100 protein-coding genes and 1 tRNA gene (1 of these 101 running past the window's edge) are annotated in these 115,343 nt (G+C 45.8%); 66 read left to right on the forward strand and 35 right to left on the reverse strand.

What is annotated here, in order from left to right; translation table 11 throughout:
- Positions 1 to 203: 203 nt before the first annotated feature.
- From MHM87_RS08840 to folM, 3 genes are all read right to left on the reverse strand, one after another.
- The gene (locus MHM87_RS08840) at positions 204 to 1,097 is read right to left on the reverse strand and encodes a carbon-nitrogen hydrolase (RefSeq protein WP_239258674.1); all 894 of its coding nucleotides are present in this window, start codon (positions 1,095 to 1,097) and stop codon (positions 204 to 206) included.
- Complete coding sequence (locus MHM87_RS08845; protein WP_239258677.1) at positions 1,084 to 2,148, reverse strand: agmatine deiminase family protein; 1,065 nt, start codon at positions 2,146 to 2,148, stop codon at positions 1,084 to 1,086. The genes MHM87_RS08840 and MHM87_RS08845 overlap by 14 nt, the downstream gene beginning before the upstream one ends.
- Positions 2,149 to 2,296: 148 nt before the next feature.
- A complete protein-coding gene (gene folM / locus MHM87_RS08850; protein WP_239258679.1) occupies positions 2,297 to 3,004 on the reverse strand; it encodes a dihydromonapterin reductase in 708 nt (235 codons plus the stop codon).
- Between the two features lie 161 nt (positions 3,005 to 3,165).
- Here folM and folE point away from each other — a divergent pair, with 161 nt between their 5' ends.
- Positions 3,166 to 3,849 carry a GTP cyclohydrolase I FolE gene (gene folE, locus MHM87_RS08855; RefSeq protein WP_239258681.1) on the forward strand — a complete coding sequence of 228 codons (684 nt, stop codon included), beginning with the start codon at positions 3,166 to 3,168 and terminating at the stop codon, positions 3,847 to 3,849.
- A gap of 100 nt (positions 3,850 to 3,949) precedes the next feature.
- Here the strand turns inward: folE and MHM87_RS08860 are convergent, their stop codons facing one another.
- Together MHM87_RS08860 and MHM87_RS08865 are read right to left on the reverse strand one after the other, a co-directional pair.
- On the reverse strand, positions 3,950 to 4,177 hold the full coding sequence (locus MHM87_RS08860; RefSeq protein ID WP_230598813.1) for a hypothetical protein: 228 nt from the start codon (positions 4,175 to 4,177) through the stop codon (positions 3,950 to 3,952).
- A 338-nt stretch (positions 4,178 to 4,515) separates the two neighbouring features.
- Entirely contained in the window at positions 4,516 to 6,465 is a 1,950-nt protein-coding gene (locus MHM87_RS08865; RefSeq protein ID WP_239258683.1) for an alpha-amylase family glycosyl hydrolase, read from the reverse strand.
- A 279-nt stretch (positions 6,466 to 6,744) separates the two neighbouring features.
- On the opposite strand from MHM87_RS08865, the gene MHM87_RS08870 reads away from it, so the two are divergent.
- Together MHM87_RS08870 and MHM87_RS08875 are read left to right on the forward strand one after the other, a co-directional pair.
- Complete coding sequence (locus MHM87_RS08870) at positions 6,745 to 7,962, forward strand: MFS transporter (protein WP_014980533.1); 1,218 nt, start codon at positions 6,745 to 6,747, stop codon at positions 7,960 to 7,962.
- Between the two features lie 125 nt (positions 7,963 to 8,087).
- Positions 8,088 to 8,906 carry a mechanosensitive ion channel domain-containing protein gene (locus MHM87_RS08875; RefSeq protein ID WP_014977631.1) on the forward strand — a complete coding sequence of 273 codons (819 nt, stop codon included), beginning with the start codon at positions 8,088 to 8,090 and terminating at the stop codon, positions 8,904 to 8,906.
- Between the two features lie 78 nt (positions 8,907 to 8,984).
- Here MHM87_RS08875 and MHM87_RS08880 read toward each other — a convergent pair whose 3' ends face one another.
- Together MHM87_RS08880 and MHM87_RS08885 are read right to left on the reverse strand one after the other, a co-directional pair.
- The gene (locus MHM87_RS08880) at positions 8,985 to 9,368 is read right to left on the reverse strand and encodes a VOC family protein (RefSeq protein ID WP_069945099.1); all 384 of its coding nucleotides are present in this window, start codon (positions 9,366 to 9,368) and stop codon (positions 8,985 to 8,987) included.
- Between the two features lie 23 nt (positions 9,369 to 9,391).
- Entirely contained in the window at positions 9,392 to 10,342 is a 951-nt protein-coding gene (locus MHM87_RS08885; protein ID WP_069945098.1) for an aldo/keto reductase, read from the reverse strand.
- 255 nt (positions 10,343 to 10,597) lie between these two features.
- On the opposite strand from MHM87_RS08885, the gene MHM87_RS08890 reads away from it, so the two are divergent.
- From MHM87_RS08890 to MHM87_RS08910, 5 genes are all read left to right on the forward strand, one after another.
- Entirely contained in the window at positions 10,598 to 11,140 is a 543-nt protein-coding gene (locus MHM87_RS08890; protein WP_239258685.1) for a lipocalin family protein, read from the forward strand.
- Between the two features lie 98 nt (positions 11,141 to 11,238).
- Positions 11,239 to 12,285 carry a dihydroorotase gene (pyrC, locus tag MHM87_RS08895; RefSeq protein WP_014951053.1) on the forward strand — a complete coding sequence of 349 codons (1,047 nt, stop codon included), beginning with the start codon at positions 11,239 to 11,241 and terminating at the stop codon, positions 12,283 to 12,285.
- A complete protein-coding gene (locus tag MHM87_RS19985) occupies positions 12,255 to 13,304 on the forward strand; it encodes a transporter substrate-binding domain-containing protein (protein WP_239258687.1) in 1,050 nt (349 codons plus the stop codon). Before pyrC ends, MHM87_RS19985 begins: the two co-directional genes overlap by 31 nt.
- 261 nt (positions 13,305 to 13,565) lie before the next feature.
- Positions 13,566 to 14,945 (forward strand): ATP-dependent RNA helicase DbpA, encoded by a 1,380-nt coding sequence (dbpA, locus tag MHM87_RS08905; protein ID WP_239258689.1) that lies wholly within the window; start codon positions 13,566 to 13,568, stop codon positions 14,943 to 14,945.
- A 48-nt stretch (positions 14,946 to 14,993) separates the two neighbouring features.
- A complete protein-coding gene (locus tag MHM87_RS08910) occupies positions 14,994 to 15,392 on the forward strand; it encodes an ACT domain-containing protein (RefSeq protein WP_039229305.1) in 399 nt (132 codons plus the stop codon).
- Here MHM87_RS08910 and MHM87_RS08915 read toward each other — a convergent pair.
- Together MHM87_RS08915 and MHM87_RS08920 are read right to left on the reverse strand one after the other, a co-directional pair.
- A complete protein-coding gene (locus tag MHM87_RS08915; protein WP_239258691.1) occupies positions 15,389 to 16,081 on the reverse strand; it encodes a lysoplasmalogenase in 693 nt (230 codons plus the stop codon). The two genes, MHM87_RS08910 and MHM87_RS08915, sit on opposite strands and share 4 nt — an antisense overlap.
- 138 nt (positions 16,082 to 16,219) lie before the next feature.
- The gene (locus MHM87_RS08920; RefSeq protein WP_239258693.1) at positions 16,220 to 18,286 is read right to left on the reverse strand and encodes a M13 family metallopeptidase; all 2,067 of its coding nucleotides are present in this window, start codon (positions 18,284 to 18,286) and stop codon (positions 16,220 to 16,222) included.
- A gap of 251 nt (positions 18,287 to 18,537) precedes the next feature.
- On the opposite strand from MHM87_RS08920, the gene MHM87_RS08925 reads away from it, so the two are divergent.
- The 5 genes from MHM87_RS08925 to nusG all read left to right on the forward strand — a co-directional run bounded on the left by MHM87_RS08925 (position 18,538) and on the right by nusG (position 22,494).
- On the forward strand, positions 18,538 to 19,161 hold the full coding sequence (locus MHM87_RS08925) for an RraA family protein (RefSeq protein ID WP_239258696.1): 624 nt from the start codon (positions 18,538 to 18,540) through the stop codon (positions 19,159 to 19,161).
- A gap of 232 nt (positions 19,162 to 19,393) precedes the next feature.
- Positions 19,394 to 21,235, forward strand: coding sequence for an ABC transporter ATP-binding protein (locus tag MHM87_RS08930; protein ID WP_239258699.1), 1,842 nt, complete (start codon positions 19,394 to 19,396; stop codon positions 21,233 to 21,235).
- Positions 21,236 to 21,402: 167 nt separating this feature from the next.
- Positions 21,403 to 21,479: transfer RNA gene (locus tag MHM87_RS08935), tRNA-Trp, on the forward strand.
- A gap of 81 nt (positions 21,480 to 21,560) precedes the next feature.
- Complete coding sequence (gene secE / locus MHM87_RS08940; protein ID WP_014951045.1) at positions 21,561 to 21,938, forward strand: preprotein translocase subunit SecE; 378 nt, start codon at positions 21,561 to 21,563, stop codon at positions 21,936 to 21,938.
- A 4-nt stretch (positions 21,939 to 21,942) separates the two neighbouring features.
- The gene (nusG, locus tag MHM87_RS08945) at positions 21,943 to 22,494 is read left to right on the forward strand and encodes a transcription termination/antitermination protein NusG (RefSeq protein WP_014951044.1); all 552 of its coding nucleotides are present in this window, start codon (positions 21,943 to 21,945) and stop codon (positions 22,492 to 22,494) included.
- A 345-nt stretch (positions 22,495 to 22,839) separates the two neighbouring features.
- On the opposite strand, the gene MHM87_RS08950 is transcribed toward nusG, so the two are convergent.
- Complete coding sequence (locus tag MHM87_RS08950; RefSeq protein WP_239258701.1) at positions 22,840 to 23,142, reverse strand: hypothetical protein; 303 nt, start codon at positions 23,140 to 23,142, stop codon at positions 22,840 to 22,842.
- Positions 23,143 to 23,387: 245 nt separating this feature from the next.
- On the opposite strand from MHM87_RS08950, the gene rplK reads away from it, so the two are divergent.
- From rplK to tuf, 10 genes are all read left to right on the forward strand, one after another.
- Entirely contained in the window at positions 23,388 to 23,816 is a 429-nt protein-coding gene (rplK, locus tag MHM87_RS08955; RefSeq protein ID WP_014951043.1) for a 50S ribosomal protein L11, read from the forward strand.
- A gap of 4 nt (positions 23,817 to 23,820) precedes the next feature.
- Positions 23,821 to 24,516: a 50S ribosomal protein L1 gene (gene rplA / locus MHM87_RS08960; RefSeq protein WP_239258703.1), complete on the forward strand. Its 696-nt coding sequence runs from the start codon at positions 23,821 to 23,823 to the stop codon at positions 24,514 to 24,516.
- Positions 24,517 to 24,822: 306 nt separating this feature from the next.
- Complete coding sequence (gene rplJ / locus MHM87_RS08965) at positions 24,823 to 25,341, forward strand: 50S ribosomal protein L10 (RefSeq protein ID WP_014951041.1); 519 nt, start codon at positions 24,823 to 24,825, stop codon at positions 25,339 to 25,341.
- Positions 25,342 to 25,398: 57 nt separating this feature from the next.
- Complete coding sequence (gene rplL, locus MHM87_RS08970) at positions 25,399 to 25,776, forward strand: 50S ribosomal protein L7/L12 (RefSeq protein WP_015068303.1); 378 nt, start codon at positions 25,399 to 25,401, stop codon at positions 25,774 to 25,776.
- 325 nt (positions 25,777 to 26,101) lie between these two features.
- Positions 26,102 to 30,130, forward strand: a complete 4,029-nt coding sequence (gene rpoB / locus MHM87_RS08975) for a DNA-directed RNA polymerase subunit beta (protein WP_014977618.1) — start codon at positions 26,102 to 26,104, stop codon at positions 30,128 to 30,130.
- 81 nt (positions 30,131 to 30,211) lie between these two features.
- A complete protein-coding gene (gene rpoC, locus MHM87_RS08980) occupies positions 30,212 to 34,384 on the forward strand; it encodes a DNA-directed RNA polymerase subunit beta' (protein ID WP_071816177.1) in 4,173 nt (1,390 codons plus the stop codon).
- A gap of 309 nt (positions 34,385 to 34,693) precedes the next feature.
- Entirely contained in the window at positions 34,694 to 35,068 is a 375-nt protein-coding gene (gene rpsL / locus MHM87_RS08985; RefSeq protein WP_014951037.1) for a 30S ribosomal protein S12, read from the forward strand.
- Positions 35,069 to 35,143: 75 nt separating this feature from the next.
- Complete coding sequence (gene rpsG / locus MHM87_RS08990; protein ID WP_014951036.1) at positions 35,144 to 35,614, forward strand: 30S ribosomal protein S7; 471 nt, start codon at positions 35,144 to 35,146, stop codon at positions 35,612 to 35,614.
- A 27-nt stretch (positions 35,615 to 35,641) separates the two neighbouring features.
- Positions 35,642 to 37,744, forward strand: a complete 2,103-nt coding sequence (gene fusA, locus MHM87_RS08995) for an elongation factor G (protein ID WP_239258705.1) — start codon at positions 35,642 to 35,644, stop codon at positions 37,742 to 37,744.
- A gap of 63 nt (positions 37,745 to 37,807) precedes the next feature.
- Positions 37,808 to 38,992, forward strand: coding sequence for an elongation factor Tu (tuf, locus tag MHM87_RS09000; RefSeq protein WP_014977498.1), 1,185 nt, complete (start codon positions 37,808 to 37,810; stop codon positions 38,990 to 38,992).
- A gap of 232 nt (positions 38,993 to 39,224) precedes the next feature.
- Here tuf and MHM87_RS09005 read toward each other — a convergent pair whose 3' ends face one another.
- Entirely contained in the window at positions 39,225 to 40,112 is an 888-nt protein-coding gene (locus tag MHM87_RS09005; protein WP_239258707.1) for a TraB/GumN family protein, read from the reverse strand.
- Between the two features lie 403 nt (positions 40,113 to 40,515).
- On the opposite strand from MHM87_RS09005, the gene MHM87_RS09010 reads away from it, so the two are divergent.
- The 3 genes from MHM87_RS09010 to MHM87_RS09020 all read left to right on the forward strand — a co-directional run bounded on the left by MHM87_RS09010 (position 40,516) and on the right by MHM87_RS09020 (position 44,728).
- Complete coding sequence (locus MHM87_RS09010) at positions 40,516 to 41,481, forward strand: alpha/beta hydrolase fold domain-containing protein (protein WP_239258709.1); 966 nt, start codon at positions 40,516 to 40,518, stop codon at positions 41,479 to 41,481.
- A 261-nt stretch (positions 41,482 to 41,742) separates the two neighbouring features.
- Complete coding sequence (locus MHM87_RS09015) at positions 41,743 to 43,956, forward strand: TonB-dependent siderophore receptor (protein WP_039234925.1); 2,214 nt, start codon at positions 41,743 to 41,745, stop codon at positions 43,954 to 43,956.
- A 91-nt stretch (positions 43,957 to 44,047) separates the two neighbouring features.
- Positions 44,048 to 44,728: a Fe2+-dependent dioxygenase gene (locus tag MHM87_RS09020; protein ID WP_014951030.1), complete on the forward strand. Its 681-nt coding sequence runs from the start codon at positions 44,048 to 44,050 to the stop codon at positions 44,726 to 44,728.
- Positions 44,729 to 44,784: 56 nt separating this feature from the next.
- Here MHM87_RS09020 and MHM87_RS09025 read toward each other — a convergent pair whose 3' ends face one another.
- On the reverse strand, positions 44,785 to 45,882 hold the full coding sequence (locus tag MHM87_RS09025) for an alpha-hydroxy acid oxidase (RefSeq protein WP_075177868.1): 1,098 nt from the start codon (positions 45,880 to 45,882) through the stop codon (positions 44,785 to 44,787).
- 372 nt (positions 45,883 to 46,254) lie between these two features.
- On the opposite strand from MHM87_RS09025, the gene MHM87_RS09030 reads away from it, so the two are divergent.
- From MHM87_RS09030 to MHM87_RS09115, 18 genes are all read left to right on the forward strand, one after another.
- Positions 46,255 to 48,546, forward strand: a complete 2,292-nt coding sequence (locus tag MHM87_RS09030) for a FepA family TonB-dependent siderophore receptor (RefSeq protein ID WP_239258711.1) — start codon at positions 46,255 to 46,257, stop codon at positions 48,544 to 48,546.
- A 102-nt stretch (positions 48,547 to 48,648) separates the two neighbouring features.
- A complete protein-coding gene (locus MHM87_RS09035) occupies positions 48,649 to 49,425 on the forward strand; it encodes a DUF3450 family protein (protein WP_039234921.1) in 777 nt (258 codons plus the stop codon).
- Positions 49,422 to 50,798 (forward strand): MotA/TolQ/ExbB proton channel family protein, encoded by a 1,377-nt coding sequence (locus MHM87_RS09040; RefSeq protein WP_239258713.1) that lies wholly within the window; start codon positions 49,422 to 49,424, stop codon positions 50,796 to 50,798. Before MHM87_RS09035 ends, MHM87_RS09040 begins: the two co-directional genes overlap by 4 nt.
- A complete protein-coding gene (locus tag MHM87_RS09045; protein WP_014951025.1) occupies positions 50,798 to 51,184 on the forward strand; it encodes a MotA/TolQ/ExbB proton channel family protein in 387 nt (128 codons plus the stop codon). The genes MHM87_RS09040 and MHM87_RS09045 overlap by 1 nt, the downstream gene beginning before the upstream one ends.
- Before the next feature lie 2 nt (positions 51,185 to 51,186).
- Complete coding sequence (locus tag MHM87_RS09050; protein ID WP_014951024.1) at positions 51,187 to 51,594, forward strand: biopolymer transporter ExbD; 408 nt, start codon at positions 51,187 to 51,189, stop codon at positions 51,592 to 51,594.
- Between the two features lie 18 nt (positions 51,595 to 51,612).
- Positions 51,613 to 52,230, forward strand: a complete 618-nt coding sequence (locus MHM87_RS09055; RefSeq protein WP_239258715.1) for an energy transducer TonB — start codon at positions 51,613 to 51,615, stop codon at positions 52,228 to 52,230.
- Between the two features lie 87 nt (positions 52,231 to 52,317).
- Positions 52,318 to 53,691 (forward strand): tetratricopeptide repeat protein, encoded by a 1,374-nt coding sequence (locus MHM87_RS09060; RefSeq protein WP_239258718.1) that lies wholly within the window; start codon positions 52,318 to 52,320, stop codon positions 53,689 to 53,691.
- Complete coding sequence (locus MHM87_RS09065; protein WP_049589007.1) at positions 53,688 to 53,990, forward strand: hypothetical protein; 303 nt, start codon at positions 53,688 to 53,690, stop codon at positions 53,988 to 53,990. Before MHM87_RS09060 ends, MHM87_RS09065 begins: the two co-directional genes overlap by 4 nt.
- A 1-nt stretch (position 53,991) precedes the next feature.
- A complete protein-coding gene (locus tag MHM87_RS09070; protein ID WP_239258720.1) occupies positions 53,992 to 55,608 on the forward strand; it encodes a PepSY-associated TM helix domain-containing protein in 1,617 nt (538 codons plus the stop codon).
- On the forward strand, positions 55,605 to 55,955 hold the full coding sequence (locus MHM87_RS09075; RefSeq protein ID WP_239258722.1) for a DUF3325 domain-containing protein: 351 nt from the start codon (positions 55,605 to 55,607) through the stop codon (positions 55,953 to 55,955). The genes MHM87_RS09070 and MHM87_RS09075 overlap by 4 nt, the downstream gene beginning before the upstream one ends.
- 144 nt (positions 55,956 to 56,099) lie before the next feature.
- Positions 56,100 to 56,699, forward strand: a complete 600-nt coding sequence (locus MHM87_RS09080; protein ID WP_039227019.1) for a PepSY-associated TM helix domain-containing protein — start codon at positions 56,100 to 56,102, stop codon at positions 56,697 to 56,699.
- Between the two features lie 46 nt (positions 56,700 to 56,745).
- Positions 56,746 to 57,276: a DUF2271 domain-containing protein gene (locus MHM87_RS09085; protein ID WP_014977604.1), complete on the forward strand. Its 531-nt coding sequence runs from the start codon at positions 56,746 to 56,748 to the stop codon at positions 57,274 to 57,276.
- 55 nt (positions 57,277 to 57,331) lie between these two features.
- The gene (locus MHM87_RS09090; protein ID WP_014951017.1) at positions 57,332 to 58,165 is read left to right on the forward strand and encodes a DUF4198 domain-containing protein; all 834 of its coding nucleotides are present in this window, start codon (positions 57,332 to 57,334) and stop codon (positions 58,163 to 58,165) included.
- A 112-nt stretch (positions 58,166 to 58,277) separates the two neighbouring features.
- Positions 58,278 to 59,675 carry a flavodoxin domain-containing protein gene (locus MHM87_RS09095; protein WP_239258724.1) on the forward strand — a complete coding sequence of 466 codons (1,398 nt, stop codon included), beginning with the start codon at positions 58,278 to 58,280 and terminating at the stop codon, positions 59,673 to 59,675.
- A 370-nt stretch (positions 59,676 to 60,045) separates the two neighbouring features.
- Positions 60,046 to 61,737, forward strand: a complete 1,692-nt coding sequence (locus tag MHM87_RS09100; RefSeq protein ID WP_239258726.1) for a carbon starvation protein A — start codon at positions 60,046 to 60,048, stop codon at positions 61,735 to 61,737.
- A 537-nt stretch (positions 61,738 to 62,274) separates the two neighbouring features.
- Positions 62,275 to 63,444, forward strand: coding sequence for an SO_0444 family Cu/Zn efflux transporter (locus MHM87_RS09105; protein ID WP_239258728.1), 1,170 nt, complete (start codon positions 62,275 to 62,277; stop codon positions 63,442 to 63,444).
- Between the two features lie 147 nt (positions 63,445 to 63,591).
- Positions 63,592 to 64,671, forward strand: coding sequence for a CNNM domain-containing protein (locus tag MHM87_RS09110; protein WP_014951013.1), 1,080 nt, complete (start codon positions 63,592 to 63,594; stop codon positions 64,669 to 64,671).
- Between the two features lie 51 nt (positions 64,672 to 64,722).
- Positions 64,723 to 65,901: an energy transducer TonB gene (locus MHM87_RS09115; protein ID WP_239258730.1), complete on the forward strand. Its 1,179-nt coding sequence runs from the start codon at positions 64,723 to 64,725 to the stop codon at positions 65,899 to 65,901.
- Positions 65,902 to 65,921: 20 nt separating this feature from the next.
- Here MHM87_RS09115 and MHM87_RS09120 read toward each other — a convergent pair whose 3' ends face one another.
- The 4 genes from MHM87_RS09120 to pdsR form a co-directional block, all read right to left on the reverse strand.
- On the reverse strand, positions 65,922 to 67,055 hold the full coding sequence (locus MHM87_RS09120) for an outer membrane beta-barrel protein (protein ID WP_239258732.1): 1,134 nt from the start codon (positions 67,053 to 67,055) through the stop codon (positions 65,922 to 65,924).
- 95 nt (positions 67,056 to 67,150) lie between these two features.
- A complete protein-coding gene (locus MHM87_RS09125) occupies positions 67,151 to 67,918 on the reverse strand; it encodes a methylamine utilization protein (protein ID WP_239258734.1) in 768 nt (255 codons plus the stop codon).
- A gap of 227 nt (positions 67,919 to 68,145) precedes the next feature.
- Positions 68,146 to 70,314 (reverse strand): proteobacterial dedicated sortase system histidine kinase, encoded by a 2,169-nt coding sequence (pdsS, locus tag MHM87_RS09130; RefSeq protein WP_075177858.1) that lies wholly within the window; start codon positions 70,312 to 70,314, stop codon positions 68,146 to 68,148.
- 61 nt (positions 70,315 to 70,375) lie between these two features.
- Entirely contained in the window at positions 70,376 to 71,065 is a 690-nt protein-coding gene (pdsR, locus tag MHM87_RS09135; RefSeq protein ID WP_014951008.1) for a proteobacterial dedicated sortase system response regulator, read from the reverse strand.
- Between the two features lie 730 nt (positions 71,066 to 71,795).
- On the opposite strand from pdsR, the gene MHM87_RS09140 reads away from it, so the two are divergent.
- Genes MHM87_RS09140 through MHM87_RS09150 form a run of 3 tightly spaced genes read left to right on the forward strand, consistent with a single transcriptional unit; the run spans position 71,796 to position 74,238 of the window.
- Positions 71,796 to 72,728 carry an ABC transporter ATP-binding protein gene (locus MHM87_RS09140; protein WP_039226809.1) on the forward strand — a complete coding sequence of 311 codons (933 nt, stop codon included), beginning with the start codon at positions 71,796 to 71,798 and terminating at the stop codon, positions 72,726 to 72,728.
- Between the two features lie 26 nt (positions 72,729 to 72,754).
- Positions 72,755 to 73,570, forward strand: a complete 816-nt coding sequence (locus tag MHM87_RS09145; protein WP_239258737.1) for an ABC transporter permease — start codon at positions 72,755 to 72,757, stop codon at positions 73,568 to 73,570.
- On the forward strand, positions 73,570 to 74,238 hold the full coding sequence (locus MHM87_RS09150; protein ID WP_239258739.1) for a methyltransferase domain-containing protein: 669 nt from the start codon (positions 73,570 to 73,572) through the stop codon (positions 74,236 to 74,238). The genes MHM87_RS09145 and MHM87_RS09150 overlap by 1 nt, the downstream gene beginning before the upstream one ends.
- Positions 74,239 to 74,333: 95 nt before the next feature.
- Here the strand turns inward: MHM87_RS09150 and MHM87_RS09155 are convergent, their stop codons facing one another.
- Complete coding sequence (locus MHM87_RS09155; protein WP_014951004.1) at positions 74,334 to 75,065, reverse strand: EAL domain-containing protein; 732 nt, start codon at positions 75,063 to 75,065, stop codon at positions 74,334 to 74,336.
- Positions 75,066 to 75,628: 563 nt separating this feature from the next.
- Between MHM87_RS09155 and panP the strand changes: the two genes are divergently transcribed.
- Positions 75,629 to 77,263: a pyridoxal-dependent aspartate 1-decarboxylase PanP gene (gene panP / locus MHM87_RS09160; protein WP_014977595.1), complete on the forward strand. Its 1,635-nt coding sequence runs from the start codon at positions 75,629 to 75,631 to the stop codon at positions 77,261 to 77,263.
- A gap of 115 nt (positions 77,264 to 77,378) precedes the next feature.
- Here panP and panC read toward each other — a convergent pair whose 3' ends face one another.
- From panC to sfsA, 7 genes are all read right to left on the reverse strand, one after another.
- Entirely contained in the window at positions 77,379 to 78,230 is an 852-nt protein-coding gene (panC, locus tag MHM87_RS09165; RefSeq protein WP_239258741.1) for a pantoate--beta-alanine ligase, read from the reverse strand.
- Positions 78,231 to 78,241: 11 nt separating this feature from the next.
- Positions 78,242 to 79,036 (reverse strand): 3-methyl-2-oxobutanoate hydroxymethyltransferase, encoded by a 795-nt coding sequence (gene panB, locus MHM87_RS09170; RefSeq protein ID WP_239258743.1) that lies wholly within the window; start codon positions 79,034 to 79,036, stop codon positions 78,242 to 78,244.
- A gap of 57 nt (positions 79,037 to 79,093) precedes the next feature.
- Positions 79,094 to 79,591, reverse strand: a complete 498-nt coding sequence (folK, locus tag MHM87_RS09175) for a 2-amino-4-hydroxy-6-hydroxymethyldihydropteridine diphosphokinase (protein WP_239258745.1) — start codon at positions 79,589 to 79,591, stop codon at positions 79,094 to 79,096.
- On the reverse strand, positions 79,584 to 80,903 hold the full coding sequence (gene pcnB / locus MHM87_RS09180) for a polynucleotide adenylyltransferase PcnB (protein ID WP_239258747.1): 1,320 nt from the start codon (positions 80,901 to 80,903) through the stop codon (positions 79,584 to 79,586). The genes folK and pcnB overlap by 8 nt, the downstream gene beginning before the upstream one ends.
- Positions 80,904 to 81,001: 98 nt before the next feature.
- Positions 81,002 to 81,925, reverse strand: a complete 924-nt coding sequence (gene gluQRS / locus MHM87_RS09185; protein WP_239258749.1) for a tRNA glutamyl-Q(34) synthetase GluQRS — start codon at positions 81,923 to 81,925, stop codon at positions 81,002 to 81,004.
- A gap of 73 nt (positions 81,926 to 81,998) precedes the next feature.
- On the reverse strand, positions 81,999 to 82,448 hold the full coding sequence (gene dksA / locus MHM87_RS09190) for an RNA polymerase-binding protein DksA (RefSeq protein WP_014950997.1): 450 nt from the start codon (positions 82,446 to 82,448) through the stop codon (positions 81,999 to 82,001).
- 241 nt (positions 82,449 to 82,689) lie between these two features.
- Positions 82,690 to 83,406, reverse strand: a complete 717-nt coding sequence (sfsA, locus tag MHM87_RS09195; RefSeq protein WP_239258751.1) for a DNA/RNA nuclease SfsA — start codon at positions 83,404 to 83,406, stop codon at positions 82,690 to 82,692.
- Positions 83,407 to 83,608: 202 nt separating this feature from the next.
- On the opposite strand from sfsA, the gene pepB reads away from it, so the two are divergent.
- Entirely contained in the window at positions 83,609 to 84,892 is a 1,284-nt protein-coding gene (gene pepB / locus MHM87_RS09200; RefSeq protein WP_239258753.1) for an aminopeptidase PepB, read from the forward strand.
- Positions 84,893 to 85,077: 185 nt separating this feature from the next.
- Here the strand turns inward: pepB and MHM87_RS09205 are convergent, their stop codons facing one another.
- On the reverse strand, positions 85,078 to 85,260 hold the full coding sequence (locus tag MHM87_RS09205) for a hypothetical protein (RefSeq protein WP_014950994.1): 183 nt from the start codon (positions 85,258 to 85,260) through the stop codon (positions 85,078 to 85,080).
- A gap of 437 nt (positions 85,261 to 85,697) precedes the next feature.
- Here MHM87_RS09205 and MHM87_RS09210 point away from each other — a divergent pair, with 437 nt between their 5' ends.
- Positions 85,698 to 86,300 carry a YhgN family NAAT transporter gene (locus tag MHM87_RS09210; RefSeq protein WP_014977587.1) on the forward strand — a complete coding sequence of 201 codons (603 nt, stop codon included), beginning with the start codon at positions 85,698 to 85,700 and terminating at the stop codon, positions 86,298 to 86,300.
- The gene (locus tag MHM87_RS09215) at positions 86,301 to 86,879 is read left to right on the forward strand and encodes a YjaG family protein (protein ID WP_239258755.1); all 579 of its coding nucleotides are present in this window, start codon (positions 86,301 to 86,303) and stop codon (positions 86,877 to 86,879) included.
- 133 nt (positions 86,880 to 87,012) lie between these two features.
- On the opposite strand, the gene rsmD is transcribed toward MHM87_RS09215, so the two are convergent.
- Positions 87,013 to 87,696: a 16S rRNA (guanine(966)-N(2))-methyltransferase RsmD gene (gene rsmD, locus MHM87_RS09220; RefSeq protein ID WP_239258757.1), complete on the reverse strand. Its 684-nt coding sequence runs from the start codon at positions 87,694 to 87,696 to the stop codon at positions 87,013 to 87,015.
- Positions 87,697 to 87,762: 66 nt separating this feature from the next.
- Between rsmD and ftsY the strand changes: the two genes are divergently transcribed.
- The 3 genes from ftsY to ftsX are packed head-to-tail and all read left to right on the forward strand — an operon-like array spanning position 87,763 to position 91,213.
- The gene (ftsY, locus tag MHM87_RS09225) at positions 87,763 to 89,496 is read left to right on the forward strand and encodes a signal recognition particle-docking protein FtsY (RefSeq protein WP_239258759.1); all 1,734 of its coding nucleotides are present in this window, start codon (positions 87,763 to 87,765) and stop codon (positions 89,494 to 89,496) included.
- Between the two features lie 26 nt (positions 89,497 to 89,522).
- Positions 89,523 to 90,236 (forward strand): cell division ATP-binding protein FtsE, encoded by a 714-nt coding sequence (gene ftsE, locus MHM87_RS09230; RefSeq protein ID WP_014950991.1) that lies wholly within the window; start codon positions 89,523 to 89,525, stop codon positions 90,234 to 90,236.
- Positions 90,233 to 91,213, forward strand: coding sequence for a permease-like cell division protein FtsX (ftsX, locus tag MHM87_RS09235; protein ID WP_061096014.1), 981 nt, complete (start codon positions 90,233 to 90,235; stop codon positions 91,211 to 91,213). Before ftsE ends, ftsX begins: the two co-directional genes overlap by 4 nt.
- Before the next feature lie 97 nt (positions 91,214 to 91,310).
- Here the strand turns inward: ftsX and MHM87_RS09240 are convergent, their stop codons facing one another.
- On the reverse strand, positions 91,311 to 92,546 hold the full coding sequence (locus MHM87_RS09240; RefSeq protein ID WP_014950989.1) for an EAL domain-containing protein: 1,236 nt from the start codon (positions 92,544 to 92,546) through the stop codon (positions 91,311 to 91,313).
- Positions 92,547 to 92,742: 196 nt separating this feature from the next.
- A complete protein-coding gene (locus MHM87_RS09245; protein ID WP_014950988.1) occupies positions 92,743 to 93,969 on the reverse strand; it encodes an EAL domain-containing protein in 1,227 nt (408 codons plus the stop codon).
- 604 nt (positions 93,970 to 94,573) lie between these two features.
- On the opposite strand from MHM87_RS09245, the gene rpoH reads away from it, so the two are divergent.
- The gene (gene rpoH, locus MHM87_RS09250) at positions 94,574 to 95,428 is read left to right on the forward strand and encodes an RNA polymerase sigma factor RpoH (RefSeq protein WP_014950987.1); all 855 of its coding nucleotides are present in this window, start codon (positions 94,574 to 94,576) and stop codon (positions 95,426 to 95,428) included.
- Positions 95,429 to 95,557: 129 nt separating this feature from the next.
- On the opposite strand, the gene MHM87_RS09255 is transcribed toward rpoH, so the two are convergent.
- From MHM87_RS09255 to pip, 3 genes are all read right to left on the reverse strand, one after another.
- A complete protein-coding gene (locus MHM87_RS09255) occupies positions 95,558 to 96,472 on the reverse strand; it encodes a bifunctional GNAT family N-acetyltransferase/hotdog fold thioesterase (RefSeq protein ID WP_014950986.1) in 915 nt (304 codons plus the stop codon).
- A gap of 115 nt (positions 96,473 to 96,587) precedes the next feature.
- Positions 96,588 to 97,025, reverse strand: coding sequence for a D-aminoacyl-tRNA deacylase (gene dtd / locus MHM87_RS09260; protein ID WP_239258761.1), 438 nt, complete (start codon positions 97,023 to 97,025; stop codon positions 96,588 to 96,590).
- A complete protein-coding gene (pip, locus tag MHM87_RS09265; RefSeq protein ID WP_239258763.1) occupies positions 97,022 to 97,999 on the reverse strand; it encodes a prolyl aminopeptidase in 978 nt (325 codons plus the stop codon). The genes dtd and pip overlap by 4 nt, the downstream gene beginning before the upstream one ends.
- 188 nt (positions 98,000 to 98,187) lie before the next feature.
- On the opposite strand from pip, the gene MHM87_RS09270 reads away from it, so the two are divergent.
- Both MHM87_RS09270 and MHM87_RS09275 read left to right on the forward strand, forming a co-directional pair.
- The gene (locus MHM87_RS09270) at positions 98,188 to 98,430 is read left to right on the forward strand and encodes a hypothetical protein (RefSeq protein WP_014950983.1); all 243 of its coding nucleotides are present in this window, start codon (positions 98,188 to 98,190) and stop codon (positions 98,428 to 98,430) included.
- Positions 98,427 to 99,065, forward strand: a complete 639-nt coding sequence (locus MHM87_RS09275) for a DUF2959 domain-containing protein (RefSeq protein WP_014950982.1) — start codon at positions 98,427 to 98,429, stop codon at positions 99,063 to 99,065. Before MHM87_RS09270 ends, MHM87_RS09275 begins: the two co-directional genes overlap by 4 nt.
- Before the next feature lie 68 nt (positions 99,066 to 99,133).
- On the opposite strand, the gene MHM87_RS09280 is transcribed toward MHM87_RS09275, so the two are convergent.
- Both MHM87_RS09280 and metF read right to left on the reverse strand, forming a co-directional pair.
- Complete coding sequence (locus MHM87_RS09280) at positions 99,134 to 100,018, reverse strand: virulence factor BrkB family protein (protein WP_014980485.1); 885 nt, start codon at positions 100,016 to 100,018, stop codon at positions 99,134 to 99,136.
- Between the two features lie 225 nt (positions 100,019 to 100,243).
- Positions 100,244 to 101,131 (reverse strand): methylenetetrahydrofolate reductase, encoded by an 888-nt coding sequence (gene metF, locus MHM87_RS09285; protein ID WP_171337429.1) that lies wholly within the window; start codon positions 101,129 to 101,131, stop codon positions 100,244 to 100,246.
- Positions 101,132 to 101,292: 161 nt separating this feature from the next.
- Between metF and metJ the strand changes: the two genes are divergently transcribed.
- Positions 101,293 to 101,625 (forward strand): met regulon transcriptional regulator MetJ, encoded by a 333-nt coding sequence (metJ, locus tag MHM87_RS09290; protein ID WP_014950979.1) that lies wholly within the window; start codon positions 101,293 to 101,295, stop codon positions 101,623 to 101,625.
- A gap of 163 nt (positions 101,626 to 101,788) precedes the next feature.
- Here metJ and MHM87_RS09295 read toward each other — a convergent pair whose 3' ends face one another.
- Positions 101,789 to 103,024, reverse strand: coding sequence for a malic enzyme-like NAD(P)-binding protein (locus MHM87_RS09295; protein ID WP_014950978.1), 1,236 nt, complete (start codon positions 103,022 to 103,024; stop codon positions 101,789 to 101,791).
- Positions 103,025 to 103,716: 692 nt separating this feature from the next.
- On the opposite strand from MHM87_RS09295, the gene MHM87_RS09300 reads away from it, so the two are divergent.
- Positions 103,717 to 104,034: a hypothetical protein gene (locus MHM87_RS09300; protein ID WP_239258765.1), complete on the forward strand. Its 318-nt coding sequence runs from the start codon at positions 103,717 to 103,719 to the stop codon at positions 104,032 to 104,034.
- Between the two features lie 205 nt (positions 104,035 to 104,239).
- Here MHM87_RS09300 and rpmE read toward each other — a convergent pair whose 3' ends face one another.
- Complete coding sequence (gene rpmE, locus MHM87_RS09305; RefSeq protein WP_014950975.1) at positions 104,240 to 104,452, reverse strand: 50S ribosomal protein L31; 213 nt, start codon at positions 104,450 to 104,452, stop codon at positions 104,240 to 104,242.
- 411 nt (positions 104,453 to 104,863) lie between these two features.
- On the opposite strand from rpmE, the gene priA reads away from it, so the two are divergent.
- From priA to MHM87_RS09340, 7 genes are all read left to right on the forward strand, one after another.
- Complete coding sequence (gene priA / locus MHM87_RS09310) at positions 104,864 to 107,053, forward strand: primosomal protein N' (protein WP_239258766.1); 2,190 nt, start codon at positions 104,864 to 104,866, stop codon at positions 107,051 to 107,053.
- 131 nt (positions 107,054 to 107,184) lie between these two features.
- Complete coding sequence (locus MHM87_RS09315; protein WP_014977575.1) at positions 107,185 to 107,775, forward strand: cbb3-type cytochrome oxidase assembly protein; 591 nt, start codon at positions 107,185 to 107,187, stop codon at positions 107,773 to 107,775.
- Positions 107,776 to 108,187: 412 nt separating this feature from the next.
- Positions 108,188 to 108,712 carry an ATP-dependent protease subunit HslV gene (gene hslV, locus MHM87_RS09320; protein ID WP_014950969.1) on the forward strand — a complete coding sequence of 175 codons (525 nt, stop codon included), beginning with the start codon at positions 108,188 to 108,190 and terminating at the stop codon, positions 108,710 to 108,712.
- A gap of 82 nt (positions 108,713 to 108,794) precedes the next feature.
- Positions 108,795 to 110,123 (forward strand): HslU--HslV peptidase ATPase subunit, encoded by a 1,329-nt coding sequence (gene hslU, locus MHM87_RS09325; RefSeq protein ID WP_061096006.1) that lies wholly within the window; start codon positions 108,795 to 108,797, stop codon positions 110,121 to 110,123.
- A 338-nt stretch (positions 110,124 to 110,461) separates the two neighbouring features.
- Positions 110,462 to 113,428, forward strand: coding sequence for a SusC/RagA family TonB-linked outer membrane protein (locus tag MHM87_RS09330; protein WP_239258768.1), 2,967 nt, complete (start codon positions 110,462 to 110,464; stop codon positions 113,426 to 113,428).
- Positions 113,429 to 113,454: 26 nt separating this feature from the next.
- Entirely contained in the window at positions 113,455 to 115,170 is a 1,716-nt protein-coding gene (locus tag MHM87_RS09335) for a RagB/SusD family nutrient uptake outer membrane protein (protein WP_239258771.1), read from the forward strand.
- A gap of 42 nt (positions 115,171 to 115,212) precedes the next feature.
- Positions 115,213 to 115,343 carry the 5' end (the start) of a sugar porter family MFS transporter gene (locus tag MHM87_RS09340; RefSeq protein WP_239258774.1) on the forward strand. Its footprint extends 1,180 nt past the window's final position, so only the first 131 of its 1,311 coding nucleotides appear in the window; it begins with the start codon at positions 115,213 to 115,215; the stop codon falls past the right edge of the window.

Raw genomic sequence — 115,343 nt, forward strand, 5'->3', positions numbered from 1 at the left:
TGCATATTGTAGCTGACAAGCGTAACGACTTTGTTCACAATAGATAGAGCATTCATGGCTGTTTGGCCTCAGTGAAGTTTGGCGATTGATCTGATCACCAAACGTCATGAATGTTCCTATCTTTTTTTATCTCACTGATATCGTTATTTTATTTGTGGGGATACCTCAGACTCTGACCCCATTATTTAACCCCATTATTCGGGTTAATCGCGCCAGCGCTTGGTTAGTTCGTCGTAGGCGTCTATGCGGCGGTCGCGGAAGTAAGGCCAAATGCGCTTCACCTGTTCGGTACGTTCCATATCAAGCTCTACGCTTAGCGTGGTTTCACCTTCAGCTTCGGCTTTGGCCAAAATCTCACCTTGCGGGCCTGCTACAAAGCTTTGTCCCCAGAACTGGATGCCTGGGTCGCCTTCAACAGGTGACGCTTCAAATCCAGTGCGGTTTGCCACGATAACCGGTACTGAGTTTGCCACAGCGTGAGAGCGCTGAATGGTTTCCCATGCACCATGCTGACGGGTACGTTCTTCTTCTGTGTCAGTTAAATCCCAGCCGATTGCGGTAGGGTAGAACAACAAGTCCGCACCTGCCATCGCCATTAGGCGCGCCGCTTCTGGATACCACTGGTCCCAACACACCAATACGCCAAGTTTACCTACGCTGGTTTCAATAGGCGTGAAGCCCATATCGCCCGGTGTGAAGTAAAACTTCTCGTAAAAGCCTGGGTCATCAGGAATATGCATTTTACGATATTTGCCCGCAATTTCTTTACTGCGGTCGAACACGACTGCGGTGTTGTGATACAAACCTGAACCGCGCTTTTCAAATAAAGATGTCACCAACACGATATTGTGTTTTTCGGCTAGTTCACCAAAAAATTCTGTCGCAGGTCCAGGAATTGGTTCAGCCAAATCAAAGGCGTCAGTATCTTCTTGCTGGCAAAAATACAGGGTGCTGTGTAGTTCTTGAAGCAAAATACACTCGCATCCTTCAGCGGCTAATTTGGCAATTTGCTCGGCACTTTTATTCCAGTTCGTTGCTTTATCGTTATCGGCAACGGCCTGTTGTACCAGACCCACTTTTAGCTTAGCTGGGCGCATGTAATGACACTCCTTTCTTTAAGGTGGTGATAATCGAATCTTTTAATGTATTTGTGGGAACCTGCATGGAAATGCAATGCAAGCTGCCGTATTGTCTTACGAGTACACTGCAATCGATTGGTTCAACAATATGATTGGGATGTGCTCTTTGTACAGTCTCAATGGCTTCTGCGTCTTCCTCTTCACCGTAAACAGGCAATAATATTGCGTTGTTACAAATTAAGTAATTTGCGTACGATGCCGGCAGGCGATCCCCTTCGTCATTTACAATATTAGGCAGCGGCAGATGAAACTGTTCATGCTCAGGCAGCTCAAGGGCGCACTCGTCGCACAACGCTTTCAACCCTTCAAAGTGACTGTCATTAGGACGGTTGTTACACGCCTGGATCACTAGGCCTTTGTTCGGCGTGAAACGCACTAATGTGTCGATGTGACCGTCAGTATCATCGCCTTCTAAATGACCATGCTGCAAAATAGTAACTTTGCTGCAGCCTAGCATATCTTTAAATGCATCTTCGTAAGCGCTTAGCGACATATCACCATTACGCTCAGGGTTAAGTAAACACTGGGCAGTACTTAATAGGTGTCCGTCTTCATCAATTTCCAGCGCGCCACCTTCTGCCACAATTGGGCTGCTGCGAAGTACAGATTTACACATGCTGGCGAGATAACGCTGATTCGCCAGATTATCTTCAGCGGCGTTAAACTTATTGCCCCAACCGTTAAAGCGAAATTCTACCGGCGAGCCTTTGCCTTCACTGTCTTTACAAGTGATGAAGCCGTAGTCGCGCATCCATGTGTCGTTAAATGAGGCAGGAACAATAAGCACTCGGGCGTTCTCTGGTAAACGAGAATTAAGATCGTCTACGTCACTCGGCGCACATAATAAAATCACACCCGCATCGTTGCGGTTTACTGCAGCAATCACGTTCAGATACGTCGCTCTCGCGTCTTCTAACCATGGAGCCCAGTCGGTTTGCGCATGAGGCCACGCTAACATAACAGCATCAATGTTATGCCATTCAGGCGCCATAGTACGGTTGCCGTGCATAGTAAAATTCCAAATAGCTACGAAATAGGGTTCGGATTATAGCCATGCCTCAGCATGAGACCAAGGCAAATGGCGATGAAATTAATTGGCGGTGACGATTACTTTAAGCCATAAGGAAAACTGAAATGACAGAAGAAAGGGGCAGTCTTTATCTTAAATGCCGCCCACCGTTAAGATGAAGGGTTTGCCCTGTCACGTAGTCACTATCAAATAAATAGTTCACGGCTTTCACGGCCTCTTGCGCCCCCGGTACTGTCTCTAACAGTGATTTTTCTAACGCTTTTTGCTTATAAGCTTCGTCATCACCCTCATTGAACATAAGCAAAGCTGGGGCAATGCTATTTACTTTTACCTTTGGTGCTAGCTTCTTAGCAAATGATAGGGTCAGGTTGTGCAGGGCTGCCTTACTTGCCGCATAAGCCATGTGTTTCTCGCTGCCTGTTTCTTGAACGTAGTCAGTCATATGAATAATGTCAGATTGAACGTCGCAATCACAAAGAGCCTTTTCAAGTGCCAAGTTTATGCGGTAAGGGGCAACAGCATGGACCAACATCATTCGTTCAATCAAGCTATGCTTGTCATGGTTATCTTTTTCTTGCGCCCAATCTGACGCGTTGTGGATCACCGCTCGATAGGTTTTACTGATTGCCTTAATCTCATCAATTGCTCGATCAATAGCCGCCTCAGTGCTAAAATCCGCCTGTAAGACTGTAGCACCTTTATCCTCAAGCATTGAAATACTTGGACGAAGTGTTCGATAAGTCACGACAACGTGGTGGCCCTGGTCAAGTAAACTATTGGCCATAGCTAAGCCTAAACGTTGGCTTGCGCCTGTAATTAACACAGGTGAATTCAAGATGATGTCCTTCTTTCGTAAAAGGTAACGGTTTTATTATTCTGTGCCAAATGCACAGTCGGTAGCAATGACATTAAATAAAAGTCATGTTGCCAAGTAATCGATCTGTAACGAACTCATGCTCGTACAAGATCAAAAAAGAAGTAACTACGGATAAAGTAATGTTAGCAAAAGAAGCGGTAATTGTGCGCGACGCACTAGACCCCTCTATTTCAGAGCCAGCACAACGTGTACGAGAAGCATTAGAAGCCAAAGGTTTAGAAACACCTATGGTGGCTAATGGTCTTACTGATGAGCAAAAGCGCAAACGAATTGAAAGTGCTATGCGTGACGTAATGGACACGCTTGGCCTTGATCTAACTGACGACAGTTTGTGTGATACGCCCACGCGAATCGCTAAAATGTATGTTAATGAAATCTTCGGTGGATTGGACTACCGCAAATTTCCTAAGATTACTGCCATTGAAAACAAGATGCAGATTGACCAGCCTGTACAGGTATCTGATATAAGCCTGACCAGCACTTGCGAACACCACTTTGTTACTATTGATGGCACGGCAACCGTTTCTTATATTCCAAAAAATACAGTAATCGGCCTTTCAAAGATTAACCGCCTTGTGGGTTTCTTTGCTCAACGTCCACAGGTACAAGAGCGTTTAACTCAACAAGTGTTAGTTGCGTTGCAGACGTTGACCAATACTGAAGACGTAGCGGTGAGCATTAACGCCACGCACTATTGCGTTAAGGCGAGAGGGATCCGTGATACTAATTCATATACGAAAACGTCTGCGCTCGGCGGCCGTTTCCTTACTGATAATGAATTGAAACGAGAGTTCTTTCGGTAGTTAATGGTTGTTTGTTTCGGAACTTTATTTAAGAACTTTAAAAGCCGCTCATGAAGCGGCTTTTTGTTTGCTAACATTTTGCTACGCTTTCCAATGCGCTTTATTTGATAACAAGCTCTGCATCCAGTGAATCGACAATCAAATTGATACGGCCACCAATACCATCGGCCGCCGTTAAACTGAGTACTTTATTGCAGCACCCACAAGATTCATGCTGTTCGTGATACATGTCGCGAACTGTTTCTAACTGGAAGTCATTTATTGCGCCGCAATACGGGCACATGTATTCCAAAGCACTATCACTTTGCATCGTTTTATCCGTTACCATGTTAAACATATCCATATGACATAAGTCGAATCCCGCTGTGTAATACTTCTGCGTGAAGCAAGAAACAAACCACACACAACAAGAAGAGTGCTACTTCCGCGTCAATCAGTTTGAAAGCCAGTCAAACACAGGCCAAGCTACCAAAGTTATGCGGAAGCTACGTGAACTATCTATTCACTATAAAAAGTATAGTGGGTATTTATTGGTGTGCCTGTGAAAAAATGACTTATTCGATAAGTCACTGGCAGTAAAGATAATTAATTTGGCGACTAAGCTGCGGATAACTTGCTAACCACTTTTCAAACAGCAATTAGCAAGATATGACGAAAGCTCGAGCTCTAATCAGTAAGAAGCCACATTTGTTGAAAAGGCTCAAGCAATAGTGGTGACCCATTCATTTCGACCGTTTCATCAGTTAGCAAATCTCGGCTTGATGCGCCCTTTAGTGTTGCCAAAAGGCTACGCTGAATGGTCTGAGGGTGCTCACTGAAGTTACATATCACAAGCAGCTTGTGACCCTGTGTATTTTCCCGAAGAAAAGCAAAGCAATGATGGTTATCGGCATCTAAAATTTGGGTGCTAGACTGCCCGAAAATCGCATTCTGTTTTCTAATTTCTATCATTTTGCGCAATCCGTTAAGCACGCGAAGGCTCGCAGTCTCTGTAGGGTTGGCAGGCGACGTGTTTCCTAGCGCCAATTCCGTATCTGCGCGGGTAACAGCAATTCGGTTTACCCATCTGTCGTCGTGCTTTTTGGTGTCATCAAATCGATAGCTGTAGTCATTAAGCTTGCCTACTTCATCACTAGAGTAAAGTAGCGGAATACCTCCAATGCTAAAGGTGATACCGTAAAGCAGCATCATTCGTTTCACAGCGTCATCAATGCCTTTTGAATCGTTGGATTTAAGCGCGCCTTCTAGCCCACATAAAGAGGCCAGTGAACCACACACACGACAATCGCCGTTAGAAGGGTTTTCAGCAAACGGCACGCCGTTGGCAAAACTTCCTTCAAAACGACCGGTATAAAATTGATTAAGAAAATGGCGGTGATCGAATGCGTTAATACCCAGTTCGTTGGCTACCGCGTCGTCGAAGGTCCATCCGATATCGTCGTGGCATCGCACGTAGTTCACCCATGTGCAGTTCTCAGAAATAGAGAAGCTCTTTTTCATTGAGCACGTAAGCAAACGGGTTTTACGCGTGGCTAACGAATTCCACAGCAGTGCCATTAGCAAAGGGTTGTAGGATAGCTGACACTCATCTTTGTCGATGTACTTAAGTACTTCGTCAGGGTGCACGATGGCTTCTGACTTAAAGACCACGGCAGGCGCTACAATTTGTAAGCAACAGTTGAACGCTTGTATAAGAACATGGGCCTTTTCCTGATTTTCGCAGTTAGTACCAAGCTCTTTCCAAATAAAGGCCAACGCATCTAAACGCAGTGCAGCGCTACCTATATTGGCCAGAAACAACATTTCAGACGTGATAGCGTTAAACACCTCAGGATTACTGTAGTTTAAATCCCATTGAAAGCTGTTAAATGTCGTCCATACCCATTTTTCTATCTGTTCATTAAAGGTAAAGCTACCTCTTCTTACCTGGGGAAATATTTCTCTTAAAGTATGTTCGTACTGATCGGGGATGGTTCTGTCATCGAAAAGGTAGTAGTAGTCTTGAAACTGCTTCTCACCAGCCAGTGCAGCTTTCGCCCAAGTGTGCTCGTCAGAGGTATGATTGAACACAAAGTCGAGAACAAGATTTATTCCCTCTTTCTGAAGTGCTGAAGCAAGCTTTTCCAGGTCTTTCACTGTGCCTAGTGTTGGATTAACCTTGCGATAATCCGACACAGCATACCCGCCATCGCTATCCCCTTTGGGCGCATCGTATAAAGGCATTAAATGCACATAGGTAACGCCTAAAGACTTGAAGTAGGGAATTTTGTCATGCAAGTCATTCAAAGTGGGGCCCATCAGGTCAACATAGCAGGCCATGCCGACTTGCTGTTCATCGCGATACCAAAGCGGGTTTTTTAACCTTTCATTATCAAGCTTTTTGAGGGCTGGTTTACGGTTTTTTAACCCGTCTCTTAATATTTCAACCAGTTTTTGTAAATGAAAGTAGCAGTCATACTGGTGCCCATAAACGTAGGTATATTTGTCAAAAAGACGAGGAAAATGTTCCTTCAAGCGACGCGTAAAAGTTGTTGCAACTTTCTTACTTAGGCCAGATAAATCGGTTGATGCCAAGATTCGGTCTAAACATACTCCACTGTCAGCAGCATAGCTCATAGAAAACTCCAAAGTGCGACGCTTAAGTGCGTCATACAACCTATCCTAATTAACAGGTTTACAGGCTTTTTAAATTCTGTTAACTTTTATCTTAAACGATTAAGCTCATTTATCAAGTTTATTACATCGTTATTTTTGACCTACTGAATGCGTGCAATGATCAACGTGTTTTTGTGAAGTTTAGAAGGGCTGAACAAGGCCTTTCATACCGTGCTTGTGAGACAGACTATGCCCAATCATGATCCTAGTAGCAGAATTATCAGATGGCTAACCTACCTAATGTTTATGATGTTTGCGATGACGTCAGACTCGGTAGGCGAGATAATCAAAGAAGTGAAAGTGGCGTTCTCTGTCACTAATGCTCAAGCAAGCTTAATGCATTCACTCCCCATGTTAGGTATTGCCTTATCGGGCCTATTCCTTGGTTTTTTGGCTGATAAGTTAGGCCGCAAGCCTACCATTATCATTGGTTTAGCGTTGTTTGGCCTTGCATGCTACAGCTTCTTAATTGCTAACGACTTTGTGTTGATTGTAAGTTTAATGAGCTTATCTGGCGTTGCCGTGGGTATCTTTAAAACAGGTGCGCTGGCGCTCATCGGTGATATTTCAACATCGACTAAGCAGCACACAGCAACTATGAATGGAGCAGAAGCCTTCTTTGGCGTTGGCGCGATTATCGGGCCTCTTATTGTCGCTTATCTTATTCATCAAGGCGTTGCATGGCAGTGGCTTTATGTAATCGCTGGTGGTGTTTGTACGCTACTTATAATCGGTGCTTTGCTGGTGAAATACCCCGCTTACACTCGCGATACAGCCTCAGGTGAAAAGAAAGTATCGATAGCGCAGAGCTTAAGTTTAGTGAAAAACCCCTATGCTTTAGGATTTTCAGTAGGCGCGTTTTTATATGTCGCCGCAGAAAGCGCCATTTATGTGTGGATGCCGAGTTATTTAGTGTGCGACGCGACTACGCTTAAAGCGACCTATGATTGTTATACTGAAGGCTTCTCTCAGACCCTTGCAATATACTCGGTAACGGCATTCTTTATCCTTCGTGCTGCAGGGCGTTTCGTAGGCATCTGGATGATGTCTCACTTCAACTGGGCATTGGTTCTTATGGTGTTCACTGGTGCTATTGTACTGTGTTTCGGTCTTGGTCTGTGGGGCGGAAAACAGCTTGCGTTGTTTCTATTCCCGCTAACGGGCATTTTTATGTCAGTAATTTATCCTACCTTTAACTCAAAAGGCATAAGCTGTTTCCCAAAACATCAACACGGAAGCGTAGCCGGAGTAATCTTGTTCTTCACCGCAGCAGGTGCGGCTGCAGGGCCTTTCATCATGGGCCTGGTGAGCGACGCCAACGGTGGCGACGCCAAGTATGGCTTTATGGTAGCCACGGGTTTTGCTGCCGTGCTCTTTGTTGGCTTGGTGTATAACTACATTAAGAACCCTACCAAAGAACGTTTAGCGGAAATTGAGGCAAGCGAATACGCCAACTAAACGCAATGCTCGCTCTTTATTCCTTAAAACCGTAACGTGCCGGGCTTGCTCTCGGCACTGGTTTTTCCTCACGTTGTTGTTTAAGCTTCGGTTATTCCTATCAGTTTCTAGTCTAATCACGTTCCATGGATGAGTTAAAACAAGCGCAAGCCCTTTACGACACTCTTGTAGAATTTGCAGTGACCTACAGTTTCCAAATTGTAGGCGCCATCATTATTTTTCTGCTTGGCTGGTGGGTGGCCAATAAAATAGGCCACATGGTTGAAAACCTGATGGTCAGCAGAAATATCGATATTACGCTGAGCCGCTTTACCGGCGGTGCCAGCAAGCTAGTGGTATTGGGTATCGTAATAATTATAGCATTAGGTAATGTGGGCATTAGCGTAACCCCACTTATAGCCGCCGTAGGTGCTGTAGGTTTAGGTGCAGGTTTAGCTATTCAAGGTATGTTGGCCAATTATGCCGCTGGCTTTACCATAATTATTACTCGTCCTTTCGTTGTTGGCGACACTATCCGCGTGCGTGGTGTTGCAGGGGTGGTCGATCAAGTCATGTTGCCCTATACCATTCTTATTGACGAAGACAATGTTCACATCCAAATACCCAACAAACTGATAGTCGGTGAAATCTTGCATAATTCTGCAGAGAACATGTTGATTGAACTTGAAATTGGCGTTGCCTATTCCAGTAAGGTCGATGAGGTAATCGATGTGATTCGCAAGGCTGTTGAAACGGTAGATGGAGTCAGCGAAGAAAAGTCACCCGCCATTGGTGTAGATAATTTTGGCGACAGCAGTATTAACTTTGGTATTCGGGTTTGGGCGCCAGCTGTAAGGCATTTCGAAGTGCGCTATGCACTAAACCAAGCTATTTTTAATGCCCTTCAGCAGCATGATATTGAAATACCGTTCCCGCAGCGGGAAGTCAGGATGCTCGACCAATAATAGTTTGTATCGCTATTGATAAAAATGCCGAATAAGAGAACCCTTATTCGGCATTCTTCTATCACGGCTTCGCGATTTTTAGATTTCGTATAGCTCTAGGGGTAAACCGTCAGGATCTTGGAAAAATGTAAAGCGTTTGCCGGTGTATTCATCGGTTCTCACTGGCTCGCATTCAACTCGCTTATTCGTTAGGTGGTTAATCATTTCATCAAGGTTGTCCACCTTGAACGCTAAGTGCCTAAGTCCTTGCGCTTCTGGGCGCGACGGTCTTTTCGGTGCCCCCGGAAACGAAAAAAGCTCAATCTGACTGCCATCAGGTAACGCGAGGTCACATTTGTAAGAGTCTCTGGCTTCACGGTAGTTTTCATCAATAATCGAGAAGCCCAACACGTCCGTGTAAAACGTCTTTGAGCGAGGGTAGTCACTACAAATGATAGCAACGTGGTGAAAGCCTTTCAGCATCTTAATTTCCTTAATATTTATGCTTACGGCATCTCTTGACCGCGAGCAGCCTCAAATAACTTGTACCAGTGCTCTCGACTTAAATGAACATCTTCAGCCTTATGGCTTGCTTTAATTCTGTCAATATTGGTACTGCCCAAAACGGGCGCAATGTTGGCAGGATGTCGCATCAACCAGGCCAAAACAATCGCTTCAGGTGTAGTTTGATATTCACCTGCAAGTTGAGCCACTAAGTCTGCTGTTGCACGGTCATTACTATTTTCAACTTTTGCACCTGTGTATCTACCTTGTGCCAAGCTTCCCCATGCCTGAAGTTGCACGTTGTTCATCATGCAGTATTCAAGTGTGCCGGGCGCATAACCTGTATCGCGATTAGCAGCACTGTTGGTAGTAATACCGTCTTCTAACCAGTCTCTAAAGCCAAGGCTCATTTCAAGTTGGTTGGCAATAATAGGTGTGGAAAGTGCAGACTGCAGGTAATTAATTTGGTGACCATGCATGTTTGAAACGCCAACATGCTTTATTTTACCTTGCTGCTGAAGCAGCTTCAGTGTACCGGCGACTTCGTCTAGCTCCATAAGTGGATCTGGACGATGCAGCAGCAGTATATCAAGCTGTTCTATTCCTAATCTAGAGAGAATGCCTTCAACCGACGTGTGAATGTGATTTGCTGAAAAGTCGTAACGCTTTGGTCCTAAATCATCCTCAAATCGTATTGCACATTTAGATTGGATAATCATTTTGTCTTTTAATTCGGGCGCTTGCTTGAGCGCTTCACCAAAAACCGTTTCGGCTTTGCCGAACGTATAAATATCAGCATGATCAAACACATTAATATCTAAACTCAGCACAGTATCGATGATGCTTCTTGCTTGGCTTATATCGGCTTTGGTTGCCGGTTTGTCGTTCCAACCGCCACCTAAGCCCATGCATCCATATATTAAGCGGCTTGCGTGTGGAAAGTGTGCATTCATGTCATTTTCTCCCTGTTTGAGAATATCGAGTGGGCAGGGCCTGTATTAGCTCAAGGCTTGTTTTAACAGCACTGTAATATGGTCCAAGCGATAAGAAAAGTCTGATTAGGCGAGCGTATTTTTACTGTCGACCGTTAGCCTAGCTTGAAGGTTTATGGTGTTGCTGCGCCGATAAAGATCATTTTTGCGATGTAGGCGTGTATGTAAATTAATCAGTGGGCTTTTTAAAAGCTGAGTTCAAGGAAAAGAGGGCATATGTTTAAGCAGTTAGTTTCAATGATTATGGCGGGTATGGTGTGTGTGGGCTTGTCTGGCTGTACTGGCGTACCTGACAAGGTAGTGCCGGTTGAAGGTTTTGAGCTTCCTCGTTATTTAGGGAAGTGGTATGAAATAGCGCGCTTTGACCATAGCTTCGAAGAAGGATTAAGCGAAGTTACGGCAACCTATAGCATGCGCGATGACGGAGGGGTTAAGGTAATTAATCGCGGTTTTTCAGTAGAAGAAAATGCATGGGATGAAGCCGAGGGCAAAGCGTATTTTGTAGAGTCTGAAACGACAGGGCATCTGAAAGTATCGTTCTTTGGCCCATTTTACGCTAGCTATGTAATTATGGAGCTAGATAAAGAAGGTTATCAATATGCTTTGATAACAGGCCCAGATAAAGACTACCTTTGGATTTTAGCGCGAACACCTTCTATTTCATATGAAGTCCGCACCCGTTTACTAGAAAAAGCGACATCGGCTGGGTACGACGTTAGCAAGCTTATTTGGGTAGAGCACGGCGAAGAGAATTCATAGCCACTTTCGAGCGAGTTGTTCTGCGCGCAAAATGGGAATTGTGCTATTATTGCGCGCATCTTCCCCTCTGTTTGAATAAGTACTAAGAGAGACAAGGCATGCAAACGCTCACCATTACTACGCCAGACGATTGGCACCTTCACTTTCGCGATAACGAAATGCTAGCTGAAACAGTGCCTGCAACCGCACGTTGTTTCCAGCGCGCTATTGTTATGCCAAACCTTGTACCACCGGTGGTTAATGCTGAAATGGCCATGGCGTACAAAGGGCGAATTGAGGCTGCGCGACCTAAAGGCAGTAGCTTTGAGCCATTAATGACCTTATTCCTTACTAATCAAACTACACCTCAAGACATTATCGATGCAAAACAAGCGGGCGTAACTGCGTGTAAGCTATATCCTGCAGGGGCCACTACTAACTCAGATGCGGCTGTAAAAGGCATTCAGGCTTTATACCCTGTATTTCAAGCCATGCAAGAGCAAGGCTTATTGTTGCTAATTCATGGTGAGGTGACCGAACATCACATTGATATTTTTGACCGTGAAAAAGTGTTCATTGATACCCATTTAGGGCCTATCGTTGACGCATTCCCTAAGCTGAAAGTGGTGTTTGAGCATATTACGACAGCAGATGCCGCAAGCTTCGTAGCGGGCGCCAGCGAATTTGTTGGAGCCACCATTACCCCTCAGCACTTATTGTTAAACCGCAACGATTTACTGGTTGGCGGCGTACGCCCTCATAACTATTGCTTACCAGTGCTAAAACGCAACACGCATCAGAAAGCGTTGCGCGATATGGTGGCAAGCGGCAACAAAAAATTCTTCCTAGGTACCGACTCGGCACCTCATGCAAAACATAAAAAAGAAAATGCTTGCGGCTGCGCGGGTTGTTATAGCGCATGGTCTGCAATTGAGCTTTATGCCGAAGTGTTCGAGCAGCTAGGCGCAATAGATAAGCTTGAAGGATTTGCTAGCCATTACGGTGCAGATTTTTATGGTTTACCACGAAATACGACTACAATGACATTAGTGAAAGAGTCGTGGACGGTGCCAGAACAAGTAACCCTAGCTGATGGCACCGATATGGTTCCATTTTATGCGGGGCAAACGTTGCAGTGGAAATTAGAAAAGGCATTTCAAGCGTAGTTTTTGTTGTTATTGTCTGTTTATGTGCCCTGTGGAGTTCATCCACTTGGGCACAAGCACTCTCTTACTCTCTCGCCCCCGATTTACCAAGTACCCTATCTCCCTCTGAGAAGCAGAGTATTCAATCTTACTCACTCACAGTGTTTAAAAATGCCTTATCAAAAAATGGCATTGATTTAACGCCTGCTACTGACACCATATCGAATAAAGCTGACGTCCTTATCAATTTGATCAGAGATGAAAATAACGAAGATAGTTATTTTTGGATCACGCCGCTATTTGCCTTTGAATGTGGAAATAATGTTCGATGTACGCCGAATGCGGGCAGTCAAGCAACGACAATAGCAGTGAGCTATATCGCACTGAGCAAAAGTGAAGGTTCTGCCGATTTTGCAGAGCGGTTGAGCGAACTGATTGCTCAATACAAAGGTTCAGACAACTTCACATTGCTTGCTAGCGCTATACGGGATGAACTGAAAGCATCTTTCCCGGCCAAAATACTTACTTTTGGAACACTAAGCTTAGCAGGTGAGCTGCATGCTAATACCGACAATTTTTGGGTCATCGCCGACATTGTGCCACTTTTTTCAGAGGTGGGAGAGCGAGGAAAGCTTAAAGGTATTGCTGCAGACATGGTCAGAGACATATTAGATGAGATGACGCTAAAGCAGAATATCCTTTCCGCGCCATGGGAACGTATTGCAAAGGAAGCAATGACCAAGTCTAATGTATTGGTATTCTCAGTAATTCGCACGAGTGAAAGAGAAAGCGTGTTTCACTGGGTAACGCCGGTATCAAGAAACCTTCATGGACTGTACGGCATCGATAAGCCCTATTTTGAATCCTTTGCCAACGTACCAAAGAACTTTAGGGTTGGTACCTTATTGGAAGACTATCGCTATAACGTTGCAATAGAGCATGGCTTCAAAGTAAAAGCCTATGATTCGTGGCAGGCATTAGTGGATGCACTGATCAACAACGAAATTGATACTATTTTCGGTTCTCAGGGGGGCAATTGACTTTGGATGTAACCCAAAACAATTTAAATGTGAGACAATAACCCTATCGAGTAAGTACGACATTTCAACGGCCTACCTAGCACTGTCAAAGAAAGACACCTGTGTTTTGGTTTTAGAGAAGCTCAAGTTAGCGGCGGCCGGTGTGAAAATGAGTGACAAGTTTAATGAGCAGCTTTCTTCCTGGAGTGACATGGTGTCCCAAGAATACGGCATAGCTCATCATACCGAACATGGTGTAGTGCACCTTTGGAACCCAAATTAATGACAGTTGAAACAGTTAAGCATTTAGATATAAACCCTGCCATCACCAAGGCGCTAGACTCACAAGGCATTTACCAACTTTCCCCTATACAGGCACAATCGCTCCCTGAGGCGCTGCAGGGGAAAGATGTGATAGGCCAAGCGCAGACGGGCAGCGGCAAGACTCTGTGCTTTGTAATTCCTGCCTTACAGCACGTAGAAGTGAATGATTTTACCACGCAGGCCATCATACTTTGTCCTACCCGAGAGCTTGCTGATCAAGTGGCTCAGCAGTGCCGTTCGGCGGCTAAGAACATCGGTAATATTAAAGTGACCACGTTATGTGGTGGCCAGCCTATGGGGCCGCAGATTCAGTCACTGAAACATAGCCCGCACATCATTGTGGGCACGCCGGGTCGCGTAATGGACCATGTGGAAAAGCGTCGAATTGACCTAAGTAACGTAAAGTTGCGTGTCCTCGATGAAGCCGATCGCATGTTAGATATGGGCTTTGAAGACGATTTACGCATTATTTTCGGTCAAACGCCAAAACAAGTGCAAACCCTATTGTTTTCTGCAACCTTTACGGAACAAATTGAGCGTGTAGCCAAGCAGTACCTGCACAACCCGGTAACCTGTAAAGTTGAGTCTCAAGACAGTAAACCCGCTATCACCCAATTGGGCTACAACGTGCTCCCGCACACACGCACTCAGGCGCTTAAAGCGGTACTTACCCACTACCAACCTAAAAATGCCATTGTATTTTGTAACCGCAAGGTTCAGGTAAATGAAGTGGTTGAGGAGCTTATCGAAGATGGCTTTAGCGCAGCTGGACTTCAGGGGGACTTGGAACAGCATCAACGCACATCGGTGCTAATGCAGTTCGCCAGCGATGCGCTACAAGTACTTGTTGCCACCGATGTTGCTGCGCGAGGGCTGGATATTGATGATGTTGCCTGCGTAATTAATTATACGGTAAGTGAAGAGCCGGAAACCCATATTCACCGCATTGGTCGCACGGCGCGAGCAGGCGCACAGGGCATGGCGGTAACGCTAGTCAGCGATGACGAAGAGCACTTCTTGCGAAAAATAGAAGTATTGCAAGAAAGCGATATTCCACTTAAAAGCGCACAAAGCCTGCGTTTTCATAAAAACAAAATTACTCAGCCTGAATTTACCTGTATTTCACTAAGCGCGGGTAAAAAAGAAAAGCTTCGCCCAGGCGATCTGGTGGGTGCACTTACCAAAGATGCGGGCATTCCTGGCGACGACTTGGGCAAAATTAAAGTTCAGAACAGCATGAGTTTTGTCGCAGTGAAAACGCGAAGCGTGAAAAAAGCCATGGCGCACTTTAGAGAAGGTAAGATTAAAGGAAAGCGTATTAGAGCCCGAAAGCTTTAATATGCGCTCTTAGATCTAAGTACTGACGTTATTCAATGGAAGGTGAGTGTGGTCGCTGAAACTGACTTGAGCGTGTTACTGAAAAATCTGAATCCTGTGGCGAGTAGTGAAAATTACGTTTTTACTACCTTGCCTGCTGACAGATTAACTAGTGCGTTAATTTCAGTAGCTAAGGGGATGTTTCAAGAACGCGAGGGCACCACCCTTATTCTTCCGGTTGCCGCAGCCGAGAAAGCTAATCTGCAATTTGAAGGTTATTACCGCTGTATAACCTGTGAAGTGCATTCTAGTTTGGAAGCGGTAGGCATGACTGCAGCTATGTCCACCGCGCTGGGTAAGGCAGGAATTAGCGCCAACGTGGTGGCCGCTTATTATCACGACCATATTTTCGTGCCAGCTGAAAAAGCCGACTTGGCGATAGACGTTTTAACGTCGTTGTCTAACTAGGTCTGACCAATCTCTTCCTGCCTATTCTCTTTTCTCAAAAAACCATCAACCAGCCCCATGGTTAAGCAATATTGGGCACCATAGTAAGTTGTCATTACCCAAATGGTAGACAGTGGAAACGGGGTTTTGAAAACTGACTGGGCGAGAATGGCATCTGATATCACAAAAAATAACGCACCGGTTACGATTAGCTTGGTTTGAGCCAACCACCCTGCGGTTAAACCCATCAGTGTGATTACGCTAATATAGGCGACTACAGGGTAAAATAAGGCTTTCGACGCTGGCAGAATGTGCACTGCCATCATTACGGCAAAGCTAATCATAATAATACTAATGAACCACTTTGGTTTGCGTGAAATGATATGGTCGCCGGGCGTTTCTTGTAGGCGGCGATGCAGCAACGCAAAACACATAGCATACGTTAAATGGGCAACAAAAAAGCACGCCAAGCCGGTAATAAAACTATCAGCAAAGGGCAAGGCCAGACTAACATCTCCGGCAAGACTAAAAAGTAACGCCGCCAACACCATATATCGCGGCATGGCGCTAAGTTTTGTATAGGCGAAAACTGCCAGTACCACAATAGGCAGGGCTTTGGGTAAGAATTGCGCCACGTAGGGGGTAAGCGGCAGCGTCGCCAGGTAAATCAACGCTAAGCTGCTAAAGACAATAGTTGTTCTTACATTCATATTTAGCCTTTTTGAACCTGCTCAGTCATACACTTCAGAACGACAAAAAAAGCCCCAGTTTGGTGAAGCAAACATGGGGCTTTAGCTATTGTATTTTATGTACGCTACTTTCTATGTACTGTGTTTAGAGTACGCGAATTACCAAATTTTCACGCGTTCTTCTGGTGGTAAATACAACGCATCTTCTTCGGTCACGTTAAACGCTTCGTAGAATTCAGGTACGTTGCGAACAGCACCGTTAGTGCGGAACTTCGTAGGTGAATGGGTATCGGTTTGTACTTGGCTGCGCAACGCTTCTTCGCGATATTTGCTTGCCCAAACCTGACCGTAACCAATGAATACACGCTGATCGCCAGTGAAACCATCTAGTTCAGGTGCTTTTTCACCATCAAGAGACAGATGGTAAGCTTTAAGTGCGATGCTGATGCCGCCAAGGTCGCCGATGTTTTCACCTAGGGTATATTCACCGTTCACGTGCAAGTCAGGCAGAACCTCAAACTGGTTATACTGTTCAATCAAGTTTGCAGTGCGTGCTTCAAACTCGCCGCGATCTTCGTCAGTCCACCAGTTTCGCAGAACGCCATCCCCGTCGAAGGTTGACCCTGAATCATCAAAACCATGGCCAATTTCGTGACCTATTACCGCACCAATACCACCGTAGTTAACCGCATCTTCGGCGTTCATGTCAAAGAACGGAGGTTGAAGGATAGCCGCAGGGAATACAATTTCGTTTAGCGGGGGGTTGTAGTAAGCATTAACAGTTTGTGGTGTCATGCCCCATTCATGGGTCCACACTGGGCCGCCTTGTTTCTTAAGCATTTCTTCGTACAGCACGTCCGAAGAACGCTTAAGGTTTCCAAACAGGTCACTGGCATTAACTGTCAGCGCTGAATAGTCTCTCCACTGGTCTGGGTAGCCAATTTTCACGGTAAACTTAGACAGCTTGTCTAGTGCTTGTGCACGAGTTTCATCTGTCATCCAATCAAGATTTTCGATACTTTCTTTGTAAGCTAACAGCAGGTTATTGACCATTTCCATCATGCGGTCTTTCGCTTCAGGCGGGAAGTGCTGTTTTACATAGACCTTACCGATTAGCTCGCCTACATGGGCATTTGAAAGGCTTACTGCACGACGCCATTGTGGCTGTTGCTCTTCAACACCGCGAAGCACTTTGCTGTAGAAATTGAAGTTTGCTTCATCAAGCTCAGCATTTAAGCGACTGGCTGAAGCATTTAGCAAGCCCCACTTAAGGAACGTTTTCCAATCTTTCAGTGAGGTATCTGCAATAACGCCATCAATGTTTTGCATGTAGTCTTTTTGCAGGATGCCTAGCGAAGGAATGTCGCTAATGTCTGCTTCAGTAAGATAAGCGTCCCAGTCGAACTTAGGCATTAACGCTTTAAGTTCTTCAATTGTCAGTTTGTTATAGTTGGCAGCAAAGTTACGGGCCTGCTCTTTTTTCATGTGTAGCTGAGCAATTTTAGTCTCAAGTGCGAACAGCATATCCGCACTTTCTTTAGGCGCGTCGAAACCCGCCAGCTCAAACATGGTTTGAATATGTTTAACGTAGGCATCGCGAATGGTTTGTGATGTTTCGTCGTCCTTGAAGTAGTACTCGCGCTCAGGAAGGCCTAAGCCCGACTGCCACGTGTACATCAAATATTCTTTCGGCGACTTAAGGTCAGGGTACTGGGTTAGGCTAAACGGTGTCCCGTAGCCATAGCGAGCCGCATAAGCAAAGTACTCAGCAAGGTAGGTATAGTCTTCAATGGCATCAATCTTAGTTAACTCAGGTTTTAGTGGCGTCATACCAAGCTCATTGCGGGTCTCCATGTCCATATAGGCACGGTAAAAATCACCGACTTTTTGCTCGTCGCTGCCCGCTTTAAAGTCGCCTTCGGCAGACGATTTTATAATATCCATAACGTGATCTTGTGCTTCATCGCGAAGGATCACGAAAGAACCGTAGCTCGATTTATCTGCCGGTATTTCAAAATTATCAAACCACTTGCCGTTTACGTAGCGGAAAAAGTCATCACCCGGGTCAACAGACAGATCCATATTTTCTTTAATGACACCTGAAGAAAGCTGTTGCTGAGCTTCTTCGGTAGCCGCGCTCTGTGTCTGTTGTTCTGTGGATGAATTTTGTGGGCTACAAGCCGTGAGGGCCAGTGCCACGCTTAAGCTTAAAACGCTACGTAACATGTCGAGTTTTCCTTTTCATTTTATTGGGCAACATTTGGGCTTGCCGCTTATTGTTTTAGTGCGTTGCGAAACCTGTGCATCCCTTCTAAAGAATGGTGTGGCGTATTGCGTGCACGCTTTTTACTAATTTTTAGCATGGCGGGGGGGATAGAAAAAGTGTTTATAGTGAAAATACACAGCTTGTAACAACTTGTAGGGCTAATTTCGCTATAGTGTTTTTTCTCACACACTAAAACATTCAAGGAACGGCGATGGACTTACATAACACCCCTTTCGATAGCGTATCACCCTGTGAGTACGCCGATGCGCTGCCAAGAGAGCAGTTCATGCACTATGCGATAAAACCGTTGTGGGAAGGCATGCCACGCATTGCGGGTCCAGCATTTACCGTTAAGTGTGAGCCGGGTGACCATCTTATGCTGCATGCGGCGATATATCGCGCAAGCCCCGGTGATATTATTGTTGTGGAAGCCGATGATAAATTCGCTGTTGCGGGCGGTAACGTCTGCGCGATAGCCCAGTCTCGCGGCATAAAAGGTTTCGTGATTGATGGTGTTATACGAGATCTTGCAGAAACCCGTGACAACAAATTTCCGGTATTTGCCAGGGGCGTTATACCCAAGCCAGGCGCCAAAAAGTGCATATCGCCGTTAAATGAGCCGATTACCTGTGCTGGTGTAACGGTTCACGCCGGAGATATCATTGTTGCAGACGAAGAGGGCATTGCTGTAATTCCAAAAGATGAGGCGCTAGCAGCCTATGACATTGCCCAAAAGCGAGCCCAGAAAGATGGCTCCATGTCACTTGAACAGTGGCAGGCTGAGCACGCTGAAAAAGTGGAAAGCATACTCGCTAAATTGGGCTTTGCAGAGTGAAGGATGACAGGAAATTAGCTTATTATTGAGTTGTTTTATGTAAGCGCTTCTCCAAATAATAATTTTCGCCAAGTATCAGCCTGTGCCAAATATTAATTAATGTTAAACGAGCTTTGCGGTAAAAAAGCACCGCAAAGTTCAACACACTTTCAGTTATCGTGTAGAATTGTGACCTAAGCATTTTGGGGCATACGTAAACGTGCTCTGTCACTGAATAACTAACGAGTTCTACATGTTTTCATTTTTTGAAAAGCTGACCCAGCCTTTCCCTGACACGCCGCCTACCCAACCGCCAACAGGTATCGTTGCATTTTGTAAATACTACACAAAAGGCATGTGGGGCGTAATCCTTACTGTTTCCGTGCTAAGTGCCATTGTTGCCATGTTAGAAGTGGCGCTTTTCGGCTTTTTAGGGCAGTTAGTTGACTGGTTCTCTGATCAAAACCGAGCCACGTTTTTAGCGGACCAAAAATTTACCCTCATTGGCATGGGTTTAACCGTTCTCGTTTTTATTCCATTGTTTATTTTGTTGCGCTCGCTATTTTCTCGTCAGTCCTTGATGGGGAACTACCCCATGCGCATTAGATGGCAAGCGCACCGCTATTTGCTTGGACAAAGTTTAACCTTCTTTCACGATGAGTTTGCCGGCCGTGTGGCCACCAAGGTGATGCAGACTGCACTATCGGTAAGAGAGACTGTAACCAAGGTCCTCGATTTGCTGGTGTACATCAGCGTTTATTTTATCTCTATGGTTGTGCTTATTTTCAGCACAGACTGGCGCTTAGCCATGCCGCTTATCGTGTGGTTCTTTGTGTACATTGGCATTTTAAAAGTGCTGGTGCCTAAACTAAAAGAAGTCTCGCAAAAGCAAGCTGACGCGCGCTCATTAATGACCGGACGTATTGTCGATAGCTATACCAATATCACAACGGTGAAGCTGTTTTCACACAGTCGCCGCGAAGCGGATTACGCTAAAGAAAGCATGGATGGTTTTCTTAAAACGGTTTACCCGCAAATGCGTTTGGTCACCGTGTTGGAATTCTGCGTGGAAATGGCTAACGCCATTCTTATTTTCACCGTTGGTGCGTTATCTGTGTATTTGTGGATGGAGAACATTGCGAGCCCGGGCGATATCGCCATCGCTATTAGTCTGTGTTTGCGACTAAACGGTATGTCGCACTGGGTTATGTGGGAAGTATCAGGTTTGTTCGAAAACTTAGGCACGGTGCAGGACGGCATGAATACACTAGCGCAGCCTATTGCAGTAAAAGACAAGCCAAAAGCCGACGCGTTAAAGGTAAATGGCGGCGGGATTAATTTCGATAATGTGCATTTTTCCTATTCAGGTGCAGACAACAAACCTATTGATGTGTTTACTAACTTGGATTTAAGCATTAAGCCCGGAGAAAAAGTGGGCTTAGTGGGGCGTTCTGGGGCGGGTAAATCGACGCTGGTTAATTTGCTCATGCGTTTTTACGACACCCAGAGTGGTCGTATTGTTATTGACGGCCAAGATATTACTGAAGTAGGCCAAGAGACGCTTCGTGCTAAAATCAGCATGGTGACTCAAGATACCTCTCTGATGCATCGCTCGGTACGCGATAACATTCTTTACGGACGCACGGATGCGACAGAAGAAGATATGATCCGTGCAGCCAAACAGGCCGAAGCGCACGACTTTATTCTTACGCTTACCGATAGTCACGGTAGAACAGGGTACGACGCGCATGTAGGTGAGCGAGGCGTTAAGCTTTCAGGCGGTCAGCGCCAGCGCATTGCCATAGCTCGCGTATTGCTAAAAGACGCGCCTGTACTAGTGCTGGACGAAGCCACATCAGCGCTAGATTCAGAAGTTGAAGCGGCAATTCAAGCCTGTCTGGATAAAGTGATGGAAGGCAAAACTGTGCTGGCTATTGCGCATCGACTGTCGACCATTGCGCAAATGGACAGGTTACTTGTTCTGGATAAGGGCAACATTGTAGAGCAGGGAACCCATACCGAGCTTATTGCGCACAATGGCATATATGCCAAGCTTTGGGCGCACCAAACGGGCGGATTTATAGGCGTTGAATAGGCAAGGCGCGAATTAGCGTTCAATCGCAGATGGGATGGATAAACCGCTTGTATCTTGAAAGTGGTTAAGTATAATACGCGTCCCTCCCTTGCGATACCGCACTTTCCTTAGAAAAGACGCACAACTCACAAGGGCAGTGTAAGTAAATTTTGTCTTATCGACACCACAGGGGTGTAGTTCGAATTGGTAGAACAGCGGTCTCCAAAACCGATGGTTGGGGGTTCGAGTCCCTCCACCCCTGCCAAATTTACTTAAACTAAGAATTTTTAAGTTGCGCATTTTTTAGATGCGTAAAACAACGACGCTGTAGTGCTAGGATCGTAACATGAGCGAAAAGACGGAAAATCAGTCCAATGCATTGGACATGTTTAAATGGGTAGTGGTTTTTGCACTACTTGCCGGTTTAGTAACCGCTAATACAATGTACGGTGAGATCTCGGTACTATACCGTGCCATCGCAATTGTTGTAGTTGTTGGTATAGCTGGTTTCATCGCGGCAACTACCGAAAAAGGTAGCACCTTCTTGAGCTTTGCTAAAGAGTCTCGCACAGAAGTTCGCAAGGTTGTGTGGCCAACTCGCCAAGAGGCGAACCAAACTACACTTATCGTGCTTGCAGCGACGTTAATTATGGCACTAATTTTATGGGGACTAGACGGCATCATCGTTCGTGTAGTTGGCTTTATTACAGGAATAGGAGCATAACCGTATGTCTGAAGAAGAAGCAGTAAAGAAAAGATGGTACGTAGTTCAAGCCTATTCACAATATGAGTCTCGCGTTAAGAAGACCCTGCTTGAATACATCAAAATGCACAACATGGAAGACTACTTTGGTCAGGTACTAGTACCAACAGAAGAAGTAGTAGAAATGCGTGCTGGTCAAAAGCGTAAGTCTGAGCGTAAGTTCTACCCAGGTTATGTACTGGTAGAAATGGCGATGACTGAAGAGTCATGGCACTTAGTGAAAAGCGTACCTCGTGTACTTGGTTTTATCGGCGGCACATCTGACCGTCCTATGCCAATCACGCAGAAAGAAGCTGACGCTATCTTAAATCGTCTTGAAGAAAACGTTGATAAGCCAAGACCAAAGACGCTGTTCGAGCCAGGCGAAGTTATTCGCGTTATCGATGGCCCATTTGCAGACTTCAACGGTGTGGTAGAAGAAGTAGACTACGAAAAGAGCCGCGTAAAAGTATCGGTGCTTATCTTCGGTCGTTCTACTCCAGTAGACCTAGAATTTGGTCAGGTAGAAAAAGGCTAAGCCTATTCAAGCTACCGTATAGTATTTTTAAAAAGCCCCGTTTGACGGGGCTTTTTTGTATCCAGATAACGATAAAAGGAGAGCGGTGAATATTTATAAAAATTTGCATGTTACTACAACGTAGCATCCTCTTGACCTAAATAAGCCAGAAATAACAGCTAATAAGCGAAAGAAACATAAACATAAACTGCAATATTGTTGCGGTTTTTTCAGAGACTTTATCGCTCTTTGTAAAAGAGTCCCAAAATCTGACACCCAGCGCACGTTTTAAGATTAGGTTCATTCCACAAATTACCATGACCCAAATGAACACCGTTCCGATATCTACCATTTTAAATTTGACCTTCACTCATCTGTTGTTTCTAAACCCTCTAGATCCGACGCCAAATTTGCTATAGCGCCCGAAACTAACCCACCACCTACGGATGTTGCGAGAGAGCTGAAACCTTTAACCGGGCTTAAAGCGCCTGCACCCATTCCGGCAAGTGTTCCTGTAGCGATGGTACTGAACGATGCGTTACGCCCGCCATCAATAATTGCCCCGTAGAAACCACCTATGCCTCCGGCTATAGCGCCTAAAGCATTGGCCCAAAGTGCACCAGAAACATTTGAGATCTCATGATTGTTTAATTCTGTAGGTTTTTCCATTGTTTGATTATCCTTTCAAAATAAATGATGGGCTTCACACAGTGTGCGTAAAGCCAACTTAACTCTGATTCACTTTGCCTATGAAAAATACTGACCTTTCGATGGTTTTTTTATTCTAAATAGCCCTTGCATAGTAATTAATCACCTTATATAATGCGCGCCCTTTTAAACGGAAACGGGAAGCCGATTGAGCAAATAATCTCTGTATTTGCGAGGCGTTAGACCCAAACAAGAGAGCATGTAAAATGGCTAAAAAAGTAAGCGGTATTATCAAGCTTCAGGTTGCAGCAGGTGCTGCTAACCCAAGTCCACCAGTTGGTCCTGCACTAGGTCAACACGGTGTAAACATCATGGAATTCTGTAAGGCTTTCAACGCGAAAACAGAAAGCCTTGAGAAAGGCGCTCCAGTACCAGTAGAAATTACTGTATACGAAGATCGCTCTTTCACATTCGAAACTAAGACTCCTCCTGCGTCTTACCTGCTTAAGAAAGCAGCGGGCATCAAGAGTGGTTCTGGCCGTCCTAACACTGAAAAAGTGGGTAAAGTTACTCGCGCTCAGTTGGAAGAGATTGCTAAAACTAAAGAGCCAGACCTTACTGCAGCTGACCTAGATGCAGCGGTACGCACTATCGCGGGTTCTGCTCGCTCAATGGGCTTGAACGTAGAGGACTAATCGAATGGCTAAATTAACTAAACGCGCTCGCGTAATCCGCGACAAAGTTGACTCTACTAAAGAGTATGAAATCAACGAAGCAGTAGCGCTTCTTAAAGAACTAGCAACAGCTAAGTTCGCAGAAAGCGTAGACGTATCTGTTAACCTTGGTATCGATGCGAAAAAATCTGACCAAAACGTTCGTGGTGCAACTGTACTACCTAACGGTACTGGTAAAGAAGTTCGCGTTGCAGTATTCACTCAAGGTGCAAATGCTGAAGCAGCTAAAGAAGCTGGTGCAGACATCGTTGGTATGGACGACTTAGCTGAGCAAGTTAAGAAAGGCGAAATGAACTTTGACGTAGTAGTTGCTAGCCCAGACGCGATGCGTGTTGTTGGTCAACTAGGTCAAATCTTAGGTCCACGCGGCCTTATGCCTAACCCAAAAACTGGCACTGTAACGCCTGACGTTGCAACGGCAGTTAAGAACGCTAAAGCTGGTCAGGTACGCTACCGTAACGATAAGAACGGTATCATCCACGCTAGCATCGGTAAGATCGCGTTCGAAGCGAACCAAATTCAAGAAAACCTTGAAGCGCTACTTGAAGCACTTAAGAAAGCTAAGCCTTCTTCTGCTAAAGGTACATACATCAAGAAGATCAGCTTAAGCACTACAATGGGTGCTGGTGTTGCTCTTGATAAGGCTTCTGTAGGTCTTTAATTTCGCTGAGCTTAGGCTCATCGAAATCTCTTAAAGGTTATGGGTTGGAGCTGTGACAATTAGCAGTGCTAATAAGCAGCTCCCGTCCTAGACCGCAGGTGCGGTGTGGTGAAAGAGGTAAGAGAACTTTCACAGTCAACACACTGCTTAATACAACAACCTGCGCAGACGGTGGTTTGACTCAGACTCTCTGGGGTAACAAACACCGTAGAGCGGTATCAACCATGAGGGTTGGTATCAATCTGTGAACCCTGACGGCGTAAGCGGGTAACCGCAAACAAAGTCAGATACAAAGAGGTGAACTCAGTGGCACTAGGTTTAGCAGCAAAAAAAGAGATCGTAGCAGAAGTTTCTGAAGTTGCGTCTCGCGCTCTATCCGTAGCCGTTGCTGAATACCGTGGGATGGAAGTTGCAGAACTGACTGACCTACGTGTTAAAGCTCGTGAGCAAGGCGTATACCTAAAGGTTGTACGTAATACTCTTGCAAAGCGTGCTCTAGCAGACAGTCAATTTGCAGACTTAGACAGCGCCTTAACTGGTCCGCTTATCTATGGTTTCTCTATCGACGCACCAGGCGGTGCGGCACGTCTTTTCAAAGACTTCGGTAAGACTAACGATAAGCTAAAAGTTACAGCACTATCTATTGGTAGCGGTCTTCTTGGTCCAGAGAAATTGGACGCAGTTGCAGCACTACCTACCCGCGACGAAGCGCTTGCGAAACTACTTGCAACCTTCAAAGCACCAGTTGGGAAATTCGTTCAAACAATCAACGAAGTTCCTGGCAAGTTTGTGCGCGTATTGGCGGCGGTCAAAGACACCAAGTAATTGGCGTTTTTGGCATATTGATTTTTTTAACATTTTATACCCAGGAGTTTAGAGAACATGGCTCTAACTAAAGAAGATATCTTAAACGCAATCGCTGAAATGCCAGTAATGGAACTGGTTGAACTAATCGAAGCGGCTGAAGAAAAATTCAACGTATCTGCTGCAGCTGCTGTTGCTGTTGCTGGTCCAGCTGCTGGCGGTGACGCTGCTGCTGCAGAAGAAAAGACTGAATTCGACGTTGTAATGACTTCATTCGGTGGCAACAAAGTTGCAGTTATCAAAGCAGTTCGCGGCGCGACTGGCCTAGGTCTTAAAGAAGCTAAAGAAGTAGTTGAGTCTGCTCCTAAAGCTATCAAAGAAGGCGTAAGCAAAGATGAAGCTGAAGCACTTAAGAAAGAGCTTGAAGAAGCTGGTGCAGAAGTAGAAATCAAGTAATCTGACATAGTCAGATTATTGCCTGAGACGGCAAGGCTGGTGGTTTTTTAAACCACCAGCCTTTTTGCGCTGTATAGTGTGTAGAATCTAACCCTTGGTTACACTACTTAAAGCGCCATTCGGAAATACCCATAAAAAGCATAAAAATCCAACAAGTTAACTAATAATTGGTTAAATTTTGTTGTATGCTGGTGTATCTGCCCGAAAAAGGGTTGTGGAAGTTTGTTGCTTAGTGCGCCATTTGAAACGTAGCTTTTAGCCCATAGCACGCGTTTTAAAGCATTTTGCAGCAGGTTGGGTCATAAATCAGCAGGCTGAGGAACCCATGGTTTACTCTTATAGCGAAAAGAAACGTATCCGTAAGGATTTTGGCAAACGCCCACAGGTATTGGAAATTCCATACCTTCTTTCAATTCAGCTTGATTCTTTCAAAAAGTTTATTGAGATCGATGCAGATGCTCAATACGGTTTGGAAGCAGCATTTCGTTCCGTTTTTCCAATTAAAAGCTACTCAGGTAGTTCAGAGCTTCAGTATGTAAGCTACCGCCTGGGAGAGCCCGTTTTCGACGTTAAAGAATGTCAAATTCGCGGCGTAACTTTCTCTGCTCCGTTAAGAGTAAAACTACGGTTAGTGTTGTTCGATAAAGACGCTGCGCCAGGTACCGTAAAAGATATTAAAGAACAAGAAGTGTACATGGGCGAGATCCCGTTGATGACTGAGAACGGTACGTTCGTTATCAATGGTACAGAGCGTGTTATCGTGTCACAGCTACACCGTTCACCTGGTGTATTCTTTGATCACGACAAAGGTAAAACCCACTCGTCAGGTAAAGTGCTTTATAACGCACGTGTAATTCCTTACCGTGGTTCGTGGTTAGACTTCGAGTTTGACCCGAAAGATAACCTATTCGTACGTATCGACCGTCGTCGTAAGTTGCCTGCAACGATTATCTTACGCGCACTTGAAATGACGTCTGAAGAAATCCTAGATACTTTCTTCGACAAAGTAAGCGTACGTATCGACAAAGACAAACTAATGATGGAAGTGGTTCCAGATCGCCTACGTGGTGAGACGGCTGCTTTTGACATCATTGACGGTGAAGGCAACGTTGTTGTTGAAACGGGTCGTCGTATTTCTGCGCGCCACACGCGTGCACTAGAAAAAGCCGGTCTTACAGAACTTGAAGTTCCAGCCGATTACCTAATTGGCCGTGTTTACGCAGCTACTTATGTAAACGAAGACACAGGCGAAGTGATTGTAAGCGCGAACGACGAACTAACCCTTGAAAACCTAGCGGCACTTAGCCAAGCGGGCATCAAAGAGTTCGAAACGCTTTACATCAACGAGCTAGATCACGGTTCATACATTTCAGATACGCTACGTATCGATTCTTCAACTAACCGCCTTGAAGCACTAGTTGAAATTTACCGTATGATGCGTCCTGGTGAGCCACCAACAAAAGATGCAGCTGAAACCTTGTTCGATAACCTGTTCTTCTCTGATGAACGTTACGACCTGTCTTCTGTTGGCCGCATGAAGTTCAACCGCCGTCTTGGCCGTGAAGAACTTATTGGTGCTGGTACACTAGATAAAGAAGACATTATTTCTGTAATGAAGCAGCTAATAATGATTCGTGACGGTAAAGACGAAGTAGATGACATCGATCACCTAGGTAACCGTCGTATCCGTTCTGTAGGTGAAATGGCAGAGAACCAATTCCGCGTTGGTCTTGTACGTGTTGAGCGTGCAGTTAAAGAGCGTCTAAGCTTAGGCGACCTAGACAACGTGATGCCACAAGATCTTATTAACGCTAAGCCTATCTCGGCTGCGGTTAAAGAGTTCTTCGGTTCATCTCAGCTTTCTCAGTTCATGGACCAAAACAATCCGCTATCAGAAGTAACGCATAAGCGTCGTATTTCTGCATTAGGCCCGGGTGGTCTTACACGTGAACGTGCAGGCTTCGAAGTTCGAGACGTACACCCGACTCACTACGGTCGTCTATGTCCAATCGAAACGCCGGAAGGCCCGAACATCGGTCTAATTAACTCATTGGCAAGCTTCGCGCGTACCAATGACTTCGGTTTCCTAGAAACGCCGTTCCGTCGCATTGTAGACGGTGTGGTAACAGACGAAATCGATTACTTATCTGCAATTGAAGAAGGTCAATTCGCAATCGCTCAGGCAAACATCGCGTTGACTGAAGCAGGCGAGTTGGTTGACGACCTAATTCCATGTCGTCACCGTGGTGAAACTACCTTGATGCCGAAAGAAGACATCAAGTACATGGACGTTTCACCTCAGCAAATCGTTTCAATTGCTGCAAGCATTATCCCATTCCTAGAGCACGATGATGCGAACCGTGCACTTATGGGTGCGAACATGCAACGTCAGGCAGTACCTACACTACGCGCTGATAAGCCGCTAGTTGGTACCGGTATGGAAAGAACTATCGCGGTTGACTCAGGTGTTACTGTAGTTGCTAAGCGCGGTGGTGTGGTTGATTACGTAGATGCCAGCCGTATCGTTATTAAAGTAGACGAAGATGAAATGCTTCCAGGTGAAGCAGGTATCGATATCTACAACCTGACTAAGTACACTCGTTCTAACCAAAACACGTGTATCAATCAGAAGCCTACTTGTAGTGTTGGTGACCCGATTGTTGCAGGCGACGTGCTAGCTGATGGTCCTTCAACAGACCTAGGTGACCTTGCACTTGGTCAGAACATGCGTATCGCGTTCATGCCGTGGAATGGTTACAACTTTGAGGATTCAATCCTTATTTCTGAGCGTGTAGCGCAGGAAGACCGTTTTACTACTATCCACATTCAAGAGCTTAGCTGTATCGCTCGTGATACTAAGCTTGGGCCAGAAGAAATTTCTTCTGATATCCCGAACGTGGGTGAATCTGCACTAAGCAAGCTTGATGAATCAGGTGTTGTTTACATTGGTGCGGAAGTGAAAGGCGGTGACATCCTTGTAGGTAAAGTAACGCCTAAAGGTGAAACGCAGCTTACGCCAGAAGAAAAACTACTACGTGCAATCTTCGGTGAGAAAGCGTCTGACGTTAAAGATACGTCTCTACGTGTACCTAACTCTGTTCACGGTACGGTAATCGACGTTCAAGTATTTACCCGTGACGGTGTAGAAAAAGACAAGCGTGCGCTAGAAATTGAAGATATGCAGCTACGTCAGGTTAAGAAAGACCTTACTGACGAGTTCGAAATTCTTGCAGACGGTATCTTTGCACGTGCACAAACTGCACTTCTACGTGCTGGTGTTGACCAAGCTAAGCTTGACAGCCTGCCGCGTGAAAAGTGGTTTGAAATCGCACTTAACAGTGAAGATGCACAGCTAGAGCTAGACCAAATCGCTGATCAGCATGCTGAAATCAAACTTGATTTCGATAAGAAGTTTGAAGGTAAGCGTCGCAAGATTACTCAAGGCGATGACCTAGCACCTGGCGTGCTTAAGATCGTTAAGGTTTACCTTGCGGTTAAACGTCACATCCAACCGGGTGATAAAATGGCCGGTCGTCACGGTAACAAAGGTGTTATCTCGACTATCCAGCCTGTAGAAGACATGCCATACGATGCTAACGGTACGCCGGTAGATATCGTTCTTAACCCACTAGGTGTACCGTCTCGTATGAACATCGGTCAGATCCTAGAAACGCACTTGGGTATGGCTGCACACGGTCTTGGTGTGAAGATTGATCGTATGATTAAAGAGCAGCGCGAGCTGGCTGAACTACGTGACTTCCTGAAGAAGGTGTACGAGCTTGGTGAGAATCACCAAGAAGTAGACATCGATAGCTTCACAGACCACGAAGTTCGTCGTCTAGCGGAAAACCTTCGTAAGGGTGTTCCAGTAGCAACACCTGTATTCGACGGTGCTCGTGAATCTGAAATCAAAGAAATGCTGAAGCTTGCTGATATTCCAGAAAGCGGTCAGATTGCTTTGTTTGACGGTCGTACCGGTCGCGAATTTGAGCGTCCAGTTACGGTTGGTTACATGTACATGCTGAAACTGAACCACTTAGTAGACGACAAAATGCACGCGCGTTCTACTGGTTCTTACAGCCTTGTTACACAGCAGCCTCTTGGTGGTAAAGCACAGTTCGGTGGTCAGCGCTTCGGTGAGATGGAAGTGTGGGCACTTGAAGCATACGGTGCAGCATATACCCTTCAAGAAATGCTTACCGTTAAGTCGGATGACGTTAACGGCCGTACCAAGATGTACAAGAACATCGTCGATGGCGACCACAGAATGGAACCTGGCATGCCAGAGTCATTCAACGTACTACTTAAAGAAATTCGCTCGTTGGGTATCAACATCGAGCTTGAAGAAAAGTAATACGGCGTTAGCCACGTAATGTTATGAGATGGCCCGGCGCTTGCGCCGGGCTCTAGAGACTGACTCCGCTGGGAGAGTAATGTGAAAGACTTATTAAAGTTTCTAAAGCAACAAAACAAGACTGAAGAATTCGATAATATTCGAATCGGTCTGTCTTCACCTGACATGATCCGTTCATGGTCATTCGGTGAAGTTAAAAAGCCTGAAACAATTAACTACCGTACGTTCAAGCCTGAGCGTGACGGTCTGTTCTGTGCGCGTATCTTTGGTCCGGTTAAAGACTACGAGTGTCTTTGCGGTAAGTACAAGCGCCTTAAGCACCGTGGTGTTATCTGTGAGAAGTGTGGCGTTGAAGTTACACTGACTAAAGTACGTCGTGAGCGTATGGGTCACATCGAGCTAGCTAGCCCGGTAGCACACATCTGGTTCCTGAAATCACTTCCGTCTCGTATCGGCCTAATGCTAGATATGACACTTCGTGATATTGAACGTGTACTTTACTTTGAATCATACGTGGTTACAGAGCCAGGTATGACTACGCTTGAGCGCAGCCAACTTCTTAACGAAGAAGAATACTTGGATGCACTTGAAGAGCACGGTGATGAGTTTGAAGCGAAGATGGGTGCTGAGGCAGTATTCGATCTTCTTACAGCACTAGACGTAGACGCAGACGTTGCGGCTATGCGTGAAGAGCTGCCTTCAATCAACTCTGAAACTAAGCGTAAGAAAATTACTAAGCGTCTTAAGTTGCTTGAGTCATTCCAACAGTCTGGTAACAAGCCAGAGTGGATGATCATGACGGTTCTTCCGGTACTTCCACCAGATTTACGTCCTCTAGTACCACTAGATGGCGGCCGTTTTGCAACGTCTGACCTTAACGACCTATACCGTCGTGTTATTAACCGTAACAACCGTCTTAAGCGTCTTCTAGACCTAGCTGCTCCAGACATCATCGTACGCAACGAAAAGCGTATGCTTCAAGAGTCTGTAGATGCGCTTCTAGATAACGGACGTCGTGGTCGTGCGATTACCGGTTCTAACAAGCGTCCACTTAAGTCGCTTGCAGACATGATCAAAGGTAAGCAAGGTCGTTTCCGTCAAAACCTTCTTGGTAAGCGTGTTGACTACTCAGGCCGTTCTGTAATTACCGTTGGTCCTACGCTACGTCTTCACCAGTGTGGTCTTCCTAAGAAGATGGCACTTGAGCTATTTAAGCCGTTTATCTACGGTAAGCTTGAAGGTCGTGGTCTTGCGACAACAATTAAAGCAGCTAAGAAGCTTGTAGAGCGCGAAGCACCAGAGGTTTGGGACGTACTAGACGACGTTATCCGCGAACACCCGGTACTACTTAACCGTGCACCTACACTTCACCGTTTGGGTATCCAAGCATTCGAACCAACACTAATCGAAGGTAAAGCGATTCAGCTTCACCCGCTAGTGTGTGCGGCGTACAACGCCGACTTCGATGGTGACCAAATGGCGGTACACGTACCGTTGACAATCGAAGCACAGCTAGAAGCTCGTGCGCTAATGATGTCAACGAACAACATTCTGTCACCTGCGAATGGTGAGCCAATCATCGTACCTTCACAGGACGTTGTATTGGGTCTTTATTACCTAACGCGTGACAAAGTAAACGGCTTAGGCGAAGGCATGGTATTCACCAGCCCGAATGAAGCAGAAAAAGCATACCGTACAGGTAATGCTGAGCTTCACTCTCGCGTTAAAGTACGTATTACTGAATATGACATCGATGAAGATGGCAACAAAACTGAGAAAGTAACGCTAACTGACACGACTGTTGGTCGTGCGATTTTCTCATTGATCCTTCCAAAGGGTCTGCCGTTTGAAATCATCAACCAAGCGATGGGCAAGAAGCAAATTTCAAAACTATTGAATGCTTGTTACCGTACGCTAGGTCTGAAAGACACAGTAATTGCTGCTGACCAAATCATGTATACCGGTTTCCACTACGCGATGATCGCGGGTGCGTCTGTTGGTATCGACGATATGGTTATCCCTGCTGCTAAGAAAGACATCATTGATGCAGCGGAAGCAGAAGTTATTGAAATTCAGGAACAGTTCCAAAACGGTCTTGTTACCGCGGGTGAGCGTTACAACAAAGTTATCGATATCTGGTCAAATGCCAACGAAAAAGTTGCTAAGGCCATGATGGATAACCTTAAGACTGACATCGTAATTAACCGCGATGGCGAAGAAGAAGAGCAATCATCATTTAACTCTGTTTACATGATGGCCGACTCGGGTGCTCGTGGTAGTGCCGCTCAGATTCGTCAGCTAGCTGGTATGCGTGGTCTAATGGCTAAGCCAGATGGCTCAATCATCGAAACCCCAATTACGGCGAACTTCCGTGAAGGTCTGAACGTACTACAGTACTTCATCTCAACTCACGGTGCTCGTAAAGGTCTTGCGGATACCGCACTTAAGACAGCGAACTCGGGTTACCTAACGCGTCGTCTAGTAGACGTTGCACAAGACTTGGTAATCACTAACGACGACTGTGGCACATTCGAAGGTGTTCAAATGACACCACTAATCGAAGGTGGTGACGTTGTTGAGCCACTACGCGAGCGTGTACTAGGCCGTGTGGTAGCAGAAGATGTACTTAAGCCAGGTACTAACGAAGTACTAGTTGAGCGGAACGTTCTTCTAGACGAAGCGTTAGTAGACATGCTTGAAGCTAACTCAGTTGACCAAATCATGGTTCGCTCGGTAATCACTTGTGACAACGACTTCGGTGTTTGTGCTAAGTGTTACGGTCGTGACCTTGCACGTGGTCACATGGTGGGTAGCGGTGAATCGGTTGGTGTTATTGCAGCACAGTCAATCGGTGAGCCAGGTACACAGCTTACCATGCGTACGTTCCACATCGGTGGTGCGGCATCAAGAGCATCTGCTGAGAACAGCGTACAAGTTAAGACTGCGGGTAGCCTTAAGCTACACAACGCGAAGTTCGTACGTAACTCTGACGGCAAAGTGGTTATCGTTTCTCGTTCAACAGAACTTACTGTTATCGACGAGCAAGGCCGTGAGAAAGAGCGCTATAAAGTACCTTACGGTGCTGTACTTAGCGTGGATGACGGTGCAACTATTGCAGCTGGCGACGTTGTTGCTAACTGGGATCCGCATAGTCACCCAATCATCACTGAACGTGCAGCTAAGATTAGCTTCGCTGACATTGATGACTCTAACACCGAAATGCAGCAAGACGAGCTTACTGGTCTAACCCGTATCGTTGTTAAAGACCTTGCGAAAGTAAACTCTAAAGAGCCTAAGCTAATTCTTGAAAGCGACGAGTTCGGTCTTCAAGAAATTCGTCTTCCAAGCTTCACAACCATCGAAGCGAAAGAAGGCAAAGTGGCTAACGAAGGTGACGTGCTAGCACGTATTCCTCAGGAAAGCTCGAAGACTCGTGATATCACGGGTGGTCTACCGCGCGTTGCGGACCTATTTGAAGCACGTAAGCCTAAAGAGCCTGCTATCCTTGCAGAAATCTCAGGTACTATCGGCTTCGGTAAAGAGACCAAAGGTAAGAAGCGTCTTGTAATTACACCTGCTGAGGGTGACGCGTACGAAGAGATGATTCCTAAGTGGCGTCAGCTTAACGTGTTCGAAGGTGAGAAAGTGGAAAAAGGCGAAGTTATCGCTGATGGTCCAGAGTCTCCACACGATATCCTACGTCTACGTGGTATCTCAGCTGTAGCAAACTACATCGTGAACGAAGTTCAGGAAGTTTACCGCCTACAGGGTGTTAAGATTAACGATAAGCACATTGAAGTAGTTATCCGTCAGATGCTACGCAAGTGCATTATCACTAATCCAGGCGATACGCAGTTCCTTGAAGGCGAACAGGTTGAAGTATCGAACGTTAAAGTGGCTAACCGTGAAATTGAAAAACACGGCAAGATCCCAGCGCAGTACGAAACACAGCTGCTTGGTATCACTAAAGCGTCACTGTCTACTGAGTCATTTATCTCAGCGGCATCGTTCCAAGAAACAACACGTGTTCTAACTGAAGCTGCGGTTCAAGGTAAAGAAGATGACCTACGCGGTCTGAAAGAAAACGTAATCGTTGGTCGACTAATTCCAGCGGGTACAGGTTTCGCTTACCACGAACGCCGTGCACAACGTCGCAAAGAGCAAATCGAAGAAATGTCAGTTTCTGCTGCTGAAGCAGAACAGGCACTAACCGAAGCGCTTAATGCTGGTGCAGACGAAGATACTGCCGAATAAGGCAAGATCATAGGAGTACGTTAACGTACTCCTAACAATTTGGCAGTCATGTTGTACAGATTGCAGATAAATTAACTGCTTAACCTTTGTACACCTTGACAGTCAGAGCGATGATCTTTAATATTCCGCGACCCGATTTTGGATAGCCAATAAGTGGCTCGATAAACGGTCGCGGTTTTTTGTATCAGAGCTCAGTGAATGTTGACGAGCACAATGTTCACAAACAAGAGCGATTAAGCAATTAATCGTATTAATATGGACCCAATCACAGTGATTGGGTTTTCGTAGTTTTTAATCAGGAGCTAGTTAATGGCAACAGTTAACCAGTTAGTGCGCAAGCCGCGTAGAAAGCCCGTTGAAAAAAGCAACGTAGCTGCTCTACAAGCTTGTCCACAAAGACGTGGTGTATGTACTCGTGTATATACTACTACGCCTAAGAAACCAAACTCTGCACTACGTAAAGTATGTCGTGTACGTCTAACTAACGGTTTTGAAGTTTCTTCATACATCGGTGGTGAAGGTCACAACCTACAAGAGCACAGTGTAGTACTTATCCGTGGTGGTCGTGTTAAAGATCTACCAGGTGTTCGTTATCACACAGTTCGCGGTACTCTTGACTGCGCAGGTGTAAACGATCGTAAACAAGCCCGTTCTAAGTACGGCGCGAAGAAGCCTAAGTCATAACGGTTCTCCGTTAGTAAGGCCAAACTGAAGTTTAAGAGTTTTGGGTTTTCCCTGAATTCATACGGAGAATAGAAAATGCCAAGAAGAAGAGTCGTAGGTCAACGTAAAATCCTACCAGAGCCAAAATTTGGTTCACAACTGCTTGCGAAATTCATGAATGTCGTAATGCTCGACGGCAAAAAGTCAGTCGCTGAAAAAATCGTTTACGGTGCGCTTGATATTGTTGCTGAAAAAACCGGCAAAGCACACCTAGATATCTTCGAGGAAGCGCTTGATAACATCCGCCCAACAGTAGAGGTTAAGTCTCGTCGTGTTGGTGGTTCAACTTATCAGGTTCCAGTTGAAGTACGTCCAGTTCGTCGTAACGCGCTAGGTATGCGTTGGATGGTTGAAGCTGCACGTAAACGTGGCGAAAAGTCTATGGCACAACGCCTAGCGGCTGAAATGCTAGACGCAGCAGATAATAAAGGTTCAGCGGTTAAGAAACGTGAAGACGTTCACCGTATGGCCGAAGCAAACAAAGCGTTTGCTCACTACCGTTGGTAATCAACGTTATTTAACTGAGAGAGATTTATGCCTCGTAAGACCTCGATTGAGCGTTATCGCAATATTGGTATTGTGGCTCACGTGGACGCGGGTAAAACCACGACCACAGAGCGTGTTCTGTTTTATACAGGACTGTCTCACAAAATCGGTGAAGTGCACGATGGTGCTGCTACCATGGACTGGATGGAGCAAGAGCAGGAGCGTGGTATTACTATCACGTCTGCTGCAACGACTTGTTTCTGGTCTGGTATGGAGCAACAGTTCGATCAACACAGGATCAACATCATCGACACCCCTGGACACGTTGACTTTACTATCGAAGTAGAGCGTTCATTGCGTGTACTAGACGGTGCAGTTGTTGTTTTCTGTGGGTCTTCTGGGGTAGAACCTCAATCAGAGACAGTCTGGCGACAGGCTGACAAATATCAAGTGCCACGCCTTGTGTTCGTTAATAAGATGGACCGGGCTGGCGCTGATTTTGAACGTGTTGTGGGTCAAATCCGCAAGCGTTTAGGCGCAAACTGTGTTCCGATTCAAATCAACATGGGCGCTGAAGAGAATTTCCATGGCGTCATCGACCTTGTGAAGATGAAAGCCATCAACTGGAATGAAGAAGACATGGGTATGACATTTGCCTATGAAGACATTCCGGCTGAATATTTAGATACCGCTGAGCAGTACCGTACCGAAATGATCGAAGCGGCTGCAGAAGCATCTGATGAGCTAATGAATAAATACTTGGAAGGTGAAGAGCTTTCTGAGGAAGAAATTCGTTCAGGCCTTCGTCAGCGTACGCTGAACAACGAAATTGTTCTTGCCACCTGTGGCAGTGCCTTCAAAAACAAAGGTGTTCAGGCAGTACTAGACTCTGTTATTCATTATCTTCCGTCTCCAACAGAAGTTAAGGCCATCACTGGTGTACTTGACGACAAAGACGAGACAGAAGCAGAGCGTCATTCAAGCGACGATGAGCCGTTCTCAGCGCTAGCATTTAAAATAGCGACCGACCCATTTGTGGGTACGCTAACCTTCTTCCGTTGTTACTCTGGTGTAGTAAACACGGGTGATACGGTTTACAACCCTGTTAAGGGCAAGCGTGAGCGCTTTGGTCGTATTGTGCAAATGCACGCGAAAGACCGTGAAGAAATTAAAGAAGTACGCGCAGGTGACATCGCTGCGGCCATTGGCCTTAAAGATGTAACAACCGGTGATACGCTTTGTGACCCTAACCATGTTATTACGCTAGAGCGTATGGAGTTCCCAGAGCCGGTAATTTCAATTGCGGTTGAGCCTAAGTCGCAAGCTGACCAAGAGAAAATGGGCATAGCCCTAAGCAAGCTTGCAGCTGAAGATCCGTCATTCAAAGTGAAAACTGACGACGAGACAGGCCAGACGATTATCTCAGGTATGGGTGAACTTCACCTTGATATCATTGTCGACCGCATGAAGCGCGAATTTAAAGTTGAATGTAACGTAGGTAACCCTCAGGTTGCTTATCGTGAAACCCTTCGTAAATCTGTTGAAGTTGAAGGGAAGTTCGTTCGTCAGTCAGGCGGCCGCGGCCAATTTGGTCATGTATGGCTGCGCATTGAGCCTCAAGAAGAAGGTTCAGGCTACGAATTTGTGAACGAAATCGTCGGTGGTGTGGTACCAAAAGAGTTCATTCCAGCGGTCGATAAAGGAATTCAGGAGCAGATGCGAAGTGGTGTTCTTGCAGGGTATCCAGTACTTGATGTAAAGGTTACGCTGTTTGACGGTTCATACCACGATGTTGACTCTTCTGAAATGGCGTTTAAGATCGCCGGCTCTATGGGTTTCAAAAAAGGCGCCGCAGAAGCAAATCCGGTGTTACTTGAACCCACAATGAAAGTTGAAGTGACTACTCCAGAAGACTGGATGGGTGATGTAGTTGGTGACATTAATCGTCGCCGCGGCATGATCGAAGGTATGGAAGATGGCGTCGCAGGTGTTAAAATAATACGTGCTAAAGTGCCGCTTTCAGAAATGTTTGGCTACGCAACTGACTTGCGTTCACAAACACAAGGTCGTGCTTCATACTCAATGGAGTTCTTCAATTATTCTGAGGCGCCGAACAATGTGGCGCAGGCTATTATTGAATCTAGAATTTAATCTAAATGAAGGTTCGGTCCGGTCTATTGGTGGGTCGGACTTTTAACTTAGGAAACGAGAAAAATGGCAAAAGAAAAGTTTGAACGTACGAAACCCCACGTAAACGTGGGTACAATCGGCCACGTTGACCACGGTAAAACTACGCTAACTGCAGCAATCACTACAGTTCTTTCAAAGACTTACGGTGGTAACGCACAGGCTTTCGATCAAATCGATAACGCGCCTGAAGAAAAAGCACGTGGTATCACCATCTCTACTTCACACGTAGAATACGATACTCCTACTCGTCACTACGCACACGTAGACTGCCCAGGACACGCTGATTACGTTAAAAACATGATCACTGGTGCTGCTCAGATGGACGGTGGTATCCTAGTAGTTGCTGCGACTGATGGCCCTATGCCACAAACTCGTGAGCACATCCTACTTGGTCGTCAGGTTGGTATTCCTTACATCATCGTATTCATGAACAAGTGTGACATGGTTGACGATGAAGAGCTTCTAGAGCTAGTAGAAATGGAAGTTCGTGAACTTCTTAACGAATACGAATTCCCAGGTGATGACCTACCAGTTATCCAAGGTTCAGCTCTTAAAGCGCTTGAAGGCGACGCAGAGTGGGAAAAGAAAATCATCGAGCTTGGTGAAGCGCTTGATTCATACATCCCAGAGCCAGAGCGTGCAATCGACAAGCCGTTCATTCTTCCAATCGAAGACGTATTCTCAATCTCAGGCCGTGGTACAGTTGTAACAGGTCGTGTTGAGCAAGGTATCATCAAGGTTGGTGAAGAAGTAGAAATCGTAGGTATCAAAGACACTACTAAGACTACTTGTACTGGTGTTGAGATGTTCCGTAAGCTTCTTGACGAAGGCCGTGCAGGTGAGAACGTTGGTGTTCTTCTACGTGGTACTAAGCGTGATGAAGTTGAACGTGGTCAAGTACTAGCTAAGCCTGGTTCAATCACTCCACACGTTAACTTCGAAGCAGAAGTATACGTACTATCTAAAGATGAAGGTGGCCGTCATACTCCATTCTTCAAAGGCTACCGTCCACAGTTCTACTTCCGTACAACTGACGTAACTGGTGCTGTAGAGCTTCCAGAAGGCGTAGAAATGGTAATGCCTGGTGACAACCTTAAATTCAAAGTTGAGCTAATTGCTCCGATCGCGATGGAAGAAGGTCTTCGTTTCGCAATCCGTGAAGGTGGTCGTACAGTAGGTGCTGGTGTTGTATCTAAGATCCTAGACTAATCTAGACTTAGCAACATAAGCCCAAAAAAGCGCACTTAGGTGCGCTTTTTTATGCCTGCGATTTAGTTCGTGACTGTTGTGCCCTCTGAAACACGCCGTAAACCCATCCATGGGGGCTCCGACACCGCGTCCCTGCGGTGTCAGGTTCAGAGAGCGATTTCCCTCTGTAATAGACATAAAAAAGCTAGGACTATGCCTAGCTTTGATATTTAGGTCGGTAGCAACAAGGGGGTTACATTTGCTCGACTTTGTAGCCTTTCGCTTTTAATAAGGCGATAACACTGTCATCGCCAACTAGGTGGCCAGCACCGACTAAGACAAATTCTCGGTCATCATCGCCAAACATGGCTTCGATTTGAGGTAGCCAGTTTTGGTTGCGCTTAGTAAAAACATCGTCGTACGAAGCGGGAGATTCACGTTTGAATGTGTCTACCACCAGTTCATCGATTTTCTGAGTATTCCCTTCTCTCCATGCTTTTATGGTGCTTTTAAGCATGTCTTTTAGCTCTGGTAGCGTTTCCAAAGTTTCAGAAATGAGGCGGTCTTCTTCACCGGCTCCCATATTGGCAAGCATACTGATTTGAAAATCTAACGATTCCAGATATTCACTGGCTTTTCCGTCGCGAGCAGCTAACTGCATGAAGTAGGCATCTACACCTTGTCCAGCTAGCTGAGAGCGTTGTGCTTCCATAGCTACCAGCATTGATGCAACCATGCCTGGCTTAAACTGCGCTAACTGATCGGCTGTTGCGCCAAAGTTGGCTAAATAAACATTGAGAGCCTGATAGGTCTCTTCTGATACATCATCTTTAAGCGACTTACCGTCTTTGTAAGCAAGCCCAGCCATCATTTTTTGCTGACCTTCAATATCCGTTGGGGCAGGCATTTTTACTTCAAAAACTAAAGTGTCACTTTTTTCATAGGTTTCAGTGAAAGTAGCGGGCAATGGAAATTCAGAGATTGGCAGAATATGTATTGTACCACCCACATAAACCGCATCATCGCCTTTCGACACTTTCCAAACCGAGGTCTGGTCGTGCTCTACATTTCCTGCAAAGGCTGTTGCCGAAATAGCGAAACCTGCCGCCATTGCCCATTTACGAAGGGGTATTCTTTTCATTGTATATATCCTTATTAATTATTCTACCAAGATGTCTTAGAGTGTATTGGCTACATGCAGCTTAATTCTTCCTGTCTGCCCTCAAAACACGCTGCGCTCGACTAGTATTTCCAATCATATCAGATGCACAACCAAGTAAGGACTGATCTTCAATACAGATTTTATTACACTTTGTTGCGTCACTTTGATGTAAAACCACTATACCTGTGGTAACGCGCCGCGGTCGCGAACATTTTAACTCTCGCTGAGTGAGTAATTATCTGTGCGGACTGGTATAAACTATATGTTGAAGCTTCGGGCGAGTGAATACGTTACGCTAAGCACTCCATATTCGGTGTAGGCTGGTAGGATTTATACATTATTGGCACCAACTCGCTGCTTATTAACTTTAACACTGCAAATAATGTCAAAACCTAACGAACCAAAAACACAGACCGTTAGTGATGCTCTTAAGGATGCTATCGAAAGATTTCCGACGACACCTATCGCAGAGGTTAAGGCAACGGTACCTCAAGATGCTGCTAGTTGGCGGGAGCTCGTGCAGCAACGAAATGCGCAGCAAAAGAAAAAAATAAAGAACATGCGTAAACAATTAGATGTCAGTGTGGAATTACTGGAAATAGCCGGCGTAACAGTTCGTAAGCTCACACCGAAAGAGGTGTCACCGCATTTTGAAAACCATGTTTATATAGACGTGCATGGGGGCGCCTATGTATTTTTTGGTGGCTTACCGAGTATTGAAGAAGGGTTATTGATTGCATCACGGTTAGGAATAACCGTATTGAGTGTAGATTACGCTATGCCGCCACATGCCCCAGCACCTGCCGCGCTTTGTGATTTAAAAGCTGTATACCTAGCGCTTTTAGATAGCGTTGACAGTCGTCGCATACTCGTTGGAGGGACATCCGCAGGCGCCGGGCTGGTTCTTGCACTTGTACAGTCACTGGCCGCCGAGAGTATAAGCCTTCCTTGCGCTATCTATACAGGCACACCATGGGTAGACTTAACGCAGGCAGGGGATAGTCGACAAGTTAATGAAGGTGCTGATCGTGTGCTGGTTACCTACGAAGGGCTACTACAATCTGCGGCAGCGCTTTACGCTGGAACTATCGACTTATCACACCCTAGTGTTTCGCCTATTTATGGTGACTTTACTTCGTTTCCGCCTGTTTTCATCGTGGCAGGAACACGCGATCTATTTTTAAGCGATGCAGTCCGTCTGCATAGAAAAATTCGCGATTTCAACGGTACGAGTCAACTTGAGATTGTGGAAGGACTGTCTCATGCCGAATACCTCATTGCCCATGAAACTCCAGAGTCTTATATGACTTATGATGAACTAAGGGCATTTTTCTTACAGAATCTCTAGCTCAATTCTACAAAACCATACTGTTACAAAACACCTTTAGCCAATGAAAAAGAAAGCCATATAAGCTTGTACTTATTCTTAATCAACCCGCGTTTTATCAGTTCAGACTGTCAGTTTAGTGTAAATTTGTAAAAGCATATGCAAATAATAATAATTTGCATTAAGTTTAAACTCTCTGTATTTTACTCGGTGCCAAAATTCAACTCGGTACATTTAGGCATTTAATCACACACTTAAAAGCACTAAAGGGACTTCTTTTTCATGAAGAAAATGAATACAAAAAAAAGCGCATTAGCGCTGACAGTCACCGCAGCAATACCATTTGGAACTGCACTCGCTCAACAAGAGAATACCGCGGTTCAAGAGTTAGAAACCACTAAGGTTCAAGCTACCGAAGAAGCGGGTTATAAAGTTGACGAAACCTCTTCAGTAAAGCTAACGCAACCCATCGCGAATACCCCTCGTTCGATCAACGTGATTTCAGAACGCCTTCTTGAAGATCAGGGGATTACCAACTTAAATGATGCGCTTCGAAACGTTGCAGGCGTATCAACGTTTGGTGGTGGTGAAGGTGGTGGTGGTGTCGTGTCTGCCAGCGATAAGGTCACCATTCGTGGTTTTGATGCACGCTCAAATATTTATGTAGACGGTATTCGCGATATAGCTGGTTACAGCCGCGATACCTTCAACTACGAAGCTGTAGAAGTTATCAAGGGCGGAAGCGGCTCGTTGGACGGTCGCTCTACCGGTGGTGGTAGCGTTAACCTGGCAACTAAACGTGCGCGACTTGAAGATTTTGGTGCAGTGTCAGGTCGCTATGACTCTTTCGAAAACGCACGTGTAACACTGGATTACAATAAGAAGCTTTCTGAGAATGTTGCGGGCCGTTTAAACCTGTTATACAGCGATGGCGGTGACTTCTTTGACAATGGCGTTGAGGAATACCAAACCACTGGTGTGGCGGGCTCATTACTTTATAAAGTGAATGAAGCAACAGACATAAACCTTGATGTATTTGTGATGGAGCAGGATAACGTTCCGGTGCTTGGTCTTCCCTTCCTAACTTCAGCGGCTGCAGAAGCTACAGGTCAGCCCGAAGGACCGATAGATTCGGGTTTATGGGACGAATATTACAGTGTGCCGGGCCGCGACTTCGAAGAAGTGTCGACACAAATGTACACCTTAGTTATCAATCACAAAGTAAACGACGTGGTAACGCTTCGTAGCCAAACCCGTTTTGGTAGCAACGAAAAAGAGTCAGTAATTGGTCGTCCGTGGTGGAATTCAGGTGAAGAAGCTAACCTATTGAATGCTGAGCGCTTGCAAGCATTGGACGAAGAGACTGATTTATTTGTATCACAACTAGACGCAATTCTTTCGCTTGAATCTGGGGCTTTGAAGCATCGTGTTGTGCTGGGTGCAGAAGTAGCAGAAGAAGAGCGTACCAGTTTTGGTGTGACAGCAAATTACACCTATGTCGATGGGCAAGGCAATGTGTTGGAAGCTCCCACCATTAACCCTTTCGACTTGCAAAACAACGTGTTTGTAACAGGTGGTACAACGCATAGCGGCAATGACACTTCGGGCGATGCGAGCACGGTAGCCTTATATCTTCTAGATACCATCAAAGTCGGTGAGCACCTTCAAGTAGACATAAACGCGCGTTATGACGATTTTGATATCTCCGGTTCTGCGTGTGGTCGACGTAGCGGTTGTTTCGATGGGCTTGACGCTCAAGACAGCTACTTTAGCTACGGTGCAGCGGTGAGCTATATGCCTACAGAGAACGGTAATATTTACCTAAGTCACAGTAATTCTAAGCAGCCGCCCGGCGTAGCGTTAGCGCTATCAACCAACGCCGCACAAAATGCGGTAAGGCCTGAAAATGCAGTAACCACTGAACTTGGTGTGAAATGGCAGTTCTTTAACGACCAGCTACTTGTTAGCGGTGCTGTGTTTGAAACTACGAAAGACGTGGTCGATTCACAAAATATTGAAGACGGTGTCACAGTGTATTCGCTAGCGGGTGAGCAAGAGTCTAAAGGCTATGAAGTCAGTGTTACAGGTATGCTAACGGACTCACTATCAATCTCTGCAAACTATGCGAGTTTAGATACTGAAGTTACCCAGGACACGACAGCGGATTCTATCGGTAACGGTCTACAAGCGTCGCCAGATGATACGGCTAACATTTGGGTTAACTATGCTGCAATGGATAACAAACTGAATGTGGGCGGTGGTATCTATTACAACTCTGGTGAAACCTACTGGCGCAGAAATACGGCTTATTTCACGGTCGATTCTTACACTACGCTTTTCCTAATGGCATCTTATCAAGTGACAGAGGATCTAAAGCTTCAGTTAAACGTTGATAACTTAACAGATGAAGAGTACGTGGTAGATTACAGCGCTAAAGGGCACTTCCGTCCAGGGAACCCTCGAAGTGTAGCTGTCTTTGCTAACTATACTTTCTAATTGAGTATTCGTTATTATAAAACCAGCCTTAGGTAAAAAGACCTCTGGCTGGTTTTTTATATTTTACTCGCTTTGCCACAATGGGAACATCATGCTGGTTAGAATTGAGAACTTCCTTACCAAACAAGAAGTCACCGATGCGGTGTCGCTTCTTGAGAAAGCCGATTGGGTTGATGGCGCTGTAACAGCGGGGCATTTAGCGTTACATGCCAAGAAAAACCTGCAGTTGCCTGAAGATTCTCCCACGGCACGCCAGCTCGGGGATTTCATTTTGAGCTTAATGGGTCAGTCGCAGCACATATTAGCGGCAGGGCTACCTAATAAAATATACCCTCCCATGTTCAACTGCTATCAGAGCGAAGGAGAATTTGGCGATCATATCGATAATACCATTAGGCGGGTGGCAGGAACTGCTGTAAAGGTTCGTACGGATATCTCAATGACGGTTTTTCTCAGTGAGCCCGAAGAATACGAAGGGGGAGAGCTCGTGATCCAAGATACTTATGGAGAGCAGCGTGTGAAATTCGCGGCGGGCGATATGGTAATGTACCCATCAACCAGTTTACATAGAGTGACACCTGTTACAAAGGGCCGTCGACTCGCATCGTTTTTTTGGATGCAAAGTTTAGTGAGAAGTGCTGAACAACGCCGTATTCTGTACGACTTAGATATGAGTATTCAGGCACTTAGCGCCGAGACGCCTAATAACGCTGAAATTGTAAGGCTTTCGGGTGTGTATCACAATCTGTTAAGACAGTGGAGTGAAACCTAAGCTTAAAGACCTGCAAGTAATGCGTGTTTGCGCGGTGAAATTTTCTAAGAAATTGACTAAGCTGTGGGCCATAAACAGTGCTTATTTATTTCTTCTATGGAGCCTACGCCGCAAAGCGCCATTGTCATTTCAAGCTCGTCTCTCAACAATCGAATAGTGTGAGCAACACCTAATGCCCCCGCCGTGGCTAATCCGTACATCAGAGGCCGACCAATAAGCACGGCGTTAGCACCCAGTGCCATGAGCTTTACCACATCAGCGCCTCTGCGCACACCGCTGTCGGCCAGTACCATCATTTCATCACCAACCGTTTGGCGAATAATAGGAAGCATTTCTACCGGTGAAGGCACGCTGTCCAAAGCACGGCCGCCGTGATTCGACACTACAATACCCGCTACGCCAAGTTCCGCTGCTTTTTGAGCGTCCAGTGGATTAAGAATACCTTTCAACACAATGGGCAATGACGTGTGTTGCTGGATAAAAGCAATATCGTCCCATGTAGGAGCCTGTGCCATAAGCCCTTGAAATACAACGCTCTTGCCTTCTCCGGGGTGCACTAAGGGAGGAGGCGTATCTATATTGACCGCGCGCACATTTGGAGGGAGCGAAAATTCAGCTCTCTGCTCACGGTTTCGCAAGCCGTTAATTGGCGCATCGATGGTGATTACCAATGCTGAAAACTGAAAATGTTCTGCTTTTTGTATGAGTTCTAGAGTTTGTGAAAGGGTAGGTTGAACATAGAGTTGAAACCAGCGGGGGCTTTCCACCTGACTAGAAATATCTTCAAAGGAGCAACTGGCTAACGTGCTCATCACCCATAAGCCGCCTTGAGCTTGTGTTGCCATCGCCGTCGCAATCTCACCATCGGGATGCGCTAACGCTTGATAAGCAACAGGCCCTGAAATTATAGGGTGTTCAAACTGCTGCCCTAACAAGGTGGTTTTAGTTCCCCCCAGTTTGACATCTTTCAAAGCGCGGGGAAGTAAACACAGGTCGTCTAATTTTTCTCGATTTCTTCGCATCGACAATTCATCTGCAGAGCCACCGGCAATATATGCCCACGATTGTGGGGTTAGTCGCTCCCGAGCCAGGTTCTCGTAATCAGACAGTGCTGCAAGGGTTTTAGGAATTGTATTTAGCGGTGTTTTAAGCATATTCGTCAGTTTTATGTAAAGAAAGTAAAAAGCCTTTCAATATTAATTAAATTGCAAATGATAATAATTGTCATTAAGATGCAGTGCGATTTGAGCACGATTAGCCACTTCTTGCAAATAAGAAGAGAAATAAAGCGATGAAAGTTCCCTATGACAGACAGGGGATGCAAGTTTCTACGGATAGTCTCACTTTTGGGCATTCTTTCTTGGAATAACAATAATCACACCAATTGCCCTAACTCAAATAGTTAGTGCTTTGCTCATGTTTGGCGTTAGAGCCATTTATGAAGTTAAGCCGCGCGTAACAAGACACAACATTTTGAAATGGCGAGCCACTGGCTGGCCAACACTCAACACATTAAGGATTATCAAATGCCTGTAAATGGTAAGCGCATTATTTTGTTAGGAACCCTGTTTCCCATGTTGTCAGCGGGTGTGCTGGCGCAAAGCGAAGAGATAGAAACGCTCGACACCACTGTTGTGCAATCTGCGTCTGAAGAGCTGAAGCAAGCCCAAGGCGTGTCTGTCATTACGGAAGAAGATTTCAAACGTCGTCCTGTCACTAACGATATCGCTGAAATTGTAAGAACCATGCCGGGTATCAACCTTACAGGTAACTCAAGCTCAGGACAGTATGGCAATAAACGTCAAATCGACATTCGCGGAATGGGTCCAGAAAATACGCTTATTTTAATTGATGGCAAGCCAGTGTTGTCGCGTAACTCTGTAAAAATGGGCCGTTCAGGCGAGCGAAACACACAAGGCGACAGCAACTGGGTTCCAGCTGAAGCGATTGAGAGCATTGAAGTTATTCGTGGTCCAGCAGCGGCTCGCTATGGCTCTGGCGCATCAGGTGGTGTTATCAATATTATCACTAAGTCTCCTGATGAAGCTTCTACCTCTATCACCGCTCAGACCGAGCTTTCTTCAAATAAATACGAAGGCGATAACCGTCGTTTTAACCTAGTAACAAGTGCACCGTTATCTGAGCGTTTCTCACACCGCACCATTGTTAACTACAACGAACAAGACGCTGACGATCCACGCGTGAATCTAGATTCAACAGACGTAACAACGGGTCGCGGAGGTACATCCAAAAATGTAGGGGCAGGGCGTGAAGGTGTTGAAAACATCGACGTGCGTACCTTGGTTCGATTCGACCAAGATGAAATTAATCGCTGGGATTTTGAAGCAGCCTATAGCCGCCAAGGTAACCGCTATGCCGGTGACAACGCATTTCAGGGCGTAAGCTACCCTGTTGACGAAAACGGCAACGTTATTATTCCTGAACCAGAAGACCTGGCAGAAACTGATCCTCAGAGCCTAATTGGTGAAGAAACACTAGTAATGCACCGTCGTACGTTCGGCGTAACACACAATGGTGAGTATGACTTCGGCGACTCATTTAGTTACATCCAATACGAAAGCACGTCTAACAGCCGTTTAGGTGAAGGTGCGGCCGGTGGAACTGAAGGGCGTATCAATAGCCTTGAAATGACCACCATCAAGTTAGAGAACATAACCGCAAAGACCGAGTGGAATGTGCCTTTAACGTTAGGCGGCTTCAATCAAACCGCAACGTTTGGTGCGGAATACCGCAAAGAGACCCTAGACGATTCAGTTAGCAATCAGCTTTCTCTGAACGTGGTTGATGACGGTACTATTCCTGGCGTAGAGACTGACCCAGAAAATCGTCCATCTGAAACCGACGCCACGCTTGTAGGTGTGTATGTTGAAGATAACATCATGCTAACGGATTCAATCACGCTTACGCCTGGACTGCGTTTTGATGATCACAGCAAAGCGGGTACAAACCTTAGCCCGAGCTTGAATACATCATGGCAGGCATCGCCTAATATTGTGGTTCAAGGTGGTATTAGCCGTGCTTTTAAAGCACCAAACCTCTATCAATTAAACCCTAACTACGTGTACTACACACGAGGTAATGGTTGCCCAGTTGACTTCTCTAACCTAGGTGGCGGGTGTCACATTCTAGGAAACCCTGACCTAGAGCACGAAACCTCAGTAAACAAAGAAATTGGTGTTAACTACACCAACGAAGAGGGTTTGAACGCGGGTATTACTTACTTCCACAACGACTATAAAGACAAAATTGGCACCGGTAATGTACCGCCAGAGTTTGTGTTACCTGGCGAAGAAGGTGGCGAGGCCAACGTTCAGGTATTCCAGTGGTTTAACGTTCCTGAAGCTGTTATTTCTGGCCTTGAAGGTAACTTGTTGTTCCCTGTAACCAGTACTATTGAGTGGTCGACCAACTTTACCGTGATGCTTGAGTCAGAAGATAAATCTACTGGCCAGCCATTATCTATCGTTCCTGACTACACAGTGAACTCGCTAATAAGCTGGCAAGCCACCGATGCACTTGAGCTTGTGCTTAGCGCTCAACATTACGGTGAGACAGAAAGCCCTACGGCCAGCGTTAACTCGGGCGCCGTTATCGAAGCTGATGATCGCGAAGCCTATACCATCACCAACATTAACGCCATTTACGCGTTCGACGAAAACTTAAGCTTCAACGTGTCGGTTAAGAACTTGTTTAACGAAAGCGTTAAGCGTGAAGGTACACAAGCATCTAACGCGGGGGCGAATACTTTCAATGAACCAGAAAGAAGCTTCTTGTTGTCTGCTACCTACCAGTTCTAATACTTAGCAAGCAGTAACAAGACATTAAAAATGCCGGCCTCGATAGCGATATCGACGTGCCGGCAATCGCATTAATTCAGCTAAGAGATGTAAGGGATTTGAATGAAAGTTAAAAGAAGTGCAGCGCTTTCTTTTGTACTGGTATCACTTGCCGTGGCCTCATCAGGTATTGTGATGGCAGCAACAAAAGCCAGCGATATCGATGGGCTCACAGAAAAGTGGATTAGCATTGAGCGCCAGACGCAAAAGCTAGAAAACGAGTGGCGTGAATCAGAGCCTGCATTGCGTCAGCGTATTCAACTGCTTAAAGCTGAACGTACTCAGCTGCAGAGTATGATTGACGAAAGTAAGGCTGCAACCACCGACGTAGAAGCCCAGCGAGAAGCATTGCTTTCTGAGCAAAGTGAGCTTGAAGCACAACAGGGTGGGGTAGAGCGTGCATTGACTGGAGTAATAGGGCAAGTAGACAGCCTTTACTCGTCGCTGCCTGAAATTATTCGCCAGACGTGGGATAAAGAGCAAGCCGAATTAGCGGCTGACGCCGACACGTCAAATAAGCTTCAGGTCACCCTTGCAAAACTTTCATCCCTTGCGCAATTCAATAGCAAACTTCTGGTTAACGAAACCGTAATGCGTGCTCCCGATGACAAAGATGTATTAGTTAAGCAGTTCTTTGTTGGCAGCAGCTATGCGTGGTTTACCAACGCCGATGGTCAATATCAGGGGGCCGGTCGTGTTAAAAATGGCGAGTGGCAGTGGCAATTCAGTGACAACGTAGATAGCGAATCGGTAGCGCTTGCCGTCGCTATTTTTGAGAAAAAGCATGAACCTGATTTTGTTTCTTTACCACTTACACTGGCTAAAGGAGAAGGCGAATGAAATGCTTTTCTCACGTTCTCACAGCATTTAATCCAATGTTGAGATCCTCTCTCATTACAGCATGTGTTGCTTTGTGTGCTGCTGTGGTTTGTGTACCGGCAGTGGCAGCGCCTGAAGATAGCATGCTGGCCAATATTAAAGACGCGAAAGCGCGTCTGGATCGCACCGAAAGCAAAATTAGTAAAGAGCGGGTAGCGCTGGCTAATGAATTGCGTGCGCTTGAACAGCAGGTAATGAAACTGCGCAATGAAACCACGGTCGCCCGCCGTAAAATGGATGAAAGAACCCTTAGTCTTTCACAGTTAGAAAATCGCCTATCGAGCTGGAGCGAGCAACAAGAGTTCCAACAAAATTTGTTGAGCCGTTTCCTGCTTCAAACTGGTGTAGACAGTCTGTCATTAAGCGAAATGAGCTTGTCTGACAAAGTCCAGAAAGTGGGTGAAAAAGCGAAAGAGTTTGCCAATCAACAAACCCCTAATTTCAGTGCAGGAAAGGTTGTACTGGCGAATGGCGAAGTGACCCAAGCAAAAGTGCTTACTCTTGGCCCGGTGACGTGGTATCTGGCGCAAGCACAAAACGTTGCGGGTACAGCAGAGCGTAAGCAAGACCTGTTTACCTCTACGTCCACTTTTTCAGATACGGATACCGAAAGCCTTGCAAGCTTGGCAAGCAGCGGCAATGGCAGCATTAAAATAGATCCTACCCTTGGCCGCGCAACAACGCGCGAGCAAGCGTCAGAAGGGGTAATTGAACATGTTGTGAAAGGCGGAGTGTGGGTGATCCCTATCGTTTTGTTTGCCCTTCTCGCTACGCTTATCGCACTGTTTAAAGTTATTCAGCTATGGCGCTTACCTAAGGTTAAGCAAGTAGCATCAGGCAAAGCTCTGGTGAACATGGTGGGCAGTTCAGGTGTGGGCTTCTTTGATGGCATGCAGCGCGAACTGTATGACATAACTAAGCGTGCAAGCACGCCAACTGAACGCGACGATGAACTGTTTTCTGCACTCCAGCAAGACAAAATCAAGCTAGAAAAATACAACGGCACCATTGCTGTAACTGCTGCCGTTGCACCCTTGCTAGGTCTTCTAGGTACGGTAAGCGGCATGATTGAAACCTTTAGAATGATGACGGCATTTGGCTCAAGCGACCCCGAAGTTATTTCTGGCGGGATCGCTAAAGCCTTGGTTACGACAGAGTTAGGCTTAGTTGTGGCCATACCGGCATTAATTCTAAATGCCGTACTCTCTCGCAAAGCGCGACATTACTACGAAGAGCTCGAAAGTTTCGCGCTTGTACTTAGCAATGACGAGCCTGACGTTGCTGAGAAAAGCGACCAAAAGAGTGATGGTCAAAAGCAAGCGAGCGCAAGCTAATGATTGAACAGCTAGCGGGAAATGCATTGTGTTGGTTAATGCTGCTGGTGGCATGGTTTGCTTACCAGCAAATCTTTGTGTTGTTTACTACACGCAAAGAGATAGCCCAAGTGCGTGATGGAGAGAAAGAGCTAACAAAGCGAGAAATGGTACCTGCCGTGCTGGTTAGTGCTCTTCCCTTGATGGGCCTGCTAGGAACAATTGCAGGCCTACAAGTGAGTTTCACCGGAATGATGTCGTTAGGTGTCGATAGTCAAGTCGTCACTGGTGGCATTGCCGATGCACTTTTTACCACTCAGCTTGGCTTAACCTTGGCTATTCCTGGCTGGCTTTTGTTGATGTTTGTTAATGGTGCGGTAAAGCGCGCCGTAGCAAGGGAGGCGTAAACATGGCAAGTCGATTACAGCGACGCCTTGAAAACCAACAAGCGCAAGGCATTGATATGTCTCCGCTACTAGACGTGGTTTTTATACTTTTAATTTTCTTTATCGTTTCAACAGTGTTTGTAAAAGAGACTGGGGTAGAGGTAGATAAACCTCAGGCAATATCAGCACAAAAGCTCGATCAAATGGCCATTATGCTGGCAATTACCCGAACCGGTGAAGTGGTGTATGACAGTGCCAATATCGGTGTGAGCGGTGTGCGCTCTACCGTTGAGCAATTGTTGATGAAAGAACAACGCCCAGTAGTCATTCAGGTAGATAAAGCCGTTCGCTCTGAATTACTGGTAGAAGTCATAGATGAAGCCAAACTGGCGGGTGCCGACACGGTAAATATCGCCACTTTGAAGCCATAGCGAACGAGGCAAAATTCAATGAAATACAATCTTCAACCTTCTCTACTTAGCGGTGCGGTGCTCGTTAGTGCGCTTGGCGTTATGTGGCTAGGGCACTTTTTGTCTAATCTGCAGCCCGACACTATGGTTGTGCGCAAGTTAGACATTGCGGTAACGCCTCCACCGCCGCCCCCTAAAACGCAAAATGTAGTGGAAGAGACTGAACTTGTTATGCAGGTAGAGGGCAGTGGCGCAGCCATGACCATGGCGGATTTAAGTGTTGAGCCAGATATTCAAGTGCCAAAGCCCGACATGCCAAATGTCAAAGTAACCCAAACCCAATGGGATATGCCTGATATTGAATTGGACGCCTTTGGGCTAAGCGAACTGGATTCAAAGCCTACCTTGCTGACTCCGGTCAAAATACGTTTCCCCAAGCGACTTAAAAAGCAAGGTATCAAGCGGGTGATTGTAAAGCTCGACGTCATTATTGACGAACACGGCAACGTAAAGCTGATGGATATTGTCGAGAACCCGCATCACGAGCTCAATAAAGAAATAATGCGTTTTGTTAAAGCCAGCAAATTTACATCGCCTTACAAAGAAGATGAAGCGGTGAAGGCGCGTTTTATTTGGCCTGTAGTTATAGAGGCCTAATAGAAGCTTAATGGAAGCCTATTAAAGGCCTGGTTTAGCGCAATAAAGCGAAATAGAAGCTAAAGAATTTAGAGGTTGATTGAGACAATGTTAAACAAGATTACAGCCGTAACTGTCCTCAGCTGTGTAGTGAGCGCGCTGGCTTTTGTTAAGCCAGTAAGTGCGAAAATAACGGTGGAATTGGAAGAACCCGATTGGCAGTTTGTCATGCGTCAGCACCATAGAGATGATCATCGTGAACGTATATCCCGTGAAGAAGGTGAGTTTATCGGGCGCATTCAGGCCGACTTGCAAGCAGGCAATTACTCAAACGTTGCCAGCGCATTTGCAACCCAGGATATTTCTCAATTTAGTCCACGCTTGCGCGAGCTTTACGGACAAGTGCTATTGAATGAGAAAAACTACGCACTTGCCGAAAAAGTGCTGTTGGACGTTATAGACGCTATGCCAAACCTTCCATCGGCGCACAGAAGTTTGAGCATGGCGTATTTAATGACAGATAAATTGGCGAAAGCACGCACTCATTTAACTAAAAGCGTAGAGCTAGGTATTCAAGATGCCCAACTTTTTGGGCAGCTAGCCTATACCAATGTTCAGCTTGGCAAACCTGTCACCGCTATTGGTGCTTATCAAAATGCGTTGATGCTCGAACCTGAAAACAAGCAATGGTATCAAGGTTTATTGTTCGCGCTTATTGAAAGTAATGCACTTGCACAGGCGGAAAGCTTGCTAAGCGAAATGTTGGTAGATGATGAAAGTAATCAGCAGCTTTGGCTCCAACGGGGGCAAATAGCGTTAAAGCAGGGTGACATGGTAAAGGCGCTGAGCAGCTTAGAGACTGCCCTTTCTTTGGGTGACAGCTCGCTGTCGAACTTGATTTCAGTGGCCAAATTGCACGTTTCTGACGGCAGTCCGCGGCGCGCAGCAGACATACTGGCTACCCATGCGAAGACTTTCATTACCGACAAAGATGGGGAAGGCTTCGACGCTTACTCCAAAATAGCGGCTTACTTAGCGGCTAATGAGCAGTGGTCTGATTTAGGTAAATTAACGCAAGCTGCCGACAACAATGTGAAAAAGCTCACGACCTCTCAAGCAGCTACGCTTAATGTACTTAAAGCTCAGTTGGCTATGGGCAAAGGGCAAAGCAAAACGGCAATTTCCCTTTTAACCAAAGCCATTGCTGACGCCCCTGACAATGGTGAGGCGCTGTTGTCTCTTGCTTCACTTTATCGTCAACAGAACAACGTCGAACGTGCCAAAATGACCTATCTGCGAGCTGAGTCACTCGCCGACGTTAAACAGCGCGCCATGCTCGGGCGTGCGCAAATTGCCATAGACCAGCGTCAGTACCAAGATGCACTTACGCTTTTACGACAAGTCTATAAATCGTACCCATCCCGTTCTGATTTACTTGGCAACATCCAGTCACTAGAAAACCTAGTGAAGAACACAATATGAAAAGCCAAACGGTGAACCGCGTCGCCATAAATCGTGAACGATTGGATGTCGCACTTAGAACGCTGATTGCTGTGGCACTGGGCTACGCTTTTTCAGCGTGGCTAAGCAGTGCTATCGCCAATTTTATAGGGGCTGACGGACGAGAGCACGAAGTGCTGGTAAGAATGCTGTTCTTTTGTGTTTACTGCACCTTCATCCTTTTTACGTTCATCTTTGATACGACGAAAAAGGCGTCCATCATAATGACAGCGCTCTCTGCGTTAGCCTTATGTCTTTATTCAATCAGTACAGGGCTTTAACATGAAAGGGAATGTCAGAAAGTCTATGACGTGGCTTCATACTTGGAGCTCGATACTTGTTGGTTGGTTACTCTTTGCGATTTTTTTTACCGGTACGCTGTCGTTTTTTAGAACCGAAATAACCTATTGGATGCAGCCAGAACAACACGCCGCAGTACCCAGCGAAAAGGCGCTAGAGCACGGTTTACGTTATCTTGCGAACAATGCGCCCAATGCAAGTGAATGGCAACTCTCACTACCAGATGCGCGCTCGAATACACTCGACTTGTCGTGGCGCGACGCCAATGCAGGTAACGAGCGTCGTCGAGGACCACGGGTCATGTTGAACCCGTCCACGGGTGAAGAGATAGAAGTAAGGGAAACGGCCGGTGGCAACTTCCTTTATCGTTTTCATTTCGAGTTATACGGTATCGACAGAACCATTGGACGCTGGATAGTAGGCGTAGTCAGTATGATGATGTTTGTTGCTATTATCAGCGGCGTCATCATGCACAGAAAAATCTTTGCCGATTTCTTTATGTTCAGGCCAAAGAAGAAGCTGCTGAGCTGGATAGATGGGCACGCCATTAGTGCGGTACTAGCACTACCATTTCATATCATGATCACCTTTTCTGGTTTGATTCTATTAGGCGCCACGCTATTGCCTTTTAACAGCGAGGAGCGCGTGCGGCACCGTCCTCAAGGTACAGAAGTACGCCAGAATGCGCAGCAGCAAAATCTAGCTTCACCAGACATTAATACCTTATTGGCCTTACCCATCTCTTCGATGATTGCTCACGCTGAGCGCACATGGCAGGTGCCGGTTGAAAGCCTATCTATTACTCACCCGGGTAAAGCTAACGCTCAGTTTACGCTAAGTGGGAACAACAGAACGCAGTTAAGTGCGGGGCGTGGAGGAAGTAGTGCGCTGGTATTTAACGCACAAGGCGAAGTCATTAACGAGCGCCCAGCCTCAGTAGCCGCTAACGCCAGCCAGGCGACGTATAACTATTTGGATATGCTACATCAAGCGCGCTTCGCCGATACCCTCACTCGCTGGTTACTATTTTTTGCCGGTATTCTGGGTACCATTATGGTGGGAACGGGCTCTGTTTTGTGGGTAGTGAAACGGGCAAAGCAACAGCTTGGAGAGTTTGGTTTTGAATTGGTCAGAGGCAGTAATATAGGCAGCATTGCAGGATTAATGTGTGCGACCGGTGGCTACTTTTGGGTAAATAGACTACTTCCTGCCGATCTAACGTCTCGAAGCTTATGGGAAATTAAGGTGTTTTTCGCAATATGGCTGGTATGTGTGGTTGCAGGGTTTATTTGGCGAGACAAAAAAGGGTGGGTAGTTCAACTTGGCTTTGCAGCAGTGTTGTTTGCGCTTGTCCCTTTGCTTGACCACCTCACCTCAGCAACAGGCCTAGATTTTGCGGTTGCAAATGGTGATAGCTTGAGAGTGAGTTTTGACCTTATGTGCATAACACTTGCGGCAGTACTCGGCTATGCTGCTTACCACGTCAAAAAAGCCAAAGCCGTGAAAGCAAAACGGGTGAGCAGTACTCCGTCACCTAAGCGAAAAGACAGAGCTCCCCAAGATAAGCCGCAAGGTGACAACAGCGAGGCATTAATATGAGTATCATTCTGCATGTGGTGTTCGCATTTGTGCTTACTTATTTGAGTTTCTTACTACTCTCGCTTGGCAACAAGAAGCATGCCGGTATCACTCGACTAACCAGTACACCTTCACCACTACTTTTAATTGTGCTTCATAGTTTGGCGTATTTGCTTATGGCAATAAGCCTCATGAACTGCATAGACGTGTGGAAGACCGAAATTGGCGTTGTGGTGTGGATTGGTTTTTTACAGCTTACAAGCGTGCTGGTTTCTGCAACGTTTACCTATTTACCTACCCTTTATAAAACGCTGTGCAATTACCTGTTGCTTGCGGCTTTTTGGGGGCCTCGTTTACGCGAAAAGTGAAGCAATACTTAAAGGTTGTTGAGCAAAAAATACAATAATGAGAATAAATCTCATTTACATTGAAAAGGGTGGAAATATCTGTATTATCTAGCCCGTTGAATTAATCAATATCACCGAGTAGTACAGAGAGTTAGCAACGAAATTATGAGTTTTTCTTTAGGCGGCATCCGCCAATGGCACTGGATTAGTGGCGCAGTCTGTCTGGTCGGGATGATGTTATTTGCCCTAACGGGGATTACGCTAAATCACGCTGCAGACATTCCAGCGAACAGAACTGTAACGTCAGCTGAATCAAGCCTACCACCGTTGGTTGTCGAACAATTGGTTTCTCTGGACACCGGTGACATAGCCATTCCAAGCGAACTCGTCGCGTTTATGCAGTCGCAAGAGGGCATTTCACTACCTTCATCGGTGACGGGAGAGTGGGATGGTATTGAATTTTATGCCGCTTGGCCTGGACCCGGTGCTGATAGTTGGATAGCAGTAGACGCTGAACTTGGCACAGTGACTTATGAAAACGTTGATAGAGGATGGATATCTTATTTCAATGACCTGCATAAAGGGCGGAACACGGGAAATGCCTGGCGCTGGTTTATCGATATCTTCGCTGTTGCCTGCATTATTTTTAGCGTAACTGGGCTGCAACTATTAATGCGTCACTCGAAAACGCGCGCGTCTACTTGGCCCATTACTACGCTCGGTGTGCTCATCCCGTTTGTCATTATTTTACTGTTTGTGCACTAGCGCGACGCTAGTGGCACTTACCTACACAATTTTAAGGAGTGTTTACATGAAAATGCGAAAAGGCGCAGTTATCGCATCGACTTTATTAAGTATGACATTTGCCTCTGGCGCTATTCACGCTGCAAGCCAAGCCAAACTTGACGTGGCCTTACCGCAACTTGATGTGGCTGAATATCACAAACCTTATCTTGCCGTGTGGATTGAAGACAGTAAACGCAAGGCTACTCAAGTCGCCGTATGGTACGACGTTGAAATGCGTGAAGACAAAGGGAAAGAGTGGCTTAAAGACTTGCGCCAATGGTGGCGTCGTGGTGGGCGAAGCCTTGATTTGCCTTATGACGGACTTACCAGTGCAACAAAAGGCCCAGGCGATTACAGCCTTGATTCGCAGTTAAATAAAGCGTTAGCAGAACTGCCAGAGGGCGATTACACGCTTCGCGTTGAGGCATCACGAGAAGTAGGCGGAAGAGAAGTACTGTCTCTGCCATTTTCATTACCGCTATCTGCTGCGTCACTACCGGTAGAGGTGAAAGGAAATTCAGAACTTGGGCGTGTAGTACTGCGTCTGGAAGACTAATCTGCTGAGGCGCTAATTCAACGCTCACTCAGTAGAGATCCAATAAGAGGACATTATGAAAAAACTATCAGTAAAAGCTTCAGCCATTGCGCTAGCAGCAACACTTGCCGTGTCATTTTCAGCCAGTGCGCATCGCGCGTGGTTACTTCCAAGCTCTACCGTACTATCAGGTGAAGAAGCTTACGTGACGTTTGATGCTGCTATTTCAAATACTATTTTTCACCCTGACCACTTCGCAATGAACGCCAGTAACTTAGTGGTTCAATCGCCAGAGGGTGAAGCCGTAGACGTAGAAAATATGGCACGCGGTAAGTACCGAACCACGTTTGATTTGAAATTAAACAAAGAAGGTACATACAAACTGACGTCTGCCAGCAATGGTATTCGCGCATTTTGGCGAGATGAAGAAGGCAAGCGCAAGATGTGGCCGGGCCGTGGTGAAGAATATAAGCCGGAAGAGTTCGCAACAGCCGTGCCTAAGAAAGCAAAAGATCTTCGCGTAATGCAAAGCTCTCGCCGCGTAGAAACGTTTGTTACTCTTGGTGCGCCATCGAACAAGGTGTTCACGCCTGATAACGTGGGTTTGGAGCTAGTGCCAGTGACTCACCCTAATGATTTATTCGCCACCGAAACGGCAACGTTCAAGTTACTTATTGACGGTGAGCCTGCGGTTGGCGCCGAGGTGGAAGTTGTGCGCGGTGGTATGCGCTACAGAAATGATCAGGAAACGATTAAAGTCACGTCTGACAAAAATGGTCAGATTGAAATTACATGGCCGCAAGCCGGTATGTACTTTGTAGAAATTGGCTATGAAGACGATAAAGCGCAAAAGCCTGCAACGTCTCGTAACGGTAGCTACTCAGGCACATTTGAAGTGCTTCCGCTGTAATAACCGCACGTTATTGCGCAGCTAGGGGCTGTAAACGTTCTTTGAATACTCACAGAGCAACAGCCTCTTAAGTTTCTAGCTATTTCAATACAACGGCATAAAAGTTAAGCACATGACAGAAACACACCGTCTACTCATAGCAATAGTAAGCATTGGCATGTATATGCTGTGGGTAGCGGTGTTATTTTTTAAACATCGAAAGCAATACAACTATGCGGTATCAGGCGAGGAGACCCTTGTCGTATACGCAAGCCAAACCGGTACGGCTGAAAAAATTGCCCGCGCAAAGGCTGCGGCGCTATCACAGCAAGAGCAAACGTCGGTAGTGTCCATGGCATCTTTGAAACTCAACACGTTAAGTAGTGTGTCGAAAGTCATTTTTGTTGTGAGTACCTACGGTGAAGGCGAACCCCCTGATGCGGGTAGAACCTTTAGCAAAGCGCTAAAAAAAGCGTCGTCGAATCAATCTGATTACCTGTCCCACCTGTCTTTTGAAGTGGTGGGATTAGGCGATAAGCAATACGCCGCGTTTTGCCAATTCGCAGTCACGTTGTTTGAGAATATCAGTGCACTAGGAGCACGTGCGCTTTCTCCGCTAACGACATTAGATTCAGGGAAAGGTGAGCATTTGTCTTTGCTTGGTTCGTTGCCACAGGATGAACAGCACCCCACCCATGCTTTCACACTGAAAAATCGGGTTCAATTAAATGAAATAAGTCTAGCTTCTGGCGAGGCTTCAAAGGAACCCTCTGACCACTCTGAGGGCAAACCTTCAAACCCAGCGTCGCCAGGCCTGTTCGGCTTGTCTTTGAACGTTGACCATTCTAATCATACACAAGAGTTACATGAACAATGGGAAGCGGGAGACGTGTTGGAAGTCCTTATTCCTCAGCAAGGGCAGTCACCGATTGTAAGCCGAAGCTACACCATTGCGTCGGTACCACAAGAACACGACGTAAAACTTGTAGTTCGACAGCTGGTTAAAGGCAACGGCCAACTTGGTCTAGGTTCTGGATTACTTACCCGTTCTTTACCTGTATCTCAGTTAGTACAGGCCTACATTCGGAAAAATACCAGCGCTATTATTACTAATACTCAGTGCCCATTGTTATTAATTGCTGCGGGTAGCGGCATTGCGGGGGTACGAGCTCAGCTTGCAAAACGCGCATTGCTTGAGAACGCTGGGCCAGTTTGGATATTTTTTGGCGAACGTCATCCCATGCAAGATGATGTGCTTGATAAAACGCTATCGCCTTTCCAGGATAGTGACTGTATTTTCAAAAAGTCAGTGATTTTCTCCCGACAAAAAGGTGGTGGCTATGTTCAACAGCGTCTTGTTGAGCAGCGAGATGAGGTCAAATCCTTCTTAGGCGATACCGGACAAGTATACGTTTGTGGGCATTTTGAGGGAATGGGCCAAGGCGTTGACATGGCTTTGCAGTCCATACTTGAAGCGCAAGCCTACAATGCGCTAGCTGACGAAGGACGTTATCACCGCGACCTTTACTAATGTGGAGAACAGCAGGTAATTAATGTCTGTTTTGCGCTTTCCTGTTTCACCGCTGAATCATCGCTAATAAACCTCAAAAGCCTTACAGCTAAATCCCAAACTTTAAGTTAGACTTTAGTCTAATGTGTCAGGCCCTTGCCTTGTCGCATGTTTAAATATGCGCAACAGTACGTTGGGCATACCTTAAATAGGTGTTTTCTTATTCAGGTATGACCTTTCGTCACCGATAATTGGTGTAATGTTTGAACTGAAAATAAGAAAATCAACAGGCTAGGGGCTGCTGACCTTTGTTGTACGTTTAAACCAAAATTCGTACATCAAAGAACAATAGGCCCTAGGGCCTGTCGATAAAACAAATTAGGACGACAGTATGCAGTCTATTGCCATTGTTATACTGGGCATCATCGGAATGTTGCTCGGTTGGTTCGTATATTCGAAGTTTATTGCGAGCCGTATATTTAAGTTGGATGATAGTTTTGTAACACCAGCACATACAATGAAAGATGGGGTGGACTATGTTCCCACCAATAAAGTTGTATTGTGGGGGCACCATTTCACTTCCGTGGCGGGGGCAGCACCCATCGTAGGTCCAGCTATTGCTGTCTACTGGGGATGGGTTCCTGCGGTACTTTGGGTTGTGTTCGGTACGATATTATTTGCCGGTGTGCACGATATGGGCGCCTTATGGGCCAGCGCACGCCACAAAGGCAAATCAATGGGCGCGCTGTCTGAGACCGTCATCGGAAAACGCTCTCGTTCACTATTTATGATAGTGATCTTCCTAGTACTCTTAATGGTTAACGCGGTATTTGGCGTGGTTATCGCGAACTCTTTTGTCTCCCAACCCAATGCGGTATTCCCAGCTTGGATGGCAATCGCAGTTGCATTAGTCATAGGTCAATTGCTTAAACGTAATTTCAGCCTCATACCCTTATGTATTGTGGGGATTATTGTGCTTTACGCATCGGTGTATGCGGGCAGTTATATCCCACTAAGTCTGCCGGAAACCATGTTTGGTTTAGCAGATAAAGCAAACTGGATCATTATCTTATTTATTTACGCCGCTATTGCATCGCTGTTACCAGTTTGGATGCTGTTACAGCCTCGTGATTTCATTAACGGTATGCAGTTACTTGTTGGCTTGTTCCTGCTTTATGGTGCTGTGTTCTTTGCTATGCCGGATATCACGGCGCCAGCGTTTAACGCTCAAACCGCTGTCGATTCTCCAAGTCTAATCCCGCTGTTGTTCGTTACTATTGCGTGTGGCGCTGTTTCTGGTTTCCACGGTATTGTGTCTTCAGGTACCAGCTCTAAGCAGCTAGACAAAGAGAGCGATGCACGCTTTGTTGGTTATCTAGGCGCGGTCGGTGAAGGTTCACTGGCACTTATTACCATTGTCGCTGTAAGCGGCGTTGCGTTTGCAGCTTCTCCAGAAGAATGGCACGAAGTATACAGCCACTTGGGTGCGGGTAGCGTGGGTGCATTTATCACTGGTGGTGCGAACCTAATTCAGCAGGGTTGGGGGTTACCGGTAGATTTCTCGTCAACTATCCTTGCGGTAATGGTTGTTCTATTTGCTGGCACCACCATGGATTCGGGCGTGCGTCTGCAGCGCTACATAATCCAAGAATGGGGCGATATCTATTCAATTGGTGCACTTAAGAACGGCGTGGTTGCAACGCTCGTAGCTGTTGGATGTTGTTTATTGCTGGCCTTCGGTGCAGGTGGTGCGTCAGGCAGTGGCGGTATGATTATTTGGCCGTTATTCGGTTCTACTAACCAGATACTAGCCAGTTTAACCCTGTTAGTAATCTCGGTTATGCTGATTAAATTAGGTCGACCAGCGAAATATACGCTGATTCCAATGGTGTTTGTACTGATTATGGCCTTCTTTGCTGGGCTTATTAAACTTAAAGAATACTACGTTGAAGGTAACTATCTATTGGTATTCTTAGACGCAGTAGTACTTATTGTGTCTGTGCTTGTTATGCTTGAAGCTTTTTCTGTGGTGTCAAAACTCAAAAAGGAATCGAAGCTTAAAAAAGAGCAAGCCAACGGATAAGTCACTAGGGTCTGTTGACCTTTGGTGTACGAATTTTGGTCTAAATGGAAGCCTTTTAATCGCGAAACAGTCCTGCAAGCCTAGCGGGCTAAGTTAAAGGACTGTGACAAAGAGTAAAAGGCTTCCATAACGACCCCTTCGGGCAGCGCCTTTGTGCCATCTATACTGCGTTGAATGTTCTCGATTTAGAACCACTAAACCGTCAAACATTCGCCTTGTCTAGATGGCACACAGACCGCTGCAAAAATGTACAACAAAGGTCAACAGACCCTAGCGACAAAAACTTTCATGGTTGACCTCGTGGTTTAAAATTACACTTTCGAGACAGTCAACATTCGGCCAGTGCATTTGTGCTGGCCATTTTTCTTTCTTTTAAAAGCAAAACGCACTCGCATAAATCAGGTTAATCAGTTTTGCTGATTTTCTGTCATGCAGCATATCTGTTATTATACTTACCGTTCTAAAACACCGTTATTTTTGTTGTCAAAAGCCGCGTTCTTCAACGTTACCTTTCAACAAAATAACCTGTGAGGCTTTGTGTCAGATATCATTTTACTTGGACAAAATTTCCTAGCACTTTTCGTTGAATCCGCGCCTTGGTTACTTCTCGGTTTGCTGGTGGCGGGTATCATGCACGAATTGGTACCCGTTTCGTTTTTGGAAAAGCACATGGGCAGCTCATCGTTTGGCTCAATTACAAAGGCCGCGGTTATTGGTGCGCCTTTACCTCTGTGCTCTTGCGGCGTTATCCCAGCGGCACTTGGGCTTAGGCGTAGCGGTGCATCTAAATCTTCCACTATCTCGTTTTTAGTGTCTACGCCCGAGACGGGCGTAGACAGTGTTTCTGTGTCCTATGCATTGCTTGGACCGTTGTATGCCATTGTTAGACCCATCGCGGCCATTACAAGCGCTATTTATGCTGGATTGATGGTGCGTTTTTTCGCAGAAGCAGAAGAGGCTCAACAACGACAATCTGAGGCGACGCAGTCATCGTGCTGTGGTTCAAAGCAAGCACCTAAATCAGAGCCGCAAATACAGGCCAGCACGTCCTGTTGTGCAAGCGAAAAAACACATGCTCATAACCACGAAAGCACAGACAAGCCCAAACAAGAGTCTTCGCCTTCGAAAATCACAAGCGTGCTTTCATATGCCAGTGGCAAGTTACTTGAAGACATTGTGATATGGTTATTAATTGGATTAGCACTTGCCGCGGCAATTAAAACGTGGGTACCCACCGACTTTTTAACGCAATGGGGTGATGGCGTGGTCGCCATGCTAGTGATGGCGCTAATCGGCATTCCTATGTACATATGTGCTACAGCATCAACGCCACTCGCGGTTGGGTTTCTTGCGGGGGGTTTATCGCCGGGTGTTTTTTTAGTTTTTTTAAGGGGGGGGCCCGCCACTAACGTATCAACGATGGGAATGATCAAACAAGAAATGGGCACGCGAACGTTAGTGCTTTACCTTTTCAGTGTTATCTCTGCGAGTATTGGTTTTGGTTACGCACTGAACTACCTAGTAGCTTCGTTTTCTTTAGCCTCTATGATCAAAACGCAAAGCCATGTTCATGAGCACGGTGCAGACGTTCAGGTGATTTATGGGCTATGCGCGATTTTATTGGCGGGGTTAATGTTAAGGCTGGGTCTGAAAAAGCTGCAGCAACACCGTCATAACCAAGAGCAACATTCGGCGTGCTGCGGCTAACAGTAGCCCAGCGGATGCCTTTCATAATAAAGCGCTCAAATGATATTCATAGAGCGCTTGTATATCCCGCTCTATTATCCATAATAGTCGTTCAACTTATTAAAATTAAAACGCGTTTAAACCTACAAGGACGCTTGGAATAACTACATGCTTTTACTTATTGTGTACGTCTTCATTGCACTGGGCTTTTCTTTTTTGTGCTCCATTGCAGAGGCTGTGATTCTGAGTGTTTCGTCCGCTTATATCTCTGTGTTAGAGAAAGAGGGCAAAGCCAGTGGTGCGCTACTACGTAAGCAAACCGATAATATAAATACGCCTTTATCAGCAATATTAACGCTAAACACTATTGCTCATACTATGGGGGCTGCCGGGGCAGGTGCGCAAGCGGCAGCAGTATTTGGTGACGCCTATCTAGGCGTTATTTCAGCAGTCCTTACACTCCTTATTCTTATTTTTTCTGAGATTATCCCTAAAACACTTGGCGCAACCTATTGGCGAACACTAGCGCCAGTAACCGCATATTTTCTTAAATACCTTTCAATTGTACTTATGCCGTTCGTTAAAATGTCTGAGCTAATGACGAAAGGCTTTAAAGAAGACAGTCCACTTCGCGGGCTAAGCCGTAGTGAGCTTCACGCCATGGCAGAGTTGTCGGGGCAAGAAGGTCAGCTAGCGAATCACGAAGCGGCGTTTCTGCAAAGCTTGTTAAGTTTGCACGAGCTGAAAGTGAAAGATGCGATTACCCACCGCACGGCGCTATTTAAAGTGTCGGAGTCGATGACGGTAGAAGGCTTTTTCCACAAGCACGCCAATATAGAATTTTCTCGTATCCCTGTGTTTGAAGACAGCGACTCAGAAAACATTACCGGCTTTGTGATGCGTTCTGATTTATTGGTGGCACAAGCCAGAGGTAACACTGATAAGCCGCTTTCTGAATACGCAAAAGATATGGTTACCGTGTTAAACACTATGCCGCTGTCAGTCACTTTCGAGCACTTCATCAATAAGCACGTGCATATGTTACTGGTGGTTGACGAGTACGGCGGTTTAGAAGGAGTGCTTACGCTAGAAGACCTGCTCGAACGCTTGCTAGGTGTCGATATCGTAGATGAAAAAGACACCACGGTGAGCATGCGTAGGCTTGCCAAGATGATGATGAAACGCAAAGAACAAATGATGATCAAAAACGTACCCGATGCGTCGCTTGAGAGTTCGTCTAAAAAATAGAATTAGCGCTAATTCACTCGTAATGTTTAGCCATTATTAAGGATGATAAATATGAAACAGGATTTATGGAAAAAAGCACTAAGAAAAGAATATTCAGCCCAGGAAAGTATTGTTAAGCAAACCCAATCGTCGCTCGTTTTAGCGGCTTTGCTCGCTACAGGTTTCACGGCAAGTGCAGCTGCACAGGAACTGAGTATCCCATGTGATGATCTGGAAGAAAAAGCGCTCGCAGAATCGAAAGCTGATGAAGTAGAGCGCATAAGCGCATTTACACCAGCGACGCCTTTGAAACGTGTCGATCCTAAATACCCATCTCAAGCCATTAGAAAAGGCCGAGAAGGTTGGGTTAGGCTAAGCTACGTTATCGACGAAGAAGGCAGAGTGAAAGACCCTGTTGTAGAAGACTTCTTTGGAAGCCCTTCGTTCAAACGCAGTGCACTGTCAGCGGTTAAAAAATGGCAGTATAACCCTGCGATCAAAGATGGCGAACCTACCCAGCAGTGTCATCAAGCAGTCCAAATGGATTTCGCTATAAGCGGAAAAAGCGGTGCCACACGCAAATTTATTAAAGCTTATAAAGACGCAGACGAGCGCTTTAATGCGGGTGATGTTGACGCGGCTGATGAAGCACTTAAAGAGCTTCTAGGTTGGGATACGCTAAACCGCTATGAAAATACGTGGTTGCTAAACTTGGAGTCTCATATAGCGAGCAAACAAGGCGACGTAGAGAGGGAAGCGCAAAGCCTAACGCGATTACTTGCCAGCAATGGTAGTAAGCGCTTCAATAACATGGTGTTTGATGAAGATTATGTGGCATACACCCTTCAGAGAAAAGTCATACTCGATGCTCAGCGCGGGTATTATGCAGAAGCATTAAAATCCTACACCACACTTCAAGACATGGAAGCGCAAGAAACGCGTATTGGCGAGATCGCGCCGCTAATTAGTCAGATTGAAGAATCTATTGCATCTGAGCAAAACTTAACCGTGCCCGTAACGATAGGAAGTGATGGGAATTGGTTCCACACTCTTGTGCGAAGTAAGTTTGCTTTTGGCAACATCCAAGGCGAACTTGATACCGTTGAAGTCCGTTGTGATACTCATCGAGAAAAATTCACGGTTGCCGAAGCGCATGTCTGGCAAATTCCAAACTCTTGGGGACAGTGTCAGGTGATGGTGAAAGGAGACAGCGAAACAAAATTTGATTTAATTGAAGTGGCCAAAGGGTAGGACGAACACCAGTCGCGTCGCTACAGAGTTACAGTGAACGCCAGCTGAAATAGTTGCTCTCTATAGTCCTCGTCGGATTGGAAAAAACGCAAATTCTCCTGATGCCCTGAATTTAATTGCCACTCTGTGCTAACGGATAAATAAGCGGTAATGTCGTACCTTAAGCTAACGGTAAAGGCGTTACCTCTGCTTCCATTCGGGTCATACATAACATCATCGTTATCCACCACCTGATACCAGTCCCCACGCATGGCTAAAGTTAAATCTTCCCAGCCTAATTGCTTTAGGTTGTATGCCGCACCGATATACGCACTGGAAAAATCGTTGTCTACGATATGCTCCCCCATCAAAGTGTCACCTAGTAGCACTTGAGAAAACACCGTTAACTCAGGTCGTGGTAAATATCGCAGTGTTAATGAATGAAAGCGCGTATGCCAGGCATAAATGCGGTCTGGGTCAACAATGTTCGGGTCTGCATTATTGTCGTAATAGTAATAACGCAACTCGGCCTTTCTAGCATAGGCTAAGTGAGCTCCTACGTAGTACCCAAACCGATTGTCAATTTCCCTGAAGGGTTCAGTCCATGCCGGTGCGTTTAACTTATCTTCATCGACGACGCCGGGAATGGGGAGGAAGTTTACGCGATCATTATAAACGGACTGTCTGTCGTGAAGGGCAAACCCTCGCCAAGAAAGCAGAGTGCCGGTGGAATCATTACCTTTGAACACGCTGCCTAATACTTTCCATGACCAGTGGCTTCTTATTTGCCTGCCATTTTGTCGTAGACTTACTTCGATACCGCCCGTTCTTAGTTCTTCACCCACCCAACTATTAATTGCTGAGTTACTCAGAAAATGAGGCGATAACCAACCCGCGTCGGTATTTTCCGCTGAGAGTGCGGGAAAAAATGCCCCTATTTTTACTTCAGGCTTTATGCTGGATGCGACTAACGGGCGATATTTTAGGTAAAGTTCGGAGAATCCAACCTTTTGTTCCCCATCGCTATAACCATTGATGACGCCAACTGCCGACCAACTATCCGCTAACATAAAGTCAGCTATCACTGCAGCATGAGAGAGCTGTATGCCGTTACTTTCATAACGCTGATGGCCGGTCCCCATTTGCTGAAAGCTTCGCGAATCATCTTTTGCCACAAAGCTTGTTCTTACTAGGGCCTTGGTTTCTCCGTGAACCTGAAGTGTTAAACTCGTGCAAAGCAAACAGACGGTTAAGGCAAAGACATTACGCATTAATAATCGCCAAATCCTTCGTCGAAGTCATCGTCACTGAAAACTGCATCAAGCACGAATTTGTATTCTTGTGAGTTGGTGATATGCAATGTTGCGCTGTTAAATAGTTTCACATCAGGTTGCTGCGGGTGCCAGGTCATAACACTGTACTCGCCTACCGGAAGTGAAACATTCATTACGCCTTCTTCATTGGTTTTTGCGAAAAATGGGCTGTCGGTTACCACAATATAGCCCAGCATCCAGTCGTGAATATTGCAGCCAATATCTACAATACCAGCTTGCTCAAAGCGAAGCGGTTCAGCGGTAAACTCTTTATAGAGTTTTAGCTCAAACTGTTTTGTAGGAGAAAAGGAATACACGTGATGAAAAAGATTATCTGCGTTTGGAAACGAAATATCTGTGCCTGATTGAACAACAAGCACGTGAGGCGCAAATTGTTTATCGATTTGATTCATTATGGCGGGCTCTTCTTCACGCTGTGGTGTTGATGCAAGCGTAAAGTTAGGCGTTAGGGTTAACACCATATCTTTCACAGGCTCCCCATTGGCGTCGCTAACGTATATCGAAATGGTTGGCGTTGCTGATAAGGATGTATCAGCGGCATGTGCCCATGAAAGGGTAGCGCCGGCTAGTAAGAGAGCGCTCGATGTGAATGTACCTGTGATAAAACTAGTTATGTTGAACGTGCTCGCCCTTCGATGAGAAGTAAAGAAAATAGAAAGCGCAAATGACATGGATTTAATCAATAACGTGTTGTTTTTTTGCATTGTAATTCATTCTTTATAATGGCTTTAGCCTTTGACAGAAAGGCAAAGCGCTATGCGTCCTTTGTTGACACGAAAGCATATGACTACGTATAGCCTATTCAATACCAATCCGTATAGATAATAACCTATGCGGACTGGTATGAGGTATGTGCTCGGCTTTCGCTATCTATGTAGCAAAGTTTATTAGACTTTAACTATAGACCGAGTTGGACGTTTTTTTCATTCATTTACATCAAAGGAAAGCGTGCGCTGACGACTACACCTGTACTATCCTTCCGATTGAATAAAGATAACTGACCTTTGTGGAAGGTCATTATGATGTTGGCAATGTAAAGCCCTAGCCCCAAGTGCGGTGAAGAGGCATTTTGCACATCGTTTTCTTTTCTCACCGACACCATAGACTGAAGCAACTGAGACCTCATTCCTTCTGGAAGGAGCGGTCCGGTATTACTAATGGTTAGCTCAGCTTGCTTGTCCTTAACCGTAATACTGACTTGGATTTCACTTTCTTTTTCACTGAAATCTACGGCGTTAGCGATAACTTTATCGAACATTTGAGCCGTAAGTTCAGGGGAGCCAAGTATGCGCGCAGTATCAGCATTGTGGGTAAAACTAAAGCGTCGATGGCTATAGGCATGTTCGTAACCAGCAATACACCCAGATATCACCTTAACTAAGTCGAATGGTTCTAAATCTTCTTGTTGAATGGCCTGCTCTAATCGGGTGGCTTCACTCATACTGTTTAATATTGTACTTAGGCGGTTCACCCCTGATTGCGCCCTTTCAACAAAAACGGCTTGTTGGTCGGCGTCATTAACCTGAGTCAGCATATCCAGCGATGATTTTACCACGGCAATGGGCGTTCTAAGTTCGTGAGACAAGCGGGATGCCATGTTTTCTAAATAGGAGTTGTACTGCTGTAACCGCGAAAGCACATCCGCAAATGAACGGGATAAATCACCAATTTCATCACGCTGATTTGATACCGGCAGGGTTCCAATGATTTTGCCATTATCATCTATCACCGCTTCGGTGTTATCGCGAAGGGAGCGAATGCGGTTTGAAATTCGCGTAGCGAACAGCAGTAACCCTAATGTACCTATGGTCATCACTGCTAAAATCACGTGAAAGAGCTGTTCTAATGCCCGGTTACGCAAAGTACGAATGCCATTGGTGGTTTGCTCTACAATAACCGCCCCCATTACGTTGCCTTCAATAAAAATTGGGTAGGCAGCGGAGAGTACTATGGCTTTGTTATCGGGTGACAAACGCCATAGTGAATCGGGTTGGCCATTCAGCGCCGTGCCTAAATCCTGCCCTACCAATGCATAAGCATCGTCTAGCTCGTCAATAAAGTCGGCAGGTGGCCGCGTAAGAATCTGATAATAAAGTGGAAGTAACCACTCACTTTCAACCCAGTGCCAAATTGCATTTGAAGAGGTTTCTTTTTCATCTACTTCAATACCAGTGGCCGATTGAATGTCACCAGCGCGGGCGAGTACCCGCTTGTGTTTATCTACGACCCACACCCGTGAATCGGCATATTTTAAACCTGCCAGAATGCGCTCAATTTCAGGGGAAGGAGTGATAACAGTACCTAATTCAGCGAGCTCTTTTGTATTAGCCGTACCTAACGCGTACTGCTTCAATCGACTTGCCCTGTCGTCCACATCGACAATTGAAAATGCTAAGCCGCCTGTGGTCATTGATAGCGGAAAGCGCAGTTCAATGTTGTAGCCCGTGGCAGTCTCTTGCCATCGGCCTTGAATAGAGAGCGCGTTCTCTACCGCCCGAGTTGTCGTTGTGTTATCTGCGAGCTTGTACGCATTTACCCAGCCACTTTCATAAGGGGCGACAACATACCTTGCTAATTCTCCCTGTGGAGTTTCCATGCCCACAAGTAAGTGGTCGCCAGTCTCCACGCTTAAACTATTGGGTTGTCGCCACAGCAGCACGTCATCACTGACTTCAAACATGGCATACAGAAATTGACCGTAGCGCCCCACCATATGCTTAAACGACAAGCTGGTAGGTTCTCCCGCGTAGCCATTGTAGTACTCAATAACTTCGCCACTGCCATACTCACTCATTAACTCGCTGACTTGCTGCCAGTCGTTAAGTTCGCCATCAAGTCGAATGGGGGACGGGATAGGTGGCGCGTAAAGATCTGTTCCGGGGCGCACGTCTTGAAGATACGCTGATTGGCTATCAAATAAAGCGGGACGCTCGTGAAGGGCAGTGGCAACAGCTCGTGCCGTGCCAATCATGGTTTGTTCTTGACCGTTTCGCAGATACTGCTCAAGCTCCCATACATAGTTATAACCTAAGTAGGGTATGGTGAATAAGAACAGCGACAGCACCATAAGCTGAAGGCGTATTGAAAAGCGAAATCCCATGTTTTTAGTCGGTTGCCCTTATCTTTTAATCAGACGAAACGCAGTTTTAGTCGAAAGCCCGCTACAGCTGCCAGCGATATCCCATGCCGTATACGGTGTCGATATGATCGAAGTTTGGGTCAAGCTGCACAAACTTTTTACGCATACGTTTGATATGCGAAGTAATAGTGGTGTCATCTACCACCATTCTGGACTCATCCATGAGCTGTTGGCGGCTTTTCACATGGCCAGGGCGCTTAATAAGCGCATGCAGCATCCAAAACTCTGTTACCGTTAACAAAACGGGCTGGTTCTGCCAGCTTACCGTCATTCTCGACACGTCTACTTTTAAGTCGCCCACTTTTAGCTCATCTTTTTGTTCTGTGGGGGCAGCAAGTAAGTCTGTACGCCTGAACAAGGCTGCAATGCGTGCTAGCAGATGAGCCATGCTAATATCTTTAGTCAGGTAGTCGTCCGCGCCCATTCTAAGGCCGCTGATAGTATCTACGTCGTTATCTCGTGCAGTAAAAAAGATGATAGGTAGGGTTTGTGATAGGCCTCGCAGTTGCTGACACAGCATAAAGCCCCCCTCAATTTCATCTTTCAAACCAATATCGATAATGGCTAAGTCGGGTAAGGTGTGGTTAAACGCTTCAGCAGCAGAAGGCCTGTCCTCATAGGCATTCACGCTATAGCCCTGCGCTTTAAGCGCCATAATGTAATTTTCGCGAATGGCCGCGTCATCTTCCACTAATGCAATTGTCTTTGGCATACATTAACCCGCAAATATAATTCTGATAGAGCGCACACTATACCTATGAATGACAGCTGTTGCCTAAGTTCGGCATAAAATCCTCAAGCCTGCCTCATTTACGCCATATTTGTGAGTGGCCATCGTGAAATTTTAGCTGGTATAACATTGAGAAACGCGACTTTGAATAAGGCTCTGCGCGTTCCTCTACATGCTGATTGTACAGGCATTTTAAATCACCACCACATTTCCACAATTGCGCGCTTTTTTTGCCATTAATAACGGGTTTAATAGTATTTGTCCGTCGAGTTTAGCGCACTGCTTTTTTTAAGTGCCAGGCAAGCGAGGCGGATTGCACTGTAGAAGCCTCTTCAAAGACTGGGAGAGGGGAAACAGTGCCGTGGAAGCGGTAAGGCTGAACTTCTACGTAAAAGTCTCAATTATCTATTCAGACTGGTATTAAGCTACCCTTTGCGCTGCGTACTACCCCAACGGTACGCGGCGCTTTTTTATTGGGGTTGAAAAAAGGCGTTTTCGCTCTCATTTAGAAGACGAAAGCTTAAACTGTTTAAAGCAACCACTAAACGCGAGTGTATTCATTTAATGGCATGAACTAGGTTACACTTCGTTGGTTGTAAGTTGTTAGCGACAGATAACTGCATCTCACTAAAGTTAATTAGGGCGTGCTGACCTTTGGTTTGCATCAAAGGTCAATACGTCTTAGTGATCACACTCTCACTACGGGCAAATCATGAAAGCGTTGGACATTAAAGGGTTAACCAAAACCTACAAAGGTGGCGTACAGGCACTAAAAGGCGTCGACCTTACAGTACAAGAAGGAGACTTCTTTGCATTACTTGGCCCAAATGGGGCGGGTAAATCTACCACTATTGGTATTATCAGTTCACTTGTAAACCAAACCAATGGCAGTGTGTCGGTGTTTGGTTATGACCTCACAACGCAAAAAGAGCAAGCCAAAGCCTGCATTGGTCTGGTGCCACAAGAGTTCAATTTCAACCAATTTGAAACTGTACTGCAAATTGTATTGAATCAGGCAGGTTACTACGGCGTACCGCGCAGTATTGCGAAAGAGCGTGCTAAAAAATACCTTGCTCAGCTCGACCTGTGGGAAAAACGCGATGCCCGCGCGCGTGAGCTATCGGGTGGTATGAAGCGAAGACTGATGATTGCTCGAGCACTCATGCATGAGCCGAAATTGCTTATTTTAGATGAGCCAACCGCGGGCGTAGATATTGAAATTCGCCGCTCTATGTGGGGTTTCTTAGAAGAGATTAACCGTCAGGGGATCACGATTATCCTCACTACCCACTATCTTGAAGAAGCAGAAATGCTGTGTCGCAATATCGCCATTATTAACAAGGGCACCATTGTCGAGAACACCAGCATGAAAGCTTTATTGTCTAAACTAAGCCTAGAAACCTTTGTGTTGGATATCAAAATACCAGAGGGCATGACGACGACAGATGACCTACTAACGGGCTTTGAACACCGTTTGATTGACGACCATACCCTTGAAGTTGATGTTGAGAAAACGGAAGGATTGAACCCGGTTTTCACCCAGCTAAGTGAAAAGGGCATTCAAGTAATGAGCATGCGCAATAAATCAAATCGCCTTGAAGAGCTATTTGTGCGTTTAGTTGAATCAGCGAAGCAAGCTGGCTAAACCCACAGCAGGTAAAGGTGAAAAACATGAAAACTGAAAGTACACAAATGAACACAGAAGAAAACGTGGGTTGGTTTAAGCAAAACTATGTGGCGCTAACCACTATTTGGATAAAAGAATGTACGCGCTTTTTGCGCATTTGGGTACAAACCCTTGTGCCGCCAGCTATTACAATGAGTTTGTACTTCGTGATATTCGGTAGCCTCATCGGTAACCGTATCGGCGAAATGGGCGGCTTTACTTACATGGAGTTTATTGTGCCCGGCCTTATTATGATGTCGGTGATCACAAACTCCTACGCCAACGTGTCCTCTTCATTTTTTAGTGCTAAATTTCAGCGCAATATTGAAGAGCTGTTGGTGTCACCAGTACCCACTTCGGTCATCATTCTTGGGTATGTGGGCGGCGGCGTGGCCCGCGCCATACTGATAGGTATTATCGTAACCTTAGTGTCGCTGTTTTTCGTTGATGTTCAAATACACAATTTGGGCATTATTGCGCTCACGTTGTTACTCACTTCTACCTTGTTTGCGACTGCGGGTTTAATTAATGCGGTATTTGCGAAGACCTTTGATGATATTAGCGTGGTTCCAACGTTTGTATTAACACCGTTAACTTACTTAGGTGGTGTGTTTTATTCACTTACCCTATTGCCTGAATTCTGGCAGTGGGTGAGTAAGGCGAACCCTGTTGTGTATATGGTCAACGGGTTTCGTTATGGGTTCTTAGGGTTCTCTGACGTAAATGTAACCTTGTCGCTTGCCTTGTTAGTGGGCTTTAATGCACTGCTATTTGGTGTGGCGTACTACCTACTTAAAACGGGTAAAGGTATTCGTAGCTAATGGCCAGCGGTAATTCTAGAGAAATCACAACATCGCAGGTAGGTATTCACGATAAGTTAGACAACTTAGTGAAAAAGTACCAAGCGAGTGAAAATAAGCGACCGATTAGCGACCATACACAAGCCGCTTTTGACGAAGTCAGTGCGTGGCTTGATGGCTTTAGCGGCGAGATCATTTTAGATTCATGCTGCGGCGTTGGCGAAAGTACGGCGAATATTGCAAGAGCAAACCCCGATGCGCGTGTTATCGGTATCGATAAGTCGGCGCTGCGGGTGGATAAACACGAGCATTACAGTGCACAGCAAGATAACTATCGGGTCATTCGTGCCGATGTGAACGACTTTTGGCGCTTAGTAAAGCAGTCTAATTGGAACGTGACTCAGCACTTTTTGTTGTATCCGAACCCCTATCCTAAAAAGACGCAGATTCAAAAGCGCTGGCATGGAAGTGCGGCTATGGTCGATTTAATGGCAATAACCCCTAATATTGAGGTGCGCAGCAATTGGCTTATTTATTTAATGGAATTTGCGCAAGCGGCTAAACATTACGGCATGGTATCTGATTTATCTGAAGTCACTGGCGATGATCACATGACGCCGTTTGAGCGAAAGTACCGAGGGAGCGGTCAATCGTGCTGGCAGCTTAACTGCCGTAGCGAAGAAGGCTGAGTCTGCTATAGCAGCAAGAAATACTGAAAGCTGTAAAAGTGGGGTGAGATGAAAAGCTCGCCCCGTTTGTTATTCAAATTTGTATAATTCGCTTGTTAATGGCGCGCAGTGGCACTTCGCACATTCGCCATGGGCGGACTAAACACATACCCCTGTGCATAACGAATGGGCAGGCGTTTTACGCGTTCTAGATGCGCCTCATCTTCTACGTGCTCGGCAATAGTGCTTACTCCATGGCGTTCACATAGCGACAGCAGATAGTCTACATATTCCCTCACTGCCTCTTGTTCGTCATAGTGTTTAATTAGCCCGCCAGCGAGCTTAATCCCCCGAACCGGCAAGTTCATAAGCGCTCGTATGTTACCTGGGCATGATCCAACGTTGTCGATGAAAACGCCCAGCCCCACATGCATGCTTTTTTCGATAAATGCGGTAAGGCTTTTCGGATTGGATAGGGCAGTAGAAGCACTCACTTCTATACTTACACGCTCCGGCGTGGGATAGCTTGCTAAATGGGTGATGAGGGTATTAGTAAGCTCTACATTGTGAAGGTCATTGGCAGTTATATTGATGTTCCAAGGGATATTAACGTCGTGAAAATAGCTGGCACATTGCACAAACATGCTCGCTGCAAGTGTATTTACGTGTTGTTCGCGCTCTATAAGGTAGAGAAATTCGCTAGGTAAAAAAGTCTTATCACCTCGGGTTATCAAGCGTGCCAGGCACTCGTAGCGCCATACTCCTTGGCTTTGTAAGTCAACGATGGGTTGAAAATAAGGCACGATATCATCGATAGAGAAATCCTCGGAAATTTCACGAATGGGCATAAACAGACCCCCTTGCTTTGAAGCAGTACTTTATCGCAGCGATGAATGCTTGAATGTCAGTTCAATGGCTACTTAGGCTCGCAATTAGAAGATGGAAAACCAATACGAGAGACCCGTGTTGGTACTATTCATAAATTAAATATAGTAGAGACTGATAAAATTTGCGGTACAAAATTCGGGGGAATTCGTTTAAATACGTGTGCAGAGTTAACCGCTTCATAAGTTTTTTGCATGTAATAAAACGTTAATAGTCGCTTAAATGCCGTGCGCTAACCCTTGGCGAGCATTGCAATCTGATGTAAAGTGCGACACCCTGAAAGTATTGTGATAAGTTTTCAGGTTTGGCAACGAATGGACCGCGTCAACGCGCATTAGCCCAGCCGATGTACCGTTAAGGGATATGTTGGATAAATAGCTGCACCAGTCGCAAAGTAATTGTGTCGAATGCTATTTGGCTAAAAGGAAAAGTAAGTGTCAGGCCGGTGTCCTACAAAACCGCCTGTTGATTTCGCCCAATAAATGTAAGCGAAATGTGTGATTGTTTTAAGTATGAGGTGTGTTGAGTGGGTGAAGCGCAAGTTAGTTTAGAGCACCTGTTTAGGGTCTTTACCAAGCCTGAACACAAAGACTCAAAGCTGGCTCAAATAGAGCAGCATTTATCTGACAATATCTTAGATTTTTTGTCGCAGCACGTAGTGACAAAAAAGACGTCGTTAGAAGAAATTGAAAAAGACTTTTCAGACTCCAAGGTGCCTGAGTCACCCGAGTTTGTGTCTACTCATGCTGAAAGCTTGTTAGATAAGCTTGTTGCGCATTCAGTTAATACTTACTCGCCTACCTTTATTGGTCACATGACCTCAGCGTTGCCCTATTTTCACCTGCCGCTTTCTAAGTTAATGGTCGGGCTTAACCAGAACTTGGTTAAAATAGAAACGTCTAAAGCTTTCACGCCGCTAGAACGTCAAGTACTGGGAATGATGCACAACCTTGTGTACGATCAGCCTCAAAGCTTTTACGACAACCATCTTCACAGTGCGGCCCATTCTTTGGGGGCATTTTGCTCTGGCGGAACCATTGCCAACATCACTGCCTTATGGGTGGCTCGCAACAAACTACTAGGCCCACAAAAAGGGTTTTCTGGCGTGGCAAAAGCAGGTCTTGCCGCTGCCTATCGTCACTACGACATTAACAATTTAGGCGTGATGTGCAGTAAACGTGGGCATTACTCGCTGTCAAAGGCAGTGGATGTATTGGGGTTAGGCCGCGAACAATTATTAACTGTGCCCGCGCCAAAGCAAACCCTAGATCCAGCAAAAGCCCTTCGCATTGGTAAACGTTATCAAGAGGAAGGCAATAAGCTTCTTGCTATCGTTGGGGTAGGCGGCACCACCGAAACAGGGCACGTAGACCCGCTAGACGAGCTTGCTGACGTAGCCAAAGAGTTAGGCTGCTGGTTCCATGTAGACGCAGCCTGGGGCGGCGCTACGCTGTTCTCGGCGCGCTATCGCGACAGACTAAAAGGTATTGAACGCGCAGACTCAGTGACTATTGATGCACATAAGCAAATGTACGTGCCAATGGGCGCAGGAATGGCGCTTTTCAAAGACCCACAAAATGCCAATGCGGTAAGACATCACGCGCAATATATTTTGCGTGCAGGCTCTAAAGACTTAGGTGCTACCACGCTTGAAGGCTCCCGCAACGGTATGGCCATGATGGTGTACTCGGCGCTGCATATATTCGGTCGCAAAGGGTACGAGCTACTTATTGATCGCAGCATTGATAAAGCCAAAGACTTTGCGCAGATGATTGATAAGGCCCAAGACTTCGAGTTGACGACAACTCCTATTCTCTCTTTGTTGACCTATCGCGTTTGTCCCGCTGAAGTGCAGGAAAAGCTGAAGCATGTGAATGCTAAAACCCGCAACGCTATTAATGAGAAGGTTGATGCCCTTGTTGTTGCGGTACAAAAGCAGCAGCGTGAAGCAGGTAAGTCTTTTGTGTCTCGTACTCGCCTGGAAGCGCCTGATTACCCTTCCCAGTGTATTACCGTGTTTCGCGTAGTGTTAGCGAATCCGCTTACTAGCCATAACGACTTGGCCGCAATTTTGGCTGAGCAACACTTAATTGCGAAAGAGACACAGGCTTGGAAAGAGCTAATGGATTTCGTTCGCGAAACAGAAACCGTTGCATCTTAACCGCCGACTTTAACAGCTACATATAAAAAACGCCCGATACAGGCTCTGTTTAGGAGTCATGCATCGGGCGTTTTCTTTTGTAGTTCGAGTTTATCCGCGAGGATTGGTATTACGCTTAATCTCGCGTAATTTGCATATTATCAATTAAGCGCGTCTTTCCCATAAACATAGCAACAAGCAGAACTAATTCTTTGTCGCTATTGCTAGCTGGTTCAAAGGTAGCGGCGTTAACTACCTGACAGTAGTCTTTCTTAAAGCCTTTTGCTTCAAGGTTACTGACCATGGCATTTTCAAGCTGAACAAAGTCGGTGTTACCACTTTCTATGCCCGCTTTTAAGCGCTGCATTTCTGCAAAAATAGCACTCGCCGTCGCTTTTTCAGTGTCTGTCAGGTAGCCATTTCTAGAGCTCATTGCTAGGCCTGACGTTTCGCGCTCAGTAGGCACACCGTGAACCTTCACTGCCATTGATAAATCGCGAGCTAACGCGCGAATAACTTGTAGCTGCTGGAAGTCTTTTTCACCAAAAAACGCATCGTCGGGCTGTACCATGTTGAAAAGCTTGGTCACCACGGTAGCGACGCCGCGAAAATGGCCAGGGCGACTGGCGCCACAGTGCGAGTCTGAAATACCGGGCACTTCAACGAACGTCTGCGCATCCAGACCTGCCGGATACATTTCCGCTACGCTAGGTAAAAACACCGCGTCAGCACCCACAGAAATAAGCTTAGCTTTATCTTCTTCGATAGTGCGTGGATAGGCGTCTAAATCTTCGTTCGCACCAAATTGCATGGGATTAACAAAAATGCTAACCACCACTTTGTCGTTGTGCGCTTTCGCTTTTTTAACTAGTTTGAGATGACCATCGTGCAGGTTGCCCATAGTGGGTACAAAACCTACGGTTTCACCATTTCGACGCCACGTATTTACGGTGTCGCGCAATGCTGAAATACTATCAACCACCTTCATAATTTACCTCGTTACTCGAAGCTGTGTTCAGCCGATGGGAACGCACCGCTTTGCACATCTTCAATATATTTTGATACGGCTTTGCGCATATCGCCGGTTTCTACAAGGTAGTTCTTTGAGAACTTCGGCATATAGTTTGCGCTGATGCCAAACATGTCGTGCATCACCAGAATTTGACCGTCGGTATCTTTGCCTGCGCCTATACCGATTACCGGTATGGTTAGGGCTTCGCTAACCGCTTTGCCTAGCGATGAAGGCACGCACTCAAGCACTAATAACTGAATACCGGCTTCTTCCAACGCTTTCGCTTCGTTAAGCAGTTTTTCAGCCTGGCTCGCTTCGCGGCCTTGTACTTTAAAACCACCGAATACGTGCACTGACTGAGGCGTTAAGCCTAAATGGCCACACACAGGGACGCCGCGCAGGTTTAAGCCTTTGATGGTGTCGCACAGCCAGCTTCCACCTTCCATCTTAACCATACTTGCACCTGCAGCCATAAGCTTTGCTGCATTGGCGTAGGTTTGCTCAGGAGTGGCGTAAGACATAAACGGCATATCGGCTAATACGAAGGCGCGTTCAGTGCCGCGACGCACACTTTTCGTGTGGTAGGCAATGTCATCGATGGTTACCGGTAGGGTGTCGTCTTCACCTTGAAGGACCATGCCTAAAGAGTCGCCGATAAGAAGGGCGTCAACGCCTTGTTCGTCGAACATTTTGGCGAAGCTGGCGTCGTAAGCGGTTAAAGAGGTGATCTTTTCCCCGGCCTGCTTTTTCTTAAGCAAGCCCGATACAGTTACTTTCTTCATGACATGTCTCAGATTGATATTGTTGGTATCGTGTGGCGAACTATACGGATTTTGCCGCTAATTGGAAGAGCGCAGGCGACGAAGTCCATCCAGCGAGCAGTTAGCGACCCATGCCGAGATGGGTTTGCCATCGTGCATAACCATTTTGGGCGCAATTTCAAACAGCGGCACCATAACGAACTCGCGTTCTGCCATGCCGTAATGGGGAATGATTAAGTCTGCGGTGTCGATAGTTTCGCTGCCGTACAACAAAATATCCAAATCCAACGTGCGTGGTCCCCAGCGCTCACCTTTGCGCTCACGGCCTTCTTCCAGCTCAATGCGTTGCAGCTGCTTCAATAAGCCGTGCGGCTTTAACGAGGTCTCAATTAAGCACACCGCGTTAATATAGTCAGGTTGGTCTTGCGGCCCCATCGGTTTACTAGAATAAAGTGAAGAGGTTTTAAGTACGCGGGTGTCTTCGATTTGACCTATCGCATCAAACGCGCGCTGGGCTTTTCCCTGGCTATCGCCAAGGTTGCTACCTACACCAATGTACACGTGCTCTTTATGCATCAGGACCTCGCTTCGCTGGTTTACGCTTGCGCTTACGCGGGGCACCTTTTGCGCCGCCTTCGCTTTTGCGAAGGGCGTTAAGCATGCCTTTCTGCTTACCGTTGTCAGCGTGCTGGAAGTGCGTCCACCACTGAGCTAGCTCTAATAGATCGCCACCTTCAATCTGGCCGCGGGCAAGTAAAAAGTCATAGCCAGCTCTAAATTTAGGGAGCGTGAGCAATTGGAAAGCGCGACGGCCAAAGCGCTTAGGTAGGCGTTGCTGTAAAATCCAGATGTCCCGAACCACGGTAGAGAAGCGTTTAGGGATCATAATACGTTGTGTTTGACGTGCGATAACCTCGCCTGACGCAATATTAAATGCATCGTGAGCATTTAAGCCAGACTCACTTTGTAAGCGTTGTGACTCTTCTTCAACCGGATACCAGAGTAGTGCGGCATAAAGGAACGCTGGCGTAACACGCTGGTCGCTATTAATGCGCTCGTCGGTATTGGCAAGTACGCGACGTACAAACTGCATTTCACGGCTGTTTTCATCTTTCAAAAACGGCGTTAGCTGAGGGAACAAAGGCTCGATTAAGCCGTATTCGTGCAGCATTAAGAAAGTTTCTTCTCCCTTACCCGATAAAAACAGTTTAAGGGTTTCTTCAAACAAGCGCGCAGGTGGAATGTTCTGTAAAAGGTTGGCCAGAGATTTTATCGGTGCAGCGGTTTTTGCTTCAATGCGCATGCCAAGCTTAACGGCAAAGCGCACCGCACGTAGCATGCGTACCGGATCTTCACGGTAGCGTGTTTCCGGGTCGCCAATAAGCTCAACTTCTCGTTTTTCTATGGCGGCTAAGCCATTAGCGAAGTCTTTTACCGTAAAGTCTGCCACGCTGTAATACATGGCGTTAAAGGTAAAGTCACGGCGTTCAGCATCTTCTTCAATGGTGCCAAATACGTTATCGCGTACTAATTGACCGTGAGCGTCGCGCTTTGCGACAGCCTTGCCCTTGGGAAGGTTTTCGTCTTCGTCTGACTCTTGGTGATGCCCGCGGAACGTGGCTACTTCAATGATTTCACGGCCAAACACAATATGGGCCAAACGAAAGCGCCTGCCGATAAGGCGGCAATTTCTGAACAAGCCTTTAATTTGTTCAGGTGTGGCGTTCGTCACCACGTCGAAATCTTTTGGTTCGTGACCCATCAAAATGTCGCGTACACAGCCTCCTACCAAATAGGATTCGAAGCCAGCTCCATTAAGGCGATACATTACTTTTAATGCATTTGCGCTTACGTCTTCGCGAGATATACCGTGTTCTCCACGGGTCATAGTCCTTGGCTTTAAAGCGTTAGGAGACGAACTCTCTTTTGAAAAAGCGCGCTTAACAGATTTAAAAACACGATGAATGATGATGGTATCTCCGCAGACTATAAAGGTTCGCTATAATAAGTGGATTCATGCTGTGGAACAATAATTTCGGGTGTGTTCACTACTTTTTTCCTATTCCACATTGAAATAGCCGTCTTAAGCGCCGAATCAATATCACCAAATTCTGACGCATTTGGAAAGGAAAAGCCTAAAAAGTGCATCACACGCACGAGATTATCTAAAGCTGTTTCGTTTTTAACTGGCGCTGCACAGTTTTGTTTACTTAGTTTTCTGCCTGGTGCCACGGCAGCGACCGGCACGTGACCGTATTCAGGAGTAGAATAGCCCAGCGTGTGGTACACGGCGCGCTGTAAAGGCGTGACATCAATTAAATCACACCCTCTAATGACATGGTTAACTTGCTGAAATACGTCATCTAAAATCACGACAAGGTTATACGAAAATAAGCCATCTCGTCGTTTCAGCACTACGTCTTCCGCTATTAAATCAGTACTTGAATTAGAGGGCATAACTTTGCCCATAAGCACATCATCAAAGGCTTCAAGTTGCGTATCTACTTTTAAACGAACTGCACAATCCTGTGTGGTGGAGTGCACTGGCTCAGTTCGACAGTGGCCGTTATAAACACCGCCCATGGCTTTAATTTGCTTACGTGTGCAGGTACAAAAATAGGCTTTTTGTTGTGTGAGTAAGTCATCGAGAACCGCCTGATAACGGGCATGTTGTTGGCTTTGATAGATGACGTCGCCGTCCCAATACAGGCCGTGGGCTTCTAGGGTAGAGAGTATGTCTTTATCTACACCTTCAATACAGCGCGGCTCGTCTATATCTTCCATGCGTAGCAGCCATTTTCCGTTATGGCTTTTGGCATCTAGGTAGCTGGCAACAGCGGTAACTAACGAACCGAAGTGAAGTTGGCCGGATGGAGAGGGAGCAAAGCGCCCTACATAGTGGTTATGCATAATAAAGGCTTAACAAAAAGCCCCATCCTTTCGGGATGAGGCTTTCTATATCAACGTAATCGAGGCTAGTAACTTAACCTTGAAGTTGTTTTTCTTTGATTTCAGCCATGGTCTTACAGTCGATACATAAATCTGCTGTAGGACGAGCTTCTAAGCGACGAATACCAATTTCGATACCACATTGGTCACAGAAGCCGAAATCGTCTTCTTCAATTCGCTTAAGCGTTTTTTCAATTTTCTTTATTAGCTTACGCTCACGGTCACGTGTACGTAACTCAAGGCTGAACTCTTCTTCTTGAGCTGCACGGTCTACAGGATCAGGGAAGTTTGCTGCTTCATCCTTCATGTGCGTTACTGTACGGTCAACTTCTTCACGAAGTTGATTGCGCCATGCTTTAAGCAATAGACGGAAGTGCTCCATTTGGGGCTCGCCCATGTACTCTTCGTCAGCTTTTGGCTCGTACGGCTGTAAACCTGCCAGCGCTAATAGTCCTAGGGATTTTGTTTCTTTTCCTGTTGGCATCTGCCACATCTCCTACACTACGACATCCATCTTGTCCTGATTGGACCGATATCTATATCAGACTCGACAACTTCAGGCAATCAATCGTGTCTATGTAATTATTATGCTGGTGTATTGCTTTCATAAATTAGCCAGGTGTTTTTTCATTTAGCCCGCTGGCTACCAGCAAACGCATTAGTGCGTTCTCCCACTAAAACAAGGCGCAAATATGAAGGCGAAATGAAAAAAATCAACCTATTTTTTATAAAATCAAAGGGAGTGTTTGATTTAATAGGATTTTTTGTTCGTCTATTATACAGCTTGCCGCCAAAACCGTTACGCCAGCGTTTGCGGCAATCTTTACGCTTTCCGCATAAGTTAGATCAATATGCTCGGCCACTTGTACACTTTCGATGGCGGTGTGTTGTACGCAGAATATTAGATTGGTTTTTATACCACTGTCAGATAAACGCGCAAGTTCTAAACAGTGCTTCGCGCCGCGTTGAGTGACTGCGTCGGGGAAGAACCCTTTGTTTTCATCTGCTAAGGTGACGGATTTAACTTCCATATACTCAGTAACACTTTGATGTTCAGAATTTTTTCGGGTTAATGCAAAGTCGAACCGGCTATTGGCGGTAGGAGGTGTTACTTCTGCTTTCCAATCTGTGATGTCTGAAAATTCGCTTAGCACCTTGTTATCTAGCGCTTCCGCCACCAGTTTATTAGCATTGTGCGTATTAATGCCGATGAAGTGACCATCAAATGTTTGGGCTAGCTCCCATGTATACTTGAGTTTTCGATTAGGGTTGGTGGACTCACTTAAAAAGACAGTGTATCCAGGAACAGCACAGCCAGTCATAGCGCCAGTATTTGGGCAATGTGCAGTTACAATAGTGCCGTCGTCTAACTCAACATCGGCAAGAAATCGCTTGTACCTTTTTATAAGGGTGCCGCGTAATAAGGAAGGTGAAAACTTCATGTGTCGCCTTTTTTAGAATGTAGGTGAAAACACGTTAGTGTGTTTCGCTAATTGATATGTGTGCTTTTGAACGAGCACGTATAGCGTATGCGCTTAGCGAACAACAAGCGCAGTAAACAAGGCGCCAAAGAGTAACAAACATTTGTGCAAGCGCAAAAAGCGCTTTGCAATAATATAACGATGTAATAAGGAATAAAACGCGATGGCAGAATTTACCGTTAGCCTTTCTAGAAACAGTGCTGAAGCAGTGTGGGGCGAGAGTGCTAAGCTTTCTTTCACTGAATCAGGTGCAGTTATTCACCTGCCTGACGACAAGATTAATGAGCGTTTAATTCAGCAAGCGGCGAGAAAGCTAGATGGCTTAAGCCTGCCAGCAGTTACGCTAAGCGGTGATTGGCACAAAGAGCAGCAGTGGGCTTTTGCACTTAGCTTCACGCGTGCGCGCAAACCAGCGTCAATAAAATGGGCCGAAACGGCTGACAAAGAAGCGCTAGAGCAAGAATATGCGGCGTTACTATTTACCCGTCAGCTGGTAAACGAAACACCTGAAGATCTAAGCCCTGAAACCTTAGCAACCCGAGCAGCACAGTGGCTTAAGTCACTGGGTGGTGACAAGGTCACTTACTCAATGACGGTAGGTGAAGATCTGAAAGAGCAGGGCTGGATTGGCATTTATAATGTGGGCCGCGGCAGTGAACGTCCGCCTGCAATGCTGGTACTTGATTACAACCCAACAGGTAATACGGATGCGCCAGTTGATGCCGTGCTAGTTGGAAAAGGCATCACCTTCGACAGCGGTGGCTACAGCATTAAATCAAGCGAAGGCATGTTAGATATGAAATGTGACATGGGCGGCGCAGCGACGGTAACAGGGGCATTAGGGCTATCTATTTCTCAAGGCAGTGAAAAGCGTATTCAGCTTATTTTGTGCTGTGCCGAAAACCTTATTAGCGGTCACGCTTATAAGTTAGGTGATGTGCTTACCTATAAAAATGGGGTAACCGTTGAAGTGGTTAATACCGATGCTGAAGGACGTTTAGTGTTGGCTGATGGCCTTATGGCGGCAACGGAAACGGGCGCACCGCTGATTATTGATGCAGCAACACTAACCGGTGCTGCAGTGGTTGCACTGGGTTCTGACTACCATGGCGTATTCTCGTTAGATGATAATGCCCGCGAGCAAATGCTTAAAGCAGCGAAGGCAGAAAACGAACGTTTTTGGCCGCTACCACTTGAAGATTTCCACGCAGAGCGCTGTCCATCGGCGTTCGCAGATACAGCAAACAGTCGCCCGATGAAAGGTGGCGGTGGTGGCGGTGCATCAAACGCTGCGGGCTTCTTATCACGCTTTGTTAAGCCAGAAGGCTGGGTACATTTGGATTTAGCCGCTGCTTACCATGGCGGGGCAACATCTGAAATGCCGGTAGGGGCAACAGCGAAAGGTATTCGCTCAATTGCGAGAATGCTGAAAGACTTCAGTGCATAAATAAAATAGCGTTCGACGCCTCCAATGGCTGTCGAACGCTACTCTACTCTATTTTTAAACGTCGCACGTTGTGCCACGTGGATGAGTAGAGGCAAAGCGAATAGCGTTACTTGAACTAACGTCGCTTCGCGCAAAAAAATAAAAAGGTCGTGACTTTGCAAAAAATTACGCCCTTTTTCTGTAAATTAGATCCCGCCTAAACGCTCGGCTAGCGTTTTATAGCGTTCAACGTCGCCGCTGTCGAAAAGTGGGTTACCGTCGGTGTCTTTATCTTTCGAAACCAAAAGGCTTTCACGCTCAAGGCGCTCTACGCGCACTTCTTGTACGCCAAGAAAAGCAGCCACTTCTTTAACAGTCATCAAACTCATTGCAATATTTCCTATTTTTGGTTGTTCTTATTGAGGATTAACAGGTTCCAACGCCGAACAAAGCGCAGAACATAACGTTAAACAAAATGATGTTACCCACTATTACATCAAAAGCTCTGGAGATAAGACATTATCCAAAAGGTGTAGAAAAAGCCAATTGGGCTGTTTGAATTCTGACCGTGAATAAGGCGAAAACACCGCTTAGAAATGACAAACACTTCTCCCTACGCTTTAGTAAAGCGCACTTTCGTTATTTTTCGAGTATTTTTTGCAGGCTCTAGATAAATGAAAAACAATCATGCCTTAAAAGGTGTTTTTAACTAAGTCAGCTTGGTTTACCATTGCGCGCCTAAAACGACCATCTGTAAGAACTTTGAGTTATACTCAATGGTTTACGCGCAAACGGGCTTAGCCTCACAACCGGAGACAGTAAATAAATGGATACTTGGTCTGCTGCCATCATGCTCTTTTTGATCATGGATCCCTTAGGTAACCTCCCTGTGTTCATGTCGGTACTCAAATCGATAGAACCAAAGCGTCGTCAAGTCATCCTAATTCGAGAATTATTATTTGCTCTTGGCATCCTGTTTCTCTTTTTGTTCAGTGGCCAATCGGTTCTCAATTTTCTGAACGTGGAACAAGAGACAGTAAGTATCGCTGGGGGAATTATTCTGTTCCTTATTGCGCTTAAAATGATTTTTCCATCATCGGGCAACCCCAGTGGATTAGCTGTAGGTGAAGAACCTTTTCTAGTACCTCTAGCTATTCCTATGATAGCGGGCCCTTCAACGCTGGCTGCGCTTATTCTTCTTGCCAACCAAGCGCCAGACAGAATGGCTGACTGGTCGATTGCGCTTGCGGCTTCATGGTCGATAAGCGCAGTGATCTTACTATTTTCAAATGTGTTCCATAAAATTCTGGGGGAGCGCGGTCTAGTTGCGATGGAGCGATTAATGGGTATGATCCTAGTTATGATTGCTATCCAAATGTTGCTGGATGGCGTTACCCAATATTTCATGCATGCCACTGGAGCCCTTTAAATGGCAAAGCAAAAACTTAATACCTTTGGGCGCGTTCGCGCCTTGGAAGGCTGGAAAGCCGTTGCATTCGGTGCTGCATTACTTGAGCGTATGCTACCCAACTACACGCTTTTCTGTGAATTAACGGAAAGTGGTGATGCAAGCGCATTGCGCAACTGTTTGAATTTGGTGTGGGAAACGTTGAAATCACCCAAGAGCAAATTCAACGTTGCGGTACAGCTTGAGAAAGTTGAAGTGGCTACACCTGATACCAGTGAGCATGACAACTATGGCGTTTATCCAGCAATTGATGCAGCTATTGGTCTAGCTGGTTTGCTAAATTTGATGGCAGGCGACGATCCGCAAGGCGCAGTGGTCATCAGCAAGTTATCGCAAGGCAGCGTAGAAGCCTATTTGCTAGAAAGCGAAGAAGCCGATGACGAGACTGTAAAAGGGCATCCGCTGATGGAGTTTGAAGTTGAGGTACAAAACGAATTGCTTGATTATGTAGAGCAAGCCAAATACCCAGCGAAAGCGGCAGACGAAATGAAAGCACTTGCCTTGGAAGCTGGAATCTCCAATATTGGTCTTGAACTTTAATGGCAACGCAATTTGATCTTGCTTAGGTAAAACGAGCAACAGATCCTTAGCTCTTATGCTCAATAAAAGCCGTGTACTTAGTTAAAGGTCACGGCTTATCTCTCCTCAATTGAGGCCCTTCAATCGTTATCAATCAACATATCTCAATTAGCATATAGCGCAGCGCGCTAGTTTGTTTGTCTTTAATAATTTGCCAATGGGCGGGGAAAGCGGGCGTTGTTAGCGCACTTTCGTGCTCTAAATACACCACGCTACCACTATGAACAAGTTTGTTATCTTCTAGCGCAGCCAGCGTAGGTGCAACCAATGATTTCGCAAAAGGCGGATCGACAAAAACAATATCGTAAGGCGCTTGGCTGATGCCTTTTAAAATACCTAGTGCGTCCCCTTGATGAACGGTTGCTGACGCCAGTTCATTTGCTTTTAATAAGGTAAGATTACTTTTAAGCTGGCTTGCTGCCTGTTTATCCAGCTCTATAAAATCACAATGTGCAGCATAGCGAGACAGAGCTTCTAAACCTAGTCCACCAGAACCCGCAAATACATCCAAGCAGCGTGCATCGTTTATGTACGGCATTAACCAGTTAAACAAGGTTTCTTTGTTTCTGTCTGTAGTTGGCCTTAACCCTTCTGCATTGAGTACGGGTAACTTTCTACCACGCCACTGGCCACCGATAATGCGTATTTGCCCAGGACTATTTGTGCTTTGGGTTTTCCCTGATTTTTTCCCTTTTTGGGATGAATAAGGTTTTTTTGCAGAAGATGGTGCCCGAGTAGGGCGAGAAACTCGCTTCATAGTGGCTGACAATGGTATCATGCGTTCATACATTAGGCGGCAAGTGTAGCCGAAATTGCTAAGAATTTATAAGGATTTGTCCTAACGATGTCGAAACTTTTTGGCTGGTTCAGTAAGAACAAAAAAGCAGAGAAACAAAAAGCCCAAGCGGAAGAAGAAGCTCGCTTAAAGGCAGAGGCTGAAGCAGAGGCGAAAGCCAAAGCGGAAGAAGAGGCCCGCGCAAAGGCGGAGGCTGAAGCAGAGGCGAAAGCCAAAGCGGAAGAAGAGGCCCGCGCAAAGGCGGAGGCTGAAGCGCAGGCGAAAGCCAAAGCGGAAGAAGAGGCCCGCGCAAAGGCAGAGGCTGAAGCGCAGGCGAAGGCTAAAGCGGAAGAAGAAGCGCGCGCTAAGGCAGAAGCTGAAGCACAGGCGAAGGCTAAAGCGGAAGAAGAGGCCCGCGCTGAGGCAGAGGCTGAAGCAAAGGCGAAGGCACAAGCGGAAGAAGAGGCCCGCGCTAAGGCAGAAGCTGAAGCACAGGCGAAGGCGCAAGCGGAAGAAGAGGCTCGCGCAAAGGCAGAAGCTGAAGCACAGGCGAAAGCCCAAGCGGAAGAAGAAGCCCGCGCAAAGGCAGAGGCTGAAGCACAGGCGAAGGCGCAAGCGGAAGAAGAGGCTCGCGCTAAGGCAGAAGCTGATGCACAGGCGAAAGCCCAAGCGGAAGAAGAAGCCCGCGCAAAGGCAGAGGCTGAAGCACAGGCGAAGGCGCAAGCGGAAGAAGAAGCTCGCGCAAAGGCAGAAGCTGAAGCACAGGCGAAGGCACAAGCGGAAGAAGAGGCTCGCGCTAAAGCAGAAGCTGAAGCACAGGCTAAAGCCAAAGCCGAAGAAAAGCCGAAAGAGAAAAAGTCGTTATTTGCACGTTTAAAAGAAAGCCTATCTCGTACAAAAGAGAATTTAGGTAGCGGCATAGTAAGCCTGTTTAAAGGCAAAACCATCGATGACGAGCTCTATGAAGACCTTGAAACGCAACTGTTAGTCGCTGACGTGGGTATGGACACTACGCAAAAAATCATCGATCACCTCACCGATAGTGCTTCTCGAAAAGATTTAAAAGATGCCGAAGCCTTGCTGGAGATCATGAAGCAGCAAATGTCTGGCATGTTGTCTCAAGTGAATCAGCCTCTGTCAGAAGTGATGCAGGCCCATGATTCCAGTGAAGGTCCGTTCGTTATCTTAATGGTTGGCGTAAATGGCGTAGGTAAAACCACGACTATTGGTAAGCTGGCTAAGCAGTTCCAGCAAGAAGGTAAGAAAGTGATGCTTGCTGCGGGTGATACCTTTAGAGCGGCGGCGGTTGAACAGCTTCAAGTATGGGGCGAGCGCAACGATATTCCGGTTATCGCACAGCACACTGGCGCTGACAGTGCATCGGTACTTTACGATGCACTAGAAGCAGCAAAATCGCGCGGCACAGATATCCTTATTGCCGACACGGCAGGGCGCCTGCAGAATAAGAACAACTTGATGGAAGAGCTTAAGAAAGTGGTTCGCGTAATGAAGAAAATCAATCCGAATGCGCCTCATGAAGTTATGCTTACATTGGATGCAGGTACTGGGCAAAACGCTATTAGCCAAGCCAAGTTGTTTAACGAAGCCGTGGGCTTAACAGGCATAACACTAACCAAGTTAGACGGTACAGCGAAAGGCGGCGTTATATTCTCTATTGCCGATAAGTTTAAAATTCCTATAAGGTATATAGGTGTTGGCGAAAGTATCGATGATTTACGCCAGTTTGACGGACAAGAATTTATTGATGCGTTGTTTAGCGAAATGGACACACCTGAAAGCTAAAACCAGCAAAGCGGTAGGGAAAAATAATGATAAAGTTTGAGCAGGTAAGCAAAACCTATCCGGGCGGACAACGTGCGCTAAGCAAGGTGAATTTTCATATTGCGCCGGGTGAAATGGCCTTTTTAACAGGGCATTCTGGCGCAGGAAAAAGCACGCTACTTAAACTTATCAGCCTAATGGAGCGTCCAACAGTAGGGCGCGTTCTTATTAATGGCCACGACCTTAACGCTATTACCCGTCGAGATATTGCATACATACGCCGCGATATCGGCATGATCTTCCAAAGTCACCAGCTGCTGATGGACAAGTCGGTTTTTGACAACGTGGCGTTACCGCTAGTCATTGAGGGTTACACCCACAAAGAAATTCGCAAGCGCGTAGAAGCTGCGCTTGAAATGGTAGGGCTAAGAGATAAAGCGCGTTGCCTGCCTATTACGTTGTCTGGTGGTGAGCAGCAGCGAGTGGGGATCGCGCGAGCAGTAGTAAATAAACCCCCGTTACTGCTGGCAGACGAACCGACCGGTAACCTCGACCCCAAGCTTTCCATGGAAATCATTCGCCTTTTTGAAGACTTCAATCAAGCGGGCGTGTCAGTACTTATTGCAACCCATGATTTAGGGCTGATTGCTCGCATGCGTTATCGCACGCTGACCCTCAAAAATGGTCAAATGATCACCGATGGCCTTACTGATGATCTTGATGGCACAAGTTCAGCCAGCAGTGAAGGAGCCTGGTCATGAGTATTTTGTTTAAAGGGCGTGCAAAAGGGGCGTCTTCTGCCAAAGTGGGCTTTGTCCAATCTATTGTGATGTTCTTTGTCAGCCATGTGCGCCAAGCGCTGGCGAGTCTTGGAGAGCTGTGGCGTCAGCCGCTGGCATCTTTAATGACTATTGGGGTACTAGGCCTGAGTATTACGCTACCTAGTACGCTTTATATCATGGTGAAAAATACTGAGAAAATTACAGCAGGCTGGGATCAGGCTTCAGAAATATCTCTGTTTTTAAAGCCAGATATCAACGCGGCAAGTTCGCAACAGCTGGTGGCACGATTAAACAGCTGGTCTGAAATAGACAGCGTTGTTTATATTCCAGCGGATGATGCGCTTAAAGAATTTCAGCATTTGTCAGGGTTGGGCGATGCCATCGCCTATCTAGAGAAAAACCCACTGCCTGATGTAGTGCTAGTAACGCCAAACGAAAAACACGCGTCGCCGACAGCAGCCAAAGCACTGCTAGATAAACTGCGACAGCAGCGTGAAGTTGATATAGGTAAACTGGATATCGAATGGTTAGAGCGTTTATATGCCGTTATCGATATTGCCAGAGACTTGGTTACGCTAATAGGATTACTACTTTTCATCGCCGTTGTACTAATTATTGGTAACACCATTCGTCTGAATATTTTGAACAAGTATGACGAAATCGTAGTGATGAAGCTGGTTGGCGCAACCGATGCGTTTATCCATCGCCCGTTTTTATATACAGGCTTCTGGTATGGCCTATTGGGCGGATTAATGGCGTGGTTTGCCGTTATTATCATACTATGGTGGATGGATAGCAGCATCACTACGTTTGCCGCTATGTATCAGAAAGATTTCAATATCACCGGATTAACCGGTTCGGCATTGCTGACAATGCTGGGACTATCAGTGCTGCTTGGTTTACTGGGCTCACTTATCTCTGTGCAGCGTCATGTAAGGGAAATAGAGCCCAAGTAGTCGTAGACGTGAGTATACTTACACGCCTACAGTGCGAAATATATAAGTCACTGTATGACGTTATTGGTGGTAAGTAGGCGTGTTCTTAGTTTTGTACTTAAGCTATCGCACGGGGGTAGTGTGAGGAGATAGCGCTGCGTACTCCATTGCCCCAAATGATGGCTTGGTTATACAGCATATGCAGCTGCTTCTGGTCAATATTAAGCACTTTAGCTTGTTTTATGACATTCATCCAAAGGGCGCTTTCAAAGGCGCGAACCAAAGTCATATAGCTGTTCATTTCTAAGTTCTTGCCAAGTAGTGCATCGTTAACCTCATCGGAAAGCGGCAGCTGCTTTACAATGTCTGTCATAGACTGATCAAGTAACCCTTCAAGAAGCGAAAATAAACCAACCAAAAAGGAGATGGGCGGATTATTTCTAAGACCTCTACGCTCAGCTAGTAAGTCGAAAAACTTAGCGCGAACTAAAGACATATGAATGATTTCAAGGGGCTTTTCATCGCCTAAGTTAGTTAAACTTAACAAAGCGATGAATTTCTTAATCTCTACTTCACCCATGTAATTAAGCGCGTGCTTTAGTGATGTAATTTTGTAACGCTTATTAATAGTGGGGTTATTGATAAACTTCAGCAATAAGAAGCTTAAGGTGGCGTCTCGCTCTATAATTTGGCTGATACGGTCTATGTCAAAGTCGCTGCTAGAGCTTTCGCCCATCAAATCAACAATGTTCATTTTAGACGCAGGAAGCTGTCGTAGAATACGTGCTTCCGGTTGCGAGAAAAAATAACCCTGGAAGAAGTCGAAACCCAAATCTACGCACGTTGAAAAATTATCTTGCGTATCAACCTGTTCCGCCACTAATTGCACGTTCGCATCGTGATAGCGCGGAATGTGCTTTTCAATGGTTTCAAAGCGGGTTTTTGTCACATCGACTTTCACAATATCGATAAGAGGAAATATGTCGTGTTTTGAACCCACCATCATGGGATCATCGATAGCTAGCTTAAAGCCAAGTTGCTTTATGTGCTGGCATGCTTCGAATAGTCCGCTGGTGTTGTCGGTTGGATCAGCCAGTTCAACCACTACCGACTCAGGGTTAAGCGATGTAGGAAAGCGCGAAATAATTGTATCTGACGAGAACGTGATAAAAGACGTTTTTTCGCCGCTGATATCATCAAGCCCAAGTGGATGGAAGTGCTCAGAAATATACTTAGCTTTCTCTTCGTTATGTTCCGGATAAGCACCAGACTTGCCATCTCTGAACAGAAGTTCATAGGCGAAAACACTTTTGCTTTTATCTAAAATAGGCTGGCGAGCTATAAACGCGAACATAATCTATTCCTGATACAACACGGTTAAGGTTATTTTTATTGTTATATTTAGAGGTTTAGCTAGCGCTACGTCACACGCTAAGGTTAGGTGTTCTTTAATGTGTCATCCAAAAGAACTGACCCTAGTCTATGATATGTAAGCGCAATCTAACAACTATTCAACGATTAATTTCACATCAACTGGCGTAATCGTAGGCTTAGTTGTCGTTCAAAGCGGCCTTATGAATGTGTTTAGCCCACTTTATCGCTTCATTGTAATAACTATGCAGAAGACTCTGTTTAACACCATACTTTGTTGCGAATTGCTGAATGCCCGTCCATTTAGCTCTTTCAAAAAATTGTGACAGCGTCAGACAGTTGCGAAGCACACCAGGGCTTCCGCACAGGGCATCTTTAACGTCGTCACTAATTGGAACCTTGCTGACCAAATCGTCAATTCGCTGTTCCATCATGGCATCAAGCAAAGAAAGCAGGCCAGTAAGAAAACCTTTTAACGGGTCATCGGCACCTTTAAGCTGGGTGTAGACCAGTTCACAGAACTTTGCGCGAACAAGCGCCATTTGCATTAGCTCAGTAGGCTGACCATCGCTTAGGTTTGCAAGAGCCAGCAATGATATGAACTTCTTCACTTCTACTTCGCCCATAAAGGTTAACGCGTGTTTAAGTGACGTTATTTTATGTCGCTTGTTGACCAGAGGATTGTTGATAAACCGCAGCAGCAAGTAGGTAAGCGAGGGATCTCGTTCAATGATTTTGTTTACTTCATCGAAATTAAGTTTTGCTTGGCTACTTAGCGTAAGTAACTCCATCATGGTTAGGCTGCTGGGCCCTAACTTTCTGTGCCTTACGATTTCGGGTTTAGCTAGAAAGTATCCTTGGAAATAGTCGAAACCCATATCTTTGAATTTATTGAATTCTTCATAGGTCTCAATTTTTTCCGCAACCAACTGTATTTTGTTCGATTTGAAGCGTTCGACAAGGGCGGGAATTTTTTCGTGGGGGATCTCTGTAATGTCAATTTTGACTATGCTGGTAAATGGAATGAATGCTTCCCACTTCCCTTTCATATCGTAGTCGTCAAGAGCAATAGGATAGCCAAGACCTCGAATATGTTTGCAAGCGGCTACCAGTGCATCATCAACGTCAACGGTTTCTACAATCTCAATGACCACTTTGCTTGCATCCAGAGAGGTCGGAAAACGAAACATTAGTGTGTCGCGGTGAAAGTTAATGAAGGCTTTCTTATCTCCGGTTATCTCCTCAATACCTAAGCTTAAATGGGTAGAGGTAAGAATTTTCGAGGTAGCCTCGTCAGGAGGTATATCGGGAAAGCAGTTATCTTCTCCAACACGAAAAAGTAGTTCGTAGGCGTAAACTTCTCTGTTTACATTAAATATGGGCTGTCTAGCGACGTAAGCAAACATCAAGATCCTCTTTGCTTCACTTGCCTTACTCCTTTCCTTAAGTATTTCCCTTCCAGTCTTTTATAATTGTTGTCTGGAAAATGCTGTACAGCGGTTGTAGTGCAAAATCGATTAATTCAATCTATTATTTTCAGTTTCCAGCCAGAAAAGCAAGGTATAAGATGACATATACAAGGTTTATATACTGTATTGACGCGTAGGCACCTTGCTGACTTATCTTAAAGATAGTGAAAATGTTATGTTTCGGATAACTAGCGTGTAATAAATAAGCGTTGGATTTCATACCAGTGAGATTAGCCTTCACTTTGGTATGTGTAATTAAAGTATAATGATGTAGTGGTTAAATGACCGACCCAAAGGCACGACGCCAGAAAGTGCAGCGTGTCATTCGATGTGAAGTCGATAGTCTAGGCTTAGTGTTTGCGGTGAATGCATTCGTAAATGGATCGCAAGCTTTAAAGTTGAACTTTTTTTCTTAATTTAGGTCTTGATATTGTAGAAATAGTCACTATACCTACATATCGGTTAGACTTCATATCTTAATTAGGTCTCGCGCAGCTTCGGTTACTTTGCTAATATGAAGCGGCAATAAATGAGGTGAACAATGAGCAACAATTTGCAATCTATGGCCCTGTCAGTGCCACACAGCGGTAGCATTGAAGGCTACATCCAAGCTGTAAGCAGCATTGATATGCTTAGCGCTGAGGAAGAGCGCGAGTTGGCAGTGCGCCTTCGCGAAGACGAAGACTTACAAGCCGCTCGTAAGCTAGTAATGTCACATCTTCGTTTTGTAGTGCACATTGCAAAATCTTACTCAGGTTATGGCTTACCACAAGCCGACTTAATTCAAGAAGGTAACATCGGTCTGATGAAAGCCGTTAAGCGTTTCGACCCAACAGTGGGCGTACGTTTGGTTTCTTTCGCGGTACATTGGATCAAAGCAGAAATTCATGAGTTTGTACTTAAAAACTGGCGAATAGTGAAAGTTGCGACAACCAAAGCGCAGCGCAAACTGTTCTTTAACCTTCGTAAGGCGAAGAAGCGTCTTGGTTGGTTTACTCATGACGAAGTGCAAACAGTAGCGAACGAATTGGGTGTGAGTACAAAAGAAGTGCTTCAAATGGAAGCGCGTATGAGCTCTCAAGACCAAGCGTTCGATTTAACTGCGGACGAAGATGAAACAGGTAACTTTGCGCCAGTTCAGTATTTAGAAGACAAATCTTCAGATGTTGAAACTGACGTAATCAACAACGACTGGGATACAGCGGCGAGCAAGCGCTTGTACTCAGCGATTAAAACGCTAGACGAGCGTAGCCAAGATATCATCGAAACTCGTTGGTTAGCAGACAACAAGATTACTCTGCAAGACTTAGCTGATAAATATCAGGTTTCTGCAGAGCGTGTTCGTCAAATTGAAAAGAACGCGATGAAAAAGCTTCAAGCAGCTATGGTCGCGTAGTACACGCAGTGCATAGCTTACAAATAGCTTAACGACGAAAAAAGCGCCTTAACGGCGCTTTTTTTATGAGTGGATTTTTGTTCTTAGTGACGGCTCGTACGAATTAGTGATGATCGCTAATCCGTAACGCTACTCTTCTTCATTTTTAGAGGGAGGAAGTACGTAGAATACCCCTTCAAATTCCGCCACAGGGGTGTCGCCATCTAAAATTGCCACACTCAGCTCAAACCTTGCCTTGTTGTCGTTCTCTAGCGGCTTGAATTTTCCAGACAAGGTTTCAATATTACAGATTGCCCTTGGTTTCATCGTGATGGGTTTGTGGTAATGAATATCACCATCGCCCAATACAATGTCACCGTCTAATCCACGCTCTTTAAGCTGCAGGTAAATCATGCCCCAGCCAGTTAGTGTAGCTAAGGAAAAAATACTGCCAGCAAACATAGTGCCGTGAATATTGATGTTTTTGTTTAATGATGCACGGGTTTCAAGCGTGCGGCCTGTGTACTGGTAAAGCTTAATTCCCATGTGCTCGGTAATGGGAATGGTCTCAGACCATGTCTCTTGCAGCGATTTACACCACTTAGGGTGAAGTACTAATGTGTTGTTTTCAGTGAACTTCTTGACCATTTGTTGACGTTTCAGCATGCCTAGTTCGTTAGGCGCTTCACGCTCAACTTCAAAGCCACATGCGCTAAAAAAGTCGATAGATATTTCGCGGCTGTTCGTTACAGCGCGCTCGGCGCCCAAGTCTTTCGCAACGTTTTCTAGTGCGGCCATGATCATTTGGCCTAAGCCTTTGCGTTGATGGCCTGGGTGAACCGCAATATGACGAATTTGTGCCTCTTCGGCTGTGTTCAAATGCACACGGCCGCAAGCTACAATTTCGCCATTTCGGTTAGTAATAATACGGTGCTCTGCGACTTGTTCATATTCGTCTTTTTCAGAGCCTGGAGGGAAATTCCATGGCTGGCGTAAGTGTTCCCACCGAAAATGAAAATAGGCTTCAAACTCGGCATCGCTTTTTGGTGTGACTACCTTGTACACAATAAACCGGCCTTCTTAAATGAATGAACGAGTATTTAAACGTAAGAATACATGCGGTACAAGCTTAATTATGTAAGCAAGTTTGGGATGCTGACGAAGCGTACGATTTTACCCGCTATACGCTAAATTGAAAGGTGACGGGGCCGTCATTAATTAGGCCTACTTGCATATCAGCACCGAACTCGCCGGTGGCCACCACCATACCTTTATCTTTTAGAGACTGAACGAACTTTTCATAAATGGCTTGGCCGTGTTCTGGCGATGCACCGCGTGAAAAACCAGGACGATTACCTTTCTGCGTATCGGCTACGAGTGTGAACTGAGAGACCACCAGTATTTCGCCTCCCACTTGCTCAACATTTAGGTTCATTTTTCCGTCTTCGTCACTGAACATGCGATATCGACAGAGCTTATTTGCTAGTTTCTCTATCTCCGCGTCACCGTCTTCTTTCTCAACACCCAAGAGCACCAGCATGCCTTTACCAATTTCGCCGATAACATTACCGGCAACGGAGACATTGGCTTCCGATACGCGTTGAATTAGTCCTATCACTTTGACGACTCCTGAATAAAGCGAGACATGTCGCGGGTAGCACGGCAGAGCGCGTAACCTATACTAGGCTCGGAAGTACTGTGCCCCGCGTCGGGGATAATTTGTAGCTGACTTTGAGGCCACGCTTTGTGAAGTGCCTCCGCCGCTTCTGTTTTGCAGATCATGTCGTAACGACCATGTACAATTGTTCCAGGAATATGACTTATTTTGCTAATGTTTTCAAGAATATAGTTTTCATCTAGGAAACATTGATTAGATAGGAAATGGCATTCCAATGTAGCTAGACAGGTGACCAGCTGCATAGGGTAATTAGTTGTCGAATCACCCACACCAGGTGGTAGAGTTATACGAGAAAGTCTCTCTTCCCATTGGTACCATCTTTTAAGCGCTGAATGTCTTAGTACATCATTGCTAGAACGCACCATTGCGCTATAGAAATCACACACTGAATCAGAGGTCACAGGCTTAGGCACATCTTTTGTAAATTTCCGGTAATACTCGGGAAATAACTGAGCTGCACAGCCATTTGGCGATAAAAACCAATCCCTGTCTTCCTGTCGAGCTAAAAATACGCCACGTAGAATGAGTCCTGTCACTCGCGGTGTGTACTTTAACGCGTAGAGCAGGGCGAGTGTCGAACCCCACGAACCGCCAAACAAGAGAAATTTTGGAATTGAAAGGTGTGTACGTAATGCTTCGATATCTTCAACATTCGACCACGTGTCGTTATTTAGCGTGTCAGCTATAGGCGTAGAGCGGCCGCAACCACGTTGCTCATAGCCGACAATGCGATACTTATTGCTGTCAAAAAAGCATTTGTAATTAGGGGGTAAGCCTGCACCTGGGCCTCCGTGAATAAAGAGCACGGGGATGCCGTTTGGATTACCACTTTGCTCGAAGTAAAGCGAATGCCCACTTCCCACTTCGATAAATCCATTTTCATAGTAGGTAACATCGGGGTAAAGTCGTTTCATTTTGTTTCTGCGCGTTGTGTGAGTGCCTGTTTTAGTTTAGTTTATTGTTATACAAACGGTTGCGTGCTGACTGCTTCAACGCTGTTTATGCTTATAAAATAAGCGATAAATCTTAAGTGTATACTATAGAACAAGTGTCATTACGTGCTAGCTAATCATATTATAGTCATAAATGCGAGGATGTTTATATGGCAGGTCAAGGATCGGGCGGTAATGTAATCGCCGCAATTTGTAACTTCTTTATTCCTGGTTTAGGTCATTTGGTTCAAGGCAGAATACTGGGCGCGCTGTTCTATTTCATTACCGTAGGTGTGTGCTATGCCCTGGCTGCGACCGTCGTTCTTGCTATCGTATTCTGGCCATTAGGTGCTATTTTGCATCTAATCAGTATTATAAGCGCAGCGCGCTTTAGAGGTGGAGTAACCGCATGAAGCTACTTGCATCAGCATTTGTTGCTATGCTTGCCCTTAGTGGGTGTCAGTCTGCATATTACGCAGCATGGGAAAAGGTGGGCGTTGAAAAGCGTGATATCTTAGTAGACCGCGTTGAAAACGCGAAAGAATCACAAGAAGACGCTCAAGAACAGTTTAATTCGGCGCTGGAGGCATTCAGCGCGGCAGTTGCGTTCGATGGCGGTGAGCTTGAAGATGTTTACAATCGATTAAACGGTCAGTACGAAGATAGTGTTGCCGCCTCGGAAGAAGTGAGTTCACGTATAGACAAGGTGGAAAGTGTAGCTGAGGCTTTATTCGATGAATGGTCTGAAGAGCTAGAGAAGTATGAGAACGCATCGCTGAAGCGAGATAGTGCGGCGAAGCTTCGCGAAACTAAGCGTCGTTACGCTTCACTAATGACGGCTATGCGCAAAGCGGAAAGTAAAATGCCGCCGGTATTAAGCGCGCTTCAAGATAATGTGCTGTACTTGAAGCACAACTTAAATGCCAGCGCGATAGGCGCGCTGCAGGGCGAGCTCTCTACTATCGAGAACAACGTCGCTCAGCTTATTAGACAAATGAATTCTGCTATTGCAGAGTCTGATGCGTTTATTTCTTCAATGAAAAACTAGCTTTTAAGCAGTAATAGATAGAGAGGGAGCGAGCAGCTCCCTTTTTTATTTTAAACCTGTAGGGCTGATTATTCTTGAGGTACCTTGCGGGGTTCGTTTTCTGCTTTTCGGTTTTCAAACGCTTCACCTAGGCTGCAGGTAAATTCAGCACCAAACAGCACAATTATCCACGACAAATACACCCATAAAAACAGAATGGGTACCACCGCAAGCGCGCCGTAAATAAGTTCGTACGAAGGAAAGTTCGTAACATATAGCGCAAAGCCTGACTTGGTAATTTCAAAAGCGATAGTAGCCACGATAGCGCCAACCAGTGCGTGACGAGCAAAGACTCTTCTATTAGGAACCACCATGTATAAAATGGTGAAAGCAAGCATGGCTGCGCCGCTTGGTACAAGGCTGAGTAAGAAAGTACCAAGACCTGGTGTGTATTCTTCGGTGAATGCCGCTAATCCAGTTAAATAAGAACTGACCACCACACTGGAGCCGATTAACATAGGACCAAGAGTGATCACCATCCAGTAAATAGCAAAGGTATACACAATCGGTCTGTCACTTTGCGTACGCCAAATTCTATTTAAGGTTTTATCTACGTTTGATATAAGCATTAACGCAACGACCAGCAGCGACAAAATACCAATAGCACTCATTTGTGAGGCATTGCCTACAAAATCGGTCATGTATTTATGTACCACATCACTGGCGGTAGGTACAAAGTTGCTAAAAACAAAATGTTCGAGTTTGCTTCTCACAGATGCGAAGGCAGGAAAAGCCGACATAATGGTAAAGGTCACCATGATAAATGGTACTAAAGATAACAACGTTACATAGGCTAAGTGCCCAGCAGAGATAGTAATATTGTCTTCTCTACAGCGCTTTATGAAGATGCTAAAGAGATCTCTAACCTGAGGAGTAACATTGTTATATAAGGCTTTAACCTTGTCTAAATCCACTCAATTTCTCCTGACGATACCGTGTAAATGGTAAACAGCGCGGTCTTATCTATGCGGACTGTTATAAAGCATCGATAGTTCATTACATGTTATATCAGATGGTAACTGCGGGCGGCCTTGGTGGCAAAGTTTAATGCAGGCTTTATACAACAAAGGCGCATTGACTGCGCCTTTTGTGGAGTGCTTCGTTAAAAAACGCAAGCACGATCCTGATTGTTGTATGTATTAAGTGCCTGAGCGCACACCTAGCATGTGACAGATGGCGTAGCTTAATTCACTGCGGTTCAACGTATAGAAATGGAAGTGTTTTACCCCTTCTTTAGCCAATACCTTTACCTGATCCATGGCGATGTTAGCACCTATTAGGTTACGTGTGGCTTGGTCGTCGGCATCAAGGCCGTCGAACATTTTGTGTAACCATCCCGGCACATGAACATTTGTGAACCCCGCAAATTTCACCAGTGTTTGGTAGTTGGTTACCGGCAAAATACCCGGAACGATATCTAAGTCGACACCCGCTGCGGCTGCACGGTCTCTAAATCGAAGGTACACACTCGTATCGAAAAAGAACTGGGTTATCGCTTCTGTGGCACCTGCTTCTGCTTTGCGCTTAAGGTTTAGTAAATCAAACTGCGCATTTGGTGCTTCAGGGTGCTTCTCTGGATAGGCAGCAACAGAAATATCAAAATCGGCAACGTCTTTTAGCAAGGCAACAAGATCAGAGGCATACATCTCTGTCTTTTCTACTCCTGGCGGTAAATCGCCACGAAGCGCAACAATACGGCGAATACCTGAGTCCCAGTAGTCTTTTGCAATTTGCTTAAGCTCATCACGGCTAGCATCAACACAGGTCAAGTGAGGAACCGCCGCGACACCGGTTTGCTGCTGAATGCGTTTTACAACGTCGTGGGTTCTGTCACGCTCACCGCTATTCGCGCCGTAGGTTACCGACATGTAGCTTGGCTTTAGTGGCGCTAGACGTTCAACTGACTTCCACAGGGTCTGTTCCATGGCTTCCGTTTTAGGCGGAAAGAATTCAAAAGATACATCAATATCACGCAGTTCCGACAGGGACTGGTTTAATGCATCGATACCTTGTGCGTAAGAAACCATGGCTTTTTCTCTCAAAAATGTATTCTTATAGACGTTTAGACGTCTAAATTAAAGAATATATGTCTAGACGTCAAGAGGTTTACACTGCTCAATTGACCTTTTCGTGAACTTGTTTAGAATTTCTCTTCATAACATAAAAAAGAGTAGACCGAGTTAGTACAATGGCAGAATGGAACGGTAAATATATTCACCCCTACGCAGAGCATGGCAAGAAGAGCGAACAGGTAAAGAAAGTCACTGTCTCTATACCTATTAATGTGCTTAAGGCGCTTACTGATGAGCGTACTCGCCGCCAAATCAATAATCTGCGTCACGCCACTAATTCAGAACTGTTGTGTGAAGCATTTTTACATGCGTTTACCGGTCAACCATTGCCTAACGATGATGACCTGCGCAAAGACAATCCTAATCGCGTACCGGCTGAAGCAAGACGCATTATGGAAGAAATGGGTATTGATCCAAGCTTCGAAAACGATGTGTCGGAAGACGACTGATATTTGGTATTAAAGAGAAACGGCGCTTTGTTGTAAGTTATTGCTAGTTGATAACCTACAACACGGCGCCGTTTTTTATGTACTTGTATTCTCTAAGCGCACTTTTTAGCAAATAAAGGTTGAGCACTAGCCCCTCCATTTTTTTGCCTAATGCGCCAGAATTTTATTCTTCTGGGCTTTCAGGCACGCGTGCAACGCCAGATTCAATCGCAGCCTTAGATACGGCGGTAGCAATACGCTCGCATAAACGCGGGTCCATAGGTTTAGGAATAATGTACTCCTTACCAAATGTCAGACTAGTACTCTTACTGGCAGCTAGTACTTCTTCTGGTACAGGCTCCTTCGTGATAGCACGAAGGGCTTCTACTGCCGCTACTTTCATTTCATCGTTAATGGCCGTTGCACGAACATCTAGTGCGCCACGGAAAATAAACGGGAAACACAGTACGTTGTTAACCTGGTTAGGGTAGTCCGAGCGTCCGGTAGCCATAATAAGATCTTTACGTACTTCGTGAGCAAGTTCAGGCTTTATCTCAGGGTCTGGGTTAGAACATGCAAATACAATTGGGTTTTCAGCCATCAAGGCCAGTGTTTCTGGTGGTAAAACATCCGGTCCTGACACACCAACAAAAATATCCGCACCTTCCATTACGTCTTCAAGCGTACGCTTGTCAGTATTGTTAGCAAATAGCTTTTTGTGCTCAGTTAAGTCTTCGCGACGAGTATGGATAACGCCTTTTCTGTCTAGCATATAAATACGCTCACGCTGGGCACCACACTTTATAAGCAGTTCCATACAAGCGACCGCTGCTGCACCGGCACCCATACACACGATTTTAGCGCTCTCTATGCTTTTACCTTGAATTTCCAGAGCATTAAGCATGCCCGCTGCAGTTACAATAGCGGTACCGTGCTGATCATCATGAAATACCGGAATTTTACAGCGCTTAATTAGCTCTTGTTCAATCTCAAAGCATTCAGGCGCTTTAATGTCTTCTAAGTTAATGCCGCCAAATGTGTCAGCGATATTCGCTACTGTATTAATGAACTCTTCGGTTGTACGATGCTTCACTTCAATGTCAATGGCATCCAGGCCAGCAAAGCGTTTAAACAGAAGGGCTTTACCTTCCATAACAGGTTTCGATGCCAGTGGGCCTAGGTTACCCAACCCTAAAATCGCGGTTCCGTTACTGATAACGGCAACCAAGTTTCCTTTACCTGTGTACTTATAGGCGTTATCTGCATCTTCGGCAATTTCTCTGACCGGCTCGGCAACGCCTGGGCTATAGGCAAGAGCAAGGTCATCGACGCTGTCGGCTGGTTTAGATAACTCTACGCGGATTTTTCCAGGCGTGGGTTTGGCGTGATAGTCGAGTGCGCGTTGTCTAAAATCTGACATGTAAAAAGGTATCCTTAGATGTAGGGTTCATCGGTGTTTTCGTTCACGCTCTGTAGCTATTTTATTGTCGTTATAGTTATAGTTATAGTTATAGGTAGATAAACGTAAGCGCGTTACAACCAAGTAATGACAAAAGTGATTATAAATAGTTGTTAGCACTAGGGCTTGCTGATCTTTGTTTTACAGCAATTATCAATACGCCCTAAGGTGGCATGTGGAAAAAGCAGACTAGGCGTTAACCGTTACTGATTTTGTTCACATACCTTAATGGATACAAGCCTCAAGTTTATGTACCCAAAAGCGCCACAAGTCTTGAAAGTAATGCATTATTCACAGAATTAATGCTCACTATCAAAGTGCCGATCGCAACTCTAACACAGCTAATCACTGTGTACATATCTGATCAGAATTCTCATATACCAATGTAGGTTAGGCATACTAATTAGACCAGTAAAATGGAGCTATAATTGCCATTCATGCTATTTATTTTGACTTGTCATAACATTCTGTAGGTCTATTGTGTGGAGGATAAAAACAAAGCTATCAAAGGGATCTACGTTCTCATAAATGCATTGGACAGAAACCCAAATCAGGAAAATAGAACGCAGGGAGACACCTCGTTAATTCTCCATCCAATATTTCTGATAAAATTCTGTGAAAGCCCACTCAAAATTCGCGCTGAAGGCGAGGATATGACAGAAAGAAAACTAATAACCGTGCTAACCGATGTGTGCGAAAGCGTAAAATCTAACAATAATGGATTTGTTTGGCTAACTCACGTAGGACATTGGAGAGCGCCGCAAGTGATTGCCGTGTTTAATACTGAGCAGGAGAAGCAGCGGGCGTTAACTAATGGTTGGGATATAGACTTCATAAACCAAGTGAATATTGCTTTGGCGTCAATTAAGTCAGTACCCGTTGGTATTTATTTTGATAGCGAAGAAGAGTGTAAGAAAGTGAGTGGCGGCAATTGGGATAGGCATTTATCTAATGTTAAAAACCTTCACTGAGTTCAGGTTACGCTGGATGTTGTAAATTAAGCTAAAAACGTTTTCAGAAACGCGAGTTGCAGGGCTTGTTACACTGGCTAGGTACTGGCCTGACGTAGGATAACGGCGGTAACGCGCAGTTTGGCACACCTTGTTTGAGTGAAGCGTGAATTTTAAGCAATAAAAAAGCGCCATAAAGGCGCTTTTTTCGAACTCGATATCAGGCTTACTTTTTGCCCAATGCACCGAAACGCTTCTTGAAGCGATCAACACGACCACCAGTGTCAACGTTACGTTGCTTACCAGTGTAGAATGGGTGACATGAAGAACATACGTCTAGGTTGATGTCTTTACCAAGCGTAGAGCGAATGTTCATTACGTTACCACATGAGCAAGTTGCTGTGATTTCTTCGTATTTTGGGTGGATATCTTGTTTCATTGGGTTACCTCACATAATAAGGCCGTATCGCTATACAACCCGAAGTCGCACACCATACGTTATTTAATTCAAATGATAAGTCGTTCAAAGAACAGCCTATCGCAAAAGAGCGGCGCATAATAAAGGATGGCAGGGGCTTGATCAAGCGGTTTTTGTATGGTTTTTGTATAACTGTTAGGCACGACAGCTAAACAAAAAACATTCCTTTTATGCTTAACAGCAAAGTATGTTTAAATATTTGGCTTTCAAGGCTCGGCCAATACACGCTAATACTAAGATGTACTGTTAACTGCAAAAATTGCTGTAACGTGTGGCTAAAAGAATAGTCTCGATATGAGTAGTTTCAATATATGACATTTAGTATGCGCATTGTGCGCGGCAAAAGTCATCAAACAAGGTAGAACGTTCGCAATGGCCTTTATCCAAGTTGCCGTGCCAGTGCCACTGCGCCAACTTTTCACGTATACCCACGATAACGCACTTAGTGCGGGTGTTAGAGTGGTTGTGCCTTTTGGCCCGCGCAAACTCGTGGGCGTTGTCGTTGAAACGCTACATAAAGCTGAAAGCGAAATTGACAATGCCAACAAGCTAAAAGCCATTGAGTCAGTTCTAGACGATACCCCAATTATTGACAATGTGTTGCTGAAAATGGCTCAGTGGTTGTGGCAGTATTATCATCATGCGCCAGGTGAGGTCCTGCACGCCATGCTGCCTGTTTTATTGCGCAAAGGCGAGTCAGCAGCGCCAACACCCCAAGACATGCTAATGCTTACCGAAAAAGGTAAACAAACGACTGCAGACACGTTATCGCGGGCGCCTAAACAGCAAGCGTGTTTTACTGCACTGGCCGGTGGTGCCTTATTAGCATCCCAAGCGCGCAAGCAGTATGGCGCACCTGCGGTCAAAGCACTTGTCGAAAAGTCATTGATAAGCATTGAAGAAGTCGCGCCTGAATTTAAGTCAGGCAGTTGGCTTGCCTCGTTATCGGTGTCTGAAAAGCCAATTCCAGATACTGAGCAGTCGGTTGCCATTGCCGCACTTAATCGTCAGCAGGGCAATTTCGCTGTAAGTTTGCTTGAAGGGGTTACCGGTAGCGGTAAAACGGAAGTGTACCTTCAAGCCATCGAACCCTTACTGTGCGACGGAAAACAAGTGCTTATACTTGTGCCAGAAATCGGGCTGACGCCGCAAACAGTGTCACGCTTTGAAAAGCGCTTTGGTATTGCAGTGGGCGTTTTACACTCTCAGCTTTCTGATAAAGAACGGCTACAGGTGTGGCAGCGATCAAAAGCAGGTGAACTTGGGATAATCATCGGTACTCGCTCGGCTATTTTCACCCCGCTGCACAACCCCGGCATGCTGATTGTGGATGAAGAGCACGACGAGTCTTTTAAACAACAAGATGGACTTCGCTACCACGCCCGTGACTTGGCAGCTATGCGGGCTAAGCAGCACAATATTCCTCTTTTATTAGGCAGCGCCACGCCCGCACTCGAAACACTTAATAATGCGCTAAGCGGTCGCTATGCCCATTTGCAGTTAACTAAGCGAGCGGGAGGGGCGAAAAGCACGCATCAGCATGTGTTGGACGCGCGTGACCAACCCATTCACTACGGTATTTCGCAAGGCTTGCTAACGATAATGCGCCAGCATATCAACGCGGGAAATCAGGTATTGGTGTTTGTGAATCGCAGAGGCTATGCGCCAGCGCTGCTTTGCCATCACTGCGGCGAAACCGTCATGTGTAAGCGTTGTGACCGCCCGTATACGGTGCATAAAGCGCAGAACCGCTTACAGTGTCATCACTGCGGCGGCATGCGCTCAATGCCATCAAACTGCGAAGCGTGCCATCACAATGAATTAGTTACGGCGGGTACGGGGACCGAGCAAGTCGAGCAAGGGCTTGCAAGTTTATTTCCCGGTGTTAAACAGGTACGAATAGACAGCGATACCGTGCGGGGCAAAGACAAACTGCACCAAACACTGGATGCAATAAACCGCCAAGAGTACCAGCTTCTGGTAGGTACTCAGATACTGTCAAAAGGTCACCATTTCCCTCATGTAACCTTAGTGGCGGTGCTAGATTGCGATGGCGCACTTTTTAGTGCCGATTTTAGAGCACCAGAAAAGCTCGCTCAGCTTGTAACTCAGCTTGCTGGAAGAGCAGGGCGCGCCAGTAAACCCGGTGAAATGTGGCTGCAAACTCACAATCCCCATCACCCTTTGCTACAAGATTTAGTGCACAATGGCTATGGGCATTTCGCCAGACACGCTTTAATGGAGCGTAAAGCGGCGGGGCTGCCCCCTTTTATTAGCCAGTTTGTCATTCGCGCAGAAGCGACCGACAGCAGTTTGGCCTATCGTTTTTTACAAGACAGCAAGCAAGTATTTCTCCAGCAGCATGCCATTGAGCTAAATGGCCCGTTTCCTTGTCTAATTGAAAAGCGGCAAGGCAGGTTCCGGTTTATGCTGATATGTAGCCATGAAAAGCGTGCGCCGCTTCACAATGCGCTGCGTTTGGCGCTGCCATTTTTACAGGCGTTGCCACAGGCAATGAAGGTAAGGTGGTCGATAGATATTGATCCTACCGATTTCAGTTAGCTTGTTGGGTAGCAATACGTTAAAATTTCCGCAGGATTGAAGTGCAGGAAAGCTGCTGCTTCATAAAGATTTGGTATATGACGTTTTCTTACGCATACAAACAACGATAACAAGTAGGAATATTGCCGACTATGGCTCAACGCGATTATGTCTCTCGTGGACGCTCTCCTCAAAAAAAGAAGCCGGCTGGTAAAGGTAGAAAACCAGCCAGAAGCGCGCAATCAAATGCGCAATCTAACGCCCCGGTTTCTGGAAAGCTTCCTATTGTGCGCCTTGTTGGCGTATTCGCATTGGTGATTGGCTTTGGTGCATTTTTGTGGTCAATAAAAGACAATGTAGAAGACGACGTGGATACACAAGCTTCACGACCTGTGGCTCCTACAGAAGAGACGTTACCTGAGCTTCCTGAAGAAGAATGGGAGTACATTAAGACCCTTCCAGGATATGAAGTAGAAGTTGAGGTCAAAGAGCAAGAAAAATCTGACAAACGCTATTTAATGCAGTGCGCCTCGTTTAGAACCCGCGCGCAGGCTGAAGAGATGAAAGCCAAAATTGCATTCCAAGGTTTAGAGGCGCTTATCAGACACAGCACTGGCAGCAACGGCGATTGGTTCCGCGTTATTCTGGGTCCTTACGAGTCTAAGCGTGATGCAGAAAAAGCCAAGCATAGTCTGCGTAAAGTGAACATTGCCACATGCCAAATTTGGTACTGGAATTTGTAGCAGTTTATTGATAAGGCATTGCCCTACACGTTTCACTTAGCGTCCGACAAACAAGAAACAGAAAGAAAATTTGCTTATGAAAAAGGCAGCGACTCTAAACACTGTCGACACTCACTGTTGTTAAAAGAGAGCGGTACCTTGTCAGATGGGCGATTATGCTTAAATCAAAGTGAGCACAAACGCTTACCGAATAAAGGATGGGTGTGTTGGCGAGAGTATGCACTCAATAAATGGTGTATTCAATAAGCACCTTATGCGCTAAGCCCGTATAGTAGGCAGCTCTGAGCGCACATTCTTTTGTCTTACCCTTGAAATTAAAAAGCCTCCCCCCACTTATTTGATATTGAATTTGAACGCTGCTGCCTTTGCTAGACGAAAAACGCAGCAGCGCCCAGCTAAACGGGGAATTAACGTGACAACGATTGTATCTGTACGACGTGGGAATCAAGTGGTAATGGCCGGTGACGGACAGGTATCACTGGGCAATACCGTAATGAAAGGTAATGCGCGCAAAGTGCGCCGTTTATACCACGACAAGATTTTAGCGGGCTTTGCTGGTGGCACGGCCGACGCATTTACGCTGTTTGAGCGCTTTGAAGCAAAGCTAGAAGCACACCAAGGCCATTTGACCAAAGCGGCAGTAGAGCTCGCCAAAGACTGGCGGACTGACAGGGCGCTTCGCAAACTAGAGGCATTGCTTGCCGTAGCAGACGAAACCGCATCGTTTATCATTACCGGTAACGGTGATGTGGTGCAGCCAGAACAAGATCTTATCGCGATTGGCTCTGGTGGTAACTACGCACAAGCTGCAGCTACGGCACTATTAGAAAATACTGAGCTAAGCGCAAAAGAAATTGCCGAAAAAGCGTTGACCATAGCGGGTGATATTTGCGTGTTCACTAACCATAGCCAAACGGTTGATGTACTAGATTACTAAGTAACAGCTGAGTGCTGTTATTGGCTTGCTGTCGCTCGTATGAATTTGAGTACAGCAAGCGCTGTTAGAAAAGGGTTTATTCATGTCTGAAATGACACCAAGAGAAATTGTTCACGAGTTAGACCGTCATATTATCGGTCAACAAGATGCCAAGCGCGCTGTATCTATTGCACTTCGAAATCGCTGGCGTCGTATGCAGCTTGAACCTGAGCTGCGCCAAGAAGTTACGCCAAAAAATATTTTGATGATTGGCCCTACGGGTGTGGGTAAAACTGAAATAGCCCGCCGTTTAGCAAAACTTGCTAACGCGCCGTTCATTAAAGTTGAAGCGACTAAGTTCACTGAAGTGGGCTATGTAGGTAAAGAAGTTGAGACCATCATTCGCGATCTTGCTGATATTGCAGTGAAGATGACGAAAGAAAATGAAATGAAAAAGGTTAAATTCCGCGCAGAAGAAGCAGCGGAAGAGCGTATTTTAGACGTTTTGCTGCCTCCACCAGAAGATGCGTGGGGTAATAAGGAAAATGTTGAAGATCGCGGTACGCGCCAAGCATTTCGCAAAAAGCTTCGTCAAGGAGACTTAGACGACAAAGAGATCGAAATTGACGTAGCACTTCCGCAGATGGGCGTAGAAATTATGGCGCCTCCAGGTATGGAAGAAATGACCAATCAGCTTCAGGGCATGTTCCAGAACTTGTCGGGTTCTCAAAAGAAAAAGAAGAAGCTGAAAATTAAAGAAGCGTTCAAACTACTTATTGAAGAAGAGGCGGCACGCCTTGTGAATCAAGAAGATTTGAAGGAAAAAGCCATTGAGTCGGTAGAACAGCACGGTATTGTGTTTATCGATGAAATTGACAAAATTTGTAAGCGCGAAGGTAACTCATCGGCTGATGTATCTCGCGAAGGTGTTCAGCGTGACCTGCTTCCACTTGTGGAAGGTTCAACGGTATCGACAAAACACGGCATGGTTAAAACCGACCATATCTTGTTTATCGCTTCGGGCGCATTCCAAATGAGCAAGCCGTCGGACCTTATTCCTGAGCTCCAGGGTCGTCTTCCGATTCGCGTTGAGCTATCTGCCCTTAAAGTAGGTGACTTCAAGCGCATTCTTACGGAGCCGAATGCGTCATTAACTCACCAGTACATTGCGCTAATGAAGACGGAAGGCGTGGATATTAGTTTCGACGATTCTGGTATTCAGCGTATAGCCGAAGCGGCATGGCAGGTGAATGAGCGCACTGAAAATATTGGGGCCCGCCGTTTGCACACCGTGCTAGAGCGCCTTATGGAAGACATCTCGTTTGACGCCTCTGAAAAGAGCGGTGAGTCATTCGTGATTGATGCAGACTACGTTAACAGCCACTTAGAAACCTTGGTAGATAACGAAGATCTGTCGCGCTTTATTTTATAATGCAGTTTTGAGATAGCGAATAGCTCAGCTAAAAAGCTTATCGGGTGTAACATGACCCAGTGAGCTTTTGAAAATAGAGTATTTAAGCCCAGAGATATGCTCTGGGCTTTTTATTTTTCATTCAAAAATCTTGTCTTAATATTGCTATATGACATTTTAACGTTGCCCTCCTGCAAAATTTTTCGGCATATCAACTTCTAAAAGCCTCAATTAAAAACGACGTAGCGTGTAAAATTTCTTGTTAAATTTTTGTTGATCAGACTTTACATAGATAGTATAAACTAAAAAGACAACGTTGTTTATTTGAAATTACACCACTTCAACAATCAAGGCGCGATATGAAAAATTACACATTGCATCCATTAACACGTCAGCTAAGGACGGCTATAAAGCCTACTCCACTTTTACTGATGCTAATGGCAACGTCGTTACAAGCTCAAGAGGCTGGGTCTGGTTCTGATGATTCGGAATTGCCAGAGGAAGTAGAAGTAATAGAGATTTCTTACGGTTACAGCGCCGTCGAGAAGAAAGATTTGACTGGGGCAATAGCCACAGTGGACATCGAAGATGTGATTGATTTACCTGCCGGTAACATTATGCAAAATCTTCAGGGAAGAGTGCCTGGTTTACAAATCACCACCACAGGTAATCCAAGTTCGACGGCAACAGTGAGGATCCGCGGTCAGGGACTAGGACCTCTTGGCAACAATGACCCGCTTTACATTATCGATGGAATTCCAACAAAGTCTGGTCTACACGAAATTAATAGCAACGATATTGCCGATGTACAGGTGTTACGTGATGCGGCCGCTGCAAGTATTTATGGGGCTCGCTCTGGAAACGGTGTAATTGTTGTGACCACAAAGAAAGGTCACGATGGCCTGGACTTTAACTTCCGATACAACCAGAGTATTGAAGAATATGACTATGACCTACAGCCACTCAACACGTTAGAGCGTGGTGCAGTAGTGTGGCAGGCGGCAGTCAATGACGGGTCCAACCCTAATTCAGCAAGCCCGCTTTATACTTTTGACTGGAATCAAAATTTTCAAAATCCAGAATTATATTCGGTCATCCTGCCTACCTTTACTGATCCAGAAGGGGTTCAACGCCCCGCTGATACTAGATGGTTTGATGAAGTTACAAGAACCTCTAAAGTCTCTGATGCGAATTTCTCGGTGGCAGGCGGCAATGACGTCTCCAAGTTCTATACATCGCTGGGCTATTTTGAGGCCGAGGGTATTGTAGATGGTTCCAAGTTCGAGCGATTAGCTTTCAGGGTCAATTCTGAACATGTCGTTGTTGAAGATAAATTAAAAGTCGGTCAGACATTTTTGATCACTGATCAACAAGCTAACCTTATCAATGACCTAGCGGGCCAGATACTAGGACTATCAATTGAGCAGCAGTCAATCGTTCCCGTTTACAACGATGTAGGAGGCTGGGGAGGGCCGGTACCTGGAATTACTGACAGAGACAATCCGGTTCGAATAATCGAGCAAAATCGTGATAACGGTCATACCTACAATAAACTCATGGCGAACTTTTTTGTTGAGTACACACCGATTGAAAACTTAACACTTAGGGGAAATGTAGGGGTTGATTACAGTGAGTTTTATTTTAGAAATTTCACGCGTGCGTTTACCGCTGGCTCACTAAGCGGCGCAGACAGATTAACGGTTGAAGACAATTGGAATCAAAGCATCATTACTGGCGCTACAGCCACTTACAAACTCGTACTTGATGACCTGCACAAGTTCAATTTCTTAGCCGGGGTTGAGCAAATTAATTATGAGCGTGAACTGTCCCGAGGCATTGGGTCAGGCTTCGCTTCGGATGACCGTTCTTTCGCTTATCTGTCGCAGGCTACGTCGGATGTAAGGGTAGAAGGCGAAGGAGACAATTGGTCCCTAGATTCCCAGTTTGCACGAGTGGACTATAACTATGATAACCGTTACTTGTCCTCATTTACGATTCGTCGAGATGGGTCGTCGAGATTTGGTGATGCTAATGAATACGGCAATTTTCCAGCAGCGTCATTGGGCTGGGTTGTTAGCAACGAAGACTTTTTCGATATTGATTTTATCGACACCTTAAAGTTCAGGGGAAGCTGGGGGGAAACGGGGAATCAGGAAATTCCTACTGATGCGACGGTAACAACTTATATACCCCGTTATGCGACCCAGTCACTTTTTACAAACCAGCAAGATGAGGGCACAGCATACGACATTACTGGCGCAAATGGTGGTACGTTGCCTTCGGGCTTTGTTCGGGCGCAAACTGGCAACCCTGATCTGAAATGGGAAACATCAACGCAGGTTAACTTCGGCTTAGACTTCGAATTGTTTGAGAGAACGGTTTATGGAAGCTTTGATTGGTTCAAAAAAGAAACCCGCGACATTCTTACTCTCACTCAACCAATTGCAACGCTTGGCGAAGGGGCGCAAAAGTGGGTCAATGGCGGCACCATTGAAAATGCCGGTGTTGAATTGGTGCTTGGATATGAAAAGTGGATAGATACGGGCTTGCTGGAAGACGAGTTGCTTGTAGATATCAACTTCAATATATCTTCGGCTGAAAACACCGTTACAGCCTTGCCTGAAGATGTCGTTAATTCCTTTGGGGGAAATGGACAAGATAAAACAATCTTAGGGCGTTCAATTAATTCAGTATATGGGTATGTTGCAGACGGTATATTCCAAAATCAAGATGAGGTGAATGAACATGCTACACAATCGGGCGCAGCACCGGGTCGAATCCGTTGGCTAGACCTAGATGGAAATGGCGTTATTGATGAGAACGACCAAGACTTCTTTGCAGACACGGATCCAGATTTTATCTATGGAATGAACTTCACGTTTAAATATAGAGACTGGGACTTCAACATGTTCTGGCAAGGGATCAAAGGAGGACAGATAAGGAATAACTGGCGACTATTCACCGATTTCACTTCTTTAAACATTGGCTCAAATTATGGTGCACGAACGCTTGATGCCTGGACGCCTCAAAATACAGACAGCGATGTCCCTGCGCTTACCCTGATCGATAACAATGGGGAGGGCCGTCAGTCTAGCTTTTTCTGGGAAGAGGGCACTTACCTGAAACTTCGCAATATCAGCGTGGGTTACACCCCTACATTAGATTTCATCGAACGCTTAGGCCTTAACGATGCACGCATTTATTTGCAGGCTCAGAATCTTTTGACTATCACGCCTGATGGCACTTTGAGTGAAGATCCTGAAACTCCTAATGAAGTTTTTCCTGTACCCCGCCGCGTCACTATCGGGCTGGAATTCTCTTTTTAAGCTAACAGGATAATGGATAAAGACACATGAATTATATAAGCAAACTTTTGACAACAAGCTTGATTGCGCTTTCAGTCGTATCTTGCGGAGGAAGCGACGAATTGGACAGTGAACCACAAGCAGTTCTCACAGAAGATCAGGTAGCAACGACTGAGAATATAGATGCTTTGGTTATCGCCACGTACTCCTATCTTGGCAATGACCACTACACAGCACCTAATTATCTGTGGCCGACAGGCAACCTGCGCGCTGGTGATGCGCACAAAGGTGGAAACGGTCCTTCGGATATCTTTGCATACCACGCACTTTCAATGTACGAGCCGTTAGTGCCGGATATGGAGTCATTCCCACCTGATTTGATCGACCTCAACGATAAGAAATGGACACGCAACTATACCGGTATTTCAAGAGCTAACGCGGCACTTAAGGTTATCGCTGAGACGCCTTCTGGTGAATTACCAGACGCTGATGAAAAAGCGGCAGAGTTACGTTTTTTAAGAGCTATCTTTTATTTTGATTTGAAGATCCATCACAAGCATATCCCTTGGATTGATGAAACGATGACTCAAGAGGAAGTACTAGCGACGACTAACCGCGATCTCACAGACCAGCAGTTATGGGACAACATCGCAGCAGATTTTCGTTTTGCCGCGAACACCTTGCCAGATGTTCAGCAGGATGTCGGCCGAGCGTCCGCACTATCAGCCAAAGCCTATTTAGCTAAAACCCTTTTGTATCAGGCGTATGAACAAGACGAACTGCATAACGTGGTGAATATCAATCAGCAGAAACTCGAAGAAGTAGTCAGCTTGGTAGATAGTATTGAAGCCAGTGGACAGTACGGTCTTTACGATGATTATGCAGAGAATTTTCTTATCGAATTTGAGAATGGAAAGGAATCTGTATTTGCCATTCAGCGTTCATTGAATGATGGCAGTCCTGACGGAAGAGGTTCTTGGTCTAGCGCATTGAATGCGCCGATGTCAGGCGGTTTTGGTTGCTGTGGTTTCCACGTTCCAACAGAAAATTTCGTTAATGCGTTTAAGACCGACAATTCGGGTTTGCCCCGCTTCAACACATTCAATGACAATGTGTATAACGTAAATAATGACCATGTTGACCCTCGGCTCGACCATACAGTGGCGATGGAAGGCAAGCCATTTAAGTACGACCCTAACCTTATTCATGGCGGCGACAGCTGGGCACGTGCACCAGGTATCTATGGCAATTACACGGGAATGAAAGACTTAGAACACCCAGAGTGTGACTGCCGGGGTGAGAACGGTCCTTTCCCAATATTCTCTCTAAATACCGTATTAGTACGCTATGCCGATGTATTGCTTTGGAAAGCAGAAGCGCTGATAGAGCTCGACCGCTGGGAAGAAGCAACCCCGATTATCAATCGTCTTAGAGAGCGGGCCGCAGCCAGCACGGCGAGATTGAACGATGCGAGCTTATACCGTATTGGCACTTACGACACATTTACCAGTAAAGCAGAAGCAAGGCAGGCACTGCGCTGGGAAAGGCGCGTTGAGCTAGGGCTAGAAGGTCATCGATTTTTCGATTTGGTTCGCTGGGGCGTGGCTAAAGAGACCATTGACGAATACCTCACTACTGAGCGCGGCAGAAAGCCCTACTTGGAAGACGCTGCATTTACTAAAAATAAGCATGAATACCTCCCAATCCCTAATCAGCAGATTAATTTGAGTGGCGGAATTTATATACAGAATCCGGGCTATTAAGCCCGGTATTCCTAAAGTGGTTAAGAGGTAAAAATATATATCATGAACAAAATAGTTTACTGGTCACTCACTGTTGCAATAGCCGGATTTTTATTTGGTTTCGACACCGCAGTGATATCTGGAGCAGACCAATCCATTCAAGCGCTGTGGGACACTACGCCCCTTTTTCATGG

The organism is Alteromonas sp. Cnat3-28 (genome assembly GCF_022348265.1).
Lineage (GTDB): Bacteria > Pseudomonadota > Gammaproteobacteria > Enterobacterales > Alteromonadaceae > Alteromonas > Alteromonas macleodii.

What these genes read in the sequence shown, in the direction of transcription:
- secE (WP_014951045.1), top strand. Translation starts at nt 21,561, where the DNA reads ATGAGCGAAAAGACGGAAAATCAGTCCAATGCATTGGACATGTTTAAA.
- MHM87_RS09025 (WP_075177868.1), bottom strand. Translation starts at nt 45,882, where the DNA reads ATGCTTAAAACACCGCTAAATACAATTCCTAAAACCCTTGCAGCACTG.
- MHM87_RS08875 (WP_014977631.1), top strand. Translation starts at nt 8,088, where the DNA reads ATGGATGAGTTAAAACAAGCGCAAGCCCTTTACGACACTCTTGTAGAA.
- MHM87_RS08860 (WP_230598813.1), bottom strand. Translation starts at nt 4,177, where the DNA reads ATGGTAACGGATAAAACGATGCAAAGTGATAGTGCTTTGGAATACATG.
- MHM87_RS09040 (WP_239258713.1), top strand. Translation starts at nt 49,422, where the DNA reads ATGAAATGCTTTTCTCACGTTCTCACAGCATTTAATCCAATGTTGAGA.
- MHM87_RS09335 (WP_239258771.1), top strand. Translation starts at nt 113,455, where the DNA reads ATGAATTATATAAGCAAACTTTTGACAACAAGCTTGATTGCGCTTTCA.
- MHM87_RS08920 (WP_239258693.1), bottom strand. Translation starts at nt 18,286, where the DNA reads ATGTTACGTAGCGTTTTAAGCTTAAGCGTGGCACTGGCCCTCACGGCT.
- MHM87_RS08885 (WP_069945098.1), bottom strand. Translation starts at nt 10,342, where the DNA reads ATGAATGCACACTTTCCACACGCAAGCCGCTTAATATATGGATGCATG.
- dbpA (WP_239258689.1), top strand. Translation starts at nt 13,566, where the DNA reads ATGACAGTTGAAACAGTTAAGCATTTAGATATAAACCCTGCCATCACC.
- MHM87_RS09155 (WP_014951004.1), bottom strand. Translation starts at nt 75,065, where the DNA reads ATGCCCATTCGTGAAATTTCCGAGGATTTCTCTATCGATGATATCGTG.
- MHM87_RS08845 (WP_239258677.1), bottom strand. Translation starts at nt 2,148, where the DNA reads ATGCACGGCAACCGTACTATGGCGCCTGAATGGCATAACATTGATGCT.
- MHM87_RS09030 (WP_239258711.1), top strand. Translation starts at nt 46,255, where the DNA reads ATGCCTGTAAATGGTAAGCGCATTATTTTGTTAGGAACCCTGTTTCCC.
- MHM87_RS09150 (WP_239258739.1), top strand. Translation starts at nt 73,570, where the DNA reads ATGGCCAGCGGTAATTCTAGAGAAATCACAACATCGCAGGTAGGTATT.
- MHM87_RS08930 (WP_239258699.1), top strand. Translation starts at nt 19,394, where the DNA reads ATGTTTTCATTTTTTGAAAAGCTGACCCAGCCTTTCCCTGACACGCCG.
- MHM87_RS09015 (WP_039234925.1), top strand. Translation starts at nt 41,743, where the DNA reads ATGAAGAAAATGAATACAAAAAAAAGCGCATTAGCGCTGACAGTCACC.
- MHM87_RS08950 (WP_239258701.1), bottom strand. Translation starts at nt 23,142, where the DNA reads ATGGAAAAACCTACAGAATTAAACAATCATGAGATCTCAAATGTTTCT.
- rsmD (WP_239258757.1), bottom strand. Translation starts at nt 87,696, where the DNA reads ATGATACCATTGTCAGCCACTATGAAGCGAGTTTCTCGCCCTACTCGG.
- MHM87_RS09080 (WP_039227019.1), top strand. Translation starts at nt 56,100, where the DNA reads ATGAGTTTTTCTTTAGGCGGCATCCGCCAATGGCACTGGATTAGTGGC.
- gluQRS (WP_239258749.1), bottom strand. Translation starts at nt 81,925, where the DNA reads ATGCATAACCACTATGTAGGGCGCTTTGCTCCCTCTCCATCCGGCCAA.
- ftsX (WP_061096014.1), top strand. Translation starts at nt 90,233, where the DNA reads ATGAGTATTTTGTTTAAAGGGCGTGCAAAAGGGGCGTCTTCTGCCAAA.
- pyrC (WP_014951053.1), top strand. Translation starts at nt 11,239, where the DNA reads ATGCAAACGCTCACCATTACTACGCCAGACGATTGGCACCTTCACTTT.
- MHM87_RS08890 (WP_239258685.1), top strand. Translation starts at nt 10,598, where the DNA reads ATGTTTAAGCAGTTAGTTTCAATGATTATGGCGGGTATGGTGTGTGTG.
- MHM87_RS09295 (WP_014950978.1), bottom strand. Translation starts at nt 103,024, where the DNA reads ATGTCAGATTTTAGACAACGCGCACTCGACTATCACGCCAAACCCACG.
- pdsR (WP_014951008.1), bottom strand. Translation starts at nt 71,065, where the DNA reads ATGCCAAAGACAATTGCATTAGTGGAAGATGACGCGGCCATTCGCGAA.
- MHM87_RS09035 (WP_039234921.1), top strand. Translation starts at nt 48,649, where the DNA reads ATGAAAGTTAAAAGAAGTGCAGCGCTTTCTTTTGTACTGGTATCACTT.
- rpsG (WP_014951036.1), top strand. Translation starts at nt 35,144, where the DNA reads ATGCCAAGAAGAAGAGTCGTAGGTCAACGTAAAATCCTACCAGAGCCA.
- priA (WP_239258766.1), top strand. Translation starts at nt 104,864, where the DNA reads ATGGCCTTTATCCAAGTTGCCGTGCCAGTGCCACTGCGCCAACTTTTC.
- rplA (WP_239258703.1), top strand. Translation starts at nt 23,821, where the DNA reads ATGGCTAAATTAACTAAACGCGCTCGCGTAATCCGCGACAAAGTTGAC.
- rpoH (WP_014950987.1), top strand. Translation starts at nt 94,574, where the DNA reads ATGAGCAACAATTTGCAATCTATGGCCCTGTCAGTGCCACACAGCGGT.
- MHM87_RS08915 (WP_239258691.1), bottom strand. Translation starts at nt 16,081, where the DNA reads ATGAATGTAAGAACAACTATTGTCTTTAGCAGCTTAGCGTTGATTTAC.
- MHM87_RS09275 (WP_014950982.1), top strand. Translation starts at nt 98,427, where the DNA reads ATGAAGCTACTTGCATCAGCATTTGTTGCTATGCTTGCCCTTAGTGGG.
- MHM87_RS09300 (WP_239258765.1), top strand. Translation starts at nt 103,717, where the DNA reads ATGACAGAAAGAAAACTAATAACCGTGCTAACCGATGTGTGCGAAAGC.
- MHM87_RS09215 (WP_239258755.1), top strand. Translation starts at nt 86,301, where the DNA reads ATGGCAAAGCAAAAACTTAATACCTTTGGGCGCGTTCGCGCCTTGGAA.
- hslU (WP_061096006.1), top strand. Translation starts at nt 108,795, where the DNA reads ATGTCTGAAATGACACCAAGAGAAATTGTTCACGAGTTAGACCGTCAT.
- MHM87_RS08840 (WP_239258674.1), bottom strand. Translation starts at nt 1,097, where the DNA reads ATGCGCCCAGCTAAGCTAAAAGTGGGTCTGGTACAACAGGCCGTTGCC.
- rpmE (WP_014950975.1), bottom strand. Translation starts at nt 104,452, where the DNA reads ATGAAACAAGATATCCACCCAAAATACGAAGAAATCACAGCAACTTGC.
- pepB (WP_239258753.1), top strand. Translation starts at nt 83,609, where the DNA reads ATGGCAGAATTTACCGTTAGCCTTTCTAGAAACAGTGCTGAAGCAGTG.
- rplL (WP_015068303.1), top strand. Translation starts at nt 25,399, where the DNA reads ATGGCTCTAACTAAAGAAGATATCTTAAACGCAATCGCTGAAATGCCA.
- tuf (WP_014977498.1), top strand. Translation starts at nt 37,808, where the DNA reads ATGGCAAAAGAAAAGTTTGAACGTACGAAACCCCACGTAAACGTGGGT.
- MHM87_RS09205 (WP_014950994.1), bottom strand. Translation starts at nt 85,260, where the DNA reads ATGAGTTTGATGACTGTTAAAGAAGTGGCTGCTTTTCTTGGCGTACAA.
- rpoB (WP_014977618.1), top strand. Translation starts at nt 26,102, where the DNA reads ATGGTTTACTCTTATAGCGAAAAGAAACGTATCCGTAAGGATTTTGGC.
- fusA (WP_239258705.1), top strand. Translation starts at nt 35,642, where the DNA reads ATGCCTCGTAAGACCTCGATTGAGCGTTATCGCAATATTGGTATTGTG.
- MHM87_RS09045 (WP_014951025.1), top strand. Translation starts at nt 50,798, where the DNA reads ATGATTGAACAGCTAGCGGGAAATGCATTGTGTTGGTTAATGCTGCTG.
- MHM87_RS09270 (WP_014950983.1), top strand. Translation starts at nt 98,188, where the DNA reads ATGGCAGGTCAAGGATCGGGCGGTAATGTAATCGCCGCAATTTGTAAC.
- MHM87_RS09055 (WP_239258715.1), top strand. Translation starts at nt 51,613, where the DNA reads ATGAAATACAATCTTCAACCTTCTCTACTTAGCGGTGCGGTGCTCGTT.
- rpsL (WP_014951037.1), top strand. Translation starts at nt 34,694, where the DNA reads ATGGCAACAGTTAACCAGTTAGTGCGCAAGCCGCGTAGAAAGCCCGTT.
- metJ (WP_014950979.1), top strand. Translation starts at nt 101,293, where the DNA reads ATGGCAGAATGGAACGGTAAATATATTCACCCCTACGCAGAGCATGGC.
- ftsY (WP_239258759.1), top strand. Translation starts at nt 87,763, where the DNA reads ATGTCGAAACTTTTTGGCTGGTTCAGTAAGAACAAAAAAGCAGAGAAA.
- MHM87_RS09005 (WP_239258707.1), bottom strand. Translation starts at nt 40,112, where the DNA reads ATGAAAAGAATACCCCTTCGTAAATGGGCAATGGCGGCAGGTTTCGCT.
- rplK (WP_014951043.1), top strand. Translation starts at nt 23,388, where the DNA reads ATGGCTAAAAAAGTAAGCGGTATTATCAAGCTTCAGGTTGCAGCAGGT.
- MHM87_RS09070 (WP_239258720.1), top strand. Translation starts at nt 53,992, where the DNA reads ATGAAAGGGAATGTCAGAAAGTCTATGACGTGGCTTCATACTTGGAGC.
- MHM87_RS09100 (WP_239258726.1), top strand. Translation starts at nt 60,046, where the DNA reads ATGCAGTCTATTGCCATTGTTATACTGGGCATCATCGGAATGTTGCTC.
- MHM87_RS09245 (WP_014950988.1), bottom strand. Translation starts at nt 93,969, where the DNA reads ATGTTTGCTTACGTCGCTAGACAGCCCATATTTAATGTAAACAGAGAA.
- MHM87_RS09115 (WP_239258730.1), top strand. Translation starts at nt 64,723, where the DNA reads ATGAAACAGGATTTATGGAAAAAAGCACTAAGAAAAGAATATTCAGCC.
- pip (WP_239258763.1), bottom strand. Translation starts at nt 97,999, where the DNA reads ATGAAACGACTTTACCCCGATGTTACCTACTATGAAAATGGATTTATC.
- MHM87_RS09095 (WP_239258724.1), top strand. Translation starts at nt 58,278, where the DNA reads ATGACAGAAACACACCGTCTACTCATAGCAATAGTAAGCATTGGCATG.
- MHM87_RS09145 (WP_239258737.1), top strand. Translation starts at nt 72,755, where the DNA reads ATGAAAACTGAAAGTACACAAATGAACACAGAAGAAAACGTGGGTTGG.
- MHM87_RS09330 (WP_239258768.1), top strand. Translation starts at nt 110,462, where the DNA reads ATGAAAAATTACACATTGCATCCATTAACACGTCAGCTAAGGACGGCT.
- MHM87_RS09315 (WP_014977575.1), top strand. Translation starts at nt 107,185, where the DNA reads ATGGCTCAACGCGATTATGTCTCTCGTGGACGCTCTCCTCAAAAAAAG.
- MHM87_RS09010 (WP_239258709.1), top strand. Translation starts at nt 40,516, where the DNA reads ATGTCAAAACCTAACGAACCAAAAACACAGACCGTTAGTGATGCTCTT.
- MHM87_RS09125 (WP_239258734.1), bottom strand. Translation starts at nt 67,918, where the DNA reads ATGCAAAAAAACAACACGTTATTGATTAAATCCATGTCATTTGCGCTT.
- pcnB (WP_239258747.1), bottom strand. Translation starts at nt 80,903, where the DNA reads ATGACCCGTGGAGAACACGGTATATCTCGCGAAGACGTAAGCGCAAAT.
- MHM87_RS09020 (WP_014951030.1), top strand. Translation starts at nt 44,048, where the DNA reads ATGCTGGTTAGAATTGAGAACTTCCTTACCAAACAAGAAGTCACCGAT.
- MHM87_RS09065 (WP_049589007.1), top strand. Translation starts at nt 53,688, where the DNA reads ATGAAAAGCCAAACGGTGAACCGCGTCGCCATAAATCGTGAACGATTG.
- MHM87_RS08925 (WP_239258696.1), top strand. Translation starts at nt 18,538, where the DNA reads ATGGACTTACATAACACCCCTTTCGATAGCGTATCACCCTGTGAGTAC.
- sfsA (WP_239258751.1), bottom strand. Translation starts at nt 83,406, where the DNA reads ATGAAGTTTTCACCTTCCTTATTACGCGGCACCCTTATAAAAAGGTAC.
- MHM87_RS09210 (WP_014977587.1), top strand. Translation starts at nt 85,698, where the DNA reads ATGGATACTTGGTCTGCTGCCATCATGCTCTTTTTGATCATGGATCCC.
- MHM87_RS09050 (WP_014951024.1), top strand. Translation starts at nt 51,187, where the DNA reads ATGGCAAGTCGATTACAGCGACGCCTTGAAAACCAACAAGCGCAAGGC.
- MHM87_RS08865 (WP_239258683.1), bottom strand. Translation starts at nt 6,465, where the DNA reads ATGAGCTATGCTGCTGACAGTGGAGTATGTTTAGACCGAATCTTGGCA.
- pdsS (WP_075177858.1), bottom strand. Translation starts at nt 70,314, where the DNA reads ATGGGATTTCGCTTTTCAATACGCCTTCAGCTTATGGTGCTGTCGCTG.
- metF (WP_171337429.1), bottom strand. Translation starts at nt 101,131, where the DNA reads ATGGTTTCTTACGCACAAGGTATCGATGCATTAAACCAGTCCCTGTCG.
- MHM87_RS09090 (WP_014951017.1), top strand. Translation starts at nt 57,332, where the DNA reads ATGAAAAAACTATCAGTAAAAGCTTCAGCCATTGCGCTAGCAGCAACA.
- MHM87_RS09075 (WP_239258722.1), top strand. Translation starts at nt 55,605, where the DNA reads ATGAGTATCATTCTGCATGTGGTGTTCGCATTTGTGCTTACTTATTTG.
- MHM87_RS08880 (WP_069945099.1), bottom strand. Translation starts at nt 9,368, where the DNA reads ATGCTGAAAGGCTTTCACCACGTTGCTATCATTTGTAGTGACTACCCT.
- ftsE (WP_014950991.1), top strand. Translation starts at nt 89,523, where the DNA reads ATGATAAAGTTTGAGCAGGTAAGCAAAACCTATCCGGGCGGACAACGT.
- folK (WP_239258745.1), bottom strand. Translation starts at nt 79,591, where the DNA reads ATGCATAAAGAGCACGTGTACATTGGTGTAGGTAGCAACCTTGGCGAT.
- MHM87_RS09060 (WP_239258718.1), top strand. Translation starts at nt 52,318, where the DNA reads ATGTTAAACAAGATTACAGCCGTAACTGTCCTCAGCTGTGTAGTGAGC.
- MHM87_RS09240 (WP_014950989.1), bottom strand. Translation starts at nt 92,546, where the DNA reads ATGTTCGCGTTTATAGCTCGCCAGCCTATTTTAGATAAAAGCAAAAGT.
- folE (WP_239258681.1), top strand. Translation starts at nt 3,166, where the DNA reads ATGTTAGCAAAAGAAGCGGTAATTGTGCGCGACGCACTAGACCCCTCT.
- MHM87_RS09085 (WP_014977604.1), top strand. Translation starts at nt 56,746, where the DNA reads ATGAAAATGCGAAAAGGCGCAGTTATCGCATCGACTTTATTAAGTATG.
- nusG (WP_014951044.1), top strand. Translation starts at nt 21,943, where the DNA reads ATGTCTGAAGAAGAAGCAGTAAAGAAAAGATGGTACGTAGTTCAAGCC.
- panB (WP_239258743.1), bottom strand. Translation starts at nt 79,036, where the DNA reads ATGAAGAAAGTAACTGTATCGGGCTTGCTTAAGAAAAAGCAGGCCGGG.
- MHM87_RS09110 (WP_014951013.1), top strand. Translation starts at nt 63,592, where the DNA reads ATGCTTTTACTTATTGTGTACGTCTTCATTGCACTGGGCTTTTCTTTT.
- MHM87_RS08870 (WP_014980533.1), top strand. Translation starts at nt 6,745, where the DNA reads ATGTTTATGATGTTTGCGATGACGTCAGACTCGGTAGGCGAGATAATC.
- panC (WP_239258741.1), bottom strand. Translation starts at nt 78,230, where the DNA reads ATGAAGGTGGTTGATAGTATTTCAGCATTGCGCGACACCGTAAATACG.
- dksA (WP_014950997.1), bottom strand. Translation starts at nt 82,448, where the DNA reads ATGCCAACAGGAAAAGAAACAAAATCCCTAGGACTATTAGCGCTGGCA.
- MHM87_RS09140 (WP_039226809.1), top strand. Translation starts at nt 71,796, where the DNA reads ATGAAAGCGTTGGACATTAAAGGGTTAACCAAAACCTACAAAGGTGGC.